The sequence below is a fragment of the Microbulbifer variabilis genome (genome assembly GCF_056232115.1).
On record NZ_CP174325.1, the window covers coordinates 4,394,611 to 4,509,953 of the forward strand.

A 115,343-nucleotide genomic window follows, 5' to 3' on the forward strand; every position below is an offset into this window, starting at 1 on the left:
GGACTGAATTCGCAGAACCCGCCATGCCTCTGGCATTTTCACATCTAACATTATTTTTTTCCCTCGTTGTCAGATCTTTCAACGATTACTCTCATTACTTGTTTTCATAAACAATGTAGCAGCTTATGAAGAGGCGGGTGTTAGGATTGCGTGAAGCTTAATTCTGTATATAATCCCAGCAACTGTATATAAATACAGAAAAGCTAGGTAAATCTATGACCAATCTCACCGCACGCCAGGCTCAGGTATTAGAGCTCATCAAAGCCTATCTCGATGATACTGGCTACCCTCCCACTCGAGCGGAAATCGCTCAGGAACTGGGGTTCCGCTCACCAAATGCAGCAGAAGAGCACCTGAAAGCACTGGCGCGAAAAGGGGCCATTGAGATGGTTGCCGGCGCCTCACGTGGAATTCGTATCCCCGATCACCAGTCGGGGCTTCCCATTATCGGGCGTGTAGCCGCAGGCAACCCAATTCTTGCTACAGAGCATATTGAGGATTACTGCGACCTTCCTGCCAGCTTCTTTCACCCCCCTGCAGACTTCCTATTGCGGGTTCATGGAATGAGTATGCGCGATGCGGGGATTCTGGATGGGGATTTGCTTGCAGTACAGAAAACTGAGCAAGTCAGGAATGGACAGATTGTCGTAGCGAGAATTGACGAGGAAGTAACTGTTAAGCGTTTCCGCCGTAAAGGTAATCAAGCGACTGTTCAACTGCTGCCAGAGAATGAAGACTTTGAAACTATCCAGGTGGATATGCGGGATAAGAACTTTGTGATCGAAGGCTTGGCAGTAGGCGTCATTCGTCAAACACCATAACCTGTATTTATCTCAAAGCTAAAACAACAACAGCGGCCAATGGCCGCTGTTGAATCATATCTCTGTTAACCATTCAATCAATGGATAGTATGGCTAACCGGCATCGACTCATCTTCTTCTTCAAAGTAACCAGGCTCCAGATCATCCAAATTCTGTACAGTTTCTATACCTGCTTCCAGCATTGCACGCGCAACAGCCACTTTGTGTTTTCTCAGGAATTGTAGACTCTCAGCTGAGAAATGAATACTCACCAGAGGGTCCTCCTTGTGACCAGCACGACGCAATGCCACATCGCCATTGGCCAGCTCAATAATTTCGAAAGTTTCGGAGGACATTCGCTTTTCCTTCACTGCACATCAGTTTGCGCACAGTGTACCACAGGCAAATTAGAAGTATCAGGGGCCTAAAAGCTGAGAAACATGGTACGAAAGTACCTGCGACTAACACTCTTCCAGATTGGCCCGCTGCCTACGAATCAACTCAACCATAGATTTATGCCATTGCGTGAGCCCTTGAACGGTAATTGTTACCGGTTCCCGACCAACATTATGTATCGGTATCAAATTGGGCGCTTCGCGCTTAACCTCAGTATTTGACGGCAATGACAATAGCAAAGTCCAGGCTTGCAGCAGCTGATTTAGCCAACTATCGGGCTGCTCATTCAATTGCTGTAACTCTTTCACCTCATTACTGGCCCTGCCCTGAGTCTCAAGGCTGTCAGCTATCATCTGAAGGGACTCCGGCTCAAAACCCAGCTGCAGCTGATGCGAAAGCTCAACAAGAAAAGCTCTGTATGCTTTCCAGAGCTGCAACACAACCGCCTCCTCAAGTGCGGCACTTTGCAGCGGTGACACATCACTGGTCAGCTGCAGTAACAGCTGGGCTTTGCGCAGAGCCGAGGCAACCTGCCCTGTAAAAGGATTACTCATTTACTTTTTTGCAGCTATTTTTTTACGCACTGGCTTGCGCTTCGCTGTGGTAGCCTTACTGCCGGCCTCAACCTGCCAATTACCATCGCGGTAGAAGGCTCGCCACCCCGTTGCCTTGCCCTCCTCCTCAGACTGTACATACTGCTCTTGGGTCTTGCGGCTAAAACGAATTACTGTATCCCGTCCCTGATCATCCTCAACAGGAGCAGAGAACAGAAAAGTGTATTTAGGATCAATCTCACTCTTATGCGGGAGCAACTCCCTCACCAGTGGTGCGCGAGTTTCACGATTTTTAGGGAACTGGCTGGCAGCAAGGAACAAACCCGAAGCCCCATCACGCAGGATATAGTGATCCTCCACTTTTAAGCAGGCCAACTCTGGCATAGATACCGGATCCATTTTCGGGGGAGCCGGTTGGCCATTTTTCAAAAGCTTACGGGTATTCTTACAAGCTTCATTGGTACAACCGAAGTATTTTCCAAAGCGACCGGACTTTAGCTGCATATCACTGCCGCATTTATCACACTCGATAATTGGGCCATCATAACCCTTGATTTTGAAAGTTCCCTGCTCCACTTCATAGCCACTGCAATCCGGATTGTTACCACAGATATGCAGCTTGCGGTGTTCATCGACAAGGTAACTATCCATCGCTGTACCACATATGGCACAACGGCGCTTCTCACGCAGCAGCCGGGATTCTGCTTCTTCATCTTTATCTGCATCCACCGCTTCATCACCAGAAACCAGATTCATGGTATTGGTGCAACGCTCCTTGGGTGGTAAAGCATAACCGGAGCACCCCAGGAAAACTCCTGTGGAGCCGGTTCGAATCTGCATATGGCGGCCGCACTTTGAGCACTCAATGTCCGTATCTGTCGGGGTATTGCGGCGCATGCCCTCGTCAGTTGACTGTGCCTTCTCAAGGCGCGAGGAAAAGTCCTGATAAAACTCATCAAGTAACTGTTTCCAACCCTTATCTCCATCGGCCACCGCATCCAAGGATTCCTCAAGATTCGCGGTAAACCCATAATCCATCAGGTTCTTGAAGCTCTCACTAAGGCGATCGGTAACGATATCGCCCATTTTTTCTGCATAAAAGCGACGGTTCTCCAACCGTACATATCCGCGATCCTGGATGGTGGAGATAATCGAAGCATACGTAGAGGGGCGGCCAATACCACGTTTTTCCAGCTCTTTTACCAGGGCTGCTTCGCTGAAACGGGCTGGGGGCTTGGTGAAGTGCTGTTTCGGGTCCAGCTTTTCCAAAGCCAACTTATCCCCGACCTTCACATCCGGCAACACAAGGTCTTCGTCTTTTTTGCCAGCGGGAGGAGCCACTTTAAGGAAGCCATCAAAGCGAATAACACGGCCTCGTGCGCGAAGCTCAAACTCCCCTGCTGTCACCACTATCGAGGTGGAGGTAAATTGAGCGGGTGTCATCTGGCAAGCAACAAACTGTTGCCAAATCAGGTTATAGAGTCGCTCCGCATCCCGTTCAGCTCCGGAAAGCATATTTGGCGCAATACGAACATCAGATGGACGAATTGCCTCGTGAGCTTCCTGGGCACCTTCCTTGCTGCTGTAGCTGTTCGGTGTGTCAGGAAGATACTTACCACCGTAATTTTCACCAATATATTCACGCGCCGATTCAACCGCCTCCTTACTGAGGTTGGTTGAATCAGTACGCATATAGGTGATGTGGCCGGCTTCATACAAGCGCTGGGCCAAGGTCATGGTCTTTTTGACACTAAAGCCCAGGCGATTACTCGCAGCCTGCTGCAGTGTCGAAGTAATAAAGGGAGCGCCAGGCTTGGAACTGGTTGGCTTATCATCACGACCACTGACTACAAACTCACTGGATTGCAGCTTCTGCGCAGCACTACTGGCATCAGTCTCGTTAGTGGGACGGAATACCTCGCCAGCCTGTTTTTTTACTTCAAGGCGCAGTTTGTTTGCTTTATGTGTCGCCGTATCTGCAAATAGGGTCCAATACTCTTCAGGAATAAATGCACGAATTTCACGTTCACGCTCAACTACCAAGCGCACAGCAACAGACTGTACGCGTCCAGCGGAGAGCCCCCGCGCTACCTTTTCCCAAAGCAGGGGCGACACCATATACCCAACTATACGATCGAGAAAGCGGCGAGCTTGCTGGGCATTAACCCGGTTGATATTTAAACGCCCAGGGTCTTTAAAAGCCTCCTGGATTGCCGACTTGGTAATCTCATTAAAAACTACACGTCGGTAGCGATCATCATTGCCGCCTATCGCCTCGCGCAAATGCCAGGCAATAGCCTCCCCTTCGCGATCCAAATCCGTCGCGAGGTAGATGTGGTCGGCACTCTCAGCAAGCTTCTGCAGCTCACTTACGACTTTTTCTTTGCCCGGTAGAATCTCATAGTGCGCCTGCCAACCGTGATCGGGATCGATGCCCATACGCTTGATAAGCTGCTCGCGGTTTTTCTTGCGCTTGTAAGCTTCCTTTGCCTCAGGGGAGAGCTTGCGAGTTTCAGCTGCACGCCGCGCACGCTCCTTCGCGTCTACGGGTTGCTTGTTACCCCCACCGGTTGGCAAATCGCGAATATGACCGACACTGGACTTCACAACGAAGTCCTTACCGAGGTATTTGTTGATCGTTTTCGCTTTGGCCGGTGATTCGACGATGACCAGTGATTTACCCATAAGCCTTTGATTTCAAATGAAAATTTTACTGCTATCCGAAGCCTTTCAGGTCCCTTCATCGGACCTGTGCTGCGCGAATATATAAGCCTCACTTCCTGCGGGGTCAAGCAAAGCTGACAATTTTCCGTACCAAGTCAGGATTAATTGCCCCTCAAAACCACTTGTGAGAGTGCCTTCCGACGCCAAATTTCGGCAGCCGTACCCCCCTTGAAGACCTAGTCTTCCGGGAGTTTTATCTGGCTCACTTTACGTATTGCTTCTTCTATATGGGGGGTGTATTCCGCCAAAGAGGTAGAGAGCTTTTCAAAGGCTTTATCACCTCCATTTTCACTCCACTGCACCCCCAATCCGATATCTGTAGCAATAACTGCATAGCTTCCGGAGGGTATCGCGTCGAGTAATTTGTGCAGATATTTCCATGCCGCCTTGGGTGCAGCACGACCATTACTCCAATCCCAACTCCCGGCAAAGTTCAGCTCATGCTCCACCCGCTGGCGCTGGAGGGTCCAACCAATTTGCAACCTCTTGCGGTCATTCCACCGGTAGTAATAAACCGCAGCAGTGCCTTTATCAAGCGCGGGGGGAAGTGCCTGGATCTGCACTGTAATCCCCTTCTGCGCCGCTCGACCGCGCAGATCAGCCAAGCGGGAGTCACGTTGATTGGGTTTTAGCCACATCACCGGCCCCAATACCAGCGCGATGGCAAAGCCAATAATAATCACCGGCAACCACTGGGACATAACGGCTCCTTAGAGGTAGAAATAAATGACTATTGTGCGGTGCCTTGTGTGATCTATGTCAATCAGTTTTTTTTACGGTAGACTGAAAATGTCTGTCGAAAAGTGCACCCAAAGAGCACGTATAAGGGACAGGAGTAAAAATTATGGCGAAATACCAACAAATTTTGGTTGGACTGGACCTCTCGGAGGAATCCTCCCAAGTACTGGATAAGGCCGCCGCACTGGCCGGAGCATTTGGAGCTGAGCTCAGTTTGGTTCATGCCATTGAGCCGCTGACTTTTGCCTATGGCGGGGATATCCCCATGGACCTGTCTGAAGTTCAGGACCAACTTCAAAGCCAAGCCAAGGAACAGCTACAAAAAGCCGCACAACCGCTCAACATTCCCTCCGAAAGACAGCATGTGATCCTGGGACAACCCTCGACTGAAATTCACCGCCTAGCCAAAGACCTGGAAGCTGACTTGATTATTATCGGCAGCCACGGCCGCCATGGGCTAGCACTCTTACTTGGCTCAACCGCTAACGGGGTTTTGCATGGTGCCAAGTGCGATGTGCTGGCTGTAAGAGTGCATATAGATGACGAGTAATTAAATAATGGGCTGTATCAAAAACAGCCCATTCCCTCGCTTATTCTTCACCACCTTCAAGTTCAGACCAACGCTCAAAAGCAGCTTCCAGCTCCGATTGCTTCTCTGCGAGCAAGTTGAGGCGCGCCTGAACCAGGGTTTGCTCCTGTTGATAAAATTGAGGTTCGGCCACCTCCATCTCAATAGCGCTAATTTCATCTTCAAGCTGGTCAATCAGAGCGGGCAGGCTATCCAACTCCCGTTGTAATTTATAACTCAGCTTCTTTTTCTTTGCTGGCGCCTTTTCCCTTACTGCAGACTTCGAGTCGGTCTCTACTGGCTTTGTCTCTTGTTTATCTACTTTTGCATCCGCCGCAAAATTGCCTCCCTGACGAATAAAATCTCCATAGCCACCCACATATTCACAAATTCGCCCATCACCTTCAAAAGCCAGGCAGGAATTCACCACATTATCCAGGAAAGCACGATCATGGCTCACCAGTAACACGGTACCACTGAACTCCAGCAACAACTTCTCCAGCAGCTCCAGGGTTTCTACATCCAAATCATTGGTAGGCTCATCAAGTACCAAGATATTGGCAGGCTGGCTAAACAATTTTGCAAGAAGGGCTCGATTACGCTCTCCTCCACTTAAAGCGCCAACCTTTGTTCTGGCCTTAACCCCACTAAAGAGAAAATCCGACAAGTAGGACATAACGTGACGACTTTTGCCGCCAACAGTTACGGAGTCCCGTCCCTCAGCAATGTTATCCAATACCGTAAGTTCAGGGTTGAGCTGATCACGGCGCTGATCAAAGTAAGCCACCTGTTGCTTGGTACCCAGGCGTACATGACCGGATTGCGGTTTCAAATCCCCTAGCAACACGCGAATCAAGGTACTCTTGCCGACACCATTGGGGCCGATCAAGCCGACTTTATCACCCCTCAACAGGGTGAAGGAGAGATCCTGAATCAGGGAGGGCTCACCTGGGTAAGCAAAGGAAACATCGGTTAACTCCGCCACCAGCTTGCCGGACATCTCCCCACTATCCAGGGACATCCGGGCAATACCCTGCTGGCTCCGGCGCGCCTCTCGTTGACGCCTCAGTGCTTGCAGAGCACGGACACGCCCCTCATTACGGGTTCGACGCGCCTTGATACCCTGGCGAATCCAAGCTTCCTCTTGAGCAAGCTTCTTGTCGAACAGGGCATCGTTTCTCGCTTCCTCTTCCAGGAGCTTCTCCTTTTCTTCCTGGTATCGCTCAAACTGACAGCGAAATACACGAAGGTGACCACGGTCCAGATCCCATACTGCACTGGAAAGCCTCTGCGCCAGCGCCCGATCATGGCTGACGAAAAGCAGGGCGCCTCGATAGTTGGCCAGGAATCCTTCAAGCCACTCCACCGCAGCAATATCCAGATGGTTAGTGGGTTCATCCAAAATCAGTAAATCGGGTTCAGTCACCAGTGCTCGGGCCAGGGCTGCACGACGCTGCCACCCCCCCGAGAGGTCTGCTACCCGCTCATCTGCTGAAAGGCCCAAACGATCCAGGACACTGTCAATACGTGGTAATAGGTCCCATCCGTGGCCAGCTTCTATGCGCCCTTGCAATTCAGCAGTGGGGGTATCACGATAATCAGCCAACACTGTACCTATTTCACCCAACCCCTTAGCAACATAGCTGTAAACGGAGTCAGTACAGCCCACCGGCAACTCCTGCTCCAATGTCGCCATTACCATACCACTGGCCCGGACGATTTCTCCGCCATCAGGGTCCACCTGCCCCGCTATCAATCGTAACAGGCTAGACTTTCCCTCCCCATTTCGGCCCACTAAACAAATGCGATCACCTCGCTCAATTTTTGCACTGACGTTGTCGGCAAGTACTTGGGTCCCATAGCGGAGACTAACCCCATCCAAAAGAAGCAACATAATTAGGCACTACAATTAACAAACCCGGAAAATGGATCCGCAAGATGAAATACGCGAAACTGTTATTACGGGTCCTGTGGAAAATCCGCTATTTTACGCTTTTTTACCGAGCCGTCTCGCAAACTTGCAAGGGCGCAAATTTTAACAGGGTAACTTTGATGACAGCCGACACAAAGCAATTGACCCTACTCATCTCACTTTTACTTGTTTGGAGCTTCCTTGCTATTCCAGTATCTGCTTTGACCGAAGTCCGTGAACAGGGGCGGGAGAAGGGATCAACTGAGCTACCGGTGGTCATTGCCAACCAGCGTGAGAAGCTGCGTAGCGCCCGGCTTGCGATCAAGCACAACAACCAGCATCAGCTACGAGAGTTGAAAAACCAACTAAAAAACTATCCGCTGGCTCCGTATCTTGAATATTGGGCCATCAGCAGAAAGTTACGCCAACTGCCCTTAAAAGAAATTGACCAATTTCTGACCGAAAATGAAAGCAGCGCTATAGGTGACTGGATGCGGGTCAGGCTACTTAAAGAGCTTGGCAAACAACGCAAATTTGACACTTTCTTAAACTACTACGAACCTGAGAAAAATAATCGCGCCAGTCTGCGCTGTTATTACGCCGATGCTCTAAGCCGTAACGGCAGCAAGGAAGAGGCCTACCGTCTTGTAGGAGAACTTTGGCTGGTTGGGCACTCCCAAGCTAAGGAGTGTGACCCAGTCTTTACCCGCTGGATACGAGATGGGGGCCTCACTCAGGATATGGCCTGGAAACGCCACCTACTCGCGATTAAAGAGGGGAACTTGCCGCTTGCAGCCTATATCTCCAGGAAGATGGAGGATTCCTATAGCCGCAAAGCAGCGCTATTACGCGAAGTGCACAAGTCCCCCAAACACTTGCTCAACTATTCCAAATTTCTAGGCAACCCAAAGCAAAATAAAGATATTATCCTGCACGGTTTACTCAGGTTGGCCCGCAAAGATGCAGCAAGCGCTGAACAAGCTTGGCAGCGCTACAGTGCCAGCCTTCTGTTCAGTGATGCGGAACAGAATGACATGCTCCGTCACTTGGCGCGTCAATATGCACGTCAAGAGGATATGCCCGGCCTGTTACGCCTGACAAAAAGACACACGATCAACGATAATCGCTCTATCGAGTGGCTAGCGCGGCAGTCGCTACGGGAGCTGGACTGGGAACAAGTCGCATTCTGGATCGACAGACTACCTCAAGAAACTCAACAGCATGACCGCTGGCTCTACTGGAAAGCCCGCTCATTGGATGAGCTCTATGGCAAAGAGCGATCAGAGGCTTCCTCAGTCCTATACCGCAAAGCCGCGCGGGAACGCAGCTATTATGGTTTTCTCGCCGCCGATGCTCTGGGACAGAATTACAGCTTCGTTCACCGTCCCGCCCCAATCACACCAGTGCAAGTAAAAGAGATGGCTAATCGCCCCGGCCTACAGCGTGCCCGCGAGTTACAAGCTATTGGTGAACTCTTTCACGCGCGCAGGGAGTGGAGTTATGCCACTAGAGCCATGAGTCATGAAGAGCTACTTGCAGCCGGCAAGGTCGCCAGTGCCTGGGGCTGGTATCACAAATCCATACAGTCAGTACTCGCGGCCGACTACTTAGATGACCTGGAATTGCGCTTCCCCCTGGCCTTTGCGGATATAGTGCGCGATGTCAGTGCCCAGATTGGTCAACAAAGCACGCCACTTGAGCCTTACATGATCTATGCAGTTGCACGCCAGGAGAGCCATTTTAGCCACGATGCAAAATCCAATTCCGGCGCCCTGGGACTAATGCAGTTACTCCCCTCCACCGCCCGTGCCACAGCACGGCGTGCCGGAGTGCGTTACCGTCGCAGTTGGGATTTACTGAGCCCCAGTACCAATATTGCTTTGGGTAGTTTTTACCTGAGCACCTTGCTCAACCGATTTGATAATAATCGATTTCTCGCTGCCGCTGCCTATAATGCGGGACCAACCCGGGTAGCGAAATGGCTGAAAGAAACCCGCAAACGCCTGCCTCACGATGTCTGGATTGAAACTATCCCCTACAGTGAAACGCGCAACTACGTACAAAATGTACTGGCTTATACGGTAATTTACGCTTATCGCAGCGGTACCAAATTGCAACTACTCAGGGAGAACGAGTCCCGGACCAAACTCTGATTAAATTAAGCGTTGCGCTAGCCACTCATCCAGTTGAGACTGGCTGAATGGCCAAGCGCGTACATCATCAGGGTTGCCAAGGCCAACGACTGGAATTGACAAACGAAATCGCTCAAAGAGTTCATCATCATCGGCGATATCAACCTCCTTCAGTCGCAACCCATACTGTTTAAGCAAAGGCCAAATTTCCAACTTGGCCTTTTCGCACAAGGTGCAACCAAGGGTGGTATAAAGCATCAACTCAGCAGATGCACTCATCAGATAACCCCCTGGGTTTTCGCCCAATAATAAGCAGCCGCACTCGCTACCGATAATAAAATCAGGCCCAAAAATCGAATACCTGGCCTGCGATCGGTCTCATTACTTATGGGAATATCTTGCAGTTCACCGCCCGGAGTAACAAAAGAGGGCTGGGTAACATCTACAGCCTCCGAACCGCCAGAGGGCATTGCAACAGGCTTCATGATCTCCATTTCCGGGAGGGCCGGACGCACTGCAGTCCGATCAATATCATCTGTGGGCCCTACTACAGAAAAACTGAGGGTATCAAAGCGCAGATCATCGCCTCTGCGCACACGACACTCTGTGATTCTTCGGTTGTTAACATAAGTCCCATTCGCCGAACCAAGGTCGACAACAAACAGTAACCCCTCCCGCACTTCCAAACGAGCGTGGCGACGTGATAAATGGGATAGTGAAAAGGCGATATCGCACTCATCCGAGCGGCCAATAACCGAGCTGTCTTTCACCGGGAAAACCTTACCGGCAATAGCTCGGTGATTCGCCCGCAATGCCCAGGCCACATTTTTAGCCCCAGCAGATTTAAGCTTAGTCACTTTGGGGTCAATAATTTTAAGTATACGGGTACCAACTGTGATTTGATCATCAAGTTTTAACCGGCAAGCAGCCTCTATAGGTTTGCCGTTGACCAGAACCCGGGAGCCTCCAGAAGTGTTGCCGAGAGTTAATTGCTCTCCCTTTACCACGATTTTCAAGTGCAGCTTCGCTACGGAGTCGTCAGCAATAGAAAAGTCACAGCCTTGATCACGTCCTACAGTTACTCCAGGTGAAACCAGCCAAACACTCTGGCTCGGGTCTTTTACATCACAAAGTTTGAGCATTGTTATCGCTCCTCAGCCCGAAATAGACATTAAAAAATAGGCGCTATCCCAGTAAAATTGCTTTAAAACGAGGCACTGTAAGCAACTGTAATAAGCCCTTTTTAGAGTTGCTAATGATTTTAACATGGGCGATATCATTAGCGTGTGATTGGGTTTGCAGCTTACTGCGGCACAAAAGTCTAGTATTCAGCCAATACAGGGATGACCATTGTCGCTGTCACAGGTGTGGTTATTTAAAGTACACTTGCAGCATCATATGAAAGAGATAGTCGGCCTTAGAGCTGGCCATCACCATCGATCGAATTGAGAATACATTACAGGTAGTTGCACGCCAGTGAGTGAAGCCAAAGTACGCGAAGTATCGCGGCAAAGCGAAGTAGTTCAGCGCACACCAGGCACTATACGTAGTGCAGGCTCCACCCATCCTGGCTACCGGCGTGAACAGAATGAAGATGCCTACTGGGCAGATGAGCAGAAAGGCATTTGGGTTGTTGCTGATGGCCTCGGCGGCCATCATGCTGGAGAGCTTGCCAGTAAAACTGTCGTAGAGGAAATTGCCCAGTCCGCATCTACCGACCGCCACTACGAACGAGCGTTGCAGAAAGCCCACGCCCTACTCCTAGGCGACGAACATAGTACCGCCAATATGGGATCGACTGCTGTTGTTCTCGCCGAGGAAGGAGATTACTTTCATATTTACTGGGTAGGCGATAGTCGCGCCTATTTATGGACGCCAAATGAGCAAAATGGTGAGTTCAGCCAGTTAACCAGTGACCACTCCTATGTCCAGATGCTCATGGACTCAGGCGCAATAAATTCTGAAGAAGCAGCTAATCATCCTAACCGCCATGTAATCACACGATGTATCGGTGGCAGTACTAACCCCAAATTAGAAGTAGATCGAGTTTCCTATCGCTGGGCCGCGGGTCAAAAACTACTCCTCTGCAGCGATGGCCTGAGCTCGGAAGTGGCAAATGAGAAGATTACACGAATCATCGCAGAGAATACCGATAATCAACGGATAGTAGATCTTCTTATCAGCGCCGCCCTTGACGCTGGTGGCAAAGACAACATAACCGTACAAATTATAGACGCCCCTCCCCAAGCCCCCACTTTCATAACGAACCCCAACATTCTCCCAGAGGATTTCGACCAAGCCCGTGAAGTGGAGGCAAACAAGAAAAAAATCTGGCAAATTCTGTCAGTCTTACTTATTGCTGCGGGAACCATTGTTACCCTGGCAATTGGGCTTCCCCACCTGATGTGACTGAGCAGCAGCACATAATGGAAGCCATTAATGGCGGCAACTCGCCGCTGCAAATACCTGGCTATCGAATCGTCAGAAAAATAAATCAGGGCGGTATGTCCACAGTGTATTTGGCGATCCAACGTAGCGTAGGACGCCAGGTGGCCCTGAAGGTTATGTCACCGGTTTTGAATGCCGACCCCATTTTTAGCGAGCGCTTTCAGCGAGAAGCCAACATTGTCGGGCAACTGTCTCACCCCAATATTGTTGGCATTCACGATATCGGCCGCTATCGCAGTCTCAACTATATCGCCATGGATTATATGCCAGGCGGTTCAGTATCCGAACGACTTGCAAAAGGTCCACTGGATCCGCTGGAGGCCCTAAATGTCGTGCGACAGATCGCTATGGCATTAGACCACTCCCATAGCAAAGGCTACGTGCATCGGGATCTCAAGCCAGAGAATATCCTGTTTCGGGAGGACGGCTCTGCAGTACTGAGCGATTTCGGAGTAGCACGGGCTGTGGCTCACACCACTCGTATGACCAATAGCGGCATGGTGGTGGGAACACCCTATTATATGAGCCCAGAGCAGGCCCGCGGTGCTGCTATCGACGGCCGTGCAGACTTGTACAGTCTCGGTATAGTTTTTTACGAAATGTTAACCGGTGCAGTACCTTACCAAGCTGAAGAAGCCGTGGCCATTGCTATCAAGCACCTCACCGACCCTATTCCCAAATTGCCGGCGCGCCACGCGCTGTACCAACCGTTAATTGAACAATTCCTCGCTAAAGACCCCAGTAGACGATTTCAACGCGGGTTGGATGTGGCAGATGCCTCAGACCAATTGGTTGCTACGCTTGCTGGCAAACCAGGCCACCAAATTAGCCAATTGAATAATGCTTCCCTCGGCGTATCCAGCCTGGCTCGCGCCCTGCTACTCACTTTATTCAGCAGCCTCGGTGATCGTTTAACCAGCCTATTGCAAACCAAATCAGATCCAGAGAGTACAAACCCAGGGCGCACAGAGCAGGATACTCTGGTACGCCTACGTCAGCTACTCAGTGAACCTAACAGGCATAGACGCCCCTGGCTTATGAGCGGAGTCCTCACTGCTTCCCTGATTATCTTTTTGGGTATTTTCAGTCTGATCAGCGCTAATACCCATTGGCGAACTGGGTTGCCATTTTTAGATGAGGCCGGCGATTTCTCAGCCAATCTCCTCGGAATCAATACTCTCGGAGACCAAAACACTAGCTTCGCCGAAAACGACACTGCCGAATCGGCAAGGGGGATCATCCTGCCTACCGATTCACCCTCCCCGTCAGCAAGCTTTAGCCAGGAGCCGCACGGAACAAATCAAGTTTCGAAAACCTCCACGTCAGAGGCTTCCAGTGCATTAATTTTACCTGAGGGACCAGAAAACACTTTTACTGAAGAAGTACCACGCGAAAAACAAAACCCAAAATCTTTCGCTCTTAATGTCAATACAATTCCCACGGATACGCGTATTCGTATCATGAACATTGCTCCGCGCTATGAGCCGGGAATTCAGCTGGAACCAGGAAGATATGACCTGGAAATAAGTAAAAAAGGATTTACCAGGGTTCGCCGCTGGATCGAAATTGAGGATCGGGATATTGCACTATCGATAAAACTCAATAAAGCCTACTTTGCTGGCAAAAAAATTCGCTCCAATTTATCTTCAGGGGGCCAGGGCCCCAAAATGGTGGTTGTAGGCGCAGGCAGCTTTACTATGGGCAGCAATCGATATAGTTTCAGTAGCCCTGCTCACCAAGTGAAAATTGAAAAAGCATTTGCCATATCCACTCATGAAATTACCTTCGACGAGTATGATCGCTTTGCGCTTGCCACCGGTAACGCCCAACCAAATGATACTGGCTGGGGTCGCAAAGGCAGGCCGGTTATCAATGTGAGTTGGCAAGATGCCCAGAGATATGTCGAATGGCTATCCAGGGAGACAGGACTTAAATACCGGTTAGCCTCCGAAGCTGAATGGGAGTATGCAGCAAGAGGTAACAGCACTCAGCCACTCTGGTGGGGGAGCAGTGATGCACGCGGTAAGGCTAATTGTCGACGTGGTTGCAATAGCGAATTCAATAACCTGTTTAGTGCGAAAACAGGGCCAACAGGCCACTACCAGGCCAATCCATTTGGATTATTTGACACGGCAGGCAATGTTGCAGAATGGGTTCAGGACTGTTACCAACCTGGCTACGATATAAATCAGAACAGCGCCCGCCCACTGGAAATGGCCAATTGCAAGCTACGCAGTGTTCGCGGGGGATCAATGCGTGATCCGGCAAACAAAATTGGAGCAGATTACCGCAAGGGGCTTAATGACCACAGCCGCAACAAAGATGTTGGCATTCGAGTGGTAATGGAACTCAACTGAATAAATACCCTAAGAAATAAAAAAGCCCGAGTGATTTTCTCTCTCGGGCTTTAAGTAAAATTAGACCTTCACTGGCCACCTGCTACTGGTGTGCAGACCGAATCTCCCACACATTATGAATCTTCGGATTTCTTTGGAAATCCTTATCCAGCAACTGCAGGCACTTAACAGAAAAGTCCCTGATTACATCCTCATCCATCCTAAAACTGCGCAGGTTATTAGAAAAAACCAAGGTTCCCCCCGGTGCCAGTAAAGCCATACATTGGCGTACCAGCTTCCCGTGGTCGCGCTGGACATCCAATACTCCACGCATCTTGGCAGAATTAGAGAAACTCGGGGGGTCAAGGAAGATAAGGTCGTAGTGTCCTTTACGATTTTGCTGTGCTGACATCAGCCACTGCAAGCAGTCCGCCTCTACCAGTTGGTGTTTGTAGGGGTCCATATTATTCGCACGGAAATTACGCGCAGCCCAGGCTTGATATGTTCTAGACATATCCACACTAGTACTCTGCACACAGCCCCCCCTGGCTGCCTGTACAGTCGCACTGGCGGTGTAGCAGAACAAATTTAAAAACTTCTTACCAGAGGCTAGTTCACGCAGATACTTGCGCACAGGACGATGATCGAGGAACAGCCCAGTATCGAGATAGCTCCACAAGTCGACTTCAAACTCTGCACCATACTCTCGCACCCACAGAGTAGTTCCCGCTTTTGCCTGCTTCTGGTACTGGCCACCTCCCTTTTGTCCACTCTTGTGACTATGGCGACGTCTCTCTTTGATACTGATATTTGCACGGGGCAACTCCAGAACACACTGAACAGCTCGAAGCAAATCACGCAGTCGATTACGGGCTTTTCCTTCATCAATACTGGCCGGAGGGCGATACTCCTGAAGGTGCGCATACAGAGTTCCATCTATGGTTTTGTACAAATCCACCGCCGCTGAATACTCAGGTAAATCTGCATCGTAAAGGCGGTAGCAATCAACACCATTTCTGTTTGCCCATTTGCCGGTAGTTCGCAGATTTTTACGCAGGCGGTTGGCCACCATTTCAGCTTCGACGGACAGCTTACGCGCCCTGTCAGTCGCTTGGCCCGATTCACTCTGCTGGTGTACTTGGAATAGCAATAATTGGCTGGGGATACTGCCGTTATATAGCTGGTAATGTTTATGAGAACGCAACCCGGTGGAGTAGCCCAATTCGGGATTACCAGTGAAAACACCAACCTGCCAACCGGCAAATTCCGACTTTAGTTGGCGGCCCAGCTCCGCATAAGTTTCGCGCAGGGCCTCTTGCTCACCCAGGCGCTCGCCATAGGGCGGGTTGGTCAGCACCAAACCGGGTTTAACCTCTCGATGGCTTGGCACCTTAAAGGATCCTACAGGGCGACAGCTAACCCTAACCTGGCGCTCAAGGCCCGCCCGGTCGATGTTAGCTTCGGCAGCAAATAGCACCTTCGCATCCGCATCATAGCCACGAATCTCCGGCAGTTTCTTTTCCATGCCTGCGGCGCGGCGCTGTAGTGCTTCCTCCCGCAGGTTATTCCAGATATCACTTTGATGATTGAGCCAACGCTCAAAACCAAAGCTCTCTCGAAAGAGCCCTGGAGCGATATCTGCCGCAATCATGGCTGCCTCAATCAGAATGGTGCCAGAACCACACATTGGATCCAGCAGCGCTCCCCCATCAGCTGCGATCTGAGGCCATCGAGAACGCAAAAGCAACGCCGCAGCCAGGTTTTCCTTCAAGGGTGCCGCGCCAATATGGGTTCTATAACCTCTTTTGTGCAAGCTATCACCACTGAGATCGACAGCAATATCTAACCTGTCGCGGTTGAGACGTAAAGCCACCGTGAGATCTGGATGATGTTTATCAATTGTTGGTCTGGCACCAGTCTGGTTACGCAGGCGATCGACAATGGCATCCTTGGTCTTTTGTGCGCCAAACTGGCTATTGCGAATCTCACGGTTTGTCCCCGAAAACTGCAGCCAAAGCTTGCCAGACGGCCGGATATGTTGTTCCCAGGGCTGTGCAGCAACGGCCCGATACAAGTCATCTGCACTGCTGATACGAACTTGCTCCAGTTGCAACAAAATACGATTCGCCAGGCGACTCCAGAGGCAACAACGATAGGCTACCTCAAGAGAGCCAGAGAAATGCACTGCCGCAGGCTGCTCCCGCCTGATATCAGCACCTAGAGTGCGCAATTCCTCGACAAGTAAGCTCTCCAAGCCTTTGGGACAAGTCGCAGTAAACTGAAATTCTTCCATATGAGGGTCTGTCAAAACTATTACTCAATTAACCCCTGCAAAATGGGGGATTTCGCACCTGTAGGTGCCAATTTGAAAAAGAGGTTGCGCAGCCATCAGAAAATTGGGGTCACCTTCCTCTCAGCTATTTAAAATCGCCACCTTTCTGGCGCGATTATCCCATTTTGGCTCGGCTCCGCCTACGCCAGGCTCCTCCTGGAACACAGTGTCCATTTAGTCATATGATTTTTTATGCCCAAATTAATACCACTCACAGGTTACTGAGTCAGATTTTCCGATCGCCCCACCTTCACAGTATTCTTGGAATGTGGAGGAGTGACAGGAATCGTACGTGGCTGCCCGAAGGAAAGATTCACTAGACTCAAAATATTGATGCAATAAAACTGTAACGAGCATCCATCACGCCGCGTAGCAATCCGAACATCTACAAGCAGAGGTGCCGTATTGATGAGACGCCAAAAACGCAATCACGCCGACAGGGCCTTCTACAAGGGTTATTTGGCCGCCCTAAACAATAAGTCCATTGACAGCTGCCCTTTTGTCGAAAGCGATCCCCATCAGGAATGGGTAAACGGCTGGCGTGAAGGGCGGGAAGACTACTGGAACGGCTTTGATAGGATTACAAAGGCGCAAAAATTGGAGATCTATGGCGCTATTTCCACCGATATTCAGTATCCCGATGGGTGGAGTACTATTTAGAACACATAACCTGAGCGTTTATCTACAAAACCAAGCCCAAAATAGATAGTGCGCCTCTATGCAGGCGCGCTAAACATTTGCTCACCACCCAGCTCAATCAGAATTTCTCAGGCTGGGCGCTTCGACCTCTAATCATCTTCCGAGCGACGGCGGCGCTCCAACGCAATAGCCTCCACTGCCTCACGAATCAGCCTAGGCCCACGGTAAATAAATCCGGTATATACCTGTACAGCTGTAGCCCCAGCGCGAATTTTCTCAGCAGCACTATCCCCATCGAAAATGCCACCAACACCAATAATTGGTATCTGCTTTTCCAAGGCCTCGGATAGCTGGGCAATCACCTGGGTGGAACGCTGCTGCAGTGGCTTGCCACTAAGTCCCCCCTCCTCCGTACCATGCGGCAGATTGGAAACCAATGATTTATCGATAGTCGTATTGGTCGCGATTACACCGTCAATGCTGTATTCACACAGCGCTTCGGCAATCTGCGCAATGGCATCACCATCCATATCCGGAGCAATCTTCACAGCCACCGGCACATAGCGGTCACTCTTTTGAGCTAACTGCATCTGCTTGTCTTTGATACTTCCCAGTAACCGGTTGAGGCTGTCGCCAAACTGCAGGTCGCGCAGTCCCTTGGTATTGGGAGAGGATACATTGGCAGTAATGTAATCGGCATAGCGATAGACTTTCTCCATGCACAGACAGTAGTCATCTGCGGCCTTCTCCACCGGTGTATCGAAGTTCTTGCCCACATTGATACCCAGTACACCTTTGTAGCGGCGATGTTTTACACGCTCGATCAGGTAATCAACGCCAAGGTTATTGAACCCCATGCGATTAATAATGGCGTCAGCCTCTTCTACTCGGAACAATCGCGGTAGAGGGTTGCCGGGCTGTGGCCGCGGAGTCACAGTACCCACCTCTACAAAACCAAAGCCCAAAGCCCCCAATCCGTTGAAAGCCTGCGCATTCTTGTCCAGACCTGCGGCCAGTCCCACAGGGTTGGGCAGGGTCAACCCCATCAGCTCTACCGGATCGTGCGCTATCGGCTTCTTAAACAGGGACATTAAGCCGAGGCGCTCGGCGGCACCGATCGCATCCAATGAGAGGTGGTGGGCCCGCTCAGGGTCGAGCGCAAACAAAGCTTTACGCAGAGTCGAATACATACCTTTCCTTAAATAGGAGCCAGCCCCACCCACCAGATGGCAACAAGTGGAGCCATGTGTTTTAGCATACAAACGAGAGGCCACCCAAGGGTGGCCTCTCAGCAAGCCTGGCTAGCTTACTCTGCCAGATCTTCGCGATCAGCAGTGGCATGGGCGAGGTACATTAACTCGCGCAGGGCCACGGTGAACATCGCAAAGTCACTGACAGCGGAAGCCTTCAACTCGGCAATCATATTGTGCCAACGCTGAATAGCTGGCGCCATGATAGCGCTCCAGCGCGACATTGCACTATCTACATCCAATTTCTCATCGCCGGCCAAGCGCATAATGTTCACTGCCAGCGTCGAGAGTTGGCTATCCAGATCATCCATACTGGTTTCCCTGGCCTGTGCCTGCCAGAAACTATCCACCGGCAAATCCACGATCAGATTACCAAACCAGTGCAAATTCAACTCATCAGAGAGCCTGAAATAGACAGTGGCCACCTCTTCTACCGGTCTCTCGCTGGCGCGGGCCGATTCGGAAATACCGAGGGCTGAGTACAGATAAGTGGGTGATGCCGACAATAGCGCCAAAGATTCTGGTACCCCTGCTTCCAGCAGCTTCTGGTAACGCTGCTCCCATTCGGTGAGAGGGTCGCCGCTCAAGACTTTCGGCAAAGCCTTGATTACCCGCTGCACCGACTCCTGGAACAACTCGCAGTTTTGTGCCGGCTCCAGCTCACTGCGACGATTGCGCAGGAACCAGCGCGTAGCGCGTCGAACCCGACCGATCATTGAATTCAGCAGTTCAGTTTGCAGCTCAGCGGGCACTTTGTAATCCAGTTCCGCCAGCTGCTCCTGAAACTCCGGCATTTTGTAGACATCGCGGGCACTGACATAAGCTGCTGCAACATCATTTACATCTGCGCCGGTAGCCGTACTGATGCGGTTATAAAAGGTAATACCCATACTGTTGACCAGTTCGTTGGCCACCTGGGTGGATACTATCTGGCGCAAGAGTGGATGCTCGTAAACCTGCTCTTTATAGCGCTTAACCAGCTCTGCCGGGAAGGCGGACTCTACAGCTTCGCGCACGCGGGGGTTGTCGGTAATCTCTGCGCCTTGCAATTCCTCTTTGAGCTTCACCTTCACGTAGGAGATCAATACCGACAGTTCTGGCCTTGTTAGGGTCTGCCCTTTGTGCACGCGTTCAGAAATCTGTTCATTGTCAGGGATAAACTCCAATGCGCGATTCAGACGGCCATCATCCTCAAGCGTGTTAATCGTGCGGCGATATTCATCCAAGCGCATGGAAACCTGGTACTCAGCCACGCTCAAGGCTCGAGTCTGATCATAGTTATTGTGCAGCACAAGATCGCTCACAGAGTCAGTCATGCCATGCAGCAACTGGTTTCGCTGTTTGTCGGTCAGGTCTCCACTAGCCACAACCTTATCGAGCAGAATCTTGATATTCACTTCGTGGTCCGAGCAGTCCACGCCGGCAGCATTGTCAATAAAGTCGGTATTACAGCGACCACCATTAAGCGCAAATTCAATTCGCCCGCGTTGGGTCATACCCAAATTACCGCCCTCACCAAAGACCTTGGCACGCAGCTCAAGACCATTCACGCGCAAGTGGTCATTGGACTTGTCCCCAACTTCTGCATCTGATTCGGTAGCTGCTTTAACATAAGTGCCAATACCACCGTTCCAGATTAAATCTACCGGTGCTCGCAGCAGCGCACTAATCAACTCATTGGGTGTAAGTTGATCTTCTTTAATATCGAAGGCTTCCTTCATCTCCGGAGAAATCTTGATTGCCTTTACACGGCGCTCAAAGATACCGCCACCTTTTGAGATCAGGTCACGGTTATAATCGCGCCAACTTGAGCGCGGCAAATCAAATAAGCGCTTGCGCTCTTCAAAACTCGAGGCGGCATCCGGGCTTGGGTCAATAAAAATATGCATGTGGTTGAAAGCGGCTTTCAGGCGAATATGTTCAGACAGCAACATGCCATTACCGAACACATCCCCTCCCATATCACCGATTCCCACTACGGAAAAGTCCTCTCGCTGGACATCCACTCCCATTTCACGGAAGTGTCTCTGTACCGACACCCAGGCACCCCGGGCGGTGATTCCCATTTTCTTATGGTCATACCCCTGGCTACCACCTGAGGCAAAGGCATCGCCCAACCAAAAGCCATAATCCTCAGCGATGCTATTGGCAATATCAGAGAAAGTTGCAGTTCCCTTATCAGCAGCCACGACCAGGTAAGGATCATCCTCGTCTCGGCGCACCACCAGCTTAGGCGGCACTATCTCACCATCTTTCAGGTTATCGGTAATATCCAATAATCCACGGATAAATGTTTTGTAGCAGGCAATACCCTCTTCCATCAGAGCTTCGCGACTGCCGTCCGCCGGCGGACGACGCATCACAAAGCCTCCCTTCGCTCCGCTGGGCACAATCACTGCATTTTTTACTGCCTGGGCTTTAACCAGCCCTAGCACTTCTGTACGGAAATCTTCCAAGCGATCCGACCAGCGCAGGCCACCGCGTGCCACCTTACTGCCACGTAGATGCACCCCCTCTACCCTCGGCGAGTAGACAAAAATTTCAAATTCAGGACGTGGCTCCGGGATACCGGGAATATCCCGCGGGCTGAATTTAATTGAGATGTAATCTTTAGGCTCACCCTCTGCGTCAGTCTGGAAGAAGTTGGTACGCAAAGTCGCAAGTATCAGCTCCAGATAGCGGCGCAACACCAGGTCTTCATTCAGGTTTTCGACACTATCGAGATTGTCGTGAATCTTGCTAATCAAACGCTCAACCCGTGTCTGCTCCTGCTTGCCTGTGCTGAGTCGCGGATCAAACAGGGCACGGAAAAGAGCTACCAGGTTACGGGTGATTTCCACGTGGCTGGCAAGAGTCGCGGCAATATAACTCTGACTGGCACTGGATTTGGTCTGCTTGAGGTAGCGAGCGTAAGCTCTCAGCATGGATACTTCGCGCCAGTTCAAACGCGCGGCAAGTACCAGGCGATTAAAGGCATCACTCTCGGCGGTATGATTCCAAATAGCGGCAAAGGCGTCCTGGAATAAACCCCGGGATGCCTGTGCATCAATCTTGGTGGGCAAACCGAACTCCAGGTGGAATTCGTGCATCCATACATCGGTCCCACCACAGGGACGAATGGTATAGGGGAATTCACCAATTACCCTTAAGCCGAGGTTCTCCAACACAGGGATTACATCGGAAAGAGTGAGGCCGCTACCCCAGTTAAACACTTTAAAACGCAGGCTGCCCTGGGCCGCACCAACCGGCTGGTAAAAACTCATTGCCACCCGATTATTTTCACTGAGCCCTTGGATCGCAGCTACATCCTGTACGGCAATTCGCGGCTCAAAATCCTCGCGGTAGCCAGCGGGGAAGGCACGGCCAAAGATGCGGAAAAGACGATTGCCCTCTTCCTCACCGCTGCTGTCAATAAGTGATCTCTGAAATACATCTTCCCAGGAGCGGGTTATATCCACAATCTGCGCCTCCAACAGCGCCACATCTATATCTACAGGCTCATCGGGTGAAACACGGAAAACAAAGTGCACCCGGGCGAGAATCGACTCGGAGAAAAAGGTAGTGAAGTCTGAATCCTTGGCCTTGATCGCCTTGGCAATATGGGAGCAAATCAGTTCACGTACACTACTGCTGAACTGCTCCCGCGGTACATACACTGTTGCAGTGACAAATTTGCCGAATGGATCGCGACGCATAAACAAGCGGATATGCGCGCGTTCATTTAAGCTCAGCACCCCCATGACTACATCGAATAACTCCTGGGTACTGCCCTGGAACAATTCATCGCGGGGAAAAGTATCCAGAATCCTACGCAGTGCCTTACCGTCGTGACCATGACCGGAAAGACCACTGGACTCAATCATAGAAGCCATCTTGCGGCGTATAATCGGTATTTTCGCCGGGCTTTCAGTGTAAACCGGAGAGGTATAGAGCCCCATAAAGGCAGACTCTCCAATCACCTCACCTTCAGCGTTATAGCGTTTGACCATCACATAGTCAGAATAAGCACTGCGATGCACTCGGGATTTAACTGAGGACTTGGCAAAAGTTAAGTAGTTGGGGCCTTGATAAAAGCGCTGCTTACCTTCGCTAAACGCTGTCTCAGGCATGGGGGCTGCAGCTTCTTCCAACTTTTTGAAAATCCCCAGGCGGCGATCTTCCACCTCGCTGAGAATTTTCTTATCACCTACCTGGCTAAACTCATATTCCCGATACCCAAGAAACGTGAAGTTGCCATCTCGCATCCATTGCATGAAGGCACAAGCCTCCAGCAAATTAGTTTCATCTTCGGATAGCCCCGCACGCAACTGGCCCTCCATCGCACTACAGGTCTCGAGCATTGGCGCGTAATCATCGACCACCAGCTCTACATCGCCAAGTATATCCTTTAATGCCGACGACAAACTGGAGGCAAACTCTGTTGAGGTATCATGATTTACCTCAATATAAATCAGCGCCTCATTGAGCAACTTAGAGCCCTTGGCGGGTTTGTGCTCTTTTCCTGAAACGTGCTCATAAGAGAGATCGAGAGATTCATCGCGGGGCGGAAGCAAGTGCTTCAATTTACCGCCGGCATTGCGCTCAAGATGCAAGACTGTGCTCTTGATCGAGTGAATAACCGTATTTCTTTGGTTGACCTCCATACGTACCGAGTCAACCAGAAATGGCATATCTCGTACAAGGATGCCAATCACCGTATGTGAACACTCCCAGCCATCATCCTCCAGACGCGGATTGAAGATACGCACCTTAGGTAAATCATCTGAGCGCTGCTGAATAAAGTTCCACCAGGAATAGATGCAACCGTAAACATCCACCAAGCGCCGGCCTTCCAGGTCCTCCAGTGGATACTGGTGCAGGAACTGCTGCGCAAAAGCCACAACAGGCTCCGCTTCACTCGCCAGCTTGTCACGAATCAGCTCACAAATTTGTGCCACCAATTCCTCACGGCTATCGGTAATCACCGTCGCCATATTCACGGGGAACCTCCCAATCTCATTTTTGTCACATCGAATCCAAAGACTGCAGATCCGAAAAGATAGTCATCTCATCCCCTGTGTGCTGCAGGAGAGAGTCCTAAAAATTAAACTTTCACTTAGCCTTCGGGAAGGCACCAGAGCCTCCTCGAATTATGTCGCTTAACAAGTGTGTGCGTGCTCAGTGGTTGCCTCTTCATCTGATGCCGCTAAAATCGACGTGCCCCACCTTCTTGGCGGCGACTATATATAAAAGATGGTAGATAGCCACCCAAATCGACAGGGTAGGCGCAATCGCAAAAGAAGAGACGCTATGGAAGCAAACCGGAATTTCAGAGATCGCATTATCGCATTGGGCAACTGGCTGGAAGAGCAGATTATCGGTCAGGAGACACTGGTTAATCGCATATTGATTGCCTTGCTTGCGGATGGCCACCTGCTGGTTGAGGGCGCCCCAGGCCTCGCCAAAACCAAGGCGATTAAAACATTGGGTGAAGCTATTGAGGGAGACTTCCATCGCGTTCAATTTACGCCAGATCTGCTACCGGCAGATATTACCGGCACCGACATCTACAGGCCGGAAACCGGAGAGTTCCATTTTCAACCCGGACCGGTATTTCACAACCTGATCCTGGCCGATGAGATAAATCGCGCGCCGGCCAAAGTACAGTCGGCGCTGCTGGAGGCCATGGCCGAGCGACAGATCAGTGTAGGCCGCAAAACCTATCCGCTACCGCAATTATTTTTGGTGATGGCCACCCAAAACCCTATTGAGCAGGAGGGGACTTATCCTCTACCTGAAGCCCAATTGGACAGATTCCTGATGCAGGTGAATCTTGCCTACCCCAACGCAGAGGCGGAAGCAAAAATCCTGCGGCTGGCCAGATCCGAGGCTACTCTTGGCGAAAATCGCCCCTCAGATATTATTAACCAGGAGACAATTTTCCAGGCCCGCAACCAGATTCTGGAAATGCAGATGGTTGAAGCTGTGGAGACCTATACTGTCCAACTTGTCATTGCTACGCGCGAACCGGCGAAGTATGACAGCGAGCTGGCTTCATGGCTAGATTTTGGTGCCAGTCCGCGAGCAACAATTGCTCTCGACCGCTGTGCACGCGCACGAGCATGGCTCGCAGGCCGAGATTATGTTACACCCGATGATGTTATGGACGTGGCACCAGATATTCTTCGTCACCGCTTGCTGCTTAGCTTTGAGGCCGAGGCCGCTGGTATCACGACCGACCATGTCATCCAACGCCTTCTGCAGCAGGTACCGGCAATCTAATGCACGCGGCAACCTCCCCAACGGAATTCGACTTACGCGGGGCTTACCCAGAGGTGGGCTCACTTGTACAAATGCGATATGTTGCACGCCAGCTGCAATTATTCAAGCCGCGCCTTGTACGTAGCGACCAAGCAGGCAACCTGCTGACTCGCTACCGCGGACGCGGGATGAATTTTGAAGAGGTGCGAGACTATCAGGCTGGCGATGATGTCCGCTCTATCGACTGGCGTGTAACAGCCCGCACAGGAAAAACCCACACCAAGCTTTATCAGGAGGAGAGAGAAAGGCCCGTTATAATCCTTTTGGATCTGCGTTCGCCAATGTTTTTTGGCAGCCATCGAGCCTTCAAGTCTGTCGCTGCAAGTGGAATTGCCGCAGCACTAGGCTGGGCTGGGCTCCAGCACAGCGACCGCATTGGCGCCCTACTTTTTTCCGACCGCGAAATAGATACAGTCAGACCGCGACGCAGTCACCACGCAGTGCTGTCAATGATACATAGTACCGTGGCCAGAGCTGCAGAATTGTGCAGTCCTGTAGCGGAAAGCGGCAGCCAAACCATGAAAAACCTTCTGGAAGAGACTCGGCGTATCGCCCGCCCCGGTAGCGCTTTATTTCTGATTAGTGACTGCCATGATCTGGATGCCCACTGCTCTCAATCCCTATACCTACTATCGCGACATGCGGATTTACAAGTGATTCGGATTACCGATCCACTAGAGCTACATTTACCGACTCAATCACTCACGATATCCGATGGTCGCCAACGCACATTTCTGAATGCAGGCAACAAGCCCCTGCGCGATCATTTCGCAGAAAAGCAGGCGCAAATACGGACCGACGTCGAACAGCTTTGCCGCCGACACCGATTGCCATTGCTGGATTTTGATAACACCAAGCCCCTAGTGCCTGAGTTGATATCATTCTACGGCTCACGCCAACAAAATGGTTGGCATAAGAATAAAAGGCAGTAGCTGTGACGGATAAGGATGCAAATGTGTTTTTGGTGCTAGAACTCTATTTCGCAGGTGAGATGGCAAAGCCTTCGATGGGGGAAGCATGTTGAGAAAACAGCAACAAATGCAAAGTCCTTCACCGGAAGCCCAGGAGCTATTGGCGCAACTTTACGATATTCAGGAACCGACCCCCATCAGCTGGTGGCCACCGGCTCCCGGTTGGTGGATTCTCGCCACAATACTCTTGTTAAGCGTTTTGGGAATCACCCTGTTAGTCAGATACCAACGTAAAAAAGCGGCGCGCAATCGCTACCGTATTGAGGCTATTAAACTGCTGGAAGCTGTAGATAATACTCAGGCAACAGCTACCGCAGAAATTAATGAGATCCTCAAGCGTGTTGCCGTAACTACCTTTGGTAGATCTCATTGTGGAAACCTCACCGGTGATCAATGGCTGAGCTTCCTGGAGAAATCTGCAGCCCATAAGTGCCCTCCAGATGCACGCCAAGCTCTACTGGAGCAACTCTACCGTGGAGTTTCTGACCCTCGAAATAACCAGGCACTACGCGAATATGCAATCACCTGGGTGAAAATACACGGTCTGCAGTCCCACCAGCCCTCTGCATTAGTACACAAGGAGGCTGCCGGTGTTTGAATTCGCTTGGCCGTGGGTTTTCATTCTCATACCTTTGCCATTACTTGCCCGCTGGCTACTCCCCAGAGCCAAGCCTATCAGCAGCGCTTTAAAGGTTCCTTTTTACGCTGACCTATCCCAGCGCAGTGGCGGCGAGCAGCGCAACTACTTCGGCTTACTATTACTCATTGTGATTTGGCTGCTACTAATAAGTGCCGCCGCTCGACCCCGGTGGTACGGCGAGCCAATCACCCAGACCAGTAGCGCCCGTGATCTTTTAGTCGCAGTAGACATCTCCGGCAGCATGGAAACCCCGGATATGATGCTGGGCGGCCGGCCAGCGATGCGCATAAACGCCGTCAAACAGGTAGTTGGAGATTTTGTAGAACGCCGCCAGGGAGACCGGTTGGGACTAGTGTTGTTTGGTACTCGCGCTTACCTCCAGGCACCTCTCACTTACGACCGGGAAACCGTGGGCACATTATTGCGCGAAGCCCAGATTGGTTTTGCAGGCCAGGGCACTGCTATCGGGGATGCAATAGGTTTATCTGTAAAAAGGCTTACACAGCGCCCCGCGGATCAAAGAGTCCTCATACTCCTAACCGATGGTGCCAATACCGCAGGAGAGGTATCGCCACTAAAAGCGGCAGAGCTGGCACAACAGGCCGGGATTACTGTCTATACCATTGGCGTTGGAGCGGAGGAGATGGTGCAGCCCGGGTTGCTCGGCAGTCGTTTTGGCAGTCGCCGTATTAACCCCTCCCGAGACTTGGATAGCAAAACCCTTCAAGCTATTGCAGATGAAACCGGAGGGCGCTATTTCCGAGCGCACAACCCTCAGGAGCTTGCCAAAATCTACGCTGAGCTGGACGAATTGGAGCCAGTTGAACAGGAAGCGGAAAGTTATCGACCGCTAAAATCGCTGTTTATTTGGCCTCTAGGAATAGCTCTACTGCTTGCAGGAACCTGGGCCATCCTCCCTTTAGCAACCAATATGAGAGAGCTGCAAAGCAGCACCAAACAGAGACTTAATACCGGAGGCAAGGCCCTGTGAGTATTCCAGACCTTCTCCAGACCTTTCATTTCCTACGCCCCTACTGGCTGTGGTTACTAATTCCTGCCGCTCTGATTTGTTGGGGATTGGGAAGGACCATTCTCAACAGCGCACAGTTACAAAAGATTATCGATGCCGATTTGCTACCGCATCTCTTAATGCGTGGCGGCACCAGGCGTCCGTGGCTGTTTGCCCTGATATTTGCCATATTGGCGGCAATGATCATCTCCTTGGCCGGGCCAACCTGGCGAAAATTACCAACGCCGGTATACAGCAGTCAGGATGCCCTAGTCATACTCCTGGACCTGTCTCCATCCATGATGGCGACAGATCTCTCCCCTAACCGCCTAACCAGGGCACGCTTGAAAATCCTGGATATCCTACGCGAGCGCCAGGATGGGCTGACAGCCCTGGTCGCCTATGCCGGCGAGGCCCATGTAGTAACACCGCTCACCGAAGATACTGCTACGATTGCCAACCTGGTGCCTGCCCTATCCCCAGCAATCATGCCTGTGCCTGGCAGTAATATAGAAATGGCAGTCACCACAGGCATTCAGTTATTAAAAGATGGCGCTACCGGGCGCGGTCAGCTCCTGGCTGTCACTGACGGCATTGACCCTATCGCAGCGGATGCTGTGGCAAAGTCTCTTTCGGAGGCCAACGTTGAGCTAAATATTCTCGCGGTCGGTAGCGGCGAAGGCAGCCCCATTCCCCGGGGAAATAGCGGCGGCTTTGTCACCGATAGTAAAGGGGCGATCGTCATTTCCAATTTCGACCCCCGTGAACTCCGCCAGCTCGCTCAAGATAGCGGGGGCCGCTATGCAAAAATCACCGTGAACGACTCTGATATCGAGCACCTTCTTCCCCACTCTGAGAGCCCCCAAAAAGCTGAACTGACCGAAAGGGAATTCGACCAGTGGCGGGATGAGGGCCCTCTGCTCATTCTGCTCATACTGCCATTTGCCGCGCTTTTATTTCGTAAGGGGGCCCTAGCCTGTGCTCTACCCTTTGCATTGCTAGTAGGCTTTCCCAGCGACAGCTATGCGCTGGAATGGAAGGATTTGTGGCAGCGGAAGGACCAGCAGGGCCAGAAACTGCTTAATGAGGGGGAGCCCGGCCAAGCGGCAGAAACTTTCCGCAACCCACAATGGCGCGGCGCCGCCAATTACCGGGCCGGAGACTACGCAGCCGCCCAAAAAGACTTCTCCTTAAATAGCGATCCTCAAGCGCTCTACAACCTCGGCAATAGTCTCGTCCAGCAGGGCAATTACCAGCAGGCAATCGAAGCTTACGATAAGGCCCTGGAACAGGCTCCTCAATTTGCCGACGCAGAGCATAATCGGGAGATCGCGAAAAAGCTGCAGGAGCTGCACGAACGCCAGCAACAACAAGCTCAGCAGCAATCCGGGGAACAACAAAAACAGGAACAACAAGAGCAAGAACAACAGTCCGGAAATCAACAACAGCAAAGTCAACAGGACCAGCAGCAGGAAGACCAGCAACAACCGTCAACTAGTGAATCCCAAGCCTCGCAGCAGGAATCCGAGGGACAGGAGCAAGAACAATCGGCACAGCAACAACAGACTGCAAGCGAGCAGCAGGAAAACCAGGAACAGGAACAACAAAAAGCTCAGCAGGATGAAAAGGAACAAGAAGAGGGGCGGGAACAAGAGCAACCCGCTAATGCGAAGGAAAACACCCTGGACCCAGAAACCCAGCAAGCGCTGGATCAGTGGCTGCGGCAAATCCCTGACGATCCCGCTGGTTTGATGCGTGAGAAATTCAAGTATGAAAGCCTGCAAAGACGCCGGGCCTATCGCAGTGGGGAGTGGGAGCCCCCAGAAAATGGCGCTACGCAGAGGTGGTAAAAGTTCACCACTTATGGATTTCTGAGTGCCCTAATTTCGGAAAAGTTAATGGTACACGTAAACGAAAAGCAAATGATAAACAGCGTATTCAGCCAACTTGGCCTCTATCACCTGTTCTTTTTTTTGCTGTTACTTGGTGGCAGCAACCTTAGTTTCGCCAGTGACCTAACAGCCACTGTCGATAGGAATAAAATAGGCATCGATGAAACTGTCAACTTACGTGTGCGCTACTCCGGCGATGAAAACGGCGGGCAACCTGACCTTGAGCAACTTGAGCAGGATTTCGATATCCTCTCCAGACAGCAATCCAATCAATACCGGGTAATAAATGGCCGCGCAGAAAGCTTTGTAGAGTGGACGCTTACACTCGCGCCCAAGCGTGAAGGAAAACTGTTCATACCATCTTTCCACTACAAAGGCCAAGTATCAGATGCGATTCCAGTCACGGTTAGTGAAGCAGGCAATACTCCTGATGGCACCAACCGCAAGGCATTTTTGGAAATTGAGCTGGATAAAGATAAAGCCTATGTACAAGAACAGATACTGGTCAAAGTACGCCTGTACACCACTATTGGCTTACACGATATAGCCACAGAGCCACTCCAGGTTGCCGGTGCTCACGTAGAAAAAGTTGATGAACAGCGCTATGAGCGCAAGCTGGATGGTATTAGCCATGCGGTATACGAGCTTACTTATGCGGTCTTCCCAGATAGCTCCGGTCAACTCTCCATCCCTGCTCTGACTTATGTAGCCATTGCTGGGCGCAGAGATCCCTTCTCTCTGTTTAATCGAAATAGCCAACGCCTACGCCTGCGCTCACAAGCGAAAACAATAGAAGTGCTTCCGAAGCCGGATAGTTATAGTGGAATTGACTGGCTACCAGCTGCGAGCCTGGGGATCGTGCAGAGTTGGAGTCAGGACCCAGATACATTTACTGTCGGCGAGCCTATCACTCGCATCCTCACTATTCGCGCTGAAGGTCTGAGAGCCGCCCAACTCCCACCATTGCCCAAGCTTGACGTAGAAGGGCTTAAGACTTATCCAGACCAACCCCAACAAGAGGACCAGGTTGGCCCAAATGGAGTAACCGGCAGCCGTATAGAAACCACTGCAATCGTTGCCACCCAGCCTGGTGACTACCAACTCCCCGCTATTACTGTTACCTGGTGGGACACCAAGAGTAAAAAACAGCGGGCCACTCAGTTACCAGCTTTTCGTTTTAATGTCAGTGGTACAGCAGCAACCTCACCGCAAAATCAAGAACCTGGTCAATTACCCTCCCCGGCCTCTAACACTACAAGCCTAGAAATCCAGGACTACTTTTGGCGCAACTTGGCTATAGCGGCAATCGCATCACACTTACTGTGGGTTATCTATTTTTACCGAACTCGCTGGAACAGCCACAGGCCAAACAGCCACCAAACTCCGAGGAATACGGCGGCACAGCGAGAATCAGCTCTAAGGAGGGCTGTGGATAGTGGAACACCGTTATACATCCAAAAAGCTCTTTTAGATTGGATTCATGTACGCTGGCCCCAGCTAAGAGGCAGCAACCTCACAGAAAGTACCCAACAATTAGCTTTTGAAGAGCTTGAAGAGCTTCATGGACTCTTAAGCGCAGCTATATATCAAGAACAGCCACGGCCGTTGAATCAACAGAAAGTCAAAGTTTTAGTGGAACGGTTGCTGGAAAAGCAATTGCCTTTTTCGGAAAGCACAGAAGAAGAATCTTTACCGAAATTATTTACCTAAGTAATACCTCCGCCCACAAAAAAGACTGCAAACATGCACCCCTCCAAAAAGAGGGGTGAGCTCTACTATTATCACTTAATATTTTTTTGATAAAGGAAGTTTATCTACTCATAACATCAAGCAACAAAGAATCAAACCACTATAAAATCTCACCACTGGTGCGGACGCCCCCTAAACACACTCTTGACCTTAACGTTTAGAGTGACCTATCTAAGCACCAACAAAAAGAACTATTGTTAAAAGTGCACCTCTTTTCCTGTGGCATTTTCAATGATTTTTTGGGGTACAGAGATAAATCCCAATCAGGGAAATCTAATTAACTGAAAAAATACAGGACAGACCATACGAATCATAGCATCCATATTAAAAAGCTTACCACTGAGAAGTTGCCCAGGCCGCAACAAACAGAACCTCAGGATAACTTTCCATTGGTGCAAATCTTAAAAATCTATAGCCCATCACTCTACCTAGCTGAAAACCTTCTAACCCTATAACTATAAATAAATTAGAGTTCTAGACCCGCAGCTTAAATACACACTAACTAGTTTTTTGCCAATTTAATTTAGAGCGGCAAATCTCATAAAAATTATGATCTAAAGGATGAATCAATGTTAATCGATGTGGCTTTTTATGAATTCTAATTACATCTCCAGGCCGCGTAATAACCTGATCATGTCCATCACAAGTGACATATGGCTTAGCAATATTATGTTCACCAATTATGAGTTTAAACTCACTGCTACCTTCCACAACTATAGGACGACTGCTTAGCGTATGAGGATTAAGAGGCACCAGGACAATTGCATCTAGCTTAGGGTGCATAATAGGCCCCCCACCAGAAAGCGCATAGGCTGTTGAGCCTGTTGGAGTGGAAACGATTAAACCATCCGATCTCTGTGTATATACGAACTGACCATCAATATACAAATCAAATTCAATCATCCGAATAAACTCACCCGGATGGAGCACCACATCATTGAGAGCAGCCCCCTTGCCAACTTGCTTTCCGGCTCTCGTGACAGACATATCTAATAAAAATCGACTCTCAGCCATATACTTACCAGACAACACCTCCCCAACCTTTTCTTCAACCTGGCCTGGCATAATATCTGTTAAGAAACCTAAACGTCCCCGATTAACCCCCAATAGCGGAACACTATACTTAGCAAGCGCCCTAGCTGCCCCAAGAAGACTTCCGTCACCACCAACAACAATAACTAAATCACACAATTCGCCAAGCCGCTCCTTGGAAGACACTCTAACATTGTGCCCTGATAGCGCCTCTGCCGTATTAGTTTCCAGAACTATTGAATAACCTTCTTTTTGAAGGAATGACATTAAGCGCTCGAGTGATATAACTGCACTCTCACTTTCTGTACGACCAATTAGACCTATATTTTGAAACTCAGTCACCATTCCCCCTATACATATTTAGTACCCCTCAACAGCCAGCTGAATACCCGCTCAGTCGATACTAACTGGCTAGGTGAAACCCCGAGAGCCCAAACCCCCATTATGCCGGAGACTAACTTTTCAGTCGAACTTGCAGAAGTCAGGAGAAAGTACAAAGTCATCATAGACTACGACGCACACTTTCCCGACAACCTTGTAGATTTAAGAGGTTCATTACGTCACCTCACCTAATATTTGAGCAACTCCTATTCATAACCGCGCCTTCCCTGAAGGCCCCCGGAATGAACTATAAGAACACGCTCCCCATGAGAGATATTTCCACTATTATTAATCTTTTGAAGGGCATTAAATAACTTCACAATATAAACAGACTCAATCGGGATCCCAGAGTGATCTTCGAGTATACGTTGTAACTCTCTTAATTCCGCTGAGAGCTTCCCATAGCCTCCTCCATGATATCCCCCCAACAAACACCCCATTCTTTCATTAGACAAGAGGTGAGGCACTTGCACTCCAGCCTGGATACTCTTGTTAATCTCTGAAGATTGGCCAAGCACAGTAAGCCAATGTTGTGCGCTTTTCCGAACACTCTCCCCTGCTTTTAAAACCTCAACCCCAACAACAGACGATCTCTGAATACTTGAACTAAGCCCAGCAAAGGTAGCTCCAGTCCCACAGGCTACCCAAACTTGATCAAAATCTACTGGCGCCGTGCACTCTATTACACGTCCCAATAATTGAGCACCTCGCACGCCAGCCAGATTAGAGCCCCCCTCAGGTACAAAGTAGACGCCTTGATTTTCAAGCCCCAACTCCTCTATAAAGCCCGATTCATAGCGTCGTCGATACTGCGCTCTTGTTACAAAAATTAATTTCATTCCAAGGCGTTCAGCATCCCGTAAAGTAGCACTAAGCACCGGCGGCCTTTCACCGCGAATAATACCTATAGTATTAATGCCAAAGCGAGCTCCAGAGGCTGCAACTGAGTGTATATGGTTTGACCAAGCCCCGCCGCATGTAACAATTGTCTCAGCCCTTTGATTTCTGGCCTCAATCAAATTATGGATAAGTTTGTAAGCCTTATTTCCTGATATTAGTGGATCGATCAAATCGTCACGCCTGACCCAAACATCCAAACCAGGAAACAAGCCGCCTCTAACCTGCTGGTATGGAATTCGAAAAGCTGCATCAGTAAATACCTGAAGATCTAGTCGGTCTAAAAAATGGGGCATCATGGACAAACCTTATAAAAAACTATTATGCCTATTTGGGGGGCACCTATCAGATACATTAATCTTATTATCCGCTCTGCCAAGAGCATTTCCCCTTTACCAACTTAAACCAAAACATCAATATTCTAATTAGGCACACATTAATGTTTTTAAAACCACGAGGCGACAATTAATCCAAAAGAAATTGAGGTGTACTAAAGAACAAGCTTCCACATCATAACCAAGCCAGCCTATAGCCTGCATTTCAACTGAAAAAGGCTTCGGTACGAATGGGCCAATATCACCATATCCAAAAAGCGGCTTCAATTTAGATGCAGTAGTTCATACAATAATTTTTCGAGCAGATGCCGTGCCAAACAATTGTCGGAATACATAAAAATAACTACAAAATGCAAAAGCTTCAGCCAGGTTCATGTGGTGCAGTAACGACAGCTAGCCTCGCAATGCGACTTCCGCATAAACCTACTTCCGGGGGAGACTGACCTGCAGCCCCTATCTTGCACCAGGTCCAATTCTGTAGTCACCTCAAATCAACAAGGAATATGAACCCACCTTAAATTACTGAACTGCCAGTAAAATGACTATATATCCATAACCATACACCTCAAAGCCCCCTGAAGGAACAATCTACCTAAAAGGGGATGGGGGTGAAGATTGTCGGCAGGTATGATACTTCCGGCTAGCAGGCGGTATTTAACTAGAACTCAGGCCTTTATAGGCAGAGCAAGCAACTCAGAAGCTTGCCACATAACCGATATGACTTGTGAGTATATTAACAGCTGAAGGTCGAAAATTATTCAATATCGGCGACCACAGAAATGTTTCCCCAGCCTAAACAGCCACAAAAAAGGCCCGCACTTTCGTGCGGGCCTTTTTTTAATCTGGCGGACCGGACGGGACTCGAACCCGCGACCTCCGGCGTGACAGGCCGGCATTCTAACCAACTGAACTACCGGTCCTCGGTAGCAAACTTCTTAGAAAGAAGTTGGTGGGTGGTACAGGGGTCGAACCTGTGACCTACGGCTTGTAAGGCCGTCGCTCTCCCAACTGAGCTAACCACCCGATGCTCTTTTCTTTAAGGGCCTTGCCCCCTTGAGCGAGGCGCATATTACCGGATTGGAATTTATTGTCAACAATTTTCGCGCCAAAAGTAAGAGTTACTAATCTTGGGCCTCTTCAGAGGGAGCAGAAACCGGTGCAGCCATCACATCCACCTCATCCACACTCACCTCCTGCATAATTTTGCCCTGCCGATAGTCGGGATCAATCAAGTGACCAGCTATCTTCACAGGGATTTCCATTGGAATTAACTGCTCCTTAGGACGCGCCAAATCCTGCTCATTGAAGTTACACACCCCAGTAGGAAAAATGCGCAGTAAATCATCAATTCGTCCAGTAATTTCTTCCGTGTGAGGACCATATACGCCTTTTGCCAAGGCTCTCTCTACAGGCTGTAATGCACACTTGAAAATATCATCAGTAATCGGTGCACCGGCCACCTGCCTGGAAGTGCTATGAATCGGGTACTCGCGCATACATTTCCCGGAAGCCAAGCCGTTCCATTCACCATTCCAAACTTCAGGGCCAGCCGCTAGTACATTGCCCTCCCGGTCAAAGCAGCGGTCGTTGGCACCTTCAGGCCGATTGCCTACCACACCCTTCGAAGGATTATTAATAATGTTCTGCATCCAGCGATCAACTATATCGAGCGCTTCATCCACTGGGTTGTGGTCCTTGTGACTCACCCAGATCAAGTGGTTGTCTGCATGACCCCGAGCACGGCGAATACGCTCACGTGCAGAAAAAGAAGCTGAGCTATGGTGCATATCGGGCTCTTTATCCAGATAGTGGCGCATATCCACTATCGGAATCTCAACATCTCCTAGAAAAACATGGCCCGACCGGTAGATCCCATTAATCGCCTCCATACTTGCGCGGCTCCGTTTTGCCGGCTTTGCAATTGTACCCAAGTTTAAATTTTGCTCGCTCCAAACAGATAGCTTCACTGGCAATAAGCCTCCGTTTAGAAACCACAACTTTTCATCACTCTGGTTTTCCTGTGCCTTCCACCCTCCAATAGATGCATTCACCTTTAAAAAGGTATCGATGCTTATATCCCCATTTACCAGTGCCTTTAAACCATACTGAACACCTTCATTATCCCAAGTACTATTGGCATAACCATTCTCTCCAGCGCCATAGAATTGACGCAGGTTCTCCCAATGAGTCCAGTGGACATTATCTACAACAGAGGTAGAAAAACTCTTAAAAAAATGTACAAAGTTAGGGTTGTTAACCAAGGGCACTAGCCCTCGCCACCCTTCCACACACTCCGTTGCCCCTCGAGCTCGGTTCCTATAGCGGCTATCAAATAAAGAAGCTGCAACGTTGATCATGTGGAAGCGACTATTCACTTCAGGGTTAGCCGCGAGCCCCTGAAGAATTGAACGCTCCTCTACACTCTTCCAGCGAGGATTATCGGCATCCTGCACATCAAAGAAGTATTCCAGCGGCTCACAATCGAATGCGTAGATAGTCTGAGTGACCATATCCGGATACGAGTAGAGAGGGATTACAGCATCCAATAAACCAGGGGCATTTTGGGCAAACAAGTACTGCTGGATAGCCCCCCCCGATCCACCTATACCCACTGTATACATTGGCTCGCCATAAAGGGCTTCGAACTGCTTCTTTAATCGACGCGCTGTATCCTCCGCCAGCCACATATTGTAGTGGTTGCGGGTTTGGTTTGCTGTCGAGTAAACAATTGCATATCCACGCGCCAACTGATCCACTCGCCGCCTGGTTACATCGCCTTTATTGAGGTTACCTTGGCGCCCCCCAATACCGACACCTCCCCTAAATTGATAAATCAACCGCCGGTTCCAATTGCTGCCATTAGGTGCCTCTGCAGTTTCCCCATCCCCCCGCAAAGCAGCAATCGCATAGAAATGCCGATTTATAGTGCCTGTCTCTACGCGTATAATGAAATCCACTTGGCGCCCATTTACAGTCACTTTATCAATATCATTTCGCGCCTCAAACAGATAGCGAAACTTTCCATCAGTTGTACTGCGATAGAAATAGGTAACCTCAGTTGCATGACTACAGTCGCGACTATATCCAATAACTTCCTTTGTTTTTTCGCCTGCCTCATTCAGCGCAAAAACAGGTACCCCCTCTTTCACCTGGTTATCGACCAACGGCTGTTTATTCGTAATGGCATTTCTACCGCAAAAGAATGGATACTTGGATGGACCGGTAAACAGGGTCTCCACAGGGCCAACTTCACCTATCGAGATCGGAAATGGAAAGTATTCTGGCGGGCGAGACATCATCCTCGGATGAGGGCCAGTATATGCAGGTGTAGGTTCATAATTTAGTGCGCCACTAGGCACCCCCAGTACAGGAGCATCTACTTTTCCATGTACTTTTGGCAGCTTCTCATACGCAACCCACGCAACTGCTCCCAACACAGCCAGCAAGAACAAGAAAAAAACTGAGAGAAACCATGCTCCCCTTGTCGACATAAACGCCTCCACAGCCGTCAACTTCTGTATCTGGTACAGGTTGATTATATGAAGGGATAAGCAAGGCAGCCGCTAGTTGGCGCCGGTCAGGACATCTAGGGCCAAAGTATCAGTAGCCGGAAGCAGATATCTTATCTATGGAAAGTCAAATCAAGTACTTATTGAAAGTTAAAAAGGAGGCGCTATGGCCCCCTCTCAAGACGAACTTAAGGAAATAAATTAGCCTTTAGTGATGACGCCTTTCTCCTGCAATGTAGAGATAATTATCTCCACTTCTTGTTCAAGAGTCATTTCAGCAGTGTTTAGGTGTAGCTCAGGGGAGAGCGGGGCCTCATAGGGATCATCAATGCCTGTGAAACCTTTGATCTCTCCGGCTCTAGCCTTTTTGTATAACCCTTTCGGGTCCCGCGACTCAGCCTCTTCAAGAGGGCAATCCACAAAAACTTCTAGGTAAGGAAGATCGCCAGATTCGTGTATTTTTCTGACCATGTCACGATCATCACGGTATGGACTAATAAAGCTACTCAATACCACAACCCCGGTATCTGCAAAAAGCTTGGAGATCTCACCTACCCGACGGATGTTCTCCTGTCGATCTTCAGCAGAGAAGCCAAGGTTGGAGTTGATACCCAGGCGAATATTGTCCCCATCCAAGCGATAACTTAGCACGCCCCTAGCGGCCAGAGCCCTTTCTACAGCAACTGCCACAGTGCTCTTGCCAGAACCAGACAAACCAGTGAACCAAAGGGTCGCGCCTTTATGACCAAGGATTTCCGCCCTTTTCTCCCTAGTCACTTCACCCTCATGCCAATGAACATTGGTCGCTTTGCGTTCAACTGTAGTAGTCACCGATCACTCCAAGATTTCACATACCATTCCTATGCACCCCACCATTAGCACTAAGTACCAACTAGCGGGGAAGTTTGGGCGCCAATTATCAAGGATTCAAGGGGATGACGTAAAGGGATTGCTTATAGCTATTTTGGGGGCGGAGGTTCATCCAGTGAATAATAAATGGCGAACTAAATTGCCCCAAAAGCCAAAAAAAAAGGAAAAAACGACTATTTAGAAAGGGAGAAATTCCCCAATTCCATTGGATAGCCCCAAAATTACTCTCCCAGGCTCAGCCACCAACTCAGCTAGACTTCACCCACCTAATATAAGGTCGCAGTATCCACAAGCTATGGGGAGAGGTCCAAGATGGGGCGAATCATCATATTATGCGGTGATTTTACTGAAGATTATGAACTGGCAGTTCCATTCCATTGCCTGAAGATGCTAGGACATGAAGTGAAAACCACTAGCCCTGGCAAAGTTGACGGCCAATACATCACTACATGCATCCACGACTTCAACGATCGCTATCAAGCGGTTACAGAGTGGGAGGGGCACCGATTTATCGTTGATAGAGCATTAAATGGGGTAGATGCGAATGACTACGATGCTATCATACTTCCCGGAGGCCGCGCCTGCGAAACCTTGAGAAACGATCCACTCGTCAAATCACTAGTAATAGCTTTTGCAGAATCCCAGAAAGTCGTAGCGACAATCTGTCGAGGACTCCAGATTCTACTCGCCACGGGCCTAATGAAAGACCTACCAGTAACTGGTCACCCTGTATGCCAGGCTGAGGCAAGCTTAGCAGGGGCACACTGGAAAAAGTTGAGTTTTGATGAGACGCTTGTTAACAAGAATTTCGTGATGGGCACAGAATGGCCAGGGTTATACGCATGGCTTCGTGATATTCGGACAGCTCTAAAGAGTGAGTCTCCCAGCTAACAACTAGGTAAACCCATTTTAAGTATCTTTGTTAATGCTAGAGAAAGCCTCTTATCTTATCTCTTGCTGACTGGCCATCGCTGCCCGATGAAAAGATCGAGCTACTCTCGAGCTTTTGTAGAAATCAACTTATCCAACACGGACCCTGTAACAGCGTGTGTGGCTCGACCCATTGATTCCAGCTGAAATGTAATTACTATTCCGAGCCTGATCGAAGGCACTCTAAGCCACAACATGTTGAGCCAGCCCCCAGCAGGGCACCTCAAATTACGGTAGCTTCGAGTTAGAAACCTGTAGCCTCATATAGTCAAGTTTCGGCTACAGGTGAGGAAAAATTGCCTTTTTGGTCACACAAAAAAATTAATTAATCTATTACCAATGAAGGAATAAAATGAAGTACTTCCTAGATGCGCTAAGTAAATATGCAGACTTCTCTGGACGCGCCCGTCGCACTGAATTTTGGATGTTTACCCTGGTTTATTTTGTACTTTCCATCGGTATAAGCATACTAGATGCTGCGCTTGGTGCCGGGTTCCTTGCAATCTTATTTGCCCTTGCAATGCTAGTCCCAACTATCAGCATCACTGCACGCCGCCTACATGACACTGGTAGAAGTGGTTGGTGGCAGCTTTTGAGTCTGATACCTCTTATTGGCGGAATAGTTCTAATTATTTTTCTAGTACTTGATAGTACAGAGGAGAATAAATGGGGCATCAGCCCAAAATTTGCATAATTGATATGTAGGCAAGTTAAATTATTGATGTGGCCTAGACTCAAATAGGCCGCATCATTCCCCTCGCCCACTCCAGGCCTAGCTTTTGCAAAAATTATTAAATTCCTCAAAATTATATAATTTTGTATATCCTCGATATAGAGCTATGCAAGCCAGAGTCCCTCTTGAGCATTTTGAAATGCCTTGAACTAATAAATTAACCTGTTGGGCAGGGTGGACTACAACTCAACAGCGACTCTTTATAATACCCATCTATTTTCCAACCCCACCCCTGCCGTCTCCCACTGAGCATTTAACAGGAACCCAAACCACCCCTAATCAATGTAACCACTTATTGCAAGAATAACACTGCCAAACCGAAGTTAAGACAACTCTGATCTCTTTAGCCCTGCATTATGTATGGGCTCTTTAAGGCCCTCATGAAGAAACTCGTAACTAGCCTTAGGCCGCTTATCCACGTCGCTGTAAATTAGAGCAATCCTGTTTTTACATGCAATATGTCTTTCAAGCGAACAAGTGCAATAAAGCCTCGTTAATCTGGTTAAAGATATCGGGGTCATGCTAACCTCTGACTCCTATAGGTAATTGAAAAACCCTACATTTCATGGGGTTTGGCTTTGAGAAAGGGGGTATTAGCCGATGGCAAAGAGCGTTTTGGATAGGTTCAAGATTCGCAAGGGAAAGGTTTTTGAGGCACCGCTGGAAGAAGCATTTGGCCGCCTGGTTACTCCATTTGAAGAGTTTATCCATCGCCAAAGCAGCAGTGGAATTTTGCTAATGCTATCAGCACTGGCAGCGCTTATTATCGCTAACTCCCCCCTTCAAGATGCCTATAAGCACCTACTGCATATGCCTATCAGCTTAGGTACAGGTGATTGGGAGCTTTCTCTGTCTTTGCACCACTGGATCAATGACGGCCTGATGGCCATCTTCTTTTTTCTAGTGGGGCTGGAGCTTAAACGTGAATTTCTTGTAGGAGAGCTCTCCGACCTGCGTCAAGCTGTATTACCTGTAATGGCAGCTATCGGCGGCATGCTAGTACCTGCTTTAGTTTATACCTCTTTTAATATTGGCGGAGAGGCAGGGCGTGGATGGGGTATCCCCATGGCTACTGATATCGCTTTCGCAGTAGGATGCATTGCGTTACTAGGGAACAGGGTTCCCCGTGCAGTGGTCACTTTCCTGGTTGCCCTAGCTATTGTTGATGACCTCGGCGCAATCCTCGTGATCGCCATCTGGTATACCGAGCAGGTGAACGTTATAGCTCTAATCGCATCTGGAAGCCTAATTGTAATAATGGGGCTTCTTAACGCTGCCGGCGTACGTCGATCATCAGCCTACGTATTCCTTGGGATACTATTATGGTATGGACTTTACTTAGCAGGCGTTCATGCCACGCTTGCGGGCGTCATTACCGCTATGGCATTACCTGCCAAGCCAAAATATGATCCTGTTGCTTTTAGCACATTTGTAAAGGATATTATCCGCAGCTTTGACCGCTGCTTCCGCCCAGGTGATAAGATTATTGCCAACGATGCACTACGCGCGCGCGTTATGGCCCTGGGTAATGGCGTGAGCCTCGCCCAATCCCCCCTGCAGCGTATGGAAACCCGTTTACATATCCCTGTTGGCTTTCTTGTAATCCCAATATTCGCCCTCGCCAATGCTGGCATCCCATTCGATAGCTTTAGTAGCTCAGCGGCAGTTTTTAACCCAGTTACTCTTGGAGTTATAGGAGGCTTGGTCTTTGGCAAGCTCGTGGGTATTGTGGGCGCAACCTGGATTGGCTGGAAGTTAGGATGGGGGAGATTACCCAAGGCAGCTAATTTTCAACATATAATCGGTGTGGCATTGCTCGCAGGTATCGGCTTTACCATGTCAATCTTTATCGCCGAGCTTGCGTTTAGCTCTCAGTATGAGCTACTAATTCAGGCCAAAGCTGGCATTCTACTAGCCTCTGTAATAGCTGGAACCGCTGGCTTCCTGGTATTACGCAATGCTCCTGCAACCACTACCATTGATGATGAAGAGGCTCAAGGCGACGACTTCGATTATCCAACTCAATCTTTATCCCAGTAAACATTAGCTTTAGCGCAACCTAGAAAACTGAATCAAGCACTTCTTTGGCCGAGTAAATTCTTGTTACTCGGCCTTTCAATTCTACGTTCTGTAATAATTAACCATGACAACAAGCGCACGCTGAAGTTAATGATCGAGATCACCACCTAGCAAGGTTTAACCATAAAACCAGCATCGCTACTTGCATAGTAGCATTCAGATTTTGCAAACTTGCCCAAAACCTTTCTACGTAAGGCCAAGCTAAACCAATAGATTAAACCCCGACAAAGCTATACGCACAGTATTTCTCTAGTTCCAGGAAGTTAAATTCTGACTAAAGTTACATCACAATGCGCATGATTCACTATACCATTTGCCGTAGATCCAATAATAGAACTCAACCCCTTCTTGGAATGAGTACCCAGCACGATTAAATCTACCTTCCTCTTCACAGATTCCTTACATATGACTTCGTAAGGTTTTCCTACCTTAAGAGCCCTGTTCTTTTTGGAAATACCAAAATCGGATACGATATCTTCAAATTTCGGCAGAGCACTCTCCTTTAACTCCTTCTGATAATCCCTCGGCAAGAAGCCATAAGGCAACACATTTAGAACAAACAATTTACTTTCAAATTTCTTCGAAAGCTCTACCGCTTTTGAAAGAACAAGCCTGCCTTCATGTGATGCCTCTATAGCACATAGAATGCTCTTATACATCTTTTAATCTCCTATGGTATATTAATGCTCTTTATGGAAAAAACACCTAAACAAAACCACAAAATCAAAATTACCAGTACATTAACCAGTCAAAATTTGACCGCCCCTCCCTCTATAACCCCCTTGGAAATCATGTAGAATTTATCATCATTAGATCAAAATCACGAGTTAATTAGCCAAAAACAATAAAACGACTTCAGCAATAAAATCATCGCTGCTTGGACATTCACCTCGAAACTAAAACCCCTATGAAACTTTTACTATCCTGAACCAAGAATATCATGTAGGCTTAAAACAGTATAAGCTTGTTAAAATTAGAGCAATAACAAAAAGTTACTCCCTGCTAAAAAACTGAGTTTTTAGCAATATAGAGAAGGGTAAGTTGGATGAAGCAATTACAATTAGAGCTTACAGTATTACTATTGAACACAAAAGCCAAGCAGAGAAGTATTTATCGTCAAGATAACTTGTGCCTAGCCTAGGAGTTTTCCACTCTTAACTAGGCCCTCTATTCACAAATATGAAATCAGATAAGCCATGACCACTGACTTCATAAAGCCTGATATAGATAAGACCCGATTAAGATGCCGCACATCATCAAGGTTATATCGAGAGGCATAGTATATAGACTTGCGACCTTAAAGAAAGTAAATTTAAACCTAAAGGCAGCTTATAGCTTTAGGCATCTCGGCGTAATTAATGAGCCGCAAACCGCGAGAAAATATACCTCCTAGAACGGGAGCCAACAGCACCAAAATACTAATAAAACCACCTACCATTGCGTATCTATATTGCAAAGTGTACTCTCACCCATACAGGCTTCTATGAAGATGGCCCGCTGATTTTACAACAACCATTGGAATCTGCTTCATGGGTCAAAGTCAAAGCTGCCAGTGATGTTAGAGATAGACCTCAGAAGGGAAGTGGCATAAAACCCATATCTATACAAAGAAATACAATCAACAGCTGATATGTTTATCATGCCTAAATCGAAAATATCCAGGGAAAGTAAATATTTTAGATTAATCTTCGCTCTTCCTGCCTTCCGGTTTCGAAAACATCGAAACACTCATTTCTATAAAATTCAAGCTTTTTGCCGCCACCTGCTCTTACCTAAATCAAAACACTAAGATTTGCGAGCAATTTTTAACCAAGATCCCTCACAGCTTTTATCCCCTCACCTGCCATCTCAGTATCAACCCCAAACCCAAACATCTCGACAGGCTCTCTGTGTCGTCAATCTAACAGTCGTTCGCTAAAAAATTAATCTCAATAATTATGAATTTGATTTAGAATTCGCAAAACTGCCGTCGTTTCAAACACCCATGCCAGCTCTTTTGCAAAAGCGAGGGAGTTGGTGAGATGGAAATTATATAATCTTAAAGCTGGTCGAGCTCACTTACCCCCCCCAGATCCTGCCACATTCAGATCAAAATCATTGACATTTTAAACATTCTTAATTTCGTTTTACCATTAAAAATTAAACGTTACATCATCTTTCTGTAAGCATAATTCGCTCACCCCAAAAAAATTCAGAGCCCCTAAATTTGGAAAAAACTCAGGGTCCACCCCCGATATCATCAATTATCCAAACCAGATGAATAATACAAAAATATATTTAGATAGCTTCCACAAGAGTAAGCATGGCCAGTTAGCATGCCAATTTGGAAGATAGACTTAGAAATATACAAAAAATCAGATTAAGTGCATACCGCCACAGATGGCTCAAGATCAAAAAAGGAACCACCCAATTCACCTTATTGATCAATTATCTTGGCTTAAGATGAATATAGTAAAGTCGAAGTAAAATCTACGTTTGATTACAGCTATGTGCAGTTGTTCCACCCTCTGCATATCTGTTTCTCATATAATTGTCTGATTATTCGCACCTATTCACAACTCTGCATCGGAGTCTCAGGTAACCAAGCTAGAATCTAGCAGACCGGCACAGGCTTTTAATTAATGGAAATATTTCGAACTAATAGCTACTTTCACTTGTCCCAGTCACAAATAGCTTTTAAGTTTACATATAAATCTCAACTATAAAGATTGAAAGTTGGTAGAAAGTATGCTATCCATTTGTTGGCAGCTATAGAATTTTATCAACAGGAAGTATCATTCGATGAAAAATAGTAATATATTTTTACTGATTATAATTACTGCGATGGCTTCTAATTTTGCTACTGCTAATAAGCCCTCCCCATCGGAGGCTTTGGCTGCTCGACCTTTACATTCAAACAGCCTCTATAACAGTAAGCTGCCTAACAATGCCCTACCACTATCCTCTATAATTACCATCTTAGAGCAGCATAATTATACACCAATAGACATAGAGTTATTGGATGACCAGTGGGTCATTAAAGCCTATAAAAACTACCAAAGATTTGAGCTGAAGGTAAACCTTTTTTCTGGAGTTATTCTCTACGAGAGAATTAGCAGCCATTAGGTTACACTCAAAAAAAGATGGGAAGTTATAAATATTCACCCTCCTAAGTAAATTCAGAGCACGCCTCCTCAAAAAAACAATATTTAGCTTATGATAACTGGGAATTTACAGCTGATTTTCAAGCACTTTTTTGCACAAAGCACTCTATCATCAATGTGTTACACTCTGCATTTGGTGAGACTTCTATTTTTTAGCAAATAAATAAACTGTATATATAAACACCGCTTAGCTCAAAATTCAATCATTCATACCCCATCTTCCAATAGCTGGAAGCTCAAGGTTGATTAATAAGATACTCTTAGGGGCATCCCGGAATAGACAAACAACTCTGTGTATTTATCAACCAAAAATAAAATGACGCTCATATAGGGCTGATTGATACCTTTAAGCCCCCCCTTTAATCAGTCGTCTGCATATTAAGTCACAAAGATTACTATGGCGAAGCCGGTAAGGGTCTCCCACTAACCATGAATATCATTTCTTTAAAATCAAAAGAAACCTACGTAAAACCCCTTTCGCTAGATGGCTTTCACAAGCTTGTTCACGTTATACTTCTGCCGTCCATATTCAGGGGTTTATGTGTGTCTAATTATAAATCGAGGGTAAATAGAGGTATGATGAAACTAGTTGGTAGCTCAATCGGAGCTTTGTCTTTTCTATTAGGCTCAAGCAATATACTAGCGTATGGAGATGGCGATGACCCTCTCTGCAAATATGGCTGCCTTATGTCGACTAGTGCAGAAGTTACTGAAATACGAACATACACTCACCAGGCTGAACTAGTCGTCGCCGTTGACACGGGGTTTGAAGAGTGTCCAGAAGGTGGGTTCGTTGCTAAAGACTCCATTAACCGTATGGAATTAACATCGTTACTTTTGAGTGCCTTTCATTCTAAAACTCCAGTAAAGCTTCAGGTCTATAAAAGTAATGAATGGTATGCTTCGGAAGGAAAAACACATTGTATGATTAGAGCTGTTAGGCTGTACCAGAAATAGTATTAGATGGCAGCTGTAGCTGCCCGCGATCCTAGGGTCGCTATATTTACAAGTAGATATATCTATCTTTCAGTTATCTATGTCAGCATAAAAAATCATCATCGAGAGATAATTTAAAGTATTTATAACGTTAAAAAAAGAAATTTTTTATTATTTCAATAATGACAACCCTTTCAGCTCTCTTTACACAATCATATGCATATTTAGAATGTGGCTACATCGATGTAAAAGGTATCACAGTGCAAGCAACTCGCGATAATGGTAGTGCTTTTGTAAATATATTACGTACACACGTAAATTATCAGGGAGATTGTAGCGGGGTTATGTATACCTACCTTAAAAATTCAAAAGCTTCTTACCCAAGGGTTTTATCTACAATATTATCTGCACAAGCTTCAGGAAAAAAGTAAGTGTAAATGTTAAAGAATCAAGGGATATATCTTCAAATGCACATGAAATTGAATGGATTAACAATTGGGAATGATGAAATTACCATTGGGCTAATTGGTATCATAAGCTGCGCATAGCAGACAGTTAAAATCAAGCAGCCCCAGATTAGGTCAGGGCTACTTTTCTGCTTAACAGCGCGGCACACGTGTAATCTCAAATTGTATACATTTAGGAATCTGAACATGTTAAAAAAATTATTTTTTAGTTTTATGATTAGCGGGATATCCATGAGTTCTTTATCAGCTTCTCAGGATGTTGAAATAACAGGTATAGGCATAAGTGAATCTACGAAAACTGTCTATATAGGCGTTTATCCAAGCATTTCTGATACCCCATGCAGTGGAAGCTCACAAGTAAGAATTTCTCTTGCCAGCAGCTTCACTGCTAAAGAAGTGTATTCAGCTGCATTAACTGCTTTTGCCAGCTCAAAAACAGTCAATATAGGATACGATGATTCAAGCTCAGCAGAGTGCCTGTTCAACAACCCAATAATACAGACGCTCTACATTAAAAAATAGCCCCGCAAAATATTTGAAAATACATTATCAAAACTAACAAATGGAGAAACACTGATGAGAAAGATTATTTTATTTAGCCTTTTCCTATCAATGGAAACCTTAGCAAATGGCTGGAGCGGAATTCGGGATATTGAAATGATACAGCAAAGGGAATGCTCATCGGAGAATAAAGGCTTCGAGATTACGTTCAAAACTGATCACAAAAATCCTGACAGCTGCTCCAACCCTCGAATTGTTAATTTATCTTGCACACAACCAGGTTATGAAACAATGGTTTCCATGGCGTTAACAGCAGTGGCCACAGGAAAAGGAATTGATACCTGGGTTGCCGGTTGCGACTCAGAGGGACATGCAAGAGTAGCTTCAATGACATTACGGCCATAGATTAACTAGGACAATTTTTGGTTATTGACTTCATTAGCTACCTCTCACGGTCAACCAAAATAAACAGGAGCAAATATGAAAATATCTATAATATTACCTTCAATTATTATAATGTTCACATCAGCACTGGCACATTCAGGGGCTTCGACAGAAGGGGGAATTGAACGCCTCTATTCCCAAGAAGAAGGTAATGTTGTACTCTGTTTAGAAGAAGGGTTTAACGATGCCGCGAAAAGTAAGCGCCTTACTTTCAATGGTTTTACAGGTACATCCACTTCCGCTGACCCCATCTTAAAACCTACTTTACTGTCAGCTAGTATAGCAAAGAGAAAAGTTACTTTTAGAAGGCAGCCAAGACTTCTGGATAAAAAATTAAAGCCACCTACATAACCGAATAGCAAAACAAACCTCGACAGCAGAGACTCTTTGAGCCAGAGCGACTTGTATTGAGATCCAGTCGTCTCTGCCTAGAGTTAAATACTTATGAATATGGCCTACACATAGCACTAATGCCACCATCTTCGGCAAACTCTCAACTTAAGAGTAAAGATAGGTCACACGAGAGGCTTCCGAATTTTTAGTGTTTTCTTGGGACTATCAGTTCCTAGGAAGCTAAGTGTGCTAAACATTTTACTTACGATAAAAAACTGACTATCAACAACTGTAATTAATCAGACCCAGTGCCATTTAACCGTCACGAAATAACAACAAGCTACAGTATTCAAGCGCCGAGCTATATTCTGCAGTGTGCTTTTCCACCCCCTTTGGATCCCCACAATGAATTCCAACGATATAAACCGAAAGGAACTCTAATCCATCTAAATGGTTATTATGAAGCCAAATAAACTAACAGTATTTGTAGCTTTGCTATTTACCTTTTTTTGAATCCGCAGGGGATATCACTTATGGGACTATAGGTGCGTCAAAGGTTTACAGCTTTGATGGTCAAAAAAATTACGGAAATATTTTTTCTAAAACCGCAGCCAAATCTGAGCCATCGTGCAACAAAGTTGCAGTTATTACGAACAGTCTCCATTCTGACGAAATAGACAGACTTATAATTATTACTTTAATTGATTACATGTCAAGAAAAAGAAGGACAGCCTCTCAAACATAAGAAAGCTCACAGTGATCTTGCCCCGATAAAACGGACACACTACTTTTCATGCTGCTATTCGCTCATATTCTATTGGTGATTGATAGCCTAGAGCTGAATGCAGCCGCTTACGGTTGTAAAAATCATTAATATATCGAGCCAGAGCATACTTTAAATGGCTCATTGTCTGGAAGCTAGTTTCTCTAATCAGTTCAGCTTTTAAGCTATGGAAGAACGACTCCATATGAGCATTATCCGCACATTTACCCGCTCTACTCAAGCTATGCTGGATTCCATATCTTCTCAACTCTTTTTGATACTCGGACCTTCTGTACTCTACACTTCTGTCCGTGTGTAATATTAATTCCGGTTGTGATCCTCTTTTCCTTACAGCATTCATCAGGGTTTTTCGGGTTAATTCTGTTGTTCTCTTCGTGTCCAAACTCCAACCGATTACTCGGCGAGAATACAAATCCATCACCACTGACAAGTACTGCCATTGACCCTTAACCTTAAGGTAAGTTATGTCAGCAACCCAACCTTGATTCTTGCTTTTAGGTACAGCTCCTTCCGGTCTAAGATTCTCCCCAGAGGCTCGGAAACGCTTTATGCCTGGTGCCCTACGTGCCACTCTCGTAACTCTGGCTACGACTCCTAATTCCTGCATCAGACGGGCTACGCGCTTACGGCTAACTTCATAGCCCTTGGTCAGCATCTTGCTGATGTTCCTCCGCAAGAAACCGTTGCCACTTTTTTAGTAAATCAAGCTCCTGCTTTAATTTACGATTCTCCGCCTCTAAACGCTTTACCCTAGAGAGTTCCTTTTCTGTTCTAGAGACTACATCGGTTAGCTTTCTTCGTTTATCTGCCACAATCTTCCCTTCCTGAAACTCTTTTCGCCATCGTGACAGCATGAAAGGTTGAATGTCGAGAGTTTCAGCCACCTCCTAAACTTGAATGCCCTCTATCAAGCTAAGCATTACCGCTTTCACTTTGAATTCGTTTGAATACTGCAAAGTCTTTCTAGGTTTGTTGTATTTTGGCATAAGACACCTCGTCTGTTTGACTTTGGTGTCCGTTAAAATGAGGCAAGATCAAAGTCGGATTTAGTAACTTGTTAGGCATGTGTACTGGAGAAGGACGCCTTTGACACCTCAAGTAATTCCTTCCAAAGCCCTCTCTCTAGCTCCAGCTTTTCTATTTCTTTTACGATAATGAAAAATAATATCTCTCTATCACATGCTCTGCTTCAACCACGCCTGCTTCGTCAGAGAACAACTCTTCCAGCTGTTCAAATAATTCTTCTCCGAGATACGATTCGATCCCTTTATAGACAGATAAAACAAATACACCGCTTCTCTCCGTTTCAACCACATTGAAATGTAAGTTGTGCTTGGTAGGAGGAAAACCATCCTCTTCACGCAGTACTTTATCAGCAACTTCCGGAGTGATGTCTGCCATAACATCTTTTCTTTCCAAAAGATACTACTGATTAAGGTCTAACATCAATAGAACATGTTGCGTATGTTTTGCAGCTTTATTGTTCTTTCACCTTAAAATTCGCCAAGCTTACGAAATCACAATTTATGCTCTTGTTGATTTACTTATTGCGAGAAAGCTATTGCTTTGTCCACAAAGCAGTTATTTACAGCTTTGGACTCATTAACTCTATCAATAAGCCAACACTCTTCGTAGATTGAACAATAGCAGAGCTCTATATCTATAAGTTTATCGACCTCTAAAAATTTATCCAAATCTGATCCTGTATATGATAAGGGCTTAATTATATTTTGAGGTGAAAGTATTCTAGTACTGATATGGGATTGAGTGATATCAGGCAAATTTGGAATATCTTTCCATAACTTGATGGGCTTAGACTTGTATTCAATTACCCCATACTTAATTAAAGCGGGACCATTTCCACTATTTGTTACACTAACTCAAAACGTGTACCGTTAAAATTACGATAAATTTCCAACCTTGGCCACACAGAAGCTCGAGCATAAGCACGATCTACATAAGCGGAATACATGCTAACTATAGCTGTAACGAAACTAATCAACAAGGCTGAGAAAGCAACTAACATCTCAGGTTTTTTGTACCACTTCACGTTATCCATGCATTAATATTCCTTAACTTTAGCTCTATCTGCTACATAGCCAATTAAACGCCGCAAGCAGGCGCATGAAAACCAGAGCGAAGTGAAGGTTTTCATGCGCCTCTGACTGGCTTTGTTAGCATTTTTCTATAAGGCTGTAGGATATATATCCAGACCGTTTTCCACTTTTGTATTTTTCCTGCCTTCCGAGGCTTTTAATACAGTTCACATTAATTTTCAGCTCCTCGGCAATATATTGAGCAAGCGTAAAATAATTCTTCGGATTTTGGCAATCCAACTTTCTAGGGTTACAGAAAAATTCAGTAGGGATTATATTTTTACTGTTTTCACTACAGATTCTGAAAGAGGGTTGCTCCTCACACAGCGACCCTGCATGAGCGTTAAATATATTTTCACTAGGTAGAGACATCACAAGATTTCCCTCTCCCAAACATAGGCTCGACACTAGAAAGCCTGTAACTAATAAGATGCTCCTCATTTTCTACTCCGAAATGCTAACGCCCCGCAGCATGGGCAGGGGGTGCAAAGCACCGGGGGTCCAGCACATGCAATGTACGATCGTGCCTGTGTTTGTTATGTGATGGTTTTGCCATAGTAGTTACCAGTTAAGATAATAATGATTTCTCTGATATCCGCTTTAATACAAAATTGATTGTTGCTCATCCAATGTATGCTAATAACGCCATGAATCAAATCATCATCTAAGTTTTCGATTTCTTCAGAATATTTTACTATATCGGGAAAAGTAACAACTCTGACATCGATCATGCCTTCTGGATTGTTTACTGCCATTAATACAGCTTCTCTCCGAATCGAGTCATAGTAAATCCTGCTCAAAGATGGATATGTTCCATTCATTAACTCAGATGTGATATCCATCCCATCTCTCAAGGTCATATAACGCCCTGCGCAGGAACTGACAAATAAGCGCAGCATTTTGGCTGCTCCAGCGACCGATTGCATTCAGCTTTCCGAGCACAAAACTCTCAAAGATTTACAATGCCCAGCGCACAGGCGAACAAAGCGCAACATAGTGACTTTTACGGGCGATTGTGTCACTGCTTGTTATGTGCTTGCTTCATGCTGCCCCCTTAGCCGCTTAAAAGTGTATAAAGCATAGATAACCGGCGGCCCGATAGAGATAACTACAAAAAGGTAGTTTTCCCACCAGGGCGGTGGTGGGCCACATTCATCTGTAACACACTGCCCGATGCCTACGTACAAAGTGGACAAGATTAAGACCACAAGAAACCATGCCAAGCAAAAAGCGATTACTTTCAATAGTCTGGTAAGCACAGCTTTCATAATCTCTCCGCTTACTTTTACACATAACAGTTTATAAATGAGCCATCGGCTCAAGTCGCCCAGTTCGACCTTCCGCTCTTGGGCGCATTTTACCCATAATTAAATCAATAAGTTAGGGGGATCTCTCTGTGGATGTCAGCCATGGCTCCATAGTTTGGGCCTTCGTACTGGCGATACGGCCATTCCACCACTGAATACGACGGCCGGAAGGGAAAGCTGGGACACAAGGGCGCCCCAGCCTACCAGCGGTTTAAAGCTTAGTCAGCAATTTTTGTGAAATGCAGGCTGTCTTTCACTCGAACCCCGGTATTTGGGTCAGTTACATACCAAGTCAGCTCATAATCTCCAGCCTCAAACCAAGCAGGTATGTTTAAATAATTTCGAGTGTAGTCCTTTGCCTCAGAATAGTTCAGCACGACATCCCGTGATTTATGAATGGGATAATTATCCCCGCCAGGAAATTTGAGCACACTCCATTGCTCAAGTGTCACCAACGATTGTGAAGAGTCTAAATTACGAATACTTGCATCATAATTGACTCTTCCTCCATAGGAAGGAACTGAAAATCCGGCAGGTTCATCAAGCACAATCGCCAACTGAGTGGCAGAGACATCACCCTCTATAACCAGCTCAAAATCCCAGAACTCCACATAACCACCGGACACATTGAACGTAAATTTACCTTCTCCATCATGGAAATTTTTTGTCAAAATGCTAGTTTCACCCTCACAGAAACTAATGTTTACCATCTGCTTGACAGGATTGGGGTTTTCCGGAGTTGGAGCATCGATAAAATAAAGGAGTGGCTGCGCATACGCTTGAGAGATAGGCATATTGAAAGGTCCTGCTGGTTCACTTTCTACCCTGTAAAATGCTGCGCTTGCATCTCCATCTTTAACTTCCGTGTTGATACAAATTTTTTCAATGCTATCGAATTGATAACCAACATCTAAATTAACCTCGTATTCAATTCCATCTTCCATTTTAAACGGAAACGGCTTACCTAGGTCTATTTTTGTACTAATCGTTTCTGCCTGAACTAATGTCGATGCGCAGATTAAAGTGAAGCCAGCGATGGAATTTTTCAATACAGTTCTTTGTAGAGAACTGTTCTTATTTAGTTTTTTCAAAATTACAATCCATTACATACATTATGAGGTACGACAATATTTCGGACAGTTTTTTAGGACCAAATGCTGATAAATCAAGATCCGTTCCTTGACAACCTATATTTTCCGTATGTCTTGGTAGGTCCAATCTGCGAAAAATACCGTTATAGGTTTACTGGACTAATACTGCCGGAAGCATTGTATTTCACTCTTTCATACCCATCCAAAATTTTTTCCTCCTTAACCGTACCAGATAAAACAAAAACTAAAGACAACATTACTAATTAATCGATTATTCCATTAAATATTATCTAACGCGGATAACAATTGTGTAACCACCTCGGCTAATTCGCTAACCGTATCCCCAGTAAAACGATACTTTTAATCACCCTCTCCGATAGCCATAGCTGCAATAGAACTATGCACAGCCAGACTTCGACAATGCAGTCAAATACCCGGCCTGCTACATGATCGGCAACATATACCGGCTGGCCTGCATCGGCCTTCAGAGTTTTGGTAGCTACATAAATGCTGAACATCAGATCACCGGCACCATCGGTCTGTACATTGTTTTGATCATCAATAGCGGCAATGGTGCATTTAAGCACTGCATTCGCTCGAGCATCGCTATTGACGAGCTAGATGGACAGAGTTACCGTTTCGCGCACAATAGTGCCGGCACTGTGGCCGTCGCCGATGGTGTAGGCGAATTACCAAGCCTGAAGATTTTGTGCGGTTATTGGGGAAAAGCTGGACATTATCTATTCCTTTGCTTAATCAGATTTATGCACGCCGTGAAGTGAGCTAGCTGCCCTGAACAGCCAACCCAGGTTTTTCCAGACCCGGAACCTGCGAAGTAAGTACTGTATTTATGCGGCTGGTTTAAAAAATGACCTTGCGGAACATTAAGAGCCGCTCTCACTTCCCTCAAGCGTTCTTGCATCCTTGACCTCGAATACGAATTTTGTCGGTGACATGTCGGCACCGTCACCGGCTTGGTCAGGGTTTTGTTGCCACTTTTCTCTTTGCCGGTTATGAAGCCAGGCTAAGCAAGCAGTTGTATCTGGTGGATAATGCTCAGTATATTCCTGAACAGTGGGGTTGCCGTTGTGCTGCATTATCTTTACAGCCTCATGGCTATAGCCACAGGCCCTTCGAAAGAGACTTTCCGTCACGTTAGTATCTGCCAAATTTTTCCCCTTTTTATGGACTTAGAAAATTCGGAATGCTTATTCTTCCAATTGTTGATTGTTTGCTCTGTTACCTCGAAAAATTCGCCTAACTCTTTGTCAGTCAGATCCAGCTTGCAGAGCTTCTCAGCCTGCTCAGCGAATTTCTCCCTATAACTGGTTCGCCTTGCTACTAATCCCCCTCTCTCAATCAAACACTCCAACTTGCTATCAATGCGCTGGAGTCGGGTTCTGATTTCATCTTTGAATTCAGCTATATATTTTTGCTCCAGGGCGAGCATGGCTGGTTCATGTTCTATTGCCTGAGGATTTGCAGTTATACCTTTCTCAACATCAGAGCCCCATATGAATAAACCAGCCACCAATAAGATAATTCTGGTTATTTGGGTAATCGATATGTTTTTACTAAGGTGTCAATGTTCTGCTGCTTGGGTCATAGGCTTTACCAGGTAGAATTAATTTTTAACAAAATCTGATCGATATAAGGCTTGTTTTGGGATCAAAGGGGGCCTCAATTGCAGACCTTTAGATATTGAAATTTCCGGCAGCTCTCGTTCTAAAACAAATGGCCAAACTCTAAAAATTTATGTCCAATTCATAAAATCAACTAAGCAATATCCAAGTACATTCCTCATGTTAGAGCTAGGTTTGGGAAATAAGAGAGAAAGCCTACTCTTGCCACTCAGTTTTGCTTTACATAGGAGAATTACTATGCCATTCAGCGAGCCATGGAGAAGATACTGTTCCGGAGACTTTTTTTATGGGTTTTCGGGAAGTAGAGCGAGACTAATTCAGCAGCTAACGCAAAGAACTATGCAGGATTTTGCCAGTAACAACACGGTCGCATGGCTTGACCAATTACTAACCGGTACTGCTGTACACGATTGTCATTACTTAAATGAAGACTTTAATAATTTCTGTCGTAGTAAAGAGAAATATAAATGTGTTGTATCAGATGATTCCAGTATAGAGCCACCCCAAACAGGGGAGGAATCTGTAGACAACAAAAGGTTCAGAAGAAAGAGCAAAGCTGGAATCGAATTCTTAGTAAAACACCATCACTTCATACATTTTGCAATTGACTATGATATGGATTGGAATGCCGTAATTACCAAACCCGGACAAGGAGAAGGTATGGTAGAAGCAAAATTTCCATTTGAAAGAAAAACAATGTATCAGTATGACTTCGGTGAAGGTTTAAAAAACCGTGTTATTACATATGCAGAAATAAGATTTATCTTTAGAAACAGGAATGACGCAGATTTCATGAAACGAATACAGTTTTGGTATCGAGATACCGCTAACCCTGATAGCGCGTTCAGTCCTGAAGCCCCTCCTTGGGAAAGATACCCTGATATCTGGCAAAACTATAAACCAAAAAGTGAAGCTTGATTAACTGACAACCCTTAAAAATCACTATTTATAGTTTGTCCTTCTGAGTACCATGCGTTTTGTTATATGAACGCATGGCACCAATCCCGAGCATGGCCGTAATCATTGAGAACAGCGCACCAGTTTCTAGCACTGGCGGTCGAGTCACCCCAGTACGTATTGAGCCCTTAGCGCTGTAGATAGCCCTGCCCCAACAGAGCAATGGGTATAAAATAAACTGATAAGCGAGAGCCAAGCTCCAACCCAGCCAATCCAGGGATGCCAGCCAGCGACAAATACGCTTTTGTGCTGGACTCCAGCTTTGTTGACCTCCAGCTGCCCGAGAAGCAATTGAACCTGAGCATTTAGCTCTGCCAAGCTGCCCTTCAGCTTGAGTTCCTCCAGCTTCCACACTTCCTCAGTACGTTTAACCGGGTCAGGCCATATACGCTCAATAGCCATTTTGCCGGTTTCAAGAATTGCCGTTAATGGGGCTAAAGCCATCAGTAGCTCCAGACAGTTAGTCCGGGTAGCTCGTCAGTTATTGCCTCATGGTCATCCAGATGAAGAAATCGCCTTTTAAACTGTCCCTTTTGCTTTACTCCTATACCGTTGAAGCCTTCCTCTTGGGAGGTTTGAATCAACCGGTAAGCTCGACCCAAGGCCACTTGAACATCAACAGCCTGCCCAGTGATATGGGTCATGGTGGCGTTTAACCGAGCGTTATGTGCTGGGCAGCGATAACCGGAATTGATAATCATTGGCTTACCAAAACGCTTCCTGACTCTAATCAGGCGCTTTAGCGTTTCATCTTTAAAATGATTTTTCCACAACAACGACAAGCTGATTCCGACTCTGTGATGTAGCCGTTTTGGAACATGGGGCCTTAGGAGTTTTCAGACACAAAAAAGCCCGCATTGAGCGGGCCTTGAGATTATAGGGATGTTTAACTAGCCAAAGATTATTGCGGCCCTCCAAGCGCTGAGTAGGCGTTCGCTACAATCTTGCCATATTTTTCTCCGAGAGCCATACCAGTAAAAGTTTCCGCCACAAATTCAAGAGCATTCGTGGTCGCATATTGGCTTACATCAAAAGATGCATTTATCCATCCACAAGAGTTATAAGCTTGAGCTGTCGACTCTCTCTTCAAGTCCCAAAAAATTTCAGGATGAAAATGTTCATGCAATGCATGTCCCATTTCATGTATCACAACCGTTTTTATCATCGCAGATTCTTTAGGGTTTTTGAAAAGCTGTCGAGAAGTAACATCATACATATAGTCCGCAATACCACGAGCGCGCCCTACTCCAGCGGTAACTCCACCTTTAACTGAAACAATTGGAGATTTTTTGCTTGGCTTAGCTGCTGACATATGATTCTTGATTCTTGATCCTAGAAAAATAGTGATATTTTCACCGTTCATGAAGGCAATATTTTTTACCATTTTATGATCACTAAGATATATTATGATCTTCTTATTAAGACCTTTATGAAAATCAAATGAAGAAAGTATCTTAAAGGCATCACTGATAGCTGATATATACTGCCCCCTTGACCCTGAAATGCTTCCTGTTTTTATAGTTACAGAAAAACCATGAAGGTTTTTAATTTCTGAAAGAACAGACACTCCCCCCTCATACACAAAGTGTCTCTGCTTTACAATTTCAGTAAGCTCATATTCTCGCCCACTTCTAACATCAGACAATCCTGCCATATTCACCACTTTCTATTTTTATTATCTAAATATACATCTCGGCAACACACATATTCAGTGTTTATACCGTGACCCACCATTCATTAACTATACATTTAAATTGGCAACACCCAGATTGCCATTTGGTGACACGTCGACCGTGAAAAGTGCTTACTTAGTTCCCAGCTCAGAAAGCACTGATGCCGGGGTGGGCCTGAAGGAGGCTCTACTGAAGTGCCCTCTAGGCGCAAAGCCCCTAGAGTCAATCTTAATAGAGTGAATGACTAAGATATTCCAGTTTAAATTTAGTCCACTTTCGCTACTATTTAGCTATAGAGAACAAGTTCAGACATAGAAACTAAGACATCATTTTTTTCAGATGGATTTGATGCCTTACTCCCCCCCTCAACTATCAGCTCCTGGCCCTCTATCCAAGATTTTGCATGCCAGCTGCCCATCAAGTATCACTACCACAACGTTTCTTTCTACTCGTGCCAAAGATCCGTCAGCAGCACGAAAATGGCTATCGTCCATCTAACATCAGTCACCTACAGGAGTGCGTATAATTTATTCAGCGATATTTGTGGCCGATACAAGAAGCTGCTTAAAAATACTCTTCAATATTTACTGCCACTTACTACTGCATCGTAGAGCCCATATTTAAACTGCCAATTTGAACGACAATAGCTGTTTGCCCTACTCCTGTCTGTGTAGTTGAATAACTATTATTACTGCCTATTTGAGATGTTATCGCTGTACTCAAGGTAGCTCCCATTTGAGAAATTTCTGCAAAATTCACAAAACCAGTCTGATTGATAACAGCCGTACTGGCAGTGGTGTTCTGCTGTAGTACTTCTGCACCATTCATTACGCCTATCTGATTGGCCACGGCGCTACTTAAGGAGGTTAGCGACTGACCAATAATGACATCATTTCCTAAACCTATTTGACTACTCAAGGCACTAGCCCCAAATCCCCCCCCTTGAAAAATCGAACTAAAATTATCTGACCCTATTTGATTGCTAAAAGTACTGCCTGCACTAGCTTCAAGTTGTTGAGAGACGGAAATATTCACGGAGCCAAATTGATTTATTACATGACTACTTCCAACACTCAAAGTTTGTACAGTTTGAGCGGCATTCATAAGACCGACCTGATTAGTAAAGGATCTTGAATCTAGAGACTCAAATTGGCCATTAGTAGAAAAGTTTGTAGATCCTAGTTGGTTTATGAAAATAGAACCCAAAGTAGTATCAGTTTGAAGAGAAAACCCAATATTTCCTTGGCCCTGCTGGCTAATCGAACTAAGGCTTAAAAAGGTGTTATCTTGTTGAAGAGATTCTGAAATATTTAATTCCCCAACTTGTGTATGATTTACTGTACTATTGTTGGTACCTGTGGTTTGAGATATTTCCGAATCATTAGAAACACCAATCTGTGTTTGGGTAATGAGATTGTTATGAGTAGTTGGATCTGCTTGATCTGCGTTGGCAGTATTATTGGACCCAACTTGAATTAATATCGCTGTATTGTTTCCCGCAAAGGCATCTAGGCTAATTACAACAGATACGGCAGTAGCTAGAGAGATTAACTTCTTCATTAGTAATCCTTATACAACAGTTGCACACATATATACATCTTGTCGCCATCGTTGAGCACGGCAGTCATTTTCGTACAATTTTATACTACGTATCGAAATGATTGATTTAGTAGCCAGCGAACTAAATACTGTATTCATCAAACAGTAAAATCATATATTGCTATGGACACTATCAGCGCATAGAAAGAGTCTGGAAAGAGCAAAACCAACCCATACTTCAATTTATAAGGTTGGATAAATCTACCTCTGAGTTAACCAAGTAATTCTGACACCTAAATTCGTACTCAAACAAAACCATTGGGATAAGTCTTGCAGAGAACTAGGCTAGGAACCATAGGATAAAAATCTTAATTTACTAGGAAATATGTTCATAAAAATAGTGATTAAATAAGTATATTGATGGAGGCCTCATAAAAGCATAATTACAGCTGGAGGCGATATACTGCCACCAGCTTCCCTCAAGATAAAGGCGCTCTCACCATAAACTTCTGCACGTAGATGGCCTGAACGGGCTTATAGGGTGGCATCCACTTATCTGGACCCTTATCGCCCTTGCTCTGGTTTCGGCCATCGTCGACTAGCCACAGATTCTCAGGGTCTTCAGCAATATGCTCAACATCTAAGTCAGAAGCCAGGCTAAAGAACTGGCCTATGTAAGGGTTCAGGCATAGGCCAGTATCGACCCTGCAGCGCTTGTCATTGGTGAAGATAACCGGAGCGACGGAAAACCGAACTAGCAGCTCATGACGGGTGCTTTGCCAGAGTAAGACCAACGTGACAGCCACTCATGGCGGTCATAGTCTTTACTGATGTTAGCCTCTATATCAAAACTGCCAGACAAAACAATAGATAAGATGATAGGTGAAATCAGATGCATGACAACTCCTCATTGTTTTGAGGAGTCGTACATGAGGAAGCTAGAAGGAGGCCCCAGACATACTAGGGCAAAAAGCGAAGACAAGCCGGAACGGAAGAATCCGCAGTATTATTACCCCAATCGTTAATCAAATTATCGCAAAAGCTGTCAGCGAAAGGGTCTTCTAAATCAATGGGATTACCCAGAGCAACATTTTTCCTTATAGTGTTATTGGAGCTTTCAGGAAGTTGATCACTCACTAATATTCCAACAGTGCCATTATTGTTTGACGTATTCCCTCTGACAACATTATTGGAGCCTTCAATTTCAATACCTGCTGCCATATTGTGACTTGAAGTATTTTGAAAAACAAAAGCTCCACTAGTATCGACCTCAATACCATGTAAATCATTCTCCAGCGAGGTATTGTAGGTGATAGTCCCGTTTAAGCCTTCAAAATCAATACCGGCCGAGGCACTACCTACAACCTCATTTAAGGTGACCGTTACGGAGTTACCTTCGACTAATATTCCGTCACCTCCAGAGTCAATCACCGTATTTTGAATGATAGAATTGTTATCGCCATTTGAATCAATTCCATCATCCCCATCCACCTTATTTCCAAGGATCGTATTTCCCTGAATAAGGTTAAAATTACTATCAACTTGTATAGCATCGTCAACCAAATAATCGAGAATTTCAACATAAAGGATAGAGTGAAATCCTACCCCCCCTACCAGAATACCCCCTGGGCAGTTAGAAATAGTTCCACCAGTTACTGAGTGAGAACTACCCTTAATAAATATTCCAAATTTTTCATCAGTGACACTGCCAGTGCATGTAATCCCACCATCACCAATCATCCTTAAATTTCCGCCTGGACCAGCAATAGTGAGAGCATAAGGATTCGCATCAGACAGCTCACATTGAAGGTTTTCCGTAAGGATGGCAGGTGTTTTGATCACATCATAACAGCTTACAGCCAAGGACTGAGAGGATATTCCTATTGATAGGGTGCCAAGTGCGATGGGCCATAAGCTAAAGGCAGGCACTTTTAAAATCATTTTTTAATTCCTTTTGACTAAGTCAATGTTAATATCGATTACAGATTAGAAGTTAAATACCATTTCCGCTAACTCAACACCCAAATAGTCCTCGCCATGAAGATGGCGGCCGGCTTGGTTATCAAATGTTCATCGTGATAGCCACTCATGGCGGTCGTAGTCGCTACTACTGTTAGCCTCAACCTCAAGGCAACCAGATAAAATGGCGAAAAGGATGATAGGCAGAATCAGTCGCATAACACCCCCTCTATTGTTTTGAGAGGGGGTCAAGGAGGTGGAAGAAGGGGCGCTATTGGGTAATCGTGCCCATGTTGCCATTGCCAATCTGTATGACTATAGCGATTTGACCAACACCGGTTTGAGTTGTTGTATGCACATTATTGCTACCTAACTGAGTGGTGGAAGCAAGGCTAAGAGCAGCACCCATTTGGGTAATATCTGCCATATTCATTGAGCCAGCCTGATTAATATTGGCAAAGCTCAAGACGGTTCCACCTTGTTGAAGGATCTCCGCTTCATTCATTTCTCCTATCTGATTCATCAAGCCACTACTTGCTGTGACATCACCTTGGCCAACGCCAGCCGAGTTCATAGAGCCCGTTTGATTAACCAAAACACTACTTCCTGTAACCACACCTTGGCCAACGCCAACAGTGTTCATAGAGCCTGTTTGATTAACCAAAACACTAGTTCCTGTAACCACACCTTGGCCAACGCCAGCCGTGTTCATGGAGCCTGTTTGATTAACCAAAACACTAGTTCCTGTAACCACACCTTGGCCAACGCCAGCCGTGTTCATAGAGCCTGTTTGATTAACCAAAACACTACTTCCTGTGACATCACCTTGACCAACGCCAGCCCCGTTCATAGAGCCTGTTTGATTGATCAAAACACTACTTCCTGTGACATCACCTTGGCCAGCGTTAGCCACGTTCATAGAGCCTGTTTGACTGATAAAAATACTACTATGTGAAGTATCATTCTGTTGTCCAGAGGACGAAGAATTCAATTCCCCGACTTGTAAATGCGTCGTCACGCTGTTATTAGTACCAGTAGTTTGAGAGGCATCTGAATCATTAGAATCTCCAATTTGAGTCTGCACAATTAAGTTGTTGTGGACAGTCCCGTCTGATTGATCAGCAGTGGCCATATTGCCGCTGCCAACCTGAAATAGTACGGCGGTATTATTATCCGCAAAAGTATTTACGCTAAATGCTACTAACATAGCTGCGGCGATGGGGGTTAATGTCTTCATAAGTAAATCCTCTACTTTCTATCGACAAGCCCTGACTGCTCTCCGTAACAGCTTCTCACGCGAAACATCCTATGTTTATACGCAAAAGGCAACAGAGATATGACATTTAAAGCTGTGCTGTTAAAACGGCTTCTAACTGCAGGCTTAAGCTTTACCGAAAACTAATAAATCGCCATGAGATGAAATAGCCAAACTACTAGGAATAAAGTTTGAGAAACAACATTTGTTGCTTTTTAAGATAAGAGGTGCTTCTCGCTGAATCAATAAACTTGTAGGACTTGACGCCCTCCCCTCCTTCTTGCATTCAAGCGGGGGTCCAATCACCCACTCGGAATCGCCATCACCGCAATAGAGCTATGCACAGCCAGATGGTAGACAACCTCAACATTTATCGGCTGGCCTGCACCGGTTTGTAGAGTCTTGGTGGTGACATAAACGCTAGACATTAGATCACCAGCGTCATTGGTTTGTGCGTTGTTCTGTTTGTCTATTACAACAATGAAGCATTTAATAAGTGCAGCAGCCTGAGCTTCGTTATCGGTGGGCTCTGGGGTCTAGCTTATAGCCAAGTACACAGTAGTACCAACACTCTGATAAGCGTCGGTAGTACTGGCGAACTACCAGGGTGAGAGGGCTGACACAACTCATGAAAAGCTGATTATTAACAGGTGCTGTTCATATAACCGCTTTCACTTTTCCAGTCATCAATAATTTGCACATCCCTAATTACAATTTCCGCAGTGATATGATCCTTACCGTGTTGATCTGTTCTCATTCGATGCTGAAGTTTTCCTTCTAGGTCAATTAAAGAGCCCTTGCACCCATATTTAATCAGATATTCAGCTCTATTTCCGTAAGCAATGCAGCGATGGGTTTCGGTCTTCTCTTGCGTACTTCCTGATTGACGATCCGTCCAGATTTCAGTGGTAGCAACATTGAATGCTATTGCAGTATTTCTTGAAACTATACTCTCAAAGTCAACTGTCACTCTACCCATTAAAAATACTTTATTCCTTGAGCGGCGATGCGCCATAGTAGAAGCCCCTATGACTTAATTTATAAAATTAGCTCAACATACTCCTCTAGGAATATACAGCCAATCTCACATTTAATTATTTTTTTGTCTTATTGGATTTTTGGCACTTGCTAGATCTGTCGACCTCATTGACCTTTGTATCAAAAGGATACCCTCTACCTCCTGAAGTTTTTTTAGGTGGTGCCAAGGTATTTTTATGCACCTTCCTTTGTACGGGCTTTATTATAATCACTTTATATCCTTATTAAGAGCATGAAGAAATCATCAGACAGCTATTCACTTGCAATTAAGCAACCAAACCCCCTGAAATTTTACAAGCTTCATCATTAAGCCTTAGTTTATATTTTTACATTATCAAATCACCCTTCTTTCATATAAAAATAAAAGGCTTCCTACGTTTTTACGAAACTTATTAATACTGGATCACTAGATTTTTAATTTCCGTCATGCTTTTCTTCGAATTACAGGACCAGCCGAAAAATTGGAGAGTATGTTTTTCAAAACAATGCAGGGATGTGGAAGGGAAGTGTCAGCTAGCTCTTCATATCGATTACATCTATTGCCCGTCTAAAGCTTTGGCGTAAACAAAATTCATCGTAAATGTAACACTAATGTAATATATAAGTACTGGACATCTAAACCCTCATCCATATCATCAACAGATGTCACTTTTGTCAAAAAAGTACAGTTGAGTAAACTTTATTCTCAGTTTTTTAGTACTTATTTCTTATAGATAGACAATAGAACTACCATCTAAGCTGACTTCAGTCACCTTGTTTTTACCTAGAATCCGTTTGAGCAGTAAGGAATCCCCAAGGATAAAATGCTGTCGAGGTGACCTTATTCACCCACTCGGAATCACCATATCCGCAATAGAAATATGAACGGCTAGGCGATTCAATAGCAAAAGTCTCTCTAACCCTCGGGCAAGTCCCACTTAACAGACTTGGTCGCACCAATAACCTCTATGCCTTTTTCACCCATATAGTTTTTAAGGTCTATGCTAAGAGGGAATTTTTTCACCTTCTTTGAAGGAACACCACCTGAAAGAACTCCTATTACTTCTATTTCATAATAATCAGGTTTTACTACGTATATACGCGGTTCTAGGGACGGTATTATATCAGGGTCGTTTTTCCCCCATACAGTTAGTACGTAATCCCCTGAATGACCTTTGATAACTTTAAATTTAGTGAAATCAAGTAATTTGTGTTCCTCAGATTTATTCCCTGACTGAGTGATAGACTGACTAGCTTTACCAGATTTTTCAGGCCAAATATCCTCACCACCTCTTGTCAGCACCATAAGTACCTCCCAAATATGAATGATTCTGGCTCAATCTTAGGGGGCAAGTCTTAACTATGTGCTAATGCCCCCAAATATATGCCTCGCTTTTAGCCTAGACCAATCAAGCAAAAACCTGCCACAGAAGATAAATTTACACCAATATCGCAACGGTATGACTAAATTAACACCTTCATCCACATTCAGGCGCTCGCTATGGTGCTACTTCATCTACTTTTTCGGAATTGCACCTTGGGCATTTTATTGTCTTTCATTTCTTCCTGCTTGATGCATAACGTCCGCTACAGTCGGGCCAAATGCGAAGCGGTATTTGTGTTATTGTTTGAGCGCGGCGAGTAACGCAAAAAGTGCGTAGTGTTTGGCCTCGGCTGCAAGCATTTGTTAGGTACCGTTCTGCACGATGCATCCACAGCCTTCGACTTCAACACCATATAATTCACCAATGCAAGTCATAAAGCCTGATACGCAAAGCAGGATGTTTTGAGTTACAGGCATATCTATTAGTACTTGCACCAAGTATTGCTGTTCTTCATCAATAACATTCGCTGTCCCATACTGAAAATCACCCAGAAAACCCGCTACAGTGTCTGCTTTTTCTTTGCTGTCGCACTTGAAGGTGAAATCTACTTCTCTGAACTTGCTAAAGTCATCACCATCGGAATCTAAGCGGCGAAGAACATCAGTATCCGCTTCTGTAGCTTCCATTAATTTAGAAATTACTGACATATTTCGTAGGTTACCTAACGTTAAGTTTTGGTGCGCGCGTTAGCGCGTCCCAGCCGAAGGCGACAACGCCGCCCTTTTATGCGCTTCACTCTTGATTGAAAACATTTTTATCGTACCAAGCCTCAGAGTGAACTTCTGTTTCTGCTGTTAATAAAAATTTCTTTACTGCTTCAATTGACAGCTGAATAAGTTGGCCCCCGGATGAAATCTCAACGTATTTCTCTTCGGTTTCCTTATCGGCATAAACTTTGAACAAAGGATAATCGACCCTCTTATCAATAGAGGCATTACCAGTTTCAATATAAAGCTCCATGGTCATGCCAAAATCTGAAGCAACTTGGGTCTTTACTTCATCATCTTTAATTCGCTTCATATTTTTGGTGCTTTTGACACATAACGCTAACAGCAAGCGTACCTTTTTTCTGGCATCGCCTTACCTGTTTTTGTTATGTGATTTACTCATGTGTAACAGAAAAAATTGAGCTTGTTTCCATCCGGGTCACGAAAGTAGGCCGCATAGAAGTTTTTTCCCCTTGGCCCTGGATCTCCTTCATTAGTAGCACCCAGCTCTAGTGCTTTTGCATGCAAGATGTCAATTGCTTCTGGGTTTTCAGCCGATAATGCAACCATTATTCCATTACCAACTGTAGCTTCATTTTTGTCAAATGGCTTTGTAACGGTGAACAACGTGCTCCCTTCTCCAAACCCCCAAGCAGTCAGTTCATCTGTCTGGAATGCCCTGGCTGCTCCTATACCACTAAGCAGATCATCGTAAAAATCTGTAGCACGTTCTAAATTGTTTGTTCCAATTGTTAAATAACCAATCATATTTATCCTTTGATGAAATTTGTGATAGACACATAGCACTTTTAGCACCTGCGCCGTAGGCGTGATCTTGCCCCGATAAAACGGACACACTACTTTTCATGCTGCTATTCGCTCATATTCTATTGGTGATTGATAGCCTAGAGATAAATGCAGCCGCTTACGGTTGTAAAAATCATTAATATATCGAGCCAGAGCATACTTTAAATGGCTCATTGTCTGGAAGCTAGTTTCTCTAATCAGTTCAGTTTTTAAGCTATGGAAGAACGACTCCATATGAGCATTATCCGTACATTTACCCACTCTACTCAAGCTATGCTGGATTCCATATCTTCTCAACTCTTTTTGATACTCGGACCCTCTGTATTCTACACTTCTGTCCGTGTGTAATATTAATTCCGGTTGTGATCCTCTTTTCCTTATAGCATTAATCAGGGTTTTTCGGGTTAATTCTGTTGTTCTCTTCGTATCTAAACTCCAACCGATTACTCGGCGAGAATACAAATCCATCACCACTGACAAGTACTGCCATTGACCCTTAACCTTAAGGTAAGTTATGTCAGCAACCCAAACTTGATTCTTGCTTTTAGGCACAGCTCCTTCCGGTCTAAGATTCTCCCCAGAGGCTAGGAAACGCTTTATGCCTGGTACCCTACGTGTCACTCTCGTAACTCTGGCTACGACTCCTAATTCCTGCATTAGACGGGCTACGCGCTTACGGCTAACTTCATAGCCCTTGGTCTGCAGGGCTTTCCAAAATCTTGGACTACCATAGCGCCCTGCAGAGTCATCCGAAATCTTTTGAATCTGAATCTTTAGATCATCATCTTGGTGTTTTCGGTGCGATCGCAACCTCTTCAGCCAATCATAATAGCCACTGCGCGATACTCCTAGCCACTGACAAGTTCTTTTGATACCTAGTTCTGATCCGAACCTCTGGATAAATTGATATCTTGCTGATGTTCCTCCGCAAGAAACCGTTGCCACATTTTTAGCAAATCAAGCTCCTGCTTTAATTTACGATTCTCCGCCTCTAAACGCTTTACCCTAAAAAATTCCTTTTCTGTTCTAGAGACTACATCAGTAAGCTTTCTTCGTTTATCTGCCACAATCTTCCCTTCCTGAAACGCATTTCGTCATCGTGACAGCATGAAAGGGTGAATGGGTGAATGGGTGAATGGGTGAATGGGTGAATGGGTGAATGGGTGAATGGGTGAATGGGTGAATGGGTGAATGGGTGAATGGGTGAATGGGTGAATGGGTGAATGGGTGAATGGGTGAATGGGTGAATGGGTGAATGGGTGAATGGGTGAATGGGTGAATGGGTGAATGGGTGAATGGGTGAATGGGTGAATGGGTGAATGGGTGAATGGGTGAATGTCGAGAGTTTCAGCCACTTCCTTAACTTGAATGCCCTCTATCAAGCTAAGCATTACCGCTTTCACTTTGAATTCGTTTGAATACTGCCAAGTCTTTCTAGGTTTTTTGTATTTTAGCATAAGACACCTCGTCTGTTTGACTTTTGTGTCCGTTAAAATGGGGTAAGATCAGGGTGTCTACTAAACGTGGGTAAGTCTTACCCCTAACGCCGCAAGCAAAGGCGCACGAAGTGCGTCCAGCCCGCAGGGCGATTTTGCCTTGCCTTGTTAGAAGTTGTTACTTGCATTGAATTGGTTTTAGAACCTCTTCGCCATATAGTACTTCATATTTTCCAGGTTTATCTGTATCAACCACCTCTATGAGCGGTTCTGCCATATACAGACAAAATTGATGCTTGTTATCTATGAATACGGGCAATTTTTCTGGATTTTCAAATTTAGCGAAACCGCCACTCACCAATGGTTTTAGCTGAGCAGCATCAAACCCAACTGACAATTTGCTTTTAGTATTATTCTTTATTGCTAGATCAATAATCGACGGGAAACATTACCCGCCCCTGATGCTCATCTAGGGCTTCGTTGGCAGACTGATACAAGTCAGGAAGCTTATACTCCACGATGAGCATTGGGTAGAGAATATATGCTTCGGTTTTTAGATTTGGAAATACCGACTCTCGCTCTAAGGCCTTAACTAAAGAGTTGATTGCATTTTTGATTTGACCTTTAGCGATATATACAGTCGCCATATCACAGTAAGCCCGAGCATGATCGAAGTCATCTTTTAGCTGGAAGTATTGTTCTAGTAGTGAAAGTGCAACATCAGGCTCTGTGCTGGCAATGGTACAAGCCTGGACCTGCAAATACTGTTCTTTTCGGCGAGCACGCTTAAGCTTCTCGGAGAACATGCTTTCAATTTCTTCTCTCCACTCTTCGTTCCTATACCAATCTTCATTACTCACTCGGTACTTCCTTTACTCATAACGCCCCGCTAAAGGGCCGAAGTGAAGACGAACGTTTTTGGGTAGCCTAGCGTTAACCCAAAAACGAGCGCCGAAACGGAGGTTCAAGCCGCAACGCGGCTGAACTTTAAGTGGCTTGTTATGCATATATATGAATGAATTCCCTTACACACAAATAAAAGCTTACTAAAAACACAATAAGAACCACTAGGCTAAACCTGGCAACGTTAATTTCTACTGCTGAATTACCAATTTTGGTAGGTAAGAATATAGCTTTAGCGAAAGCAGAAAAAAATACGGATATCGAACCTGAGCTATGCGTGGTTCTTGTATTCGATTTATTTAAAGATATTTTCAGTAAATAACCAAGTCCACCGAGCCAGATAACTGAGGCTATAGAACTAACAACAAAATAGAAAATCAACATTCTTCCCCAAAAGATGCATAATGCCCGGCTAAAAGGCGCGCCGATAGGCGCGTCCAGCAGAACGAAGTGGAGCGGTTTTTGAATCGCTTGTTATGAATTTCTACTACCATTGGCCTCTTCTGCCTGATCGGCAGGGCATTTTATTTCTGTAAGTACGAATGATGGAACCATGTTGCCAACAATCGGAATTACTACTGCACCTAGAGCCGCTTTATTAGGGCTGCCCTTCAAACACGTTGTCTCGTTCGGTTTTAGCTCTATTTCTATCGAAGAAGACGGGCTAGCATCAGCCTTAGCTTGAATGGTATGAACACCTGAATTCATCTTGACTGAACCATGCTGCCCACTCCTCAGCCTGAGGAAATATTTGTCTGATTCGCCAATATACATGCTTATTGCTCCATTCTGAAATGCAGATTCCCGAAATACTTTTAACTCTGATATTTCGGAACCTTCAGTGACCAATTTCAAGTCAGTGGAAAGGCTAGTACAACCCGTTGCGAGAACAGAAATCCCTACCAAAAGTTTCTTCATAAAACACATCTATATTTTCCTCTGTATTCATAACGCCTCAGTATGCGGCGAGCGTAGCGAGTCCGGCGGAAGGCTGCAAGCCTGGAGCGCACATCACTGACTTGTTAGGCATTTTCTGCAATCATTTGGCAAAACACATCTGGATCCCAGGTCTTTTTATCGGAAACTTGGCCGTCACCCAGTTCTACTAACCGTAACACACCATCAGACCTTTGAATTACATCGACTGAGTAAAATGGTGCCGCATGAATTTTTGATATCTCTGAGACCAAATCAGGCACATTTCCATCAGCTGAATATGCCCTTCCATTTAGAACGAAATATCTTTGCTCGGTTTCTGGGAGATACTCCTCAACTCTTCTTAGTGATATACCTCCCTCGATCTCTCCTCTGTGCTCTTTAATAAGACTTACAATCTCTAGCACTTCAGATGGTGAATTAGCTATCGAACCACGCTCGTTATAGTTCGACTTTACAAAGTCCTTAACGAAGAAACGCCCCCAACCTAAATCATCGGCTAATTTCTCTAAATCCTTTTCTGAATCAGAAAAAATGGTTTCTGGTGTTAATTTTTTACAACTCTCATACCAGCAGGGTAAATGGTGTGAGCGAATAAAGCTTTGAGGTGGGGTGAGCATTTTCCCACCTTTACGCTCCACCATTGATGTGAGTTTTTCATAGACGGACGGTTTCATCATCCATCCACGATATAAAATAAGCTCTCCCTTATTTAATTGCGGTTTTGGGCGAAACTCATCAAATTCAACTGAGTCGTAATCAAATAGGGAGCAATCGACTCCCCTAGACTTGAGTGAAAGATACTCATCCCTAAAGGGGCCGTCAGCTTGCTTTTCGTCTAATGGATCAGCCGGAAATATTATTCTCATACTCATTTACTGCCTAACGCTTTTAGCAGAGGCGCAGTTTACTGCGTCCCTTGTCTAAACTTGTTAGGGGCGGTCAGCCAGAACGCTAATGCACCCACGAGGCCGCACACCCCAAGAAATAGAACTCCCTGCGTAAACTGAAGCCAGCCAGCTACTGTGGGCACACCATCTACCATTGTTTGCACACCGTTTACAGAAGCACTTGTTTTTAGCTCTGGATACTTCAGAGGCCAAGTGAAAATTGCCATTGGGATTGCAGCCAAAGAAAAACCAACAACCAAAGTCGACCACCAGCGAACCAACCGAAACTTACGCAAAACAAAATAGGCAGGTAGCCCGAGTAACAACACAAATGCACCAGACACAAAGAAGCAAATCATAGCAAAATTTCCTGTGCGAACCCAGATATATGGATCACCTGCCTCAAATATCTGAAATTGCCCGTACAGATACCATATGACCATCAGTAAGGCAGGAGATGCCGCTGCTGATATGAACGCGAGCAATAGTCTCATAAGTTCCCTAACATCGCACTGCAACGCCTTGTTATGTGATTGCTCAATGTAGTTTCCGAATTACTTCTAGGCACTTAGAGTATTCTTTGCGCTCGAAATGATTGAGCCATAGATCAAATACTCCATTCCCACATTTTTGATCAATGTAGGCTCGAACAGAGCCAACTACTGCCGTTCCAAACCCCTCTTTGTACAGAACCTTACCAACACCCTCACATTCGGTTATAAGTTCACGTAAGGACTCCACTGCCTTTTCACAGGAAAATAGGCCTAACTTTGTATCGGGATCAAAGTCCCCCTTTTTTTCCATCATTTTGGCTACTTTAATCGTATACAAGTCCGAAAGTGCCTTAGGAAATTCAGATTCTATTCCGTAATGGCATAAGAAATCATCACACCAGTGCTCAAAAAATCCATTCCTAATATTTATTGGTATATTTGCCATAACTTGGATTCACATAACGCCGTGATAAGCGGCTTATTTTTTGTTGGTTTGAATGTGTGCTATTAAAGCACACATTTGAAGCGACGAAAAATAGGTCCGTCTTGATCGCCTTGTTATGTGTGCGTTAAATAGGTAATAGATCGTTCAATTGCTCCCGCAATTTATTAGTAATAGCAAGGGCTTCGTTGCGTTTAGCTTCTTCAGACTCCTCACTTTTTATTAGCTTGTTTAGCTTTTCTAAGTATGGATTTAAGTCTATAGGTGGGTTCAGCCCTAATCTTGATTGTGTGGTCTGTAATTCTGACGTCAAGTCAAAGACCGTACACTTTCTATCGAACAGCTTGTCTAAAGAATCAAATAAATTCTCTAATAGCTCTATTTCTATCTCAGTCATATATTCCGAGGTGAGTTCACATAACGCCTCAATAACCGGCCGCGTTGTGGCAAAGCCACGCTTTTAGCGGTCCGGCGCCGAAGGCGCGCAGCTGATTGATTTGTTAAGTGCATTTCCTGCATTGCCTGCAGCGCCTGCGATTTAAATAGATGCCACAACACAACCCCACTCCCATGAGGACCGCTGAACCATATGCGGCGACAATATACGGTGTGGCTTGTTCTTTAATTATTGCCGGGCCAATATGTGGATCATCAAAAGTAGCGAATGAAGCGTAAGTAAAAAAAGCTACCACTAGCGCACCAAAAGCACTTGCCCAGATAAAACGACGAATTACAAGCAATAATACTATTGCACCGACGGCTCCCTGAATCCACATTACTGGAATAGAGGTCATCTTGTCTGATACCTCAGCCAGAGCTGGCAGCGGGAATAAGGACAATAGTGGCACGATGTATTTCATAGTGTGAACACTTAACGCCTCAATAATGGGCCGGAGCACGCAGTGCGAAGGTCCAGCCCCGAAGGGGCGACATTGATTGACTTGTTATGTGTTGGATACATTAACTACTTTACGACCTCACACTCTTTACTGTCATGCATGAACTTACCGCCACTATCTAAGCACTTATCTATTTTTAACTGAAGCATGATGGCCGGCACGACCACAGCAAGTACGAGCAGAAGAAGAACAATTGAAACGGGTATAAACCAACTTTTCATACGACCTATTAAAAATCCATATTTCTGTTGAATATCCAAGCTTGTGCTAACGGTGACACTGGTCTTGCCCACAAAAAGTAGACACTCTAACTATGCGTATTTTCGCTCATACTCTGCTGGACTTACATAGCCCAATGCAGAGTGCTTACGAACCCTATTGTAGAAAATCTCAATGTACTCAAACACCTCAAATTTTGCTTGCTCTTCGCCTTCGAATGTTCCGGCATAGACCAGCTCGACTTTTAGCCTGCTAAAGAATGATTCCATTGCCGCATTATCCCAACAGTTAGCCTGGCGACTCATACTCGGCTTGCACTTGCTTTCGGACAAGAGATCCTGGTATTTCTGCGATCGATATTGCACACCCCTGTCAGAGTGAACTATTAGTCCAGGCTTTATTTGTCGTCGCTCTAGAGCCATTTTCAATGCTCGACGTGTCAATTCATCGGTCATCTGGGAGTCGAATGCCCAACCTACAATACGTCGAGAATACAGATCCATAACTACCGCGAGGTACAACCACCGCTCCAGAACCCAGATATATGTAATGTCACTTGTCCAGCGGCAATTTGGTCGATTCACATCAAAGCAACGCTTAAGTAAGTTGGCGGAGACATTAATGCTCCCCTCTACGGGCTGACTATATCGAAAGCCTTTGCCGTTTCTCGCTTTAATATGCTCCTGATGCATAAGCTTAGCGACGTAGTTCCGTGAACACGGCTCACCTAACTCTCGAAGCTCGTAAGCGATTCTAGGCGCTCCATAACGACCTTTAAACGCAGTAAACGTCTCTCGGATTTTATCGATTGTTCGTATCTTTCTAATCGTGCGAGGAGGTGGCAACCGCCCTCGCCATCGATAATAACCCGATCTTGAGACTTCTAAACACCGACACATCAAGCTAACCGGGAATGACCCTACATGCTCTTGTATCAGTGCGTACTTTACTCTTGGTGGTTCGCAAAGTACGCAGCTGCCTTTTTTAGAAATTCAACCTCCTGACGTGCTTCATGCAGTTCCTTCTTGAGCTTGCGAACTTCAGCGCTTTCCTGTTTGGAATAGTTGACGCCGTCTAAACTATTGAACTGCTTATCAGGCAGTCGATTAAATTGACGACGCCAGTTGTAGATCTGCTGTGCGCTGACGCCTAGCCCTCGTGCCACGGAGGCCGTTGTTGCCCCAGGCTTTTCCGCTCTCTTAACTGCTTCTCTACGGAACTCCTCCGTATACGCCTGAGTTCTTTTCTTACCCATGATACACCTCCGTGTTAGGCCTAAACCTAACTATACAGGGTGTCTACCAAACGTGGGCAAGTCTTACACATAACGCCCACAGTTGCGGCTGGATTGGAGCGTAACGGACAACCAGTCCGACAACCTGCGCTTGTTACGCAAACACTCTGTACAATAAAACTGGTGCCGCTACAACTGAGCAGAACAAAATACCTGAAACAAATAACCAAAAGAGCACCGGCTCTTTGTTCTTATCGAGTTTATCTGTATAAGAAAGCAGCTCAATCTTCCCTCTTTCAATACCATTTAAGCAGTATGAGATCATGAATATCGCTCCAACGAAGAATAAGTAGTTAGCTGCTCGTTCTGTACTGTTCGGAATTTCGGTGATCCCGCCGATAATGAAACCAACCGGGAACAATGCTAGACAAATGTACTTCACCTTCCTGTGTATATTTTGAAAATTCATATAGTTGCATAACGCCCCGCACAGGGGCCGACAAATAAGCGCAGCGTTTTGGCGGTCCCAGCGACCGATGGGAGCAGTTGCTGCGGCTTGTTATGTGAACGCGCAATATACATTTACCGCTCACTCTCAATCTTTTTCACTTGCTTTTTGTAGCTGCGCCTTTCCCGCTCAGAGTTTTTATATGAGTACTTTTTCCCAAGCTCTTGAGTGTCGGGATCATTCTCGTTCAGCATACGATGCATCTCACGAGCCGACTTTCCGCCATAAACTCCTTTTACGGTTTTATGGATACTTCTACTCATATTCGATGGTTCCTAGTACACATAACGCTTTTAGCAGCGGCCGAGCGCAGCGAGGTCCAGCCCCAGCGTCTTTTTGCTGGGGCGATGCTGGCTAAACTTGTTAGAAGTGTGCACGTCTCTGCTCCTTGTTCGGATTGTGAGAGACGCAATAACTAATGGCAGATGCCGTAAACTGCTTGCCCAAGTCTGATGTAAGCTTTGCAGAAATACTGCACTGCATCAAATGCTGCCCCCAAAAGCTGTAGGATCGTTTCGGATCAGTGGAGAATGTGAACTCAATAGACACACTTTGAAGCCAGCTAGTTTTGCCACCCATGCGTTTTACCATTTCAGATAAGTATGCCAAATAGGCTTGAGCGAATGGGAGCAAATTAGAATTATTACATTCGACTACATCTTGTGACGCTCGAAGGGACAATTTGTCTGCTTCCATTTGCCGAGCGATGGTTAAGAGCTGGCCTAGTGACCAATAACCTTCATAGTCATTGTTGCGGCTTGCTAAACGCTTAGCAAAACCTTTCGCGATGCTTTTGAATTCCTTTCGTCGCACTTTTTACTCTCTTACTTCTAACGCCCGCAACAGGGGCGACCAATGCTATGCACATTTTGTGCGAAACTGGGAGCGTAGCGACCCGCACAAAATGTGCATAGCGTTGGGCGTCCCGCGGAGGCCCGAAGGGCCGGGGCATCCTGCATGCATTTGTTATGAATTTAGCACGCCACTTCACGAATCTCTTCAATTGCAGGTAACCCAGAAAAAATGCCGACTAGCCCAGACACATAGGTAGTCTTACCAATACACCCTTCCATCTCGGAGTGAACGCTGCCATTTCTAATTGCTGTGTCTGAGAATAACAGTAAACTCAATACGTTAGCTGGAGGCTGTGTCTGTAAATTAATATGATCTTTTGATGGGATTAATACTAAAACATTGCCTCTAGGCGGTTTGTACATATAACCGACAACTTGAACATGCTTGCCATAGTAATTTTCAAACATACCGACAACCATAGGCACATCTCCTCGCATAAACCCGCCGGACGGCTTATTACTACAAGCGGTCAGCCCCAAGAGAACTAGTAGCAGTATTGATTTAGTATTTCTCATGAATTCATAATGCCACCGGCAGGGGCAGCTTACCTTGTGCGCGTTTTGCGCGAAAATGGGAGCGAAGCGACCTGCGCAAAAGGTGCACAAGGCAAGCTGTCCCGTGGAGGGCCGCAGGCCCGAAGCAAATTGCCCGGCCTTGTTATGCTAGCGAACCTCGAAAATATAAAGTTTCTTGGGCTTACCTTCTATAGGGACCCAAACCTCTTTGACTCCTTTAAAGTCCAAGACTAAATCTGCTTCTTCCAATATGCTTTGGCCTTGAATGAGCCCATCCCAGTAAACTCCACCACAGGTCCAGTAAAATGGTGCTTCTTTTTCAGGGATATTTACTACTAATTCGCCACTTTTCGGCCTGGTGATACTTAATTCGTGTTCTTTGAATGCAGCCGCGGAAATGAAATTCTTTCCTTCAATACTCATAATTTCAGGAAGTTCTATTTCCCTCACCTCTTGGGACGCACAACCGCCAATGGTAATCAAAATTATTGCGAGAAATATACGATTCATTTCATTCCTACTTGAGCATAACGCCCGCCATCAGCCGCCGCTTTGGAGCGTAGCGAAAAAGCGTTCGGTTGCATGGCGTTGTTATGCGTCACTCTTGATCACCTCGAATCTCACTAAGACGTGCTCGGATTCGCCTCATTAACTCTCCGTGCAGGTCGGTTTTCCGGCGGCTGGGGGCGATATCTTGCTTAGTAAGCACATCGTCAGGCGCTATCCCATGACGCTCAGTTATTTCCGCGAGTAAGCCAACCAGAGCCTCTATTTGAGCTTCAGGGTATTTTGGACCAACAGCTGGGTGGTCTATTGGAAGTTTTAGCCAATTCTTTCCATCCGAGGTCGCAAGGTGAACTAAACCGATGCCGATTGAAATGCTATTAAGATTCTCTTTACCTTTCCAGCTGCTCCTTCCTGCGTGCCAAGCTATATTCTCTTCTTCCACCAACTTCTCAATGGTCCCATCTGTGCCAATAACATAATGATAAGAGGCATTTACGTTAGGTCTTGATAGCGAGGACATTACACTCTCTAAGGTTGCATTTTCAGTGTCTGCTATAACGACATACTCAATGCTGCGAGGAGATGATGGAACGGTGAAGTTCCTCGAGGGAGAAGAGGTGCCAATCTTTACGCTGGGGAGTGACTCAGTATTCAGTTCTTCTTGCGCTTCTTCACTTAGCTTAATTTCGGCGTATCTATTAATATTGTCGATTGCCCATTTGCGCAGATTTACGGTCTCGGGCCTGGGTGGCTCAGTAAGAATCCCCACAGAAATTTCGACGTACTTCGTTTCAAGTTCTTTGCTTTTTACCGACCCTTCAATACCCTTACCAACAATTAGCAACACAATTGGGATGGCGACGCTTGCGATGATCGTCGTGAAGAGCTTCAAAACTTCTACAATCGAAGTGGATCGCTTCTCACCATCAGGAGGCTTCTTCAGAGTTACCACATATTCACGGATCACTCGCTATATCTCCTTGACGCATAACGCCCGGCTTTGGGGCGGCCATGGAGCGGCGAAATGGCCGTCCCAGCGCCATAGGCGCGACAACAGCCGCTTGTTATAAGCTTTTGCCACGGAGCTTCTCCCTTAAGGCCCTGATGCCAACTGGCTTTAGTGAGCAATACTTTGCAAAAACAAACTCAGCAAGAAATGGAGCAGCTAACAATAGGGATCCAAAAACTACTAAGCTTTGAAGTGCCAACCCCATGTAGATTGCAAGGATGGGTATACAGGCCCCGTAAAATGCTATCACCCACTTAGATAAGGATGTGTATTCATACTGGAAGAAGCACTTTTCGCAATGCATTCTACTTGAGAAAGACAGCATTTTTACCTTTACCGCTTTCTCTTTACATTTTGGGCACTTTCTCATCATGACTTATAACGCCCGCAGCTGCGGACGACTTGTAGCGACGAAGGAGCGGAAAGGCGTTCCGACAGCCTGCGTTTGTTAAGCGATTTTACTCGGGTGACCATTCGTACTCCATTGCATTACCAAGTGGAATAAACGATGCGAATCCAGAGATTTCATAGACACCCTCTGTTTCAGCGGATTTAGCAAACACATAAAAAGCACTGTTAGGTATTTGAAATACACGAGAACAACTTGAACTTAGCTTGTTGTTTATTACCACCACTCCTGAAACATTACCTTTGTAGGACTTTATAACCGTGAATGTGGCCACTTGTTTTCGCCCATCTTGGATCATCTCTTCTGAATCGAGACGCCCAAAGAACATCACATCATATTCTTGGAGCATTCTATCAGAGTCCATGGCGGTTCTTTTGAACGGACTCATGATGCATGCGTGGCTGGCAGTAGAGAATGCCAATATTAATATGGTCAGTATGATGTGCTTCATTTTTCGCTTAACGCCCGCAGTAACCGGCAGGCCGCGCGAAGCGCGGGCTGTCCGAGTTGACTGCCTTGTTATGCGCGTACACCGAACTGCTCCCGAATTTTGCAGACATATAACGCTAAAGCGATGGCAACAAACATTAATAATACATCGACATACAAAAGCAGTATCGGAGTGGTCACACCAACTAGTAGATAAACGATGAGACCTCCTAGCATATTACTTAAAACACCGATGATCAGAGCATGTAGGACTGGTCTTTCTAATTTAACTTTGAATAGGAAATAATAAATACAAAAACTTGCCAGAAAACCAGACACATAGACGAATAGGTGATAGACAGGTGATTCAATAATCTTCTCGTCATGGCTGATCCATAATCCGAACGGAATACCGACCAAAGTTCCTATGATGAACGAAAGAATTGTGTATATAGCGATTATCTTAAAATTCACAAGTCTATCCTAAAGCGCATAACAGTTTATTAATGAGCCAGTGGCTCACTATCCATTTGGCCACTATTTCTGGGAGGGAGCCTCCGAGCTCCGCAGAAAAGCCTTTATTTACAGCAGGTTATAAACTATTGCCTAAATAACAACCAGAGATAGTGAGCCATTGGCTCAAGTCGTCTGGTTCAACTTCCCGCTCTTGAACACATTTTACCCATAATTAAATCAATAAGTTAGGGGAGACTTTCTGTAGATGTAAGCCATGGCTCTATAATTCGGGCTTTCGCACCGGCGATACGCCCACTCCACTACTGAAAACCACAGCCAGTATCACCCACTCGGTATCGCCATCGCCGCAATAGAGCTATGCACAGCCAGGCGGTTGGCCACTTCGACAATGCAGTCAGATACCAGGCCCGCTACATGGTCAGCGACGTTTACCGGCTGGCCTGCATCAGTCTGCAGAGTCTTGGTGGTGACATAAACACTGGACATCAGATCGCCGGCGCCATCAGTCTGTACATTGTTCTGGTCATCAATGACGGCAATGGAGCATTTAAGCACTGCGGCAGCCTGAGCTTCGTTATTGGTGGGCTCGATGGCCTGAGTTACCGTTGCGCGCACAATAGTGCCCGCACTGTGGCCGTCGTCGATGGTGTAGGCGAACTGCCAGGCCTCCAGGCCTGGCACTGTTATCGGGGAAAAGCTGGGCATTCTCTATTCCTTAATCAATCAGATTTATGTTGTCCGTTGTGGGTGATAATTCGGTGCTGCGGATCAACGCCGGCGGCGTAGCTCTTACCACCTACAGATATTTTGTACACGGTACGCAGGCCGGCACATTCGACCCTCTCGACACGCTCCCAGGTGAGCGGTTCTTCTTCATGCAGTACACCCAGCTCAACGCCCTGGCAGTGCTGCGCCTCGTATACTTGGCCTGCACGGTCGGTGACGGGGGTTTCACGGCTGCAAATTACGTGGGCACCACTTGTTGTGGTGAGCAATACACAGGGTATTTCTGGCTCTGCATCTACCCCGCCAATAATGGAACTTAAGTGGACATCGTTGTCGCCGGTATCCCAGCAATCGATCAGGTCTCCGCTTTCGCAGTTGTCCGCAAGTAAACCTTCGCGCAGCCAAGTGCCTGCAGCAATGCACCAGGGTCTCTAGGGACCGTAGTGCCGCCGCCATTACTCGGGGTTGTAATAGTGCCTATACCTCGGCGCCAGGTGCTGGCAGCCAGCTGGTAAATGTTGGTAGTTGCGTAATAGGTAACCGCACCGCCCTGAGTGCCTGGATCATCACAGTACACATAATATTTAGTGCTGAAGGACAAACCAGTGATGCTGCCACTGTTGTAATTAACAATGCCGAAACCAAACTGCACCGAGTGCGCGGCAATCGTGATTTTTGCGGTACTGCCATCATCTGAGCCGGACAGTGCGGAACTGGTTGGCAGACTAGCGATACCAGATTGAATCATCGGCAGGTTTCGCTGGTCCTGCACTTCCACCACATCGATTTTTATATAATCGATTAAGGCATCCCCCGTTTTACCCGGATAATTACAATAAAAAATCGGAGTGATAAAACGGACGTTCGCATGCATTTTGGCCGGGTTGCCAATATGGTTTCCTCCTCTTATGGAGCTGTAACTACCATTACCACTAGAGTTTCCTTTGACATAGGCCACCAGCGTCTGCCAATTCTGCCCCACTATATTTAGGCCAGCGGCAAGGACGTAGTGCTGGCTACTATAAGTTTCAGCGCCGCTAGCATTACAAACTTTGCCAGTACCATCGTAACCAGCCAAGCCCGCATACATGGTGCGATCCGCATCACCTGCGGCATACACATAAACCCGAGTCTCTATCCGGTAAAGCTTACTGGGATCAAAGGGTATTTTCTCTGCGTGGTACATCGAAACATGATTAGTCAGGCGAGCCGCACCACCACCAACTTTTAGGTAACCGCTGGTATAGAAATTCTGGTATCCGCCGGAAAAGTTGGTCCAATACTGGAAATAATTGCTATCAGAAAAATCCTCTAAAAAGGTATTACTCATGGAGCGGATCTGCGCGCGCTCCTGTGCGGTAGCGCCAACTGTGGCGCCGTCCTCAGGTTTATTGGTCCCGTAAATTTCTTCCCAGTCTGCGCGAGCTCCGGCAATTTGATCGATCTTAATCAAGACCTTTTGCCGTGTGCTGTATACCGCCTGCCATTTGGCTTTCCAGGTGGTGCGATCAATGCTGGTGACTGTTGAGGTATTGCCCAGACCGGCGCCGCTGAGATAACTGGAAAGTGCTGTTATTGCGCCGCTGTAATTGGTTTTCTCAGTGGTGATCCCGTAGCTATTGGCCTGCCCTTCGATATCGCCCTGCTCTGCCAGGATCTGGTTGTATTCACGCACCGCGGTTAATTTCTCGGTGGGGTGCAGTTTGCCATCTGCGGCAATATTGCTGAGGTCCAGCAGTGCGGCGGTGGCATCCGTCTGCGCTTCTGCAGCTGCATTGGCAGCGGCCTCGGCTTTGTCATCCGCTGCAGACACTCCCAACAATGCTTCGGGGTCACCACTACCGCCGAGGGTAACCACAATGCCTCCATAACTTCCGCCATCTGCAGCGTTAGACCAGATAGAGATTTCATTGGCGCCGGTCTGCAGAGTGACTGGGAAGGAATACCACTGACTAGCATCATTCGGCCCACTCATGATTCCGACCTGCACACCATTCAAACCAACACGCGGACCACCCTCGGCATCGTATGCCAACACATGGATAAAGCCTTGGCCAGCAGTGGCATTAAAAGAATACTTGGTGCCGCCGGCATAGTTGGTGTTCGTGGGCCAAAGTAACCCGGTGGGGCGGCCATCCCACTGAAACTGCAGCGAGGCCCCGACCATGCCCGCCTCTCGCGCTTGTTGGGCGATAGCGTTAAGAAGAACCTGGCGTACGCTGTACACCGCTTCCCAGTTGGCATTCCAAATTGTGCGGCTGATAGAAGTGTTGGCTGTAGTGTCGTTCCAGGCTGGAGACAATCCGCCCAAATAACTGGCAAGTGCTGCCAGGTTACCGGAGTAGTTTCCTTTTTCTATTACGAGTCCGGCACCATCAGCCTGTGCTTCAATACCCGCTTGTTCTGCCTGAAGCTGGGCATATTCACGGATGACAATGAGCTTTTCGTTTTGATGCAGAACACCATCGGCGGCGATGTTATCCAGGTCTGTCAGTGCGGCATCAGCATCCGCCTGAGCGGCTTCGGCCTTGTCGATTGCCTCCTGTACTTCTGGATCCAGCGCCGGGTCTTCGTAATCGGTATAGGGTATGCGTGACTTGGGCACAAACATCAGGCGCGCGGCATTGGTGCCCAAACAGGTGTTCCCGTGCCCGGCATTACCGGGGCTATCCGGGCTTTCCCCATAACATGCAACAATCTTGTTATTACTGAGCACCGGCATAGGGTTCTGAGTACCGTCTATCAACAGCACAATACTGCCAGGCGCACCACCGCCGCCACTGCCTCCAGGCACCTGAATTACATTGCCATCGCCAGTAGTACCAGGGCTGCCATCTTCACCGGAGTTTTCTATTTTGCCGCCGACGCCAATGGCGATACCCCGCGCGATTACAACAATACCAGCACCACCCTTTCCACCTAAGCCACCGCGCCCGCTGGGTTCATAACTGCCATCAAAGGCATAGAAAGACGAATGGCCACCGCGAGCTCCACCAGAACCGGCTAGATCATCGGGAATCCCTTGTAGATCTCCGCCGTTATTCTCGATATTAAGGGGCGGCATTACTTCATTGCGGCCTTTGACAGTTTTCCCCCAAGCCCCTCGGGCTGTTCCTCGGTTGACAATCTCTTGAGCATTTTTTAACTGGCCAGCACCGCCATAGCAGGAGCCCAGAAAACCAGCTGAGGAATTGCTGGGTACACCGCGCAGACTGCCGTCTATCTGCAGAACTCCACGCACACGCAGTTCAATATTGCCACTCACAGAAAGGGTACGGCCTGCAGGTATCGTAAGATCACCGGGGTAATAATAAATTGCGCGGCTATCGCCATTGCCAGCCAAAGTACCGTCAGCAGTTAAAAAGCCGCTGGCATCGATACTCAAGCCACTGGCCGTCATTGCCGCACCTTCAGCGCTGTACCAGGCATCCGGTAATTCCGCGCTGGTGCTATCGGCCTGGTCTGCAATCATGCCGGCGGGCTGGTAACTGCCGAATAGATCTACGGATACCGCCCCGCTTACCTGATCGATACTGATACGCTGTACTTCCATAGCGCGATCCAGGCTGTACTCATTGAGGCCCAGCGCTGGCAGTAGGCGAATATAGTCCACGTCATAGCTATAGTCTGCGCTGTGGTCGTGACCAATATCAAAGCGCAACAGTTCGATTTGTTTGCCGGTCCAGTCGCTAACCTGGGACAGATTAAGCACCAGCTCTTGCCACTCTCCTTTGGCCCCGTTTAGGCGCTCAATCAGGTCCAACATCTCCGCAGTACCAGCAGAAAAATAGCTGCTGCTTTCGGTATGTTTAAAAAACAGCTTGCTGCCGGTGCCCGCAACTATGGGTTCGTCGCTGGTACGGCGCACACGCAATTTAATAAAAGGCAGATCCGCCCCTAAAAACGTCGGCGCAAAGCTGCGACTGATCCAGGGATTTTCCCCTTTTACTGTTACCGAAAAGACGCCATTGCTCACGCTGGAACTGGTGATGCCATCGCGGGGGATCCAGCCTTCGCTGTCACTACCAAAATTAAAATCATAGGGCCTGTCTCCGCGAATAGAGTGATCGCGCAATTGCGGCAGGCTCACCCGTACAATATCGCCCACTTCCAGGTCGTTGTTACTGGGCAGTAATCCCAAACGAAGAGTTAATGGGGGCCCGGCGAATCGATCGCGCAGGGCATCGAAGGTATTTTTTATTGTGGTATAGGTATGGCGAGAGTTATGCAGCCCCCTGAATTTGAGAGTGTGCTGTTTTGCTTCACCATGGATAGCCACCGAGTCCGCATCGACTAAATTATTCGAGCGCAAAAACTTGCCATCAAAGCCGGGCTGTTCAAACCAGCTCCATTGCACGGAGAAGATATTGCGCACCCCGGCCAGGTTGTATTTCAATTCACCCAGGCTTTTCACATCATCGGGGCCTATGGTGGCTACTGTGCCGGATTCAGCCAGTACCCCAGCCATGCGACGAAAGCCCAGCTGGCCAGCTGCATTAACCGGCATAAAAGCACCGAGCAATAAATTGATCTCGGTCTCGATAAACTTCTTGCCATCGGTTTTCTCCAGGCCATCAAAGCGCAGGATCTTGCCTTTGCTGTTGTCACTGGGCTTGTACCAGTCGGCGCCGATGTTTTGGAATTCATCCAGCACCACGAAATCGGGATCTATACCCAGATGCCAGTTGCTGGGCAGTACGTTATTGGTGCCGAGAACCTTTCCGGTCAACAGTGCATAGGCCAGCTGCGGGCCTGGGCCTTCTAAGTAGATAAATTCCTCAACTTCTACGCCGCTTTCGTCGTCGCTGTCTTCGGGTAACTCATGGTCGCGAGCAAAGGTGCCGAACAAACCCCTGGCGCAGTTGGTAAAGCTGCTACCGGTTTTGCCACTTGCGCGCACAATTTCAAAGCCATCCTGATATTTAATTTTCAGGTAATACACGTTCTGGCCAGAGGCATCGCCATAGGCAATCGTGTGCGGATTCGCTTCAAAGCTGCTGGTATCGAATACCTGCAGGGTGGTATCCGCTTTGGCAAAATTAGCAGCCAAGCGCGTGGTATTGGGTACAAAAATGTCTCGGCGCATCTCGCGCTGGATATCCCGGCAGCGTACCCGGTAGACGCCCTCTGCATAGGAAATGGATTCCTCGGCAATCTGGGTTTGCTCTAAACGAAAATCCGCCCAGTCGAGACCGGCAAAGCCCTGATATAAGCGCACCATGCGGCCTTTGATACCGTTGCCCTGCTCTAGCTCGTCGCGTAGCACATAGGACAGCTGCCCACCGATATCTACCACCTCAAAGGAAATAGCCCCAATTTCCGCACGGCCCTGTTCGGGGATTACTTTTTGACTGGTGGCGCTGCACTTTTTTAGGGTGCCCAGAATCGCGTTTAACGGCAGGCCTGGAATGTCATTGTGGCTGGTAATATAGAGTGGCAGGTCGTAGCCGATTTCGATGACCAAACGCAGCTCACGCTGAGCTCCCCGGTTGTACAGGTCAAAAGTTTCTGAATTATTGCGCATGATTAAGCTATGACTGCAGTAATAATAAAAGATAAAAAACACTTGGAGGGCTGTGTAAAAGAGCTAGTTCAGCGCTTAACAGCAGGGAACACAGCAACAATCAAGGTGGAAGATACCACCTGGGCAATTTTAAATACTCGGTAGAAAGGCTTATATCGATAATAACAAGGATTCCAATGCGGAAAGGAAGTCCTTGGGGAAATCACAAGGTGAGCTACCGAAAAGCTAAAGGATAGATGCGCTGAGGATAAGCGGAATATAACCTGCACTTCAGAGTTGAATGCAGGCTTTTATCTAACAGAGACTACTATTATTTACTTAATAGAGGAGAATCTTCCGCACCAACCGGAACGATTCTTAGATTATTTCAGTATAATTGAGTTTACATCTTCACCATCATGCCAGCGGTCGCATTTCCCGGATCCTATAACTTGGACCATTTTTCCTGAGGCATAGGCGGTCAAAACCATTGAGAATTGCGATTTTCCAGCAGTAGAATTTTCATCTTTAATCATCCAATAACTCCCTGAAGCGCAATCAGGTTTATCTACAGCAGTTCCCGACATTCTAAAATAATGCAACCCATCACTTGCCCTATTAAGGATACTTGTGATTTGACCTTCTTGTGTACCAGCTTGAGCACTAAGTGAAATTAACATTAAGCAAAATGAAAAAAATTTTTTCATCACTCTCTCCATATATGGAATATTGATTAGGATAGTAAAAGAGATTGGAGCATAAAGATTAATATTCCGCAAAAGCATCACTTCGCAAGTCCACTCTCCCAGTTATTGATCATGCCGGCAATGTAATTGATAGTCATAAACAACTCAACCACATTTCGCCCAATAATTGCCATATGATGACACCCTCGATCTCTTTAATCGTCAGGAATTTCATGCCTTCATCAGCACCCTGTTGCTGACCTATACACTGCATAGGCAGCCCCCTAAAAACATTGTTCGGAGATCTACTACCTTGCCTAAGGTCGCCTGATGCAGGCTCATTCTAGAACAGCTCACGCTGAGCCCCCCGGTTGTACCGGTCAAAAGTTTCTGAATTATTGCGCATGATTAAGCTATGACTTGGACGATAGTGAAAGAGAAAATAAAGCGGCCATCTTTCTGGCGCTGCTCTTTGAAGGATTTATATTTGAGTTGCACTTGTTGCGGAAAATCAGCAGTGGCCGCACTGCCATAGGCATCGAAGGTAAAAAACTCACCGAAGGCACAGCTTCTTTTAAACTCCCTCCAACGGGCTAACTCTGTGTAGGTAAGTTTTAGCGGTACCGTCTGGCAAAGGTATTCTTCCTCAAGGCGATACACCGTGTATTCCGTTTTGCCACTCAGCGCTTTGTGCTCTTTACCTTCGGGGCGGTCACTGCAATCGTAGCGTTTTAGCTTATCTTCAATCTGATAATTACTGCCATCACCGACAATAGAACGTGTTGGAGTGTATTGAATTAGCATGGCCCTACCCCATCAGTTCCTGACCCTGACGGCTATTCTTATCGAATAGCACCAGATCCCCTTCACTCATTTGTGTTTTAAGATCCTCTATAAATCGATCAGCGCTTTCCCCGACAGGTCCATGAAATTCAAAAATATACTGGCTTGCCGGCTGTTGAGTTTCCCCTTCCACAAAACCATCATTACCAGAACTGGCAAAACTCTCTGATGGTGTGGTGGCTACCGCGCCCCCGGTACTCATGCTAGGCGCGCTGGCATCACCAGATACTCCGCCGGGTGCTTTCAGCGATGACAACATGCCAGCAATTTGCGCCCCTTGGGTGATAGCCCCAGCGATCATTGGAATGTTTTGCGGATAACCGATCTCTGATGCCTTGGCAATATTCTTTACCAGCGAAACCCCAGTAGAGAAAACAGCCACAGCCATATCTGCCTTTGCCGCTTTTTGGTTGTAAGCAGCGGCTGCAGACAGTATCTGTCCGGCACCGGCAGTAAACATTTTCAGCTTGCTTTTGTTAGAAGCCTGTTCGAGCTTTTCGCGCTGCTTTCGGTGTTTGTTTTCTAAAAGGGTTAGCCTGCGTTCATATTCATCATGAGCGAATATTTTGCTGGCATAACCCTGATCCAGCAGGGCCATTTCCTCATCTTGCTGGACCTGTAATTGTTCCATCTCGGTAAGCCAGGAAAGCTGCAATGTCTCCAGGCGAGCGGTCAAGCGCTGGCGCTCTGCTTCGGTGAGACCATCGGCGCCGGCTTGGTTACCATCGCCCTCACCACTCTCAGAGCGCGCCTGCTCTTCAGCCAGGGCCATTTGATAGCGCTCTTTCTCACGCTCAGAGTATTCAGCCCGCAGAGCCTCGATAGAATCGAAGCCGCGCCTTGTCAGCTCCTCCTCAGCAATCTGAAGGGCGGCTATTTGCTGCAGTCTCTGCTCATGATCGAGTTTTATTTTTCCCTGCTGATCTGCCAGAAATTGATCCAGCTGTATTAACTGAGCTCCACCGGCCTCCTCTGCCATGGCACGTTGTTGCGCAATACGGTCGCGCTCAGATTGCTCCCTCGCCGCTGCAGCAGCTTCTTCAGCTATGCGCTCTTCCTCTTGTCGCTTCTTCTGCGCGGCTATGTGTGCATTCTGTAACTCATCAAGCTGTTTGCGTATTTGCTCCGATTTGTGGCGGTGAATTTCAACCTGAACCTGGACGCCTTCAGCTTCTGCCTTGGCCAACAGGTGTTGATGCGAAACATACCGGCTGGGAAGCTCAGCAAATTGTGTACGCTGCTTTTCTTCATCAGTTGGTGCGATACCTCGGCGCAGGGTATCCACTACCCCAGTGAGTTTCTGAATCCCTGCCGTAGCGATAATGGTTGAGCCAGTGGTTTTACTGAGCCCCTCCAAAAACTCCTGCCAGGACTGCGCCAAGGAATCAGTAGCACCGGTGAGACCGCCCGCTTCGGCAGAACCGGCACCGCCCACCTGCTGCTCCAGTTTAAGCAGAATCATGCGCTGGGCTTCCGCTACACGGCCCGACTGCTCCAGGGTTTTAATCTGCTCCTTTTCTTGCTCGGTAAAACTCACCCCCGCGCGCTTAAGAGCAGTCAAGCCAGTCGATGGCTCCTCTAATGCCTTACCCAGCTGCAGCGCTGCACTCTTGGCATCGCCACCCATAACGGCTGATAAATCCTGGCTCAGTCGAATAGCATCATCAAAGACTGGCCCTTGCACACCCTTAAAGGTGAGCAATACGCCTTGGGCTTCCCTGATACCAGTAACGCTCGCCAAGGTAGCGCGGGCCACTGAGCGCACCTGGTCATCCAGCTGTTGTGCAGTGCGACCACTGGCACTGCCAGTAGCTTTTAGCAGACCTTCTATCTTGAGCTGCTGCCGCTCCATCTCCTCTCCGGCGCGAATGCTCTGATAAAACACCGCAGTAACACCGGCCACCCCTGCACCAAACAATGCCCAGCTAGCCGCGCCATTAGTCAACAGACCATTCAGGGCACCGACTCGACCAGATACACCACCCAAAGGGCCATCAATCGCGGCGACGCCCTGAGCAGCACCACGCATTGAGCGGCCAAACATAGTGCCCGCGGAACTGGTAGATTTCATTTCGCGGGTGAGCTGTTTATTGCGTGCGGTTGCTTGGGCCATCTCCCGCTTATATTGAGTGGAGCGCAGCTCCAGATTCGCCACCATGGTGGCCATGGAAGTTAGTTTTTCCATTGCTCAGCTCATGGAGTTCCAGATTGCGATTTGTTGCTGCACGGTTTTTGGCTTGTGCGGCAGAGGAAGGAAGTTAGAGACTTTGCCCCCCAGTGTGCCGGCGGCAATGTGGGCGAGTTGCCACTGCTGGACTTCGGTATTTAGGGGACGCTCAGAGTGATATTCATACCAGTGGTCGAACTCGGTAGAACTCATGGAGCGCAACATATTGAAATAGTCGGGACGATTAAAATCCCGCGCGAGCTGCCGGGCGAAATAGAAACCCGGCACTAGCCTTTTTTTTCGTTGTCCTCGCTTTCTGGTTCGCCGCTCTCTCCCTCAGTGGATGCTTCTACATAGAGACCGGATAACTTGGCCGCAGGTACATAAAGCACATCAATCAACTTAGGAGTTACACTGCGAATTAAGCCCTGATGGATCTGCTCCAGTGATTCCTGACAGTCTGGTTTCATCCAGATGGCATAGGCAACCAGCAACAACTTCTTGCTCACCTCCCCCAACCGGAAAGCCCAAAGCTGGCCAAAATTTTCCAGTTCAGTTTCTGGTAACTCTTCACCCTGCGGCAGCGGAATATCTTCGGTGGTCTTTTGCAGATATTCACAGCGGTGGTAGGCGCTCAGCTCAAATAACTCTACTTCCTGCTGGCCAAATACAACGGTTTCGGATTCTAAAATAGGCGTGAGAACTGAATTCATTGTTAGCTGCCTGCGGTTACAGTGGGTTTACCGGAAATCTTAAATTTCACGGTGCGAGTGATCTTGTCATCCTTAGGCACTGCCTTACCCCAGCCGGTAATATGGCCGGTAAACTCTACTGTCGTGCCTTCAGGATATTCAATCTGGTAATACTTATTAGTATCGGAGTCGTAATCTGCCCGCAGTGCCTGCTGGCCGCTGTCGCTCTCATTCCAAATCAAGGTAATGGAAACCTCACCGGCATCACGTAAGCCTGACGGATCGTAATCCATATAGCCGCTGGTACCATCAATCGGCGTCATCTCAACAGAACCGCGCGACTCCTCGCCCGGGTCGATATCTAACATACCCGCTACTGGCGTATAAGAGCTGCCATCATCGCTGCGGGAAAATTTTGTTTTATAACCTTGTGCCATCGTTGTGCCCTCTGTGGGTTGCTCAATTAAAGGTCTATGGATTCAGTGGAATACTGGGCCGTATAGGTCAATCGAACCTCGCCCAGTGGGTGATCCTGATCCAGCGCAAACTGGGTTTGGCTGAGTAGGAATAAGTCACAGCTGCCACCCAGAGAGGCATCCTGCAGGGCACTCTCAATATCTGCAGCCGCTTGATCCAGTGCGGCATATATATCGCCATCGCTCTTTACTACCGCAGCAATAGTCAGATCCAGCTGCCGACTGGTACCGCCATGCATTTCGGGGTCAGTATTTTCGGTTGCAAAACCCACCACAATCGCTGGCAGTTTTTTGGAATCGATTTCTTCTGTGGTGCCAGGGGGTGGGAATGAATAGCCGCTTATGTTCTCTATTTCTTTCTGTACTGCATCGCGTATGGCTATGCGTCGAGTCATAGTCTAATCCTGATAAATTATGGGCATAAAAAAACCCGCGATTGCGGGTTAGGGTGTTTACAGTGCAGCAATGCTTACCGAACTAATCATCATTTCTTGGGTGATTACCTAAATCTCGATGAGCCATGCAAATCAAAAAAAAGGAAGCAGTTTTATTCATAGTCACTTATTAAATGCCGACGAGCCACCGTGCCCCGACCTCAAAAGCCCCGAAAGCTACTATCCAATATGAAGATATAAACGAGACCATTACTACCGCCAATGCCACCTTAATTTGGCTATATTTCCAGTGCTCTCGGACGCCGAAGAAGATTAATATACCTAAGGTAACAAGCATCATTGGCTCGTAGAAATACCTAATCGGAGCGTTGAATGGATAAAGAAATAACCCATAGATTAACCGACCCAGGCCTGGCGGAAATATTGCCACCAAACTTAGCAGCATACAAAGCATGTGCTTTTTTGGGGATTTTCGATACACAAAGCCGGAAACCAAGAAAAATACGAATAGGGGTATTAGGAATAGATCAACCCAATACACATATTGAAAAATAATCCCTTTCTGAACAGCTAATTCTATAGTACCTAAATATAGCCTTGACGAAGTGACAATAAAAATGACTGCTACACCAAGGGAGGACCATCCCAAATACTTGTGAATCAGGAAACTTCCTCTATTTATCAAATATGACTGAGTACAGAGCAGCAAAACCCAAAGAAATGCAACCAACCCATGAATATGGTGCAAAGACGATAACGTCTCGTAAACCATAAAATAACTTGGAGCAAACCCAAGAACAATCACAGCAGATAGGCTACAAACCCAAGCAAAGAGAACTCTAGAATTCAAGTATTAACCCTCATGATACTTAACGCCTTGCTAAGGGGCAACCGAAACGCAGTGTAGATTGCCCCACGGAGGCCGCGCTCTTTGCGACCGTGTACTTCAGCAACTTGTTAAGCCCCTACTCCCAGAGTTCCAAGTACTTGCTATGAAGCTCTTTCCGCTCTTGATCTGACATGTTTGAAATTGTCAAACCTTTAGCGCACCTATTTTCGATCACATACTCCTGCCAGCTTGGAGGGAAACCTGAAAGCCTAACCTCTGGCCCAATTTGCTTAAAGTGAACCAGCTTGAGAGTAAAGTAACTAAACTCTTGTTCTCCACGCATAACTTGGAATGATTGCCAAAAATGCATATGCCCAAAGAGGACAGATATCATTAAAACGAGCGAGAAAAAAGGAACAAATCGCTGGGCTTTTGCAACTATACCAAGTACCAACTCCAAAAGTGACCAGATTGCAAGCAACAGGAAAACTACCGTATACATCCAAAAAGGATTCAATGGATCCGGGCGGTAATCCCATACCTCCTCAAAACTCCAGCATTCGAATGGAGTTACCGTGATAAAAATATGAAATCGGAAAAAAATCAGAACTGCCGTAACCGACAGTACTAGCACCGTTAATCTCCAATAATTTGATTCCACGTATCTCATTTCTACTATGGCTTAACGCCGCGCTCACTGGCGGACAATACTATGCACTTTGGACGCATAGCAACCAAAGTAAAGGTGCATAGCGTTGGCCGTCCGGTGCAGCGCTTGGTTATGAGTTTAGGGCATCAGTTCTACAAATCGAACATCGGCACCGAACCACTCACTAATGCTGGAGCAACTGGATGATGGAGCATTGTCTAGAGTGATTTTTAGATTCTTCCCCGTTGCACGAGCAGTAGTTGCTAAAGTGGCAATTAATTTACAGCTTTCAGCACCAGTTCGGTAGTATTGTGCTACCGGATCGCACACTTTCATCATTCCAGTATCTCCAATTTTAAGATAAAGCGCATCCGGTTCATGATATGCAATACGCTCCACAGCCCCTACACAGGTAGCAACTTCAGAAACAGCATTAATTGAAAAAAAAATAAAAAACAAAACTACTGGATATTTCATAAGATTCCTATTTTATTCATAACAATTAATTCAAAAGAAGCTTCTTTATACCACCCTGCTATATAATTCTTGGCCCCACCTTTTTGAAAAACGAAATAAAGCCTATTAAATCAATAGGTTAGCTTAAATTGGCACAAGTTTACAAAAATAGATATAAAGCAGCGTCTTTATATCTCTGTATTTTCGCTGCTTTATATCACTTTGGGAACCCTAAATATCAATGAGTTACTCATTTTCACTCAGAAATAGAAGAAGCTGCTGCTGATCTTTGTCACCAAATGCACAAGTGTGCATTTTTAAACCGTCCACCTGCACCCTTCGCACGATGCCATCATCTTCCAGAAGCTTACGCACCTTGTGTTCCACACTGTTAAAGCTGATTAAGGCATCCGAGCTGTGAGGCCCAACCTCACTAATCAACAGGCTGAACTCATCACGTGGCGTTCGCACCCGGTCATCAGCAAAGTCATCAATACTCTTATCGGGTATCACGCGGCACTCTATAGGCTTACCTCCGCCACCATCGTTATAGATAGCTGGCTTACCCCATTTACGAAACGCACGCTCTGCGGCTCTCTGCTCCAGATCCATAAATCACCTATGACTTCACTGTGCCAGGTGCTCCGGTGAACTTCACCGCTAGGCTAGTAGTGCCATTTCCGGCTGGCTCTGCGACAGCGGGTAATCGAGTAGAGTTCACCGTAAATAGAATTTGTCGCACTTATCAAGCTCCCCCTCGAGATTAAGAATACGTTCCTGCTTTATCGTAAGCTCATAGGCAAAAGCACTAGTATTTATGTAAGCTGATATAGAAATGAGAAAGAATATGAAGAGTACCCGCACTTTAAATATCCTTGATGCCTAACACCGTGAAATGCGGCGGTCTAAGCGTGGCATGCGCCGTCCGGTAGCGCGCTGTAGAGATGGAACGAGCATCATCAACTTGTTAATTTTTGTGCAGAGACAAAAATTGTTTCAGAATCATACCTACCAATTCTGGTGACTCCTGATGAGAAGCGTGCTCCGTAAATGGAATATTGGCAAAACTAGCATCAGGTATTTTTGCCTTCAGCGCCACAGCCTCATCTAATGAGAAAAGGAAATCATTGTCACCTCGAATAATTAAGGTCGGACACTTTATTCTTTCGACCAGGCCCCATGGATAACCGGCCTCTGTAGTATCAAGCCACACTTTTTTTACTGATTCTACAAGACTCTTGAAATCCGGGTTGGGATTGGAAGCATTATAGGACTCCACATCTACAGGAAAGCTTTCACTCCAAAACTCAGCAGTCAGGCCACCCAGGGCCTCGATAGATGGGTCATTAGCCTCCAATCGCCATTGCGAACCAAGTGTGACTAAGCAAACAACATTTTCTGATTGTTGCGCCGCCAACCGGTAGCCCACAATTCCGCCATCACTAAAACCAAATATTGAATACCGTTTAACACCTAAATGAGAAAGCACTTCTTGGATGTCTCTTTCATATTGAGCATAACTCAACGAGGGCCCTGCTAATGGTGACCTTCCATGACCACGAAGATCGATACTAATCAAATGGAAGTCTGGAGCAATATATTCATGCAAAGGAGCTAGGTCTTTCCCCGAACCTAAACCTCCATGCAGCATTAGTAGCGGCTCACCATTTGGATTACCAGATAGTTCGTAAAAAATTGGTGAGCCACAGGTTTCTATGTAACCACTTTTATCAATCATCAAAACTTTCCAACTAAATATCTATCTTTGACTTACTAAGCCTTCTTAGCAACTGATGGCCTATGAACTGCAAAATACTTTTGCCTGCCTCTCGACCGATTATTAAATAAAAATTTCTCAATAATCTGAGAGGCTTCAATTTCCCTTTCAATTATTCCACCAATACACTCCACTCTTCATTCTTGGGTTTATAACATTCCCACGCGAACATAAAATCAAATCTGTCACCGTGCCTAAGCAATCTTGGAGGAATTCCTTTAAGGTGCCTATAAATTTCTACTGCTACCGTTTTGGCCCATTCTTGTTCTTTCACTTTCTCTCCTGTGACTTAACAGTGAGTTCAAGAGAAACTCCTTTATATCACCCTGTTTTATATCACTTTAGGGCCCCTATAAATATCAATAGATCACTGATTTTCACCGATAAGAAGAAGCGCCTTTTGATCTTTGTTATTAAAAGCACGACTGTATATTTTTTACTCGACGCCAGTCTCCCTTAATATCCCCAAAACCAAAGATCCATGGGTTTCAACTATCCACCTGTACCCGGCATATAACTCCATCATCCGACAACCGCTTGCGCACCGTATAGGCCACGCCATTAAGCGTTATCACCGCCTCTGAGTTGTAAGCCCCTACCTCACTCACCAGCAGACTCAACTCGATACGTGGCACCCGCACGCGATCCTCATCTTCGAACTCGTCGATCTCCTGATCTTTTATCACACGGCAATCAATAGGCTCTACGCCGCTACCATCATCAAAGGTAGCGGCTTTTCCCCATTTACGAAACGCGCGCTCCGCGGCTCTTTGGTCCAGATCCATGGATCACCTAGGCCTTCACAGTGCCCGGAACACCGGTAAACTTGACCGCTAAGCTAGTAATGCTATTACCGGCTGCCTCTGCGGCAAAAGCGGTGGGGCCAGTGATATCGCCGGTTGCGGCTGTTGCGGCGCTGTTATTAAAGGCTGCTACGGATACATCCCAGGTGAGGGTTTCCCCCTGACTGATCTCTGCGGCGGATACCTTGGGCACGGTGAATACGCCTTCAATAGCGATCACACCAGATGCGCCCACGGCGATATCATCCATCGCCACACCCAGTACTGCGCCTACTGCTAGCACCTGGCCAGAGGTAATAGCGGCGCTGGTGTTGTTGGTGTAATCCAGCATGCGCCCGTCTTGTACAAAATTAGTAGCCATTCTCTTTCTCTCGATTGGGTTAGAACTGTTGCAATAAAAAAGGCCGCGCTATGCGGCCCTTTTCGGATTTTTTAAGATTGAGCTGAGGATCAGGTTTTGGGGGTTTTCACCATGCCTTTAGCGTCCCAGGCTTTGGCGGCGGCATCGAGGCGCACTTTGAATTCCACCCCGTCGATATTCCAGCTGTTTTGCTGTTCCAGCACTGGGGCTTGCTGGCCATCCAGGTAAAGCACTTCGATAGTGTCGTGCGCTACCGGGTCGGCATTGAGGTACCAACCGTTATGACCGCTAAGGCGACCATCAGAGAGGACGCTAGCAATATTGCGCACGCTGTTGGGTACAGTGTTGGATTTCTCGGATGCACCCACTTCAAATTCCGATTCCAGCGCTACCTTTGCGGCACCCTCGTCGGCAATATCACACAGTAGGAATTTAGGGCGGATATTCAGGAAGGCGGTGCCATCCTTTTGCTTGCCCATCAATACTCGTGCGGCGTCGATGCTGGCGGTGTTGATACTTGACTTAGTGGCGAGGTTGCCGTGGTCGGCGTGGAACAGGGCTTTCCCATCAGCCATTTGTGGGTTGTTGAGCAGGATGCTAAACACCAAGTCTCCGACAGTGCGCACGGCGGCGAGACCCATCTTTTGTGGTATACGGGTGAAGGCTCCCAGGTCGTCATTAATAATCGCCTGGCGGGTAATCGAGAACATTTCGCCGTAAGTAGCCAGTGCGGCGGTTTCGGCGCGTTCCCCAAGACTCACGTATTTAAATTCAGCACCCGGTGCCACTTGGCGCAGTGAGGGGAAGGTGCCGAGGTCGGTGCGGGTAGCGATCTTGAAGTCACTAAGGTTGCCGGTGGCGGTAAACTGCGGAAATACTTCTGCTGCTTCCGAATAACCTTTCAGCATGGATTTATTCGCAATATTGCCGAGGACCGTGGCGAAGTCCCCGGAGCTGTGGGTAAAGGCGGCGGCGACGATACCCATCTTATCCAAGCCCGCCAAATTCTGGCCGTGGGCCTGCATCAGAATGCGGGCAATCTCCATCATGGTGTAGCCGGTAAGCTCGTTGCCTTCGGTGCGCTTTTCACCGAGGGCGCGCATGGCAATGGCATTCTCGGCATCAGCCTTCATGCGCTTGATGCCTTCGCCTTCCTGCACCACCAGGCTGTAGCTTTGCACGGGGGTTGGGGTTTGACTGCCGAGCGCGGTGAGCAGCTGGTCTTTGGCTTTCTCAGCGTTGCAGTCCATATCATCCAGACAGGTTTGCATCACTGTGCTGTGAGCGTCGAAGCCTTTGAATACGGCTTTGATATCGTCTTTGCGTTGCTTTTCATCAGCTGCAAATTGCGCTCTGGCATCGGCGGCAATCTGGGCTTTCATTTCCGGGGTGACCTCGGTCGCAGCGGTTGCAGCTGGCTTTGTAGAGGTGGATATGGTCATGGCTTGCTCTTCCTGGGTTTGGATTTGAGTTTGGGTTTGAGTGCCTGCAACCGCAGACGGGAATCTAAATTCAGTGGACCCCTGCATAACCAATGTACTAATGGCTTGAGGGGTATTTTTGAATTGGTGTAAGTGGTCGCCGTTAAAGCTGGCAGCCATCTCGATCTCGGCGGTGGTATCGGTGGCGAAGCCTGCCTCTACTGCTTCAGCGCCGGTATACCAAGTCTCGTCATCCATCACTTGGCTGATTTCCTCATCCGACATTCCGGTGCGCGAGGAGTACAGACTTTTCATGGTAGTTTTGACTTTGGCCAACAGGCTCTTGGTTTTTTCCAGGGCACGCTCGTCCCCGCGAACACCGGCACTGGGGTTATGCACCATGTAATAGGCGTTCTCGGCGATATGGACCGTATCCCCGGCAAGAGCGATCACACTGCCCATACTCAAGGCGACACCTTCAATCCAGGTTTCCACTTCGGCTTTGTGGTCTTTGAGCAGGTTGTAAATAGCGGTACCGTCGAACACATCACCACCGGGGCAGTTAATATGCAGATTGATCTTGCTGACATCGCCTAGCGCTTTAAGATCGCGGGCAAAGTCTTTTGCAGTTACACTCCAATAACCGATGTAATCGTACAGATAGATATCGGCTTCAGTGTTATTTGCGGCAGCGGTAATGCTGTACCAAGATTTTTTGGGCATAGCAGTTTCCTACTCGGATTCAGTATTTTCTGCGGGGACCGCAGTACGTTTGGTTGGGGTGGTGATCTTGTTTTCTCGCAGCTTTCTTTGCCAGGCAGCGGTCTGCTTAATCACATCGTCAGGCTTCTTGCCGCGCCGACGAATGGTCTGCTGTGGGCTGGCCAGAACATTTTCCAGTAGGGTTTCATCGGCGCTGGCTTCATGGGCTGGATTAATCCAGGGCATCACCGGGGTAATAAAATCGACATGCATCAGGGTTGCCGGATCCACATCAGCGGGCACTTGAAAAACGTCTGCCAGTAAAGCCATTTGCACCCAGCGCCGGGTAACCGGTTCTACAATCTCTTCACAGAATTCCAGGCTGAGGGTTTCGTAGTTTGCCCACTGCTCTACCAGTTCCTGACGCTGCGAACTATAAGTACCGTTGTAGTTTTTGCTAATGCTGCTAAAACTGGCCATGGTGCCGGCAGCAGCCATGCGGTGCATGGTTTCTAAAAATGGCGTTAGTAGACAGCTGGGGCGATTACTTTGAATGGTGCCGACAGATTCCCCAGGCCGCAGATCGTCATAGATAGCACCAGCGCGAATAGCCAAGGTGCGATTGCCTTCATCATCACTGTCCTCGGGTTTGTAATCTTCAGGACCACCTTTTTGAATGAACCCAACCATGGCCGAGGCAATCTTTGCGGCAACGCGCTCGTTTTCTTCATAGTCTTTAATATCGTTGAGGCGATTCATGACCGCGGCAAAAATGGAAACCCCACGGGTTTGATGCAGCCTGCGCACAAATTTCAGGTGTTCGATATTTTCGGCACTATGGAACCTGCGCTTCATACGCCAGTTCAATGCGGCACCGGGGTGCTCGTCGTACAACCAAAAGCCCGCGGGCTCGCCCCAGGCAGACTTTTGTATGCCCTGAACAATACGCTTACTGGGGTCGCTGTGACCGACCGGTAAGAAATCCGGCTCCAGGCACTCGATGGTGTAAGGCACATTGGTGCGGTGCTTTAAGCCAGGTACTATGCCCTGCAGATGCCTAAGTAGGGTTTCCCCGTCCCTCAGCCAGGTATTACATAAAAGCCGTTGAGATTTGCCCCAGCTGAACTGACGGGTACATTCCGGGCGCCGCGCCCATTCTTTATGGGCATCATTCATTTGGCTGGCTAGACCGTCATGGATATCGCCATCCCAGGTTTTGGGCTGGAATTCCACATCGATACCGCGTGGGCCGACGATGTTGTTTACCAGGGTGGTGAGAATGCCACAGGCAAAATCATGGTTTTGTTCAAGGTGCCTGGCTTGACCTCTTAGGGCTTCCAGATCCCCCTCAACCACCAGATCCCCGCTGCGGTTATCACCAGGGTTTTTTCTTGTGCGGCTGGGGCGTGTGGCCTCGTAGGCAGCAACGACTTCTAAAGCCCGGCGAGCTTGCACACGACGCAAGGCAGCCTCGGGCGCAAAAAACCCGATAACAGAATCCAGTTTGTTCATTAGTAGAAATTCGCGTAGGCAGGCCCGCAGCGTTTACCTGCAGCCTTGAGTTTTTCTTGATATGCGCGGCGCTCCCACTCCTGACGGCCTGCGCGGATTTCCTGCAGGTTCTCTGCAGTAAATTGCCGACCATTGATCACCGTGGTTTTACCGGCGAGCACGTCTATCTCGGCCTCAATATAGAGGTCGATCATCTCTTGCGGGGTTTTAGACATTTAACTATCCAGTAAAGAGCCAACGGGCTGCGCTGGCCGGGGTGGTTTTCTAGCAGATTGCTTGGATGCTGGGGGTTGGTCAGGTTCGCTAAACAAGGTGCGCTGGCCTAGACGTGCCTCAAGAATTGACCATTTTTTCTCAGTCTTTTTTTGCACTTCCATGGCATAGGCCGCGTGTAGGGCATAGACCTCGGTATCTAGCCCTTCATTACTCTTTCCTGGTCTTTTCTGCCAAACTTCCCTTCCTGAATATTTTTTGCTTGGGGCTTTTACTTCAGCGGTGACCTGCTCCCAGTAATCCTGACGCACATGCTTGCAGCTATGCATATAGGCGCTGGTGCCTAACAATCGCCTGGCAATAAGATCCTTGGCCTTGTGGGTGCCCACCATGTACAACTTCACTTGATGGCGATCTGCTTTAGTAGTGCGCGTTGGGTTACTAACCTCTGCTTTCCTTGGATGTGAAAATATTTCTTTGCTGCCAAAGTCTCTACTATCGCCCTTAATTGCCATCACTAGGACGCGGCGATATTTTTTTTCTCTAGTTCTTACCCATTCATACACCGCGCCGCTGGTAGTACCATCAGAGGAATCGATACTGACTGCAGATGCGTAAATCTCACCAAAGCGCTCATGCTTGAAGCCCTGGAAAACTAACTTGTCCAAGGCATCCCAGCAGCTATCGCGCTTATCTACCGTGTCGCCATCGATTTCGCCCCAGTACATTTGCCAGCTTTCTTCATTGCGACCAAATGCGCGGATGGTGATGGCAAGCCGGTCATGCTGAACATCAATACCGACAGTAACCAGCAACCCACCAGCCGGACAAAATAGCTCTGGATAGTCTTCCGCAGTTTCATGTAGTTTTTCATGATCCAGCAACCGGTTGGCCGCATATTTATAGGGCCTGCCTAACTTGTTGTTTTGGAATACGATGCGCGCAGATTCATCGCCGCTTTTGGCTTCGTGTTCGGCTTCCAAGAAATCCCTGACGACCTCCGCCAAGCCAGTACCAGGGATACACACATAAAGCTCTGATAGCTCCATAAAGGTTTCTATCGGTTCGATTTCATCTTCTGCAAAGTCCTCGCCGCATTGGGTTTTGACCCAGCCGGCAAAGTCATCGCCGTTTTCCCGCGCGGTTTTACAGGTCTGCAGAATATTGGCCTGGCGGCGGTAGTCATCCCAGGCACTACCACATTTAGGACAGGTATAAACGGCGGTTTCTGGCTGATTCAGGTCGAATACCGGGTGCGGTGTGCCGCCCTCATTCTCCAACCAACTAACGTTTTCCCAGTCCAGCACATGGGACTCACCGCAGTCGTGACAGGTAACCGGTAGCACTCGCATGGTGCCGAGCTTGGTGTAGTGCTCCACTTGGGAAAGATCAGCAACCGCCGGCGTGCCGCCAATAATCAATTTCTTATTGCGCATCCGTTTTAGACGTTCACGCAGATGGCGAATGGAGTCGCCCTGATCACCCACGTCTTTGTTGGTATCGTCCGGCTCCTCCACATAGCCACGCTTGGCAGTGGTGGATTTAACATTAGAGACGGAATTAGAACCGACAGTCCGCACTTCCCCGCCAGGGAATACTTTTCTGGTAGATCTGTTGCCCAGCTTGCGACTGGTGGAGACATCAATCACACGCGCTACATTTGGCGAGCCCTCAACAATCTTCACGAACTTTTCGTCCATGAAGTTCTGGCCTTTTGAATCCTTTGGAAAGAGCATCAATACCCGCGCGGGATCGGTCACCGCCACCTTACAGATATCTGCCGCTAGCAATACCGTCCAGCCAATCTGTGCCGCTTTTTGCATTACGACCATCCAAGAAGCCTGGCTATCAAGCGCGTGCATTACACCCCAGAAATAGGGCACAAAATCTACCCGGTAGTACCCCGCATTATCGCTATCTTCGGATGGCAACTTGATATTTTCTGGCAGCCACTCAATCAGAGGAATCTTAGGCTGCGGTATCCAGGTCTGGCGTACCTCCTTCACCAGCCTCTGTAAATTCAATCTCGTAACCGCCAATAGTTCTGAGGGCAGCGTCAATGTTTGGCTGTAGGGGTTCTCTGTTGACGGTAATGGCATACTGACTTTCGATAGCAATAATGATGCTCTCTACCGCTCCTATAAATTCATTCTTTCCAACGGTGGACCACTCCACCATCGCCTTGCGTACAGACTCAATATCCAGAATTAATTGATCCTGCTTGTACAGCTCGCGCATTTTTAATTGGGCATTCGCCTCAGATTCAACCGCCTGCGCCATATCGCGACGGTTTCGGGCCTCATTCGCCTGGCGGCCTGCGGCCTCGGTTCGCAGTCGCTCGCAGTATTCATGAAGCCAAACCTTGTAACTGGCACCTACGGTAAAAACCTCTGCCTTGTAGTGTTTGGCAATAGCAGGTTGAGTAGCACCAACCAGGCGAGCAAAACCAGACTGAGTGGCCTGATCATCAAGTGATAGGTTGTCAGCCAAGGTATAACCCCCTAGGAAATTTCAGATAGCTGTTAAAAAAACACGGTTCGAATTACCCGTGTGCTGGCCCCGTCAGGAGGACCCGTTCAAGGTCTTTTTGCAGTCGCAATCGCATGATCCATGGCCTTATTAAGTTCAATCGGCAGGTGGCGCCGCGCTATGCCCTCGGCAATACGGAGAAAGGGAAAGCGCTTTTTATAGTCTGGCTTCCCCTTGAGGAATATCAGAATGGGCTTAACCGTTGGCCGGCGCTTACCCCCTGCCCTATTCCAAACGCCTAAGACACCATTAACTTTGCCAACGAAATACTTACCCTTCTTATCCTGCCCACTACCAGATCCTGCCCGAAGCTCAGCCAGAATTTTTTTATAGGTTGCTGCTGAGATATTCCCGTGCTTGTTTAATCTCGCTGCTTTACCATGCACCACGTACATGCCAGAAGGTAGGACACCCATGTGCTGAAGGGCACGCTCAAATCTCTTATCGTTGCGCTTCACATCGATAACCGACGGTGCCAAGTACTTACTCGGTGCCGTACCGTTGGTTGCTTGATCACGGATAAAGATCTTCGCGATACCTGAGCACTTAGTGGCTTTCTTCACCAGTACAGAGTTCAGCGTTAACTTTGCCGGATTTTTAAATACACGCCCCATCGCTGAGCGCTCTTCTCCACGTATACGAAAGGCCACGTTATTTAGGGCAACCGAGCTGGCATAAGGTAGTTGCTTTTTCAGTTCAGCAGCTGCACGCTCAAACTTTGAAGTATCCAGCTTTACACTAACGTCCATCTGAAAAGTATTCCTACGTTATTTAATTCTCAAAATTAATATTTCAAAAACTAGCAAACCACATAGAGATCGCATTACCCAAAATAAAAAAACCCGCACTAGGCGGGCCAAATTAATACTAACTTAATTAAACCTCATGGTTTAACATCTATTTACAGAGCGGACACATCCCCATAAGCGCCATCCAACAGCTGCTGTAAAGGTAAAGTATCTGATATAAATTCCTCACCATCCAGGTTTACTGCCCGAACACTAACAAAGTATTCATCAATCCCAGAACCAGCATCTTTTGATATCATAAGATCAACAGGCTTCATAAAACTATCATGAAGCCAATTTGAAGGGATAACCAACTGTGCCTCTCCCTTTCCAAACCACAATGAATCAATAATAATTCCGGTGTGCCGTTCGGTAGGTATACCAGAAATATGATCCCTTAGGGATAGCTTTAGTGTACTATCATTAACTTTTAGTTTTTCTACATCAACAATCTTACTTGGTGTCACATCAACGAGGCGCCCCGAAATCTCAAATAGCTCTCCACCTAATTCATTTGATCTACCCGCACCTAGGAAGCTATCACTTTCTGATACAAAAGCTCTAATTTCAATATCATCAAAATGCGGATATAAAGCATCTATATTAGGTATATCAAAATTAAGCTGTCGATACATCCAAGCATTATTTACAGACCCTCGAAAGTTCCCAGCAACTCCCCCCCAATGAGGATCATGCAGCTTGAAGTTTTTTATTACCAATTTGGGTGCATTCGCAAAGTCAACCTCGAGAGAAACAGACCCAGAATCAGCCTCTGGATGCGCAATATTTACCGTCAAAACTAAAGAGTTAATATTATCAAGGTTAAATGGTAGATAATATAAATGACCTTGGGATACACGCGCATCCTGCACCTCATACTTAAATGTTTTTGCTTGCACATTTACAACTAATAGGGTTGCAAAAATTACCGCAACCTTCATGGCTTTTTTAAAAATCATAAAATAAGTTTAATATCAGAAATAAAAACATACACAAAAAAAATAAAACCACAAAAGAGTAGCTTTATTTGATTTGAACCAAAATAGCGCAAAAAATCTTACATTAGATCATGAATTAAGTACACATTGTTTTTTGGGGGGGGGGATTACTTGGTACAGAAACCCAAAATACGGGAAATCTTTAACGAAAAATACGTATTCGAGAAATAGGAATACTGCACCTCAGAAGAAAAACACAAAACCTCAGATAACATCATGATTCTCCACACTCTCTTTCCTGCAGCTTTAAACGCTTGTGGTTGTAATACCAATTAACCATTAAACCTGCTGCAGCTATCAGCACACCAACAAAGCCAAGCCAGTTGTTAGCAAGCCAACCCGCAAAAGTTCCCGCACCAATAGCAGTCATATAGCCAGCCTTATCCGCTATTTCTCTCAAAGCATCCTGAAGTGTCATGACTGCTTCCAAGCCCTCACCGCTTTTTCAGCGCTGCGCCCCACGACATAACCACCGAGGCCGATTTTTACGATTTCCAGCAGGGCTAGAGTCTGCTCCTCGCTTAGATTTGGAGCTGTCCACCCCAGCCATTGAGCCACGATCAGCCCCACGAACGTGAGCATTGTTACTGGCCGCCAGTTTCTTTGTAGCCATGACTCTCCCCCAGCTTCTGCAGTGATTACCTGGGTAGCCGCTCTCAGCTCCTCCAGGTCCATTGAGATTAACTTTGAATCCACCTGTGCCTTTAGGCGATTGGCTTCTGTCTTATCCGGGAATGCCTTGCCTATGACCCTGCCGAGTAAGCTGGATATAGCTGAAATCATTAGTAGCTCCATACCGTAGGGCGCACACGCTCGCCAGGAATTGAATCAAGGTCATCCAAATGGATAAACCGCTTTTTGATCGGCCCCTTCTGCTTCACCCCTATACCGCTGAAACCCTCTTCTAAGGCAACTTTCATAAGCTCATGTGCTCTGTCTACAGCCACAGAAACATCAACAGCCTGCCCAGTGGTATGGGTTATGGTCGCATTTAATCTGGCGTTATGAGTTGGGCAACGGTAGCCGGAATTAATAATCATCGGTCTGCCATATCGCCCCCTAACCCGAATTAACCGTCTAAGCGTTTCATCTTTAAAATGATTTTTGCCACAACATCGGCAGGCCAATTCCGACTCTGTGAAATAGTCATTTTTAAACATGAGGCCTCACTCAGTTTATTCAGGCACAAAAAAACCGGCTCAGAGGCCGGTTTTAGGGGAATTCCTTATTCGCTGCATGAGAACTTGACAGCTTGCCAGAGATTACTTATTTCATGGCTAGCTGTCAACACATGCAATTTCTGATAAAAACCCCACTTCCAAATATCCACAAATATTTTTTACTAAAACTTACGTGCCACATCTGTAATAGTTTGTACTGAGAGCCAATTGAGCATAAGGGTAGCGTTCTATAATATGCCGATTGGTGCCGTTTTAGCTTGGTGCCAAATTGAACTTCCTATTTATACAAACAATAATTAATAGGCATAAAATCATGAGAATTAATAAGTATTTCCAATGCTTGGCAGTCTTAACCCTTATTTTAGGTTTTGCTCAATTCAGCCACGCAATACCTCAAGGTCCTGGCGATTGCTATATTCAATTACAATGTCCAAATGACTCTACGATTGTCAGCTGTTCAGGAGAAACTTCCTCATGCCATGTAGGTTCCGACTATGTAAGCTGTAATGGCCAACGCCATGAATGCCCAGTTATTATTGTTGATCCGGAACCCTGTGTTGCCCCTCCTGTCATGGATATTGTAGAAAGTATTCCAACTTATTACCCACCTATGCATCCTTATGGTCGATACTATTTAAGTGGAAATTCAGTAGATGATTATAGTTATGCTTGGTCAGTCAATTATGGCGAAATTTTGAGTGGTAGTACTAGCGGATCTGCAGTTATAAAATCGCACTCCTTGGGCTGGTTCACTATTACTATTACTGCAACCTCAAAGGTTCCAGGCTGCACTAAAACCACGCAGTTTTCAGAAAATTTTTATGTTGATGAAGATTTTCGAGCGATTAAGTAGGTGACCTATCTGCCTCCTTTTAGTAGAGGAGGCAGAATTCAATTTCTATTTCGCCCTCTCCCACATACTGAATGCTATCTCAATACTCGACTCAATAATCTGACAAAGAGTTTTAATACTGGCCACCGACTTCTTAACCACTCTAGAAACATCCCGCAGCTCCCATCTACGAAAATAACGAAGCCAAAATACCTCTAACTCAGCCTCTACCTTACTCTGGCTCTTCCGCCCCTTGACTGCCCGAAGATACATACCTACAACCTGATCAGTTTCTTCTGCTCGTGCCTCATTCACCGGTATAAGGCTCTCCCTATGACCCGATACCATCTCCCTCGCAAAAGCGGACTTACGCGGCCAGGATATGGAATCCCCTGCTCTCTCCGGGTAGGCTCGGGACCACTCCCACAACAGTTCACGTATACTTAATTCAGACATCGTCCCTCCCCCTTCAAATCTCTAAAGCCAAAACCAGCTAAGCACTCCATCAAGCAGCCTGCGGCATACTCTCGAAATAATCCTGAAGCCGCCTTTCGGCTGCATGCAAATTGTCTCGGTGATACGTGCCCAGGTAATTTATGTGGCCCTGGTTTATCCAGAATTGGGTAACCACCGTATTCGCAAACACAACCTCCACGAGGTGAGCGGACTTGGTGCTGAATACGGCTAGGGGGCTGCTGGGGTTGGTTGTGGAAATCCTTTCGATGGCTTCTGGGATGGTGACTGTGCACATGGTGAGCGCTCCTTGGTGATTGGGTTTTACCAGTTGGTATCCGTTGCGATTTAGACTGCGTTGAGGTTTCGTGTTAGCCGCTGCCCTGACGCCCGGGGTTGCGGTGCGAAGTACTTCTCGCGTTTTAGCCAATTGCGCCAAGTGGCGAGCCAATCGAGTTTTACGCCGCGCTGACCGGGTTGGGATATCCAGTAATCGCGGAAGCTTTCGGCAATGTCGTGGATTCGGGGGATCAGGTCTGGGCGGAGGCGTTGGGCTTCGGTGCGGAATTTGTCCGCGAGAACCCAGTTTCCAGGCAAGCGTGTGCCGCGTTTAGGGTTGGCGCGTTTTGGAACTGTGCCTCTCTCTACTGGTTTCTTATTGGTTCTTACTGGTTCTATAGAGAAGGGCGTGTTGTCATTTTCACCGGTTGGGTGCACAGATTTCACCGGTTTACGTGTAAAAAGAGGTCATAATTGGTCCTGCGCCCGTTGGATTTTTCGGCGCTCAGGTAGCCCAGTTCTTCCAGCTCTTCGATGGCATTAATCACCGAACACTTGGTGCATTGCGCAACGTCGGCCAGGTAGGCATTGCCCGGATCACACTGCCCGGTATCACTGTTATGGCAATCAGCCAACGCGATTAAAACCAGCTTTGCTGTTGGTGTTCTGGTCCTTCGTTTAATGGCCCATGCCGCAGCTTCAAAGCTCACCACCCACCTCCTGTATAAATTTCCATATGGCGCACCGGATTACCGCCCTACTCAACAAGCAGCAGAATTACCAAGTCACAGCAGAGGAATTTGAAAATGATCAATGTTTTGTTGTCGTCGACCAGCTCGCATACTGGATACCTGCAGGCACACCAGATCTGCTATTCACGCCCTGAGGCTCAAAAATATTTAGGTAGTGCCATATCGTGAACACCGTTCTGGCCAACCTTCTTTCAGTCGGTTAACCGCACAGAGAACACCCTAAAAGTTCCACTAAGCGTCCTTTAGAAGCACCTGCTTTCACCATATTTTCAGTTGAATTCAGCCATATTAATACCCCAGATATTAATAACTGACAATACCCCAGGTATTTGTTTTTCAATACTGGCGCTATTAACCTCAGCCGATGAACAAATCTAAACGCAAACTCACAGACAGCGAAATGAAGCTGTCGGAAGGTCTCCGGCGTATTTGGCTTGCAAAAAAAGGAGAGCTAGGACTTAACCAAGAGAAAGCCGGTGCCGCCATGGGAATGACTCAAGGGGCTGTAGGGCACTATTTGAACGGGCGTATTGCTCTTAACACTGAAACAATCATTAAGTTTGCCCGTCTACTTCATGTCGAACCTAGTGACATTGACCCCAATCAGGTTGTTAAATTGGGAAGGCGCTCAAATCCAAGCGCACTAACTGAGAACGCAATGCAGGGAGTTAGCAATGCATCTAGAAGCCATTTTTCCATCCCGCCACACCGTAGCACCTTGCCATTAATTTCATCTGTGCAAGCCGGAGGGTGGGCAGAAGTTGTAGACAATTTTCAGCCTGGTGACGCAGAAGAATGGCGGGAAACTACGGCAAAGGTCGGCCCAAATGCATTTGCTCTGCGTATTGAGGGTGACTCAATGACCTCGCCGACAGGCGTCAGCATTCCCCATGGGTCGATCGTGATTGTTGATCCTGACGTGGAATACACTAATGGTTCTATCGTTGTTGCCAAACTGATCGATGTACAAGAAGCAACTATCAAAAAACTCGTAATTGATGGCCCCAACAGATACCTAAAACCACTTAATCCAAACTATGCACCCATCCCGATTAATGGGAACTGCCGGATTGTAGGTGTAGCAAAAAAGGTTGAAATCGACCTGTAAAACATAAAAGGTGGTCCTTAGGCCACCTTTGCCACCCACCAACCTCAAGTTTCCGCCTACCTCACGCACCTTACCCCAAGGTAAATCCCTGGCGCGCTTTAATACCTGAATATTAAAAAAAATACCTTAGGTATTTACATGTAAAATACCCCTGATACTATTCAGATCGATAACCAAGGGAAATCGCTAGGACAGGGCGCCCAAATGGAAACAGGCAACCACTTGAGAACACTGGCTCCACGCCAAGCCGAAGCGCTTACACATCGCGCACGTGGCCTTTCCAATAAGGAGACGGCAGAAGCAATGCAGTGCTCTGTAGCCAATGTCACCAACTTGCTGGCGGAATGCTTTTACAAGCTGCATGCCCGCAACAGTACTGAAGCGGTGGCCAAGGCAGTAAAGCACGGATTAATTCATTTCGCCCTGATCGCTTCAGTTCTCAGCGGTATTGGTACGGATGCACAGGAGCAATTACGCACCCGCATCCAACGCCGCCCCACTATTCGAACACTCCGCATTCGCAATAATCGCGAGGGCATCGTATGACCGCCAAAGTCTATGTACTCCCAACAGCTCAAACTCAACGCGGTATCAAACACCCCAGTGGTTATAGCGGGCCAATCGTTGCTGCAAATCATAAAGGCAGCAACGCGATATCCGCGCAACCAAAACCTGCTTTGGTTCGACCTGCGCAGGGCGATGACTGGCCTCCGTTTGGAGGTGATGCAGCATGAGTAATTTCAGCCCAAAACAGAGCGTGGAAACCCTACTCACCGTGGCCAACGGCTACTCCGACGCTAGTGCAATTGCCGCTCAGGTATTGCTTTCCGCCTGGAATAGCAATGATTTCGCGGTCCCTATCGCCGAACTCGCGTTACTCGATGGTGACAACTAGCACGCACTTAACGTAATCACGCTTCGCTACCAGGGCAAAGAACCCCACAGCATCATTGCTCATGGAGAGCAAAAATTTCGCACCCTTAGCGTCGAGTGGTCTCACCTTGAAACGCAGAGGAAAGGTGCAGCGTGAAACAGATTCAGCAGCTCCCAAGAGTACGTTGCGTGCGCTGCAGAAAACCCGCAGAGCCAGTATTTAACGGGAAGCTGTTATTGCGCGGCTGGAGCTGCCAATCATGCAAATACTGGGAGCCGGCAATAGGTAGAGAAAGAAAGTTCAAGAAGCTGGTAGGAACAAACCATGAATGAATTCTCCCAGCTGCTGCACATCACTCAAGACCTAATGGCCACGATAGAAGCCCAGCAGTTACAAATAAACAGCATGCGCGAACAAATCGCGGCACTCTCCGAAGCCATCCAAGGCCTGCCATCAGAACAAAAATTGAAGGACCAGGAGGCAGCGTGAAAAAGGAAAAACTCTTCACCATTACCCAGGCCGCCCGCACGCTAGAAATGGGCAGGAATAGCCTACTCAAATTGCTACGCAACAATGGCCTGTTACATAGCCGAGAACCCATGCGCAATTCGCCGACAAAGTTCGCTGCGACACAGGGCCTACTAGTAGCGGAAAATGCAGAGTTTGAGCGTGGTCCGGTTAAGGTGCCGTACATCATCACCAAGGTTACATCGAGAGGCATGGTCTGGATTCGTGATCTTATTAAAGACAAAGGCGCATCCAAGGCCAGCTAGTAGTTTTACGCGCCCCGGCGCAATCAGTCAGTAGTACCTCTCTGGGGCTGCCTGTAAGGAGCCCATTTTTAAAGTTAAGGAGAATCCAATGAATAGATACGCACTATTTTGCGGCACCTACAACCTGATGATGGGTGGAGTAAAAGATTTTCAGGAGTCCGCCGAAACCCTTGAAGAAGCAAAGGAAAAGGCCGCCCAAATAGCCAAAGAGGAACTCTTTAAATATTGGGTTCAAATCTTCGACAAGGAAACCGACCAATTCACCACTTACAGCATTATCGACGGCCAACTAAAGGAAAGAGATGACGAGTAGTCAACCTCCCCTAACCTACTTCATAGCCCGCCTAGTGCGGGCTTTTTAGGTAGAAGACAACAACGCGAGGGATGTGCGATGGGTAACTTGCTGACCAAGCATGAAATAGCCCGCCTTACCGGTGCTGCCGCCGAAAATACCGAAGAGCAAAAACGCATTCTTGATGCCAACCGGATTCCCTACGTGCTGAAAAAAGACAGATCCTCCGCGCTAACCTGGGAAATGGTCAACCAAGCCATTCTGACCCGAGGGGCCGCAAAATCAAACTCGCCAGGTGTTAACCTACCCCCAGGCTTTAATCTTGGAGCAGCAAGCTGATGGGCAGGAGGCGCAACCCCGAAAATGCATGGATGCCACCACATGTTGAGCGGTACAAGAATGGCTTTCGAGTAAACCGAAGGGGCTATCCAACCAAGCATTTAGCTAAACAGGATGCCAGCAAAGCAGAAGTTTGGACGGCATATGAACGCTACCTTGCGGGCCTAGTCGAGAAAGAATTCACTCTTAAAGACCTTGTTGAGCTGTACTTTGCATCACCTCAGTACACTAAGCACATCAAGCCACAAACTCAAAAAGACTACTACCGCTACAGCCAACGTATATTGACAGTGTTTGGAGAGATGACACCTGATTCAATCACTTCACCACTGGTACAGATGTTTTTGGATGCCCGCGGGGCAGAACACCCTACCGCATCAAACCGAGAAAAAACCTTTCTAGGAATTGTGATGAAGTGGGGTAAGGCCAGAGGGTTTGTAAAAATCGAAGACCCTACAGTGGTAGTTAAAGCACTCAAGGAAAAAGCTGGCGGTCGCTATTTGGAAGACTGGGAGTATGAAGCCTTTTGGCAATGGCTTGGTGAACGCGGCCACATCATGCACCAGTGCGCCATGGAGATCAGATATCTGTGTGCAGCCCGACAGCAGGATGTATTGGCCCTTACGAGAGCAGACATGAAAGAAGATGTTCTATTTATTATTCAAAGCAAGACCGGAAAAGCACAGATAAAACTCTGGAGCCCAGCACTAAGGGAAGCTGTGGATCGCGCACTCGCAAGCAATGTTGATGCACAAATTCAAACAGCTCATATTATTCGCAGCCGCATCGGGCGACCCTTCACCCGCATGGGCTTTAATGCCACCTGGCTAAGAGAGCAGCGAGCTGCGCTTGAAGCGGGAGTTATTAAGGAGCGGTTTCGGTTTCACGATTTGAAAATTAAAGCCGCCAGTGATTTTTACGGTGATGTGCAGAAATTTACCGGACATAAAACCCGCTCGATGGCAGAGCGATACAATCGAACAGCAGATAAAGTTGCCAGCCTAGACCGGAAGCGCCAAAAGAAAGGCAAGTAATTGGTTACGAAGAGAAAAATTATTAAAACACCAATTACTTTCCTTTCACGCTACCTTTACTACACTACCGGATCTGATTGCGGCACTAGTAGCCAGGTGCGACATCCACCCCATTTCTCACACGCTCTAAAGCCAGCCGTGTCGTCCAAGTCATAGTTCCGGTGGTATTTTCTGTTAACCAAAGTGACGGATAACTACCCCAACTCTGAATTACAAACGAATCTACATTAACGCCAACTCCAATAAGGGAATGGATGTAATTCAAAACTTCAACCCGATATGGGTGATTTCCTTCCTTCGCACCCCTCGCAGAATTGATTATCATATTGAATTGATAACCATAATCCTTAACTACGTGATAAAACTCAATCAGTCGATTTTTATAATCCACATCCTTAACTAGCTCAACCTGATTTGAGTAGCCCTCATTTAAAAATGCATCATAGTTGTAATCTGCAGCTACAGCGTCAAAGTCAACCTCACTACCTCTAACCACACCCAAGACTTCTCGAAGGGCCTCATCATAATTTCCGTACCCAAGACTTTGAGGGGGAAGACCTTTACTATTCCTGGCAGGCTGACCTTTCCAACCCCAGTTCGAAAAATTGGTTAGAAGTACAAACTTAATCTTTGGAACCACAGAACGCCAAAGACGCATAGTATCAACAAGCTCATTTCCAATTGACTGGTAAGTATGGGGGGATATCGGAGTATCAGACGGATATAACACTCTCCTAATGGGGCCATCAAAAATCAAAGTATCGATCTCCCCTCCTAAATCAACAAACCGCTTTAGAGACCTTGTATAATTACTAGAAAATGATTCTTCACCAGTTAAAGATTCCCCTTCACTTTCATGCAAAGCGTAGCTTGAAGATAATCCATTAATTTCAATCGCGATTTTAATACCGTTTGATTTCATAGCTTGAGAAAATTCGACCAGCTCCTCATCACTCGCCTCAATGATTGCGGAACGATAAACCACAACGCCATCAAGTTGACCAGCCAGGCTAGACCAACGAGAAATATTTTTAATCTCCAATCTCGATTCACGGCCATTAGATAAAGAACTACCCGAGCCGGCCGGTACTGACATCCAAAAATCAGCATCTAAATCTCTATTCATCCCACTCGCATAAAGCTTTGTCAAATCAAAAGCATCAAAATATCGGACATAGTCACCAGATATAGTCTTAGCGACGATTCTATATCGCCAAGAGCGCTCTGAATTTATTTCGTCCATGTCAAGATAAGAAGATATCTCAGGGGTAAAAGAGGATACAAATTCCCATTTAGCCTGAGACCAACCTCTTCTATATAACAAAAATTCAATAACATCAGCACCTTCATATTTCCATGAAATATTTGAAATCGTCTTAGATTGAGTGAGCTCACCCCGCGCCGAAATAAAATCAGCCTCGACACATGCCGAAGCTATAAACAAGAAAAAGAAAAAAAGTCTATTCAACATACCCAACACCTAATACGAATTTTTATAATTTTCTGCGCACTTAATCTTTTTTTATTTCAAGGATCAGCATGCCATGCAAATTATTATCTGTTTTCGACCGCTAAAAGGAGGATTTCAATAAACCCCTATGATGTGCGCCGTTCGGCAAGAGCCCTGCAACTCCAACTTCGATTTCTTTAACCCTAAGCGATACTCCTCAAGGTCATGAATCCCACAATCGGGTCTTAGCTGACTTAGCCGTTTAAATTCACCATTTAATTTCGATGATTCATCTAGCTCACTCAGAATCGATTTGAACGGCTCTAATTGATCGGCAATACAAGTCTCTCCCCCTTGCTCCAACTTAATACCTCAATATAGATTGAGGCCAAAATTACCACACCAAATTACCACACGGGGAGCAGAAACGAAAAAACCCCGCACTAGGCGAGGTTTTAAGTCCTTGATAAACAAGGAAGAATCTGGGGTGGCCGACGGGGATCGAACCCGCGACCTCAGGAGCCACAGTCAAACCAAAAACCATATAACTATCATATAGTTATATAACTTCGTGTGTAAATAGCAAGGTCGTTTAGACCCACTATAAACCCCGTGATTACTCAGCTACTCAATTTTTTGCACATGTAGAAACTGTATGGCTGCACAGTAACTAGACTGTAATCACCGACAGTTGATCCCACTGAGTTGTATAGGTCGGAGAGCGATGCTCCTGCCCCATATTCCATTTCTTCTGGATACCTTCAGCCCCCAGGAATAGAGCCCCCCGTCCAAACTTGCGGTTGATGCTATCGATCTCCCCGGCCCTTGCCGATTGGCCTGGCGTGAATAGATCACCCTGTCCTAGCGCAAGGAATAATCTCAACAAGCTCCACTCCTGCTTTCATAAAGCGGCACCCTGACCGGTACAGAATTGCAATAAACTTTCTTACCAGCCCCACAATTACCCGCGTATCGTCGGTAGGGTATAGTGTCCGCACAATTATGCTGCAGCTGTAGTAGCTGGGCTTATGGTACAAGGTATGCAGAAGCACATGAATCGACTTTACGAGCGATTTCTGAGCCCGTAGCTTCTCCGCCGCCCTGTTTGCGTACAAGGTGGCAGCCTGCAGTATCGGCTGTAAGTCGGTGAGCTTTTCACAAAAGGAGCGGGTGCAATAGATCTGCTTCTTGGCTGGGGCTCTTCCTCCAAGCCAAGGCAGGGAATCCCGTTCAACTCCTCAATCGTTCGCTCAATGTTCACATTGATATGGCGGCGCAATACTTTTGGGTTGGCCTGCGCCAGGTCATAGGTTGTCTGTATGCCAAAATCGGCCAAGCGCTTGGACAGTCGCCGGCCTATGCCCCAGACATCATTGACGGCGGTACGGCGCTGCATCCATTGCCACTTTTCTTGTGTATCCAAAGCGCAAACCCCATCGCACTTGGAGATTTTCTTTACTGCTCGGCTGGCTAACAAAGCACCACTTCGTGCAGATTCCATTTTCTCCCTTTATTGCCAGGCTTTATGCTCAACTTCCACTGGAGTTTCGACGACATATCCATAGGGCTATAGAGAGCAGCTATGGAAGACTCGGCGATAACGCTTTTAGCAGGCGCGCGGCGCTTGCCTAAATTTGTTAAGTGCTCATAGCTCAAAAATACGCTTGAGAAAATTTTCACTGTCCTTGCATTGCTGCCATAGTAATTCACGAAGCTCATACCCTCTTTGCGCCTCAACTGGAGGAGCGCCAGTAAAATACAACTCATCACTGAAGCTACACATTCCTCCATATGCACGCAATGAATGAGAAATACTTGCTTGTGGCTTATTGTTTTCTAGTAGCTCCAAGGATTTAGAAAAATAGGTGAACCAATTCTCTTCATTATATTCTCTGAGAATCAATACTAACTCTTCAAGAACTAGCTTATATGCACTGTACTTATCGCTCATAGGCACTTAACGCCGCCGGCAGGGGCAGCTTACCTTGTGCACATTTTTCGCAAAAATGGGAGCACAGCGACCTGCGCAAAATGTGCACAAGGTAAGCTGTCCCGCGGAGGGCGCGATTTTCGCGACCGGAGTGTACTTCAGCAACTTGTTATGACTCTGTGAGATGAGACATAAAATCTCTGATGTAGTATTCATGGGCACATAGAGATACTGCTCCGTTTTCGTATGGCTCGGGAAGATAGCGTAAGTGCAGCATGGACCTTGGAGCCACTTCATAGTTCAAGCATAAATATAATTCCGATTCATTGATTGAGTCAGATGAACCAAGAATGTTTACATTTACTTCAAGAGAGGTGCTATCCGCAACTCCAGATCCCAGCAGGTAGGTTGCATACTTCAACTTTCCACCCCTGTACTTTGTAGGAACAACTACTTTCACAGGATGGCACTGAGGCGAATTGTACAATGCCCCTTCGGACAACTTTATGTGATGCGGAATTTCATCACTACCACATGCCTTCCCATGGAGCGGCAGCATCGCTAGAGCAATAATTAAATATTTCATACTACTAAGAGTCATAACGCTTCAATAACCCGCAGCTGGAACGCAGCGAAGCGGAGTATAAGCTGTCGGGCGCTGAAGGCGCGTAGTTCATTGACTTGTTATGCATTTTCAGCGCGCCAGTATTTAAAAGCAAGCCAGCATGGATAAATAGAAAATAGTACTGTCACATAGCCAGATAGCCCCGCGAAAGAGAGAAAGACTGCTATTGAAACAAAAACAAATAGTCTTTGATACCTACTGGGAGATTCCCTTAACTTTAGGGAGCAGCAAATTAAACTAAAAAGAACAATTCCGAATACAAGGTGCACTGCCAATTTTGGAGACTCTTCAAACAAAATTGCGAGTGCGCTGCCATCTGTTTGATAAAGCATCACAATTGTCAATCCAGCCAAGAAGCAAAGCAGAATAAGACATTGAGTAAATAATTTATTTTTCATTTTTTATACATAACGCCCGTAGCAGGGGTGGCCTTGGAGCAACGAAGCTTCGGAGAGGACGTCCAGCGCACGCAGTGCGCGAGCCTGCCTACGATTGTTATGTATTTTCTACTTTCTCCGACATTTTCCCACGCT

The 115,343-nt window shown here is 46.9% G+C and carries 121 protein-coding genes, 2 tRNA genes and 2 pseudogenes (2 of these 125 only partly in view); 32 read left to right on the forward strand and 93 right to left on the reverse strand.

The features are described 5' to 3' along the window. Positions 1 to 51 carry the 5' portion of an LOG family protein gene (locus tag ACJJI7_RS19535; protein WP_020413099.1) on the reverse strand. The gene continues 588 nt to the left of window position 1, outside the view, so 51 of the gene's 639 nt are visible here — the first part of the coding sequence; the start codon lies at positions 49 to 51; its stop codon lies beyond the left edge, outside the window. 164 nt (positions 52 to 215) lie between these two features. On the opposite strand from ACJJI7_RS19535, the gene lexA reads away from it, so the two are divergent. Continuing rightward, the gene (gene lexA / locus ACJJI7_RS19540; RefSeq protein ID WP_026305064.1) at positions 216 to 821 is read left to right on the forward strand and encodes a transcriptional repressor LexA; all 606 of its coding nucleotides are present in this window, start codon (positions 216 to 218) and stop codon (positions 819 to 821) included. A 77-nt stretch (positions 822 to 898) separates the two neighbouring features. On the opposite strand, the gene ACJJI7_RS19545 is transcribed toward lexA, so the two are convergent. The 4 genes from ACJJI7_RS19545 to ACJJI7_RS19560 form a co-directional block, all read right to left on the reverse strand. Beyond that, positions 899 to 1,156: a hypothetical protein gene (locus ACJJI7_RS19545; protein WP_282953262.1), complete on the reverse strand. Its 258-nt coding sequence runs from the start codon at positions 1,154 to 1,156 to the stop codon at positions 899 to 901. A 105-nt stretch (positions 1,157 to 1,261) separates the two neighbouring features. Beyond that, positions 1,262 to 1,750, reverse strand: coding sequence for a DUF6586 family protein (locus tag ACJJI7_RS19550; protein WP_020413101.1), 489 nt, complete (start codon positions 1,748 to 1,750; stop codon positions 1,262 to 1,264). Beyond that, on the reverse strand, positions 1,751 to 4,435 hold the full coding sequence (gene topA, locus ACJJI7_RS19555) for a type I DNA topoisomerase (RefSeq protein WP_444901443.1): 2,685 nt from the start codon (positions 4,433 to 4,435) through the stop codon (positions 1,751 to 1,753). A 215-nt stretch (positions 4,436 to 4,650) separates the two neighbouring features. Beyond that, entirely contained in the window at positions 4,651 to 5,175 is a 525-nt protein-coding gene (locus ACJJI7_RS19560; RefSeq protein WP_020413103.1) for a hypothetical protein, read from the reverse strand. A 143-nt stretch (positions 5,176 to 5,318) separates the two neighbouring features. On the opposite strand from ACJJI7_RS19560, the gene ACJJI7_RS19565 reads away from it, so the two are divergent. Further along, positions 5,319 to 5,762, forward strand: coding sequence for a universal stress protein (locus ACJJI7_RS19565; RefSeq protein ID WP_020413104.1), 444 nt, complete (start codon positions 5,319 to 5,321; stop codon positions 5,760 to 5,762). A 40-nt stretch (positions 5,763 to 5,802) separates the two neighbouring features. Here ACJJI7_RS19565 and ACJJI7_RS19570 read toward each other — a convergent pair whose 3' ends face one another. Beyond that, on the reverse strand, positions 5,803 to 7,674 hold the full coding sequence (locus ACJJI7_RS19570; RefSeq protein WP_444901442.1) for an ATP-binding cassette domain-containing protein: 1,872 nt from the start codon (positions 7,672 to 7,674) through the stop codon (positions 5,803 to 5,805). 158 nt (positions 7,675 to 7,832) lie between these two features. On the opposite strand from ACJJI7_RS19570, the gene ACJJI7_RS19575 reads away from it, so the two are divergent. Then, positions 7,833 to 9,845 carry a transglycosylase SLT domain-containing protein gene (locus ACJJI7_RS19575; protein WP_444901441.1) on the forward strand — a complete coding sequence of 671 codons (2,013 nt, stop codon included), beginning with the start codon at positions 7,833 to 7,835 and terminating at the stop codon, positions 9,843 to 9,845. On the opposite strand, the gene ACJJI7_RS19580 is transcribed toward ACJJI7_RS19575, so the two are convergent. After that, positions 9,846 to 10,103, reverse strand: coding sequence for a glutaredoxin family protein (locus ACJJI7_RS19580; RefSeq protein ID WP_020413107.1), 258 nt, complete (start codon positions 10,101 to 10,103; stop codon positions 9,846 to 9,848). It lies immediately after the preceding gene. Then, positions 10,103 to 10,966, reverse strand: a complete 864-nt coding sequence (locus ACJJI7_RS19585; RefSeq protein ID WP_444901440.1) for an FHA domain-containing protein — start codon at positions 10,964 to 10,966, stop codon at positions 10,103 to 10,105. The genes ACJJI7_RS19580 and ACJJI7_RS19585 overlap by 1 nt, the downstream gene beginning before the upstream one ends. A 334-nt stretch (positions 10,967 to 11,300) precedes the next feature. Between ACJJI7_RS19585 and ACJJI7_RS19590 the strand changes: the two genes are divergently transcribed. Both ACJJI7_RS19590 and ACJJI7_RS19595 read left to right on the forward strand, forming a co-directional pair. Beyond that, a complete protein-coding gene (locus ACJJI7_RS19590; RefSeq protein ID WP_282953257.1) occupies positions 11,301 to 12,233 on the forward strand; it encodes a PP2C family protein-serine/threonine phosphatase in 933 nt (310 codons plus the stop codon). A gap of 17 nt (positions 12,234 to 12,250) precedes the next feature. Then, on the forward strand, positions 12,251 to 14,629 hold the full coding sequence (locus tag ACJJI7_RS19595) for a bifunctional serine/threonine-protein kinase/formylglycine-generating enzyme family protein (RefSeq protein ID WP_444901439.1): 2,379 nt from the start codon (positions 12,251 to 12,253) through the stop codon (positions 14,627 to 14,629). Between the two features lie 82 nt (positions 14,630 to 14,711). On the opposite strand, the gene rlmKL is transcribed toward ACJJI7_RS19595, so the two are convergent. Beyond that, positions 14,712 to 16,901 (reverse strand): bifunctional 23S rRNA (guanine(2069)-N(7))-methyltransferase RlmK/23S rRNA (guanine(2445)-N(2))-methyltransferase RlmL, encoded by a 2,190-nt coding sequence (gene rlmKL, locus ACJJI7_RS19600; protein WP_444901438.1) that lies wholly within the window; start codon positions 16,899 to 16,901, stop codon positions 14,712 to 14,714. A gap of 447 nt (positions 16,902 to 17,348) precedes the next feature. Here rlmKL and rmf point away from each other — a divergent pair, with 447 nt between their 5' ends. After that, on the forward strand, positions 17,349 to 17,600 hold the full coding sequence (rmf, locus tag ACJJI7_RS19605) for a ribosome modulation factor (RefSeq protein WP_020413112.1): 252 nt from the start codon (positions 17,349 to 17,351) through the stop codon (positions 17,598 to 17,600). A 128-nt stretch (positions 17,601 to 17,728) separates the two neighbouring features. Here the strand turns inward: rmf and ACJJI7_RS19610 are convergent, their stop codons facing one another. Further along, positions 17,729 to 18,769, reverse strand: a complete 1,041-nt coding sequence (locus ACJJI7_RS19610; protein WP_020413113.1) for a quinone-dependent dihydroorotate dehydrogenase — start codon at positions 18,767 to 18,769, stop codon at positions 17,729 to 17,731. 116 nt (positions 18,770 to 18,885) lie between these two features. Then, positions 18,886 to 23,802 (reverse strand): NAD-glutamate dehydrogenase, encoded by a 4,917-nt coding sequence (locus ACJJI7_RS19615; RefSeq protein ID WP_444902633.1) that lies wholly within the window; start codon positions 23,800 to 23,802, stop codon positions 18,886 to 18,888. Positions 23,803 to 24,118: 316 nt separating this feature from the next. Between ACJJI7_RS19615 and ACJJI7_RS19620 the strand changes: the two genes are divergently transcribed. From ACJJI7_RS19620 to ACJJI7_RS19645, 6 genes are all read left to right on the forward strand, one after another. Further along, the gene (locus ACJJI7_RS19620; RefSeq protein WP_020413115.1) at positions 24,119 to 25,090 is read left to right on the forward strand and encodes an AAA family ATPase; all 972 of its coding nucleotides are present in this window, start codon (positions 24,119 to 24,121) and stop codon (positions 25,088 to 25,090) included. Beyond that, the gene (locus ACJJI7_RS19625; RefSeq protein ID WP_282953254.1) at positions 25,090 to 26,061 is read left to right on the forward strand and encodes a DUF58 domain-containing protein; all 972 of its coding nucleotides are present in this window, start codon (positions 25,090 to 25,092) and stop codon (positions 26,059 to 26,061) included. The genes ACJJI7_RS19620 and ACJJI7_RS19625 overlap by 1 nt, the downstream gene beginning before the upstream one ends. Positions 26,062 to 26,146: 85 nt before the next feature. Then, positions 26,147 to 26,698 carry a DUF4381 domain-containing protein gene (locus ACJJI7_RS19630; protein WP_282953253.1) on the forward strand — a complete coding sequence of 184 codons (552 nt, stop codon included), beginning with the start codon at positions 26,147 to 26,149 and terminating at the stop codon, positions 26,696 to 26,698. Then, positions 26,691 to 27,731 (forward strand): vWA domain-containing protein, encoded by a 1,041-nt coding sequence (locus ACJJI7_RS19635; RefSeq protein ID WP_020413118.1) that lies wholly within the window; start codon positions 26,691 to 26,693, stop codon positions 27,729 to 27,731. Before ACJJI7_RS19630 ends, ACJJI7_RS19635 begins: the two co-directional genes overlap by 8 nt. Further along, entirely contained in the window at positions 27,728 to 29,599 is a 1,872-nt protein-coding gene (locus tag ACJJI7_RS19640) for a VWA domain-containing protein (protein ID WP_020413119.1), read from the forward strand. The genes ACJJI7_RS19635 and ACJJI7_RS19640 overlap by 4 nt, the downstream gene beginning before the upstream one ends. 72 nt (positions 29,600 to 29,671) lie before the next feature. Next, the gene (locus tag ACJJI7_RS19645) at positions 29,672 to 31,351 is read left to right on the forward strand and encodes a BatD family protein (protein WP_444901437.1); all 1,680 of its coding nucleotides are present in this window, start codon (positions 29,672 to 29,674) and stop codon (positions 31,349 to 31,351) included. A 537-nt stretch (positions 31,352 to 31,888) separates the two neighbouring features. Here the strand turns inward: ACJJI7_RS19645 and ACJJI7_RS19650 are convergent. From ACJJI7_RS19650 to cysC, 6 genes are all read right to left on the reverse strand, one after another. Continuing rightward, entirely contained in the window at positions 31,889 to 32,764 is an 876-nt protein-coding gene (locus ACJJI7_RS19650; protein ID WP_026305068.1) for an NAD(+) kinase, read from the reverse strand. Positions 32,765 to 33,009: 245 nt separating this feature from the next. Continuing rightward, entirely contained in the window at positions 33,010 to 33,999 is a 990-nt protein-coding gene (locus tag ACJJI7_RS19655) for a 1-aminocyclopropane-1-carboxylate deaminase/D-cysteine desulfhydrase (RefSeq protein ID WP_282953251.1), read from the reverse strand. 879 nt (positions 34,000 to 34,878) lie between these two features. After that, a tRNA-Asp gene (locus ACJJI7_RS19660) sits at positions 34,879 to 34,955 on the reverse strand. Between the two features lie 27 nt (positions 34,956 to 34,982). Continuing rightward, positions 34,983 to 35,058, reverse strand: a tRNA-Val gene (locus tag ACJJI7_RS19665). Between the two features lie 98 nt (positions 35,059 to 35,156). Beyond that, the gene (locus ACJJI7_RS19670; RefSeq protein ID WP_444901436.1) at positions 35,157 to 37,526 is read right to left on the reverse strand and encodes a DUF6351 family protein; all 2,370 of its coding nucleotides are present in this window, start codon (positions 37,524 to 37,526) and stop codon (positions 35,157 to 35,159) included. A gap of 219 nt (positions 37,527 to 37,745) precedes the next feature. Then, a complete protein-coding gene (cysC, locus tag ACJJI7_RS19675) occupies positions 37,746 to 38,375 on the reverse strand; it encodes an adenylyl-sulfate kinase (protein ID WP_353376414.1) in 630 nt (209 codons plus the stop codon). 351 nt (positions 38,376 to 38,726) lie between these two features. On the opposite strand from cysC, the gene ACJJI7_RS19680 reads away from it, so the two are divergent. The 3 genes from ACJJI7_RS19680 to nhaA all read left to right on the forward strand — a co-directional run bounded on the left by ACJJI7_RS19680 (position 38,727) and on the right by nhaA (position 42,117). Further along, positions 38,727 to 39,305: a DJ-1/PfpI family protein gene (locus ACJJI7_RS19680; protein WP_282953249.1), complete on the forward strand. Its 579-nt coding sequence runs from the start codon at positions 38,727 to 38,729 to the stop codon at positions 39,303 to 39,305. Between the two features lie 391 nt (positions 39,306 to 39,696). Beyond that, the gene (locus ACJJI7_RS19685; protein WP_020413126.1) at positions 39,697 to 40,038 is read left to right on the forward strand and encodes a DUF805 domain-containing protein; all 342 of its coding nucleotides are present in this window, start codon (positions 39,697 to 39,699) and stop codon (positions 40,036 to 40,038) included. A 639-nt stretch (positions 40,039 to 40,677) separates the two neighbouring features. Beyond that, positions 40,678 to 42,117, forward strand: a complete 1,440-nt coding sequence (gene nhaA / locus ACJJI7_RS19690; RefSeq protein ID WP_444901435.1) for a Na+/H+ antiporter NhaA — start codon at positions 40,678 to 40,680, stop codon at positions 42,115 to 42,117. 302 nt (positions 42,118 to 42,419) lie between these two features. On the opposite strand, the gene ACJJI7_RS19695 is transcribed toward nhaA, so the two are convergent. Beyond that, positions 42,420 to 42,815 carry a universal stress protein gene (locus ACJJI7_RS19695; RefSeq protein ID WP_282953245.1) on the reverse strand — a complete coding sequence of 132 codons (396 nt, stop codon included), beginning with the start codon at positions 42,813 to 42,815 and terminating at the stop codon, positions 42,420 to 42,422. 2,122 nt (positions 42,816 to 44,937) lie between these two features. Between ACJJI7_RS19695 and ACJJI7_RS19700 the strand changes: the two genes are divergently transcribed. The 4 genes from ACJJI7_RS19700 to ACJJI7_RS19715 all read left to right on the forward strand — a co-directional run bounded on the left by ACJJI7_RS19700 (position 44,938) and on the right by ACJJI7_RS19715 (position 47,998). Next, positions 44,938 to 45,261 (forward strand): hypothetical protein, encoded by a 324-nt coding sequence (locus ACJJI7_RS19700; RefSeq protein WP_282953244.1) that lies wholly within the window; start codon positions 44,938 to 44,940, stop codon positions 45,259 to 45,261. Between the two features lie 1,627 nt (positions 45,262 to 46,888). After that, positions 46,889 to 47,224, forward strand: a complete 336-nt coding sequence (locus tag ACJJI7_RS19705) for a hypothetical protein (RefSeq protein WP_444901434.1) — start codon at positions 46,889 to 46,891, stop codon at positions 47,222 to 47,224. 54 nt (positions 47,225 to 47,278) lie between these two features. Next, positions 47,279 to 47,608 carry a hypothetical protein gene (locus ACJJI7_RS19710; RefSeq protein WP_444901433.1) on the forward strand — a complete coding sequence of 110 codons (330 nt, stop codon included), beginning with the start codon at positions 47,279 to 47,281 and terminating at the stop codon, positions 47,606 to 47,608. Between the two features lie 75 nt (positions 47,609 to 47,683). Further along, a complete protein-coding gene (locus ACJJI7_RS19715) occupies positions 47,684 to 47,998 on the forward strand; it encodes a hypothetical protein (RefSeq protein ID WP_444901432.1) in 315 nt (104 codons plus the stop codon). A gap of 773 nt (positions 47,999 to 48,771) precedes the next feature. Here ACJJI7_RS19715 and ACJJI7_RS19720 read toward each other — a convergent pair. The 7 genes and pseudogenes from ACJJI7_RS19720 to ACJJI7_RS19750 all read right to left on the reverse strand — a co-directional run bounded on the left by ACJJI7_RS19720 (position 48,772) and on the right by ACJJI7_RS19750 (position 54,789). Then, positions 48,772 to 49,750, reverse strand: a pseudogene (locus tag ACJJI7_RS19720) (IS3 family transposase). A gap of 160 nt (positions 49,751 to 49,910) precedes the next feature. Then, entirely contained in the window at positions 49,911 to 50,165 is a 255-nt protein-coding gene (locus ACJJI7_RS19725) for a hypothetical protein (RefSeq protein WP_444901431.1), read from the reverse strand. A 1,231-nt stretch (positions 50,166 to 51,396) separates the two neighbouring features. Further along, entirely contained in the window at positions 51,397 to 51,786 is a 390-nt protein-coding gene (locus tag ACJJI7_RS19730; protein WP_444901430.1) for a hypothetical protein, read from the reverse strand. 599 nt (positions 51,787 to 52,385) lie between these two features. Continuing rightward, positions 52,386 to 53,258, reverse strand: a complete 873-nt coding sequence (locus ACJJI7_RS19735) for an RbmA family biofilm matrix protein (RefSeq protein WP_444901429.1) — start codon at positions 53,256 to 53,258, stop codon at positions 52,386 to 52,388. A gap of 323 nt (positions 53,259 to 53,581) precedes the next feature. Beyond that, positions 53,582 to 53,845, reverse strand: coding sequence for a hypothetical protein (locus ACJJI7_RS19740; RefSeq protein WP_444901428.1), 264 nt, complete (start codon positions 53,843 to 53,845; stop codon positions 53,582 to 53,584). A 297-nt stretch (positions 53,846 to 54,142) separates the two neighbouring features. Beyond that, positions 54,143 to 54,427: a hypothetical protein gene (locus ACJJI7_RS19745; protein ID WP_444901427.1), complete on the reverse strand. Its 285-nt coding sequence runs from the start codon at positions 54,425 to 54,427 to the stop codon at positions 54,143 to 54,145. Next, positions 54,409 to 54,789: a hypothetical protein gene (locus tag ACJJI7_RS19750; protein ID WP_444901426.1), complete on the reverse strand. Its 381-nt coding sequence runs from the start codon at positions 54,787 to 54,789 to the stop codon at positions 54,409 to 54,411. Before ACJJI7_RS19750 ends, ACJJI7_RS19745 begins: the two co-directional genes overlap by 19 nt. Positions 54,790 to 55,138: 349 nt before the next feature. Here ACJJI7_RS19750 and ACJJI7_RS19755 point away from each other — a divergent pair, with 349 nt between their 5' ends. Then, the gene (locus tag ACJJI7_RS19755) at positions 55,139 to 55,819 is read left to right on the forward strand and encodes a hypothetical protein (RefSeq protein ID WP_020411230.1); all 681 of its coding nucleotides are present in this window, start codon (positions 55,139 to 55,141) and stop codon (positions 55,817 to 55,819) included. Positions 55,820 to 55,963: 144 nt separating this feature from the next. On the opposite strand, the gene ACJJI7_RS19760 is transcribed toward ACJJI7_RS19755, so the two are convergent. The 42 genes and pseudogenes from ACJJI7_RS19760 to gpU form a co-directional block, all read right to left on the reverse strand. Continuing rightward, a complete protein-coding gene (locus tag ACJJI7_RS19760) occupies positions 55,964 to 56,302 on the reverse strand; it encodes a 3TM-type holin (protein ID WP_444901425.1) in 339 nt (112 codons plus the stop codon). Further along, the gene (locus ACJJI7_RS19765; RefSeq protein ID WP_475717101.1) at positions 56,302 to 56,640 is read right to left on the reverse strand and encodes a D-Ala-D-Ala carboxypeptidase family metallohydrolase; all 339 of its coding nucleotides are present in this window, start codon (positions 56,638 to 56,640) and stop codon (positions 56,302 to 56,304) included. The genes ACJJI7_RS19760 and ACJJI7_RS19765 overlap by 1 nt, the downstream gene beginning before the upstream one ends. 119 nt (positions 56,641 to 56,759) lie before the next feature. Next, positions 56,760 to 57,512, reverse strand: coding sequence for a hypothetical protein (locus ACJJI7_RS19770; RefSeq protein WP_444901424.1), 753 nt, complete (start codon positions 57,510 to 57,512; stop codon positions 56,760 to 56,762). A 616-nt stretch (positions 57,513 to 58,128) separates the two neighbouring features. After that, a complete protein-coding gene (locus ACJJI7_RS19775) occupies positions 58,129 to 59,091 on the reverse strand; it encodes a hypothetical protein (RefSeq protein ID WP_444901423.1) in 963 nt (320 codons plus the stop codon). Positions 59,092 to 59,549: 458 nt separating this feature from the next. Continuing rightward, a complete protein-coding gene (locus ACJJI7_RS19780) occupies positions 59,550 to 59,876 on the reverse strand; it encodes a hypothetical protein (protein ID WP_444901422.1) in 327 nt (108 codons plus the stop codon). A 154-nt stretch (positions 59,877 to 60,030) separates the two neighbouring features. Next, a complete protein-coding gene (locus ACJJI7_RS19785; RefSeq protein ID WP_444901421.1) occupies positions 60,031 to 61,011 on the reverse strand; it encodes a right-handed parallel beta-helix repeat-containing protein in 981 nt (326 codons plus the stop codon). Positions 61,012 to 61,300: 289 nt separating this feature from the next. Then, positions 61,301 to 62,266, reverse strand: a complete 966-nt coding sequence (locus tag ACJJI7_RS19790) for a hypothetical protein (RefSeq protein ID WP_444901420.1) — start codon at positions 62,264 to 62,266, stop codon at positions 61,301 to 61,303. A 320-nt stretch (positions 62,267 to 62,586) separates the two neighbouring features. Further along, positions 62,587 to 62,712, reverse strand: a complete 126-nt coding sequence (locus ACJJI7_RS19795) for a hypothetical protein (protein WP_444901419.1) — start codon at positions 62,710 to 62,712, stop codon at positions 62,587 to 62,589. A 215-nt stretch (positions 62,713 to 62,927) separates the two neighbouring features. Next, a complete protein-coding gene (locus ACJJI7_RS19800) occupies positions 62,928 to 63,299 on the reverse strand; it encodes a single-stranded DNA-binding protein (protein WP_020415191.1) in 372 nt (123 codons plus the stop codon). A 918-nt stretch (positions 63,300 to 64,217) separates the two neighbouring features. Continuing rightward, positions 64,218 to 64,607: a hypothetical protein gene (locus ACJJI7_RS19805; RefSeq protein WP_444901418.1), complete on the reverse strand. Its 390-nt coding sequence runs from the start codon at positions 64,605 to 64,607 to the stop codon at positions 64,218 to 64,220. A gap of 381 nt (positions 64,608 to 64,988) precedes the next feature. Then, positions 64,989 to 65,333, reverse strand: a complete 345-nt coding sequence (locus tag ACJJI7_RS19810) for a ribonuclease E inhibitor RraB (protein ID WP_444901417.1) — start codon at positions 65,331 to 65,333, stop codon at positions 64,989 to 64,991. Between the two features lie 85 nt (positions 65,334 to 65,418). Beyond that, positions 65,419 to 65,706, reverse strand: a complete 288-nt coding sequence (locus ACJJI7_RS19815; protein WP_444901416.1) for a hypothetical protein — start codon at positions 65,704 to 65,706, stop codon at positions 65,419 to 65,421. 86 nt (positions 65,707 to 65,792) lie between these two features. Beyond that, complete coding sequence (locus ACJJI7_RS19820; RefSeq protein ID WP_444901415.1) at positions 65,793 to 66,161, reverse strand: VOC family protein; 369 nt, start codon at positions 66,159 to 66,161, stop codon at positions 65,793 to 65,795. Positions 66,162 to 66,257: 96 nt separating this feature from the next. Next, a complete protein-coding gene (locus ACJJI7_RS19825; protein ID WP_444901414.1) occupies positions 66,258 to 67,145 on the reverse strand; it encodes an IS3 family transposase in 888 nt (295 codons plus the stop codon). Then, positions 67,076 to 67,267, reverse strand: a complete 192-nt coding sequence (locus ACJJI7_RS19830; protein WP_444901413.1) for a hypothetical protein — start codon at positions 67,265 to 67,267, stop codon at positions 67,076 to 67,078. The genes ACJJI7_RS19825 and ACJJI7_RS19830 overlap by 70 nt, the downstream gene beginning before the upstream one ends. A 270-nt stretch (positions 67,268 to 67,537) precedes the next feature. Then, a pseudogene (locus tag ACJJI7_RS19835) lies at positions 67,538 to 67,657 on the reverse strand (transposase); the annotation flags it as partial. 407 nt (positions 67,658 to 68,064) lie between these two features. After that, positions 68,065 to 68,496, reverse strand: a complete 432-nt coding sequence (locus ACJJI7_RS19840) for a hypothetical protein (RefSeq protein WP_282953239.1) — start codon at positions 68,494 to 68,496, stop codon at positions 68,065 to 68,067. A 517-nt stretch (positions 68,497 to 69,013) separates the two neighbouring features. Further along, positions 69,014 to 69,457 (reverse strand): hypothetical protein, encoded by a 444-nt coding sequence (locus ACJJI7_RS19845; RefSeq protein WP_282953238.1) that lies wholly within the window; start codon positions 69,455 to 69,457, stop codon positions 69,014 to 69,016. Between the two features lie 104 nt (positions 69,458 to 69,561). After that, a complete protein-coding gene (locus tag ACJJI7_RS19850) occupies positions 69,562 to 70,350 on the reverse strand; it encodes an ATP-grasp domain-containing protein (protein WP_282953237.1) in 789 nt (262 codons plus the stop codon). 32 nt (positions 70,351 to 70,382) lie between these two features. Next, positions 70,383 to 70,859, reverse strand: coding sequence for a hypothetical protein (locus tag ACJJI7_RS19855; protein ID WP_282953236.1), 477 nt, complete (start codon positions 70,857 to 70,859; stop codon positions 70,383 to 70,385). Positions 70,860 to 70,902: 43 nt separating this feature from the next. Then, positions 70,903 to 71,304: a hypothetical protein gene (locus ACJJI7_RS19860; protein ID WP_444901411.1), complete on the reverse strand. Its 402-nt coding sequence runs from the start codon at positions 71,302 to 71,304 to the stop codon at positions 70,903 to 70,905. Positions 71,305 to 71,428: 124 nt separating this feature from the next. Further along, a complete protein-coding gene (locus ACJJI7_RS19865) occupies positions 71,429 to 71,698 on the reverse strand; it encodes a hypothetical protein (protein WP_282953235.1) in 270 nt (89 codons plus the stop codon). A 103-nt stretch (positions 71,699 to 71,801) separates the two neighbouring features. Continuing rightward, the gene (locus tag ACJJI7_RS19870; RefSeq protein ID WP_282953234.1) at positions 71,802 to 72,161 is read right to left on the reverse strand and encodes a hypothetical protein; all 360 of its coding nucleotides are present in this window, start codon (positions 72,159 to 72,161) and stop codon (positions 71,802 to 71,804) included. A 350-nt stretch (positions 72,162 to 72,511) separates the two neighbouring features. Continuing rightward, positions 72,512 to 73,411: an IS3 family transposase gene (locus tag ACJJI7_RS19875; protein ID WP_475717147.1), complete on the reverse strand. Its 900-nt coding sequence runs from the start codon at positions 73,409 to 73,411 to the stop codon at positions 72,512 to 72,514. After that, positions 73,366 to 73,674, reverse strand: coding sequence for a transposase (locus tag ACJJI7_RS19880; protein ID WP_282953233.1), 309 nt, complete (start codon positions 73,672 to 73,674; stop codon positions 73,366 to 73,368). The genes ACJJI7_RS19875 and ACJJI7_RS19880 overlap by 46 nt, the downstream gene beginning before the upstream one ends. A 561-nt stretch (positions 73,675 to 74,235) precedes the next feature. Continuing rightward, entirely contained in the window at positions 74,236 to 74,424 is a 189-nt protein-coding gene (locus tag ACJJI7_RS19885) for a hypothetical protein (protein WP_282953231.1), read from the reverse strand. Positions 74,425 to 74,524: 100 nt separating this feature from the next. After that, positions 74,525 to 74,974, reverse strand: coding sequence for a hypothetical protein (locus ACJJI7_RS19890; RefSeq protein ID WP_282953230.1), 450 nt, complete (start codon positions 74,972 to 74,974; stop codon positions 74,525 to 74,527). A 161-nt stretch (positions 74,975 to 75,135) separates the two neighbouring features. After that, positions 75,136 to 75,435, reverse strand: coding sequence for a hypothetical protein (locus tag ACJJI7_RS19895; protein ID WP_282953229.1), 300 nt, complete (start codon positions 75,433 to 75,435; stop codon positions 75,136 to 75,138). Positions 75,436 to 75,678: 243 nt separating this feature from the next. Next, on the reverse strand, positions 75,679 to 76,041 hold the full coding sequence (locus ACJJI7_RS19900) for a hypothetical protein (protein ID WP_282953228.1): 363 nt from the start codon (positions 76,039 to 76,041) through the stop codon (positions 75,679 to 75,681). A gap of 88 nt (positions 76,042 to 76,129) precedes the next feature. Next, entirely contained in the window at positions 76,130 to 77,005 is an 876-nt protein-coding gene (locus ACJJI7_RS19905) for an N-acetylmuramoyl-L-alanine amidase (protein ID WP_282953227.1), read from the reverse strand. Positions 77,006 to 77,505: 500 nt separating this feature from the next. After that, complete coding sequence (locus ACJJI7_RS19910) at positions 77,506 to 77,907, reverse strand: hypothetical protein (RefSeq protein ID WP_020411217.1); 402 nt, start codon at positions 77,905 to 77,907, stop codon at positions 77,506 to 77,508. 68 nt (positions 77,908 to 77,975) lie between these two features. Further along, entirely contained in the window at positions 77,976 to 78,359 is a 384-nt protein-coding gene (locus tag ACJJI7_RS19915) for a hypothetical protein (protein ID WP_282953226.1), read from the reverse strand. Between the two features lie 324 nt (positions 78,360 to 78,683). Further along, the gene (locus tag ACJJI7_RS19920; RefSeq protein WP_282953225.1) at positions 78,684 to 79,067 is read right to left on the reverse strand and encodes a hypothetical protein; all 384 of its coding nucleotides are present in this window, start codon (positions 79,065 to 79,067) and stop codon (positions 78,684 to 78,686) included. A 14-nt stretch (positions 79,068 to 79,081) separates the two neighbouring features. Beyond that, a complete protein-coding gene (locus ACJJI7_RS19925) occupies positions 79,082 to 79,357 on the reverse strand; it encodes a hypothetical protein (protein WP_282953224.1) in 276 nt (91 codons plus the stop codon). 86 nt (positions 79,358 to 79,443) lie between these two features. Continuing rightward, positions 79,444 to 84,612: a hypothetical protein gene (locus ACJJI7_RS19930; protein ID WP_444901410.1), complete on the reverse strand. Its 5,169-nt coding sequence runs from the start codon at positions 84,610 to 84,612 to the stop codon at positions 79,444 to 79,446. Between the two features lie 362 nt (positions 84,613 to 84,974). Next, entirely contained in the window at positions 84,975 to 85,298 is a 324-nt protein-coding gene (locus tag ACJJI7_RS19935) for a hypothetical protein (protein ID WP_444901409.1), read from the reverse strand. A gap of 387 nt (positions 85,299 to 85,685) precedes the next feature. Continuing rightward, a complete protein-coding gene (locus tag ACJJI7_RS19940; RefSeq protein ID WP_444901408.1) occupies positions 85,686 to 86,081 on the reverse strand; it encodes a hypothetical protein in 396 nt (131 codons plus the stop codon). A 4-nt stretch (positions 86,082 to 86,085) separates the two neighbouring features. Then, the gene (locus tag ACJJI7_RS19945) at positions 86,086 to 88,305 is read right to left on the reverse strand and encodes a hypothetical protein (protein WP_444901407.1); all 2,220 of its coding nucleotides are present in this window, start codon (positions 88,303 to 88,305) and stop codon (positions 86,086 to 86,088) included. A 3-nt stretch (positions 88,306 to 88,308) separates the two neighbouring features. Continuing rightward, the gene (locus ACJJI7_RS19950; protein WP_444901406.1) at positions 88,309 to 88,575 is read right to left on the reverse strand and encodes a hypothetical protein; all 267 of its coding nucleotides are present in this window, start codon (positions 88,573 to 88,575) and stop codon (positions 88,309 to 88,311) included. Further along, positions 88,575 to 89,000 carry a phage minor tail protein domain-containing protein gene (locus ACJJI7_RS19955; RefSeq protein ID WP_444901405.1) on the reverse strand — a complete coding sequence of 142 codons (426 nt, stop codon included), beginning with the start codon at positions 88,998 to 89,000 and terminating at the stop codon, positions 88,575 to 88,577. The genes ACJJI7_RS19950 and ACJJI7_RS19955 overlap by 1 nt, the downstream gene beginning before the upstream one ends. A 2-nt stretch (positions 89,001 to 89,002) precedes the next feature. Continuing rightward, a complete protein-coding gene (locus ACJJI7_RS19960; protein ID WP_282953214.1) occupies positions 89,003 to 89,416 on the reverse strand; it encodes a phage tail tube protein in 414 nt (137 codons plus the stop codon). A 26-nt stretch (positions 89,417 to 89,442) separates the two neighbouring features. Beyond that, entirely contained in the window at positions 89,443 to 89,850 is a 408-nt protein-coding gene (gpU, locus tag ACJJI7_RS19965) for a phage tail terminator protein (RefSeq protein WP_444901404.1), read from the reverse strand. Positions 89,851 to 90,222: 372 nt separating this feature from the next. On the opposite strand from gpU, the gene ACJJI7_RS19970 reads away from it, so the two are divergent. Then, the gene (locus ACJJI7_RS19970; RefSeq protein ID WP_282953212.1) at positions 90,223 to 90,405 is read left to right on the forward strand and encodes a hypothetical protein; all 183 of its coding nucleotides are present in this window, start codon (positions 90,223 to 90,225) and stop codon (positions 90,403 to 90,405) included. Positions 90,406 to 90,815: 410 nt separating this feature from the next. On the opposite strand, the gene ACJJI7_RS19975 is transcribed toward ACJJI7_RS19970, so the two are convergent. The 16 genes from ACJJI7_RS19975 to ACJJI7_RS20050 all read right to left on the reverse strand — a co-directional run bounded on the left by ACJJI7_RS19975 (position 90,816) and on the right by ACJJI7_RS20050 (position 104,048). After that, on the reverse strand, positions 90,816 to 91,313 hold the full coding sequence (locus ACJJI7_RS19975; RefSeq protein WP_282953211.1) for a hypothetical protein: 498 nt from the start codon (positions 91,311 to 91,313) through the stop codon (positions 90,816 to 90,818). 153 nt (positions 91,314 to 91,466) lie between these two features. Beyond that, positions 91,467 to 91,805 carry a hypothetical protein gene (locus ACJJI7_RS19980; protein WP_444901403.1) on the reverse strand — a complete coding sequence of 113 codons (339 nt, stop codon included), beginning with the start codon at positions 91,803 to 91,805 and terminating at the stop codon, positions 91,467 to 91,469. Between the two features lie 225 nt (positions 91,806 to 92,030). Beyond that, positions 92,031 to 92,396, reverse strand: a complete 366-nt coding sequence (locus ACJJI7_RS19985; protein ID WP_444901402.1) for a hypothetical protein — start codon at positions 92,394 to 92,396, stop codon at positions 92,031 to 92,033. A 355-nt stretch (positions 92,397 to 92,751) separates the two neighbouring features. Beyond that, on the reverse strand, positions 92,752 to 93,522 hold the full coding sequence (locus ACJJI7_RS19990; protein ID WP_444901401.1) for an alpha/beta fold hydrolase: 771 nt from the start codon (positions 93,520 to 93,522) through the stop codon (positions 92,752 to 92,754). Positions 93,523 to 94,049: 527 nt separating this feature from the next. Then, positions 94,050 to 94,346, reverse strand: coding sequence for a head-tail joining protein (locus tag ACJJI7_RS19995; RefSeq protein ID WP_444901400.1), 297 nt, complete (start codon positions 94,344 to 94,346; stop codon positions 94,050 to 94,052). Positions 94,347 to 94,353: 7 nt separating this feature from the next. After that, complete coding sequence (locus ACJJI7_RS20000) at positions 94,354 to 94,725, reverse strand: capsid cement protein (RefSeq protein WP_444901399.1); 372 nt, start codon at positions 94,723 to 94,725, stop codon at positions 94,354 to 94,356. Between the two features lie 89 nt (positions 94,726 to 94,814). After that, on the reverse strand, positions 94,815 to 96,869 hold the full coding sequence (locus ACJJI7_RS20005; RefSeq protein WP_444901398.1) for a ClpP-like prohead protease/major capsid protein fusion protein: 2,055 nt from the start codon (positions 96,867 to 96,869) through the stop codon (positions 94,815 to 94,817). Between the two features lie 9 nt (positions 96,870 to 96,878). Next, the gene (locus tag ACJJI7_RS20010; protein WP_444901397.1) at positions 96,879 to 98,360 is read right to left on the reverse strand and encodes a phage portal protein; all 1,482 of its coding nucleotides are present in this window, start codon (positions 98,358 to 98,360) and stop codon (positions 96,879 to 96,881) included. Next, positions 98,360 to 98,575 (reverse strand): DUF6148 family protein, encoded by a 216-nt coding sequence (locus tag ACJJI7_RS20015; protein ID WP_444901332.1) that lies wholly within the window; start codon positions 98,573 to 98,575, stop codon positions 98,360 to 98,362. Before ACJJI7_RS20015 ends, ACJJI7_RS20010 begins: the two co-directional genes overlap by 1 nt. After that, positions 98,576 to 100,579, reverse strand: a complete 2,004-nt coding sequence (locus ACJJI7_RS20020; RefSeq protein ID WP_444901331.1) for a terminase gpA endonuclease subunit — start codon at positions 100,577 to 100,579, stop codon at positions 98,576 to 98,578. After that, positions 100,542 to 101,063, reverse strand: a complete 522-nt coding sequence (locus ACJJI7_RS20025; protein WP_444901396.1) for a hypothetical protein — start codon at positions 101,061 to 101,063, stop codon at positions 100,542 to 100,544. The genes ACJJI7_RS20020 and ACJJI7_RS20025 overlap by 38 nt, the downstream gene beginning before the upstream one ends. A gap of 86 nt (positions 101,064 to 101,149) precedes the next feature. Then, a complete protein-coding gene (locus tag ACJJI7_RS20030) occupies positions 101,150 to 101,851 on the reverse strand; it encodes a hypothetical protein (RefSeq protein ID WP_444901395.1) in 702 nt (233 codons plus the stop codon). Between the two features lie 152 nt (positions 101,852 to 102,003). Beyond that, on the reverse strand, positions 102,004 to 102,849 hold the full coding sequence (locus ACJJI7_RS20035; protein WP_444901394.1) for a hypothetical protein: 846 nt from the start codon (positions 102,847 to 102,849) through the stop codon (positions 102,004 to 102,006). A gap of 253 nt (positions 102,850 to 103,102) precedes the next feature. Next, a complete protein-coding gene (locus ACJJI7_RS20040) occupies positions 103,103 to 103,318 on the reverse strand; it encodes a holin (RefSeq protein WP_282953198.1) in 216 nt (71 codons plus the stop codon). Further along, a complete protein-coding gene (locus tag ACJJI7_RS20045) occupies positions 103,303 to 103,671 on the reverse strand; it encodes a 3TM-type holin (RefSeq protein ID WP_444901393.1) in 369 nt (122 codons plus the stop codon). The genes ACJJI7_RS20040 and ACJJI7_RS20045 overlap by 16 nt, the downstream gene beginning before the upstream one ends. Continuing rightward, entirely contained in the window at positions 103,671 to 104,048 is a 378-nt protein-coding gene (locus tag ACJJI7_RS20050; RefSeq protein ID WP_444901392.1) for a D-Ala-D-Ala carboxypeptidase family metallohydrolase, read from the reverse strand. Before ACJJI7_RS20050 ends, ACJJI7_RS20045 begins: the two co-directional genes overlap by 1 nt. A 334-nt stretch (positions 104,049 to 104,382) precedes the next feature. Between ACJJI7_RS20050 and ACJJI7_RS20055 the strand changes: the two genes are divergently transcribed. Next, positions 104,383 to 104,922 (forward strand): hypothetical protein, encoded by a 540-nt coding sequence (locus tag ACJJI7_RS20055; protein WP_444901391.1) that lies wholly within the window; start codon positions 104,383 to 104,385, stop codon positions 104,920 to 104,922. 45 nt (positions 104,923 to 104,967) lie between these two features. Here ACJJI7_RS20055 and ACJJI7_RS20060 read toward each other — a convergent pair whose 3' ends face one another. Beyond that, entirely contained in the window at positions 104,968 to 105,357 is a 390-nt protein-coding gene (locus tag ACJJI7_RS20060) for a hypothetical protein (RefSeq protein WP_444901390.1), read from the reverse strand. A 103-nt stretch (positions 105,358 to 105,460) separates the two neighbouring features. Between ACJJI7_RS20060 and ACJJI7_RS20065 the strand changes: the two genes are divergently transcribed. After that, positions 105,461 to 105,589 carry a hypothetical protein gene (locus tag ACJJI7_RS20065; protein WP_444901389.1) on the forward strand — a complete coding sequence of 43 codons (129 nt, stop codon included), beginning with the start codon at positions 105,461 to 105,463 and terminating at the stop codon, positions 105,587 to 105,589. A 113-nt stretch (positions 105,590 to 105,702) separates the two neighbouring features. Here ACJJI7_RS20065 and ACJJI7_RS20070 read toward each other — a convergent pair whose 3' ends face one another. Both ACJJI7_RS20070 and ACJJI7_RS20075 read right to left on the reverse strand, forming a co-directional pair. Beyond that, positions 105,703 to 106,071 (reverse strand): hypothetical protein, encoded by a 369-nt coding sequence (locus tag ACJJI7_RS20070; RefSeq protein WP_444901388.1) that lies wholly within the window; start codon positions 106,069 to 106,071, stop codon positions 105,703 to 105,705. Between the two features lie 5 nt (positions 106,072 to 106,076). Next, entirely contained in the window at positions 106,077 to 106,343 is a 267-nt protein-coding gene (locus ACJJI7_RS20075; protein ID WP_444901387.1) for a helix-turn-helix domain-containing protein, read from the reverse strand. Positions 106,344 to 106,749: 406 nt separating this feature from the next. Here ACJJI7_RS20075 and ACJJI7_RS20080 point away from each other — a divergent pair, with 406 nt between their 5' ends. From ACJJI7_RS20080 to ACJJI7_RS20120, 9 genes are all read left to right on the forward strand, one after another. Further along, positions 106,750 to 107,493: a S24 family peptidase gene (locus ACJJI7_RS20080; RefSeq protein ID WP_444901386.1), complete on the forward strand. Its 744-nt coding sequence runs from the start codon at positions 106,750 to 106,752 to the stop codon at positions 107,491 to 107,493. Positions 107,494 to 107,697: 204 nt separating this feature from the next. After that, positions 107,698 to 108,039, forward strand: coding sequence for a response regulator transcription factor (locus tag ACJJI7_RS20085; RefSeq protein WP_444901385.1), 342 nt, complete (start codon positions 107,698 to 107,700; stop codon positions 108,037 to 108,039). Further along, positions 108,036 to 108,227: a hypothetical protein gene (locus tag ACJJI7_RS20090; protein ID WP_444901384.1), complete on the forward strand. Its 192-nt coding sequence runs from the start codon at positions 108,036 to 108,038 to the stop codon at positions 108,225 to 108,227. The genes ACJJI7_RS20085 and ACJJI7_RS20090 overlap by 4 nt, the downstream gene beginning before the upstream one ends. Beyond that, on the forward strand, positions 108,224 to 108,388 hold the full coding sequence (locus tag ACJJI7_RS20095; RefSeq protein WP_444901383.1) for a DUF7673 family protein: 165 nt from the start codon (positions 108,224 to 108,226) through the stop codon (positions 108,386 to 108,388). Before ACJJI7_RS20090 ends, ACJJI7_RS20095 begins: the two co-directional genes overlap by 4 nt. A 303-nt stretch (positions 108,389 to 108,691) precedes the next feature. Further along, on the forward strand, positions 108,692 to 108,856 hold the full coding sequence (locus ACJJI7_RS20100; RefSeq protein WP_444901382.1) for a hypothetical protein: 165 nt from the start codon (positions 108,692 to 108,694) through the stop codon (positions 108,854 to 108,856). Continuing rightward, entirely contained in the window at positions 108,853 to 109,140 is a 288-nt protein-coding gene (locus tag ACJJI7_RS20105; protein WP_444901381.1) for a phage antirepressor KilAC domain-containing protein, read from the forward strand. The genes ACJJI7_RS20100 and ACJJI7_RS20105 overlap by 4 nt, the downstream gene beginning before the upstream one ends. A gap of 88 nt (positions 109,141 to 109,228) precedes the next feature. Beyond that, positions 109,229 to 109,453 carry a hypothetical protein gene (locus ACJJI7_RS20110; RefSeq protein ID WP_444901317.1) on the forward strand — a complete coding sequence of 75 codons (225 nt, stop codon included), beginning with the start codon at positions 109,229 to 109,231 and terminating at the stop codon, positions 109,451 to 109,453. A gap of 78 nt (positions 109,454 to 109,531) precedes the next feature. Next, complete coding sequence (locus tag ACJJI7_RS20115) at positions 109,532 to 109,771, forward strand: hypothetical protein (protein WP_444901380.1); 240 nt, start codon at positions 109,532 to 109,534, stop codon at positions 109,769 to 109,771. Beyond that, the gene (locus ACJJI7_RS20120) at positions 109,771 to 110,805 is read left to right on the forward strand and encodes a tyrosine-type recombinase/integrase (protein ID WP_444901379.1); all 1,035 of its coding nucleotides are present in this window, start codon (positions 109,771 to 109,773) and stop codon (positions 110,803 to 110,805) included. Before ACJJI7_RS20115 ends, ACJJI7_RS20120 begins: the two co-directional genes overlap by 1 nt. Positions 110,806 to 110,890: 85 nt before the next feature. Here the strand turns inward: ACJJI7_RS20120 and ACJJI7_RS20125 are convergent, their stop codons facing one another. From ACJJI7_RS20125 to ACJJI7_RS20155, 7 genes are all read right to left on the reverse strand, one after another. Continuing rightward, positions 110,891 to 112,276 carry a hypothetical protein gene (locus ACJJI7_RS20125; RefSeq protein ID WP_444901378.1) on the reverse strand — a complete coding sequence of 462 codons (1,386 nt, stop codon included), beginning with the start codon at positions 112,274 to 112,276 and terminating at the stop codon, positions 110,891 to 110,893. A 649-nt stretch (positions 112,277 to 112,925) separates the two neighbouring features. Then, positions 112,926 to 113,141, reverse strand: coding sequence for a DUF4113 domain-containing protein (locus tag ACJJI7_RS20130; protein ID WP_444901377.1), 216 nt, complete (start codon positions 113,139 to 113,141; stop codon positions 112,926 to 112,928). Beyond that, positions 113,107 to 113,436, reverse strand: coding sequence for a DinB/UmuC family translesion DNA polymerase (locus ACJJI7_RS20135; protein WP_475717148.1), 330 nt, complete (start codon positions 113,434 to 113,436; stop codon positions 113,107 to 113,109). Before ACJJI7_RS20135 ends, ACJJI7_RS20130 begins: the two co-directional genes overlap by 35 nt. Beyond that, positions 113,319 to 113,756, reverse strand: coding sequence for a DNA polymerase Y subunit UmuC family protein (locus ACJJI7_RS20140; protein ID WP_444901376.1), 438 nt, complete (start codon positions 113,754 to 113,756; stop codon positions 113,319 to 113,321). The genes ACJJI7_RS20135 and ACJJI7_RS20140 overlap by 118 nt, the downstream gene beginning before the upstream one ends. A gap of 144 nt (positions 113,757 to 113,900) precedes the next feature. After that, on the reverse strand, positions 113,901 to 114,206 hold the full coding sequence (locus ACJJI7_RS20145) for a DUF6966 domain-containing protein (protein WP_108732349.1): 306 nt from the start codon (positions 114,204 to 114,206) through the stop codon (positions 113,901 to 113,903). A 663-nt stretch (positions 114,207 to 114,869) separates the two neighbouring features. Further along, positions 114,870 to 115,208 (reverse strand): hypothetical protein, encoded by a 339-nt coding sequence (locus tag ACJJI7_RS20150; RefSeq protein ID WP_444901375.1) that lies wholly within the window; start codon positions 115,206 to 115,208, stop codon positions 114,870 to 114,872. A gap of 97 nt (positions 115,209 to 115,305) precedes the next feature. Further along, on the reverse strand, positions 115,306 to 115,343 hold the 3' end of the coding sequence (locus ACJJI7_RS20155; protein ID WP_444901374.1) for a hypothetical protein. Its footprint extends 307 nt past the window's final position; the window shows 38 of its 345 coding nt (coding positions 308–345); its start codon lies beyond the right edge, outside the window; the stop codon is at positions 115,306 to 115,308.

Excerpts from the sequence above, each read along its gene's own strand:
- lexA (WP_026305064.1), top strand. The coding sequence starts at position 216 with ATGACCAATCTCACCGCACGCCAGGCTCAGGTATTAGAGCTCATCAAA.
- ACJJI7_RS19545 (WP_282953262.1), bottom strand. The coding sequence starts at position 1,156 with ATGTCCTCCGAAACTTTCGAAATTATTGAGCTGGCCAATGGCGATGTG.
- ACJJI7_RS19550 (WP_020413101.1), bottom strand. The coding sequence starts at position 1,750 with ATGAGTAATCCTTTTACAGGGCAGGTTGCCTCGGCTCTGCGCAAAGCC.
- topA (WP_444901443.1), bottom strand. The coding sequence starts at position 4,435 with ATGGGTAAATCACTGGTCATCGTCGAATCACCGGCCAAAGCGAAAACG.
- ACJJI7_RS19560 (WP_020413103.1), bottom strand. The coding sequence starts at position 5,175 with ATGTCCCAGTGGTTGCCGGTGATTATTATTGGCTTTGCCATCGCGCTG.
- ACJJI7_RS19565 (WP_020413104.1), top strand. The coding sequence starts at position 5,319 with ATGGCGAAATACCAACAAATTTTGGTTGGACTGGACCTCTCGGAGGAA.
- ACJJI7_RS19570 (WP_444901442.1), bottom strand. The coding sequence starts at position 7,674 with ATGTTGCTTCTTTTGGATGGGGTTAGTCTCCGCTATGGGACCCAAGTA.
- ACJJI7_RS19575 (WP_444901441.1), top strand. The coding sequence starts at position 7,833 with ATGACAGCCGACACAAAGCAATTGACCCTACTCATCTCACTTTTACTT.
- ACJJI7_RS19580 (WP_020413107.1), bottom strand. The coding sequence starts at position 10,103 with ATGAGTGCATCTGCTGAGTTGATGCTTTATACCACCCTTGGTTGCACC.
- ACJJI7_RS19585 (WP_444901440.1), bottom strand. The coding sequence starts at position 10,966 with ATGCTCAAACTTTGTGATGTAAAAGACCCGAGCCAGAGTGTTTGGCTG.
- ACJJI7_RS19595 (WP_444901439.1), top strand. The coding sequence starts at position 12,251 with ATGGAAGCCATTAATGGCGGCAACTCGCCGCTGCAAATACCTGGCTAT.
- rlmKL (WP_444901438.1), bottom strand. The coding sequence starts at position 16,901 with ATGGAAGAATTTCAGTTTACTGCGACTTGTCCCAAAGGCTTGGAGAGC.
- rmf (WP_020413112.1), top strand. The coding sequence starts at position 17,349 with ATGAGACGCCAAAAACGCAATCACGCCGACAGGGCCTTCTACAAGGGT.
- ACJJI7_RS19610 (WP_020413113.1), bottom strand. The coding sequence starts at position 18,769 with ATGTATTCGACTCTGCGTAAAGCTTTGTTTGCGCTCGACCCTGAGCGG.
- ACJJI7_RS19615 (WP_444902633.1), bottom strand. The coding sequence starts at position 23,802 with ATGGCGACGGTGATTACCGATAGCCGTGAGGAATTGGTGGCACAAATT.
- ACJJI7_RS19620 (WP_020413115.1), top strand. The coding sequence starts at position 24,119 with ATGGAAGCAAACCGGAATTTCAGAGATCGCATTATCGCATTGGGCAAC.
- ACJJI7_RS19625 (WP_282953254.1), top strand. The coding sequence starts at position 25,090 with ATGCACGCGGCAACCTCCCCAACGGAATTCGACTTACGCGGGGCTTAC.
- ACJJI7_RS19630 (WP_282953253.1), top strand. The coding sequence starts at position 26,147 with ATGTTGAGAAAACAGCAACAAATGCAAAGTCCTTCACCGGAAGCCCAG.
- ACJJI7_RS19645 (WP_444901437.1), top strand. The coding sequence starts at position 29,672 with ATGATAAACAGCGTATTCAGCCAACTTGGCCTCTATCACCTGTTCTTT.
- ACJJI7_RS19655 (WP_282953251.1), bottom strand. The coding sequence starts at position 33,999 with ATGATGCCCCATTTTTTAGACCGACTAGATCTTCAGGTATTTACTGAT.
- ACJJI7_RS19670 (WP_444901436.1), bottom strand. The coding sequence starts at position 37,526 with ATGTCGACAAGGGGAGCATGGTTTCTCTCAGTTTTTTTCTTGTTCTTG.
- ACJJI7_RS19680 (WP_282953249.1), top strand. The coding sequence starts at position 38,727 with ATGGGGCGAATCATCATATTATGCGGTGATTTTACTGAAGATTATGAA.
- ACJJI7_RS19685 (WP_020413126.1), top strand. The coding sequence starts at position 39,697 with ATGAAGTACTTCCTAGATGCGCTAAGTAAATATGCAGACTTCTCTGGA.
- nhaA (WP_444901435.1), top strand. The coding sequence starts at position 40,678 with ATGGCAAAGAGCGTTTTGGATAGGTTCAAGATTCGCAAGGGAAAGGTT.
- ACJJI7_RS19695 (WP_282953245.1), bottom strand. The coding sequence starts at position 42,815 with ATGTATAAGAGCATTCTATGTGCTATAGAGGCATCACATGAAGGCAGG.
- ACJJI7_RS19700 (WP_282953244.1), top strand. The coding sequence starts at position 44,938 with ATGAAAAATAGTAATATATTTTTACTGATTATAATTACTGCGATGGCT.
- ACJJI7_RS19705 (WP_444901434.1), top strand. The coding sequence starts at position 46,889 with ATGTTAAAAAAATTATTTTTTAGTTTTATGATTAGCGGGATATCCATG.
- ACJJI7_RS19710 (WP_444901433.1), top strand. The coding sequence starts at position 47,279 with ATGAGAAAGATTATTTTATTTAGCCTTTTCCTATCAATGGAAACCTTA.
- ACJJI7_RS19715 (WP_444901432.1), top strand. The coding sequence starts at position 47,684 with ATGAAAATATCTATAATATTACCTTCAATTATTATAATGTTCACATCA.
- ACJJI7_RS19725 (WP_444901431.1), bottom strand. The coding sequence starts at position 50,165 with ATGGCAGACATCACTCCGGAAGTTGCTGATAAAGTACTGCGTGAAGAG.
- ACJJI7_RS19730 (WP_444901430.1), bottom strand. The coding sequence starts at position 51,786 with ATGCAATCGGTCGCTGGAGCAGCCAAAATGCTGCGCTTATTTGTCAGT.
- ACJJI7_RS19755 (WP_020411230.1), top strand. The coding sequence starts at position 55,139 with ATGCCATTCAGCGAGCCATGGAGAAGATACTGTTCCGGAGACTTTTTT.
- ACJJI7_RS19760 (WP_444901425.1), bottom strand. The coding sequence starts at position 56,302 with ATGGCTTTAGCCCCATTAACGGCAATTCTTGAAACCGGCAAAATGGCT.
- ACJJI7_RS19770 (WP_444901424.1), bottom strand. The coding sequence starts at position 57,512 with ATGGCAGGATTGTCTGATGTTAGAAGTGGGCGAGAATATGAGCTTACT.
- ACJJI7_RS19775 (WP_444901423.1), bottom strand. The coding sequence starts at position 59,091 with ATGAAGAAGTTAATCTCTCTAGCTACTGCCGTATCTGTTGTAATTAGC.
- ACJJI7_RS19785 (WP_444901421.1), bottom strand. The coding sequence starts at position 61,011 with ATGATTTTAAAAGTGCCTGCCTTTAGCTTATGGCCCATCGCACTTGGC.
- ACJJI7_RS19790 (WP_444901420.1), bottom strand. The coding sequence starts at position 62,266 with ATGAAGACATTAACCCCCATCGCCGCAGCTATGTTAGTAGCATTTAGC.
- ACJJI7_RS19795 (WP_444901419.1), bottom strand. The coding sequence starts at position 62,712 with ATGTCTAGCGTTTATGTCACCACCAAGACTCTACAAACCGGTGCAGGC.
- ACJJI7_RS19800 (WP_020415191.1), bottom strand. The coding sequence starts at position 63,299 with ATGGCGCATCGCCGCTCAAGGAATAAAGTATTTTTAATGGGTAGAGTG.
- ACJJI7_RS19805 (WP_444901418.1), bottom strand. The coding sequence starts at position 64,607 with ATGGTGCTGACAAGAGGTGGTGAGGATATTTGGCCTGAAAAATCTGGT.
- ACJJI7_RS19810 (WP_444901417.1), bottom strand. The coding sequence starts at position 65,333 with ATGTCAGTAATTTCTAAATTAATGGAAGCTACAGAAGCGGATACTGAT.
- ACJJI7_RS19815 (WP_444901416.1), bottom strand. The coding sequence starts at position 65,706 with ATGAAGCGAATTAAAGATGATGAAGTAAAGACCCAAGTTGCTTCAGAT.
- ACJJI7_RS19820 (WP_444901415.1), bottom strand. The coding sequence starts at position 66,161 with ATGATTGGTTATTTAACAATTGGAACAAACAATTTAGAACGTGCTACA.
- ACJJI7_RS19845 (WP_282953238.1), bottom strand. The coding sequence starts at position 69,457 with ATGAAGAAACTTTTGGTAGGGATTTCTGTTCTCGCAACGGGTTGTACT.
- ACJJI7_RS19850 (WP_282953237.1), bottom strand. The coding sequence starts at position 70,350 with ATGAGTATGAGAATAATATTTCCGGCTGATCCATTAGACGAAAAGCAA.
- ACJJI7_RS19855 (WP_282953236.1), bottom strand. The coding sequence starts at position 70,859 with ATGAGACTATTGCTCGCGTTCATATCAGCAGCGGCATCTCCTGCCTTA.
- ACJJI7_RS19860 (WP_444901411.1), bottom strand. The coding sequence starts at position 71,304 with ATGGCAAATATACCAATAAATATTAGGAATGGATTTTTTGAGCACTGG.
- ACJJI7_RS19865 (WP_282953235.1), bottom strand. The coding sequence starts at position 71,698 with ATGACTGAGATAGAAATAGAGCTATTAGAGAATTTATTTGATTCTTTA.
- ACJJI7_RS19870 (WP_282953234.1), bottom strand. The coding sequence starts at position 72,161 with ATGAAATACATCGTGCCACTATTGTCCTTATTCCCGCTGCCAGCTCTG.
- ACJJI7_RS19880 (WP_282953233.1), bottom strand. The coding sequence starts at position 73,674 with ATGGGTAAGAAAAGAACTCAGGCGTATACGGAGGAGTTCCGTAGAGAA.
- ACJJI7_RS19885 (WP_282953231.1), bottom strand. The coding sequence starts at position 74,424 with ATGAGTAGAAGTATCCATAAAACCGTAAAAGGAGTTTATGGCGGAAAG.
- ACJJI7_RS19895 (WP_282953229.1), bottom strand. The coding sequence starts at position 75,435 with ATGGTTGTCGGTATGTTTGAAAATTACTATGGCAAGCATGTTCAAGTT.
- ACJJI7_RS19900 (WP_282953228.1), bottom strand. The coding sequence starts at position 76,041 with ATGAATCGTATATTTCTCGCAATAATTTTGATTACCATTGGCGGTTGT.
- ACJJI7_RS19910 (WP_020411217.1), bottom strand. The coding sequence starts at position 77,907 with ATGAAGCACATCATACTGACCATATTAATATTGGCATTCTCTACTGCC.
- ACJJI7_RS19920 (WP_282953225.1), bottom strand. The coding sequence starts at position 79,067 with ATGCCCAGCTTTTCCCCGATAACAGTGCCAGGCCTGGAGGCCTGGCAG.
- ACJJI7_RS19930 (WP_444901410.1), bottom strand. The coding sequence starts at position 84,612 with ATGCGCAATAATTCAGAAACTTTTGACCTGTACAACCGGGGAGCTCAG.
- ACJJI7_RS19935 (WP_444901409.1), bottom strand. The coding sequence starts at position 85,298 with ATGAAAAAATTTTTTTCATTTTGCTTAATGTTAATTTCACTTAGTGCT.
- ACJJI7_RS19940 (WP_444901408.1), bottom strand. The coding sequence starts at position 86,081 with ATGCTAATTCAATACACTCCAACACGTTCTATTGTCGGTGATGGCAGT.
- ACJJI7_RS19945 (WP_444901407.1), bottom strand. The coding sequence starts at position 88,305 with ATGGAAAAACTAACTTCCATGGCCACCATGGTGGCGAATCTGGAGCTG.
- ACJJI7_RS19955 (WP_444901405.1), bottom strand. The coding sequence starts at position 89,000 with ATGAATTCAGTTCTCACGCCTATTTTAGAATCCGAAACCGTTGTATTT.
- ACJJI7_RS19960 (WP_282953214.1), bottom strand. The coding sequence starts at position 89,416 with ATGGCACAAGGTTATAAAACAAAATTTTCCCGCAGCGATGATGGCAGC.
- gpU (WP_444901404.1), bottom strand. The coding sequence starts at position 89,850 with ATGACTCGACGCATAGCCATACGCGATGCAGTACAGAAAGAAATAGAG.
- ACJJI7_RS19970 (WP_282953212.1), top strand. The coding sequence starts at position 90,223 with ATGGATAAAGAAATAACCCATAGATTAACCGACCCAGGCCTGGCGGAA.
- ACJJI7_RS19980 (WP_444901403.1), bottom strand. The coding sequence starts at position 91,805 with ATGAAATATCCAGTAGTTTTGTTTTTTATTTTTTTTTCAATTAATGCT.
- ACJJI7_RS19985 (WP_444901402.1), bottom strand. The coding sequence starts at position 92,396 with ATGGATCTGGAGCAGAGAGCCGCAGAGCGTGCGTTTCGTAAATGGGGT.
- ACJJI7_RS19990 (WP_444901401.1), bottom strand. The coding sequence starts at position 93,522 with ATGATTGATAAAAGTGGTTACATAGAAACCTGTGGCTCACCAATTTTT.
- ACJJI7_RS19995 (WP_444901400.1), bottom strand. The coding sequence starts at position 94,346 with ATGGATCTGGACCAAAGAGCCGCGGAGCGCGCGTTTCGTAAATGGGGA.
- ACJJI7_RS20000 (WP_444901399.1), bottom strand. The coding sequence starts at position 94,725 with ATGGCTACTAATTTTGTACAAGACGGGCGCATGCTGGATTACACCAAC.
- ACJJI7_RS20005 (WP_444901398.1), bottom strand. The coding sequence starts at position 96,869 with ATGCCCAAAAAATCTTGGTACAGCATTACCGCTGCCGCAAATAACACT.
- ACJJI7_RS20010 (WP_444901397.1), bottom strand. The coding sequence starts at position 98,360 with ATGAACAAACTGGATTCTGTTATCGGGTTTTTTGCGCCCGAGGCTGCC.
- ACJJI7_RS20015 (WP_444901332.1), bottom strand. The coding sequence starts at position 98,575 with ATGTCTAAAACCCCGCAAGAGATGATCGACCTCTATATTGAGGCCGAG.
- ACJJI7_RS20030 (WP_444901395.1), bottom strand. The coding sequence starts at position 101,851 with ATGGACGTTAGTGTAAAGCTGGATACTTCAAAGTTTGAGCGTGCAGCT.
- ACJJI7_RS20035 (WP_444901394.1), bottom strand. The coding sequence starts at position 102,849 with ATGATTTTTAAAAAAGCCATGAAGGTTGCGGTAATTTTTGCAACCCTA.
- ACJJI7_RS20045 (WP_444901393.1), bottom strand. The coding sequence starts at position 103,671 with ATGATTTCAGCTATATCCAGCTTACTCGGCAGGGTCATAGGCAAGGCA.
- ACJJI7_RS20050 (WP_444901392.1), bottom strand. The coding sequence starts at position 104,048 with ATGTTTAAAAATGACTATTTCACAGAGTCGGAATTGGCCTGCCGATGT.
- ACJJI7_RS20055 (WP_444901391.1), top strand. The coding sequence starts at position 104,383 with ATGAGAATTAATAAGTATTTCCAATGCTTGGCAGTCTTAACCCTTATT.
- ACJJI7_RS20060 (WP_444901390.1), bottom strand. The coding sequence starts at position 105,357 with ATGTCTGAATTAAGTATACGTGAACTGTTGTGGGAGTGGTCCCGAGCC.
- ACJJI7_RS20065 (WP_444901389.1), top strand. The coding sequence starts at position 105,461 with ATGCAAATTGTCTCGGTGATACGTGCCCAGGTAATTTATGTGGCCCTG.
- ACJJI7_RS20080 (WP_444901386.1), top strand. The coding sequence starts at position 106,750 with ATGAACAAATCTAAACGCAAACTCACAGACAGCGAAATGAAGCTGTCG.
- ACJJI7_RS20085 (WP_444901385.1), top strand. The coding sequence starts at position 107,698 with ATGGAAACAGGCAACCACTTGAGAACACTGGCTCCACGCCAAGCCGAA.
- ACJJI7_RS20090 (WP_444901384.1), top strand. The coding sequence starts at position 108,036 with ATGACCGCCAAAGTCTATGTACTCCCAACAGCTCAAACTCAACGCGGT.
- ACJJI7_RS20095 (WP_444901383.1), top strand. The coding sequence starts at position 108,224 with ATGAGTAATTTCAGCCCAAAACAGAGCGTGGAAACCCTACTCACCGTG.
- ACJJI7_RS20100 (WP_444901382.1), top strand. The coding sequence starts at position 108,692 with ATGAATGAATTCTCCCAGCTGCTGCACATCACTCAAGACCTAATGGCC.
- ACJJI7_RS20110 (WP_444901317.1), top strand. The coding sequence starts at position 109,229 with ATGAATAGATACGCACTATTTTGCGGCACCTACAACCTGATGATGGGT.
- ACJJI7_RS20115 (WP_444901380.1), top strand. The coding sequence starts at position 109,532 with ATGGGTAACTTGCTGACCAAGCATGAAATAGCCCGCCTTACCGGTGCT.
- ACJJI7_RS20120 (WP_444901379.1), top strand. The coding sequence starts at position 109,771 with ATGGGCAGGAGGCGCAACCCCGAAAATGCATGGATGCCACCACATGTT.
- ACJJI7_RS20125 (WP_444901378.1), bottom strand. The coding sequence starts at position 112,276 with ATGTTGAATAGACTTTTTTTCTTTTTCTTGTTTATAGCTTCGGCATGT.
- ACJJI7_RS20140 (WP_444901376.1), bottom strand. The coding sequence starts at position 113,756 with ATGGAATCTGCACGAAGTGGTGCTTTGTTAGCCAGCCGAGCAGTAAAG.
- ACJJI7_RS20145 (WP_108732349.1), bottom strand. The coding sequence starts at position 114,206 with ATGAGCGATAAGTACAGTGCATATAAGCTAGTTCTTGAAGAGTTAGTA.
- ACJJI7_RS20150 (WP_444901375.1), bottom strand. The coding sequence starts at position 115,208 with ATGAAAAATAAATTATTTACTCAATGTCTTATTCTGCTTTGCTTCTTG.